Annotated in this window: 92 protein-coding genes and 3 pseudogenes (2 of these 95 only partly in view); 60 read left to right on the top strand and 35 right to left on the bottom strand. The window is 70.7% G+C overall.

Going from position 1 to position 115,343, the window contains the following annotated elements:
* A protein-coding gene (locus tag OG595_RS30195; protein ID WP_329277423.1) for an intradiol ring-cleavage dioxygenase crosses the window boundary here: on the top strand, window positions 1-266 show its 3' end. It extends 505 nt beyond the left edge of the window; 266 of the gene's 771 nt are visible here — the last part of the coding sequence; the start codon falls outside the window, past its left edge; the stop codon is at window positions 264-266.
* Between the two features lie 155 nt (window positions 267-421).
* On the opposite strand, the gene OG595_RS30190 is transcribed toward OG595_RS30195, so the two are convergent.
* A complete protein-coding gene (locus tag OG595_RS30190) occupies window positions 422-1,066 on the bottom strand; it encodes a DUF4360 domain-containing protein (RefSeq protein ID WP_329277421.1) in 645 nt (214 codons plus the stop codon).
* A 349-nt stretch (window positions 1,067-1,415) separates the two neighbouring features.
* On the opposite strand from OG595_RS30190, the gene OG595_RS30185 reads away from it, so the two are divergent.
* The gene (locus OG595_RS30185) at window positions 1,416-2,294 is read left to right on the top strand and encodes an intradiol ring-cleavage dioxygenase (RefSeq protein WP_329277419.1); all 879 of its coding nucleotides are present in this window, start codon (window positions 1,416-1,418) and stop codon (window positions 2,292-2,294) included.
* 106 nt (window positions 2,295-2,400) lie between these two features.
* On the opposite strand, the gene OG595_RS30180 is transcribed toward OG595_RS30185, so the two are convergent.
* Both OG595_RS30180 and OG595_RS30175 read right to left on the bottom strand, forming a co-directional pair.
* Complete coding sequence (locus tag OG595_RS30180) at window positions 2,401-4,695, bottom strand: peptidoglycan recognition protein family protein (protein WP_329277417.1); 2,295 nt, start codon at window positions 4,693-4,695, stop codon at window positions 2,401-2,403.
* Between the two features lie 176 nt (window positions 4,696-4,871).
* Complete coding sequence (locus OG595_RS30175; RefSeq protein WP_329277416.1) at window positions 4,872-5,330, bottom strand: RrF2 family transcriptional regulator; 459 nt, start codon at window positions 5,328-5,330, stop codon at window positions 4,872-4,874.
* Window positions 5,331-5,393: 63 nt separating this feature from the next.
* Between OG595_RS30175 and OG595_RS30170 the strand changes: the two genes are divergently transcribed.
* The gene (locus tag OG595_RS30170) at window positions 5,394-8,357 is read left to right on the top strand and encodes a beta-galactosidase (protein WP_329283340.1); all 2,964 of its coding nucleotides are present in this window, start codon (window positions 5,394-5,396) and stop codon (window positions 8,355-8,357) included.
* 8 nt (window positions 8,358-8,365) lie between these two features.
* Here the strand turns inward: OG595_RS30170 and arfA are convergent, their stop codons facing one another.
* Window positions 8,366-9,880 carry an arabinosylfuranosidase ArfA gene (gene arfA / locus OG595_RS30165; RefSeq protein ID WP_329277414.1) on the bottom strand — a complete coding sequence of 505 codons (1,515 nt, stop codon included), beginning with the start codon at window positions 9,878-9,880 and terminating at the stop codon, window positions 8,366-8,368.
* Between the two features lie 225 nt (window positions 9,881-10,105).
* Here arfA and OG595_RS30160 point away from each other — a divergent pair, with 225 nt between their 5' ends.
* The 4 genes from OG595_RS30160 to OG595_RS30145 are packed head-to-tail and all read left to right on the top strand — an operon-like array spanning window position 10,106 to window position 14,061.
* Entirely contained in the window at window positions 10,106-10,735 is a 630-nt protein-coding gene (locus OG595_RS30160; RefSeq protein ID WP_329277412.1) for a transcriptional regulator, read from the top strand.
* A gap of 50 nt (window positions 10,736-10,785) precedes the next feature.
* Window positions 10,786-11,388 (top strand): toxin-antitoxin system, toxin component family protein, encoded by a 603-nt coding sequence (locus OG595_RS30155; protein ID WP_443073180.1) that lies wholly within the window; start codon window positions 10,786-10,788, stop codon window positions 11,386-11,388.
* A complete protein-coding gene (locus tag OG595_RS30150; RefSeq protein WP_329277410.1) occupies window positions 11,385-12,623 on the top strand; it encodes an MAB_1171c family putative transporter in 1,239 nt (412 codons plus the stop codon). Before OG595_RS30155 ends, OG595_RS30150 begins: the two co-directional genes overlap by 4 nt.
* Entirely contained in the window at window positions 12,616-14,061 is a 1,446-nt protein-coding gene (locus tag OG595_RS30145) for an FAD-dependent oxidoreductase (RefSeq protein WP_443073179.1), read from the top strand. The genes OG595_RS30150 and OG595_RS30145 overlap by 8 nt, the downstream gene beginning before the upstream one ends.
* 121 nt (window positions 14,062-14,182) lie before the next feature.
* Here OG595_RS30145 and OG595_RS30140 read toward each other — a convergent pair whose 3' ends face one another.
* Window positions 14,183-15,073 (bottom strand): SMP-30/gluconolactonase/LRE family protein, encoded by an 891-nt coding sequence (locus OG595_RS30140; protein WP_329277408.1) that lies wholly within the window; start codon window positions 15,071-15,073, stop codon window positions 14,183-14,185.
* Entirely contained in the window at window positions 15,070-15,843 is a 774-nt protein-coding gene (locus OG595_RS30135; protein WP_329277406.1) for an IclR family transcriptional regulator, read from the bottom strand. Before OG595_RS30135 ends, OG595_RS30140 begins: the two co-directional genes overlap by 4 nt.
* Window positions 15,844-16,045: 202 nt before the next feature.
* Between OG595_RS30135 and OG595_RS30130 the strand changes: the two genes are divergently transcribed.
* Window positions 16,046-16,618 (top strand): hypothetical protein, encoded by a 573-nt coding sequence (locus tag OG595_RS30130; protein WP_329277404.1) that lies wholly within the window; start codon window positions 16,046-16,048, stop codon window positions 16,616-16,618.
* Between the two features lie 79 nt (window positions 16,619-16,697).
* Here the strand turns inward: OG595_RS30130 and OG595_RS30125 are convergent, their stop codons facing one another.
* A complete protein-coding gene (locus OG595_RS30125; RefSeq protein ID WP_329277402.1) occupies window positions 16,698-17,573 on the bottom strand; it encodes an ATP-grasp domain-containing protein in 876 nt (291 codons plus the stop codon).
* Window positions 17,574-17,832: 259 nt separating this feature from the next.
* Here OG595_RS30125 and OG595_RS30120 point away from each other — a divergent pair, with 259 nt between their 5' ends.
* A complete protein-coding gene (locus OG595_RS30120) occupies window positions 17,833-18,954 on the top strand; it encodes a MerR family transcriptional regulator (RefSeq protein WP_329283330.1) in 1,122 nt (373 codons plus the stop codon).
* A gap of 126 nt (window positions 18,955-19,080) precedes the next feature.
* Here OG595_RS30120 and OG595_RS30115 read toward each other — a convergent pair whose 3' ends face one another.
* Both OG595_RS30115 and OG595_RS30110 read right to left on the bottom strand, forming a co-directional pair.
* Window positions 19,081-19,575 carry a tetratricopeptide repeat protein gene (locus OG595_RS30115; protein WP_329277401.1) on the bottom strand — a complete coding sequence of 165 codons (495 nt, stop codon included), beginning with the start codon at window positions 19,573-19,575 and terminating at the stop codon, window positions 19,081-19,083.
* A gap of 82 nt (window positions 19,576-19,657) precedes the next feature.
* Window positions 19,658-20,380 carry a FadR/GntR family transcriptional regulator gene (locus OG595_RS30110; RefSeq protein WP_329277399.1) on the bottom strand — a complete coding sequence of 241 codons (723 nt, stop codon included), beginning with the start codon at window positions 20,378-20,380 and terminating at the stop codon, window positions 19,658-19,660.
* Window positions 20,381-20,753: 373 nt separating this feature from the next.
* On the opposite strand from OG595_RS30110, the gene OG595_RS30105 reads away from it, so the two are divergent.
* The 6 genes from OG595_RS30105 to OG595_RS30080 all read left to right on the top strand — a co-directional run bounded on the left by OG595_RS30105 (window position 20,754) and on the right by OG595_RS30080 (window position 28,852).
* Window positions 20,754-22,115: an SLC13 family permease gene (locus OG595_RS30105; protein WP_329277397.1), complete on the top strand. Its 1,362-nt coding sequence runs from the start codon at window positions 20,754-20,756 to the stop codon at window positions 22,113-22,115.
* Between the two features lie 69 nt (window positions 22,116-22,184).
* Window positions 22,185-23,684, top strand: coding sequence for an acyl-CoA synthetase (locus OG595_RS30100; protein WP_329277396.1), 1,500 nt, complete (start codon window positions 22,185-22,187; stop codon window positions 23,682-23,684).
* Window positions 23,685-23,856: 172 nt separating this feature from the next.
* On the top strand, window positions 23,857-25,488 hold the full coding sequence (locus tag OG595_RS30095) for a carboxyl transferase domain-containing protein (protein ID WP_443073370.1): 1,632 nt from the start codon (window positions 23,857-23,859) through the stop codon (window positions 25,486-25,488).
* A 175-nt stretch (window positions 25,489-25,663) separates the two neighbouring features.
* Entirely contained in the window at window positions 25,664-26,701 is a 1,038-nt protein-coding gene (locus tag OG595_RS30090) for a rod shape-determining protein (protein ID WP_329277394.1), read from the top strand.
* 21 nt (window positions 26,702-26,722) lie between these two features.
* Complete coding sequence (locus tag OG595_RS30085) at window positions 26,723-28,201, top strand: GAF domain-containing protein (protein ID WP_329277392.1); 1,479 nt, start codon at window positions 26,723-26,725, stop codon at window positions 28,199-28,201.
* A 153-nt stretch (window positions 28,202-28,354) separates the two neighbouring features.
* Window positions 28,355-28,852 carry a hypothetical protein gene (locus tag OG595_RS30080; RefSeq protein WP_329283325.1) on the top strand — a complete coding sequence of 166 codons (498 nt, stop codon included), beginning with the start codon at window positions 28,355-28,357 and terminating at the stop codon, window positions 28,850-28,852.
* 182 nt (window positions 28,853-29,034) lie between these two features.
* Here OG595_RS30080 and OG595_RS30075 read toward each other — a convergent pair whose 3' ends face one another.
* The gene (locus tag OG595_RS30075; RefSeq protein ID WP_329277391.1) at window positions 29,035-29,970 is read right to left on the bottom strand and encodes a DUF4231 domain-containing protein; all 936 of its coding nucleotides are present in this window, start codon (window positions 29,968-29,970) and stop codon (window positions 29,035-29,037) included.
* A gap of 1,185 nt (window positions 29,971-31,155) precedes the next feature.
* Here OG595_RS30075 and fxsBH point away from each other — a divergent pair.
* The 4 genes from fxsBH to fxsT (OG595_RS30055) all read left to right on the top strand — a co-directional run bounded on the left by fxsBH (window position 31,156) and on the right by fxsT (OG595_RS30055) (window position 39,507).
* Window positions 31,156-33,354, top strand: coding sequence for a radical SAM/SPASM protein FxsBH, inactivated beta-hydroxylase extension form (fxsBH, locus tag OG595_RS30070; protein WP_329277390.1), 2,199 nt, complete (start codon window positions 31,156-31,158; stop codon window positions 33,352-33,354).
* Window positions 33,347-34,123: an AAC(3) family N-acetyltransferase gene (locus OG595_RS30065; RefSeq protein WP_329277387.1), complete on the top strand. Its 777-nt coding sequence runs from the start codon at window positions 33,347-33,349 to the stop codon at window positions 34,121-34,123. Before fxsBH ends, OG595_RS30065 begins: the two co-directional genes overlap by 8 nt.
* A gap of 93 nt (window positions 34,124-34,216) precedes the next feature.
* Window positions 34,217-35,575: a TIR-like protein FxsC gene (locus OG595_RS30060; protein WP_329277385.1), complete on the top strand. Its 1,359-nt coding sequence runs from the start codon at window positions 34,217-34,219 to the stop codon at window positions 35,573-35,575.
* The gene (gene fxsT / locus OG595_RS30055) at window positions 35,572-39,507 is read left to right on the top strand and encodes an FxSxx-COOH system tetratricopeptide repeat protein (RefSeq protein WP_329277383.1); all 3,936 of its coding nucleotides are present in this window, start codon (window positions 35,572-35,574) and stop codon (window positions 39,505-39,507) included. Before OG595_RS30060 ends, fxsT (OG595_RS30055) begins: the two co-directional genes overlap by 4 nt.
* 24 nt (window positions 39,508-39,531) lie before the next feature.
* Here fxsT (OG595_RS30055) and OG595_RS30050 read toward each other — a convergent pair whose 3' ends face one another.
* Window positions 39,532-40,410 (bottom strand): alpha/beta fold hydrolase, encoded by an 879-nt coding sequence (locus tag OG595_RS30050; protein WP_329277381.1) that lies wholly within the window; start codon window positions 40,408-40,410, stop codon window positions 39,532-39,534.
* A gap of 393 nt (window positions 40,411-40,803) precedes the next feature.
* On the opposite strand from OG595_RS30050, the gene OG595_RS30045 reads away from it, so the two are divergent.
* Both OG595_RS30045 and OG595_RS30040 read left to right on the top strand, forming a co-directional pair.
* A complete protein-coding gene (locus OG595_RS30045; RefSeq protein ID WP_329277379.1) occupies window positions 40,804-41,901 on the top strand; it encodes a magnesium and cobalt transport protein CorA in 1,098 nt (365 codons plus the stop codon).
* Between the two features lie 73 nt (window positions 41,902-41,974).
* Entirely contained in the window at window positions 41,975-42,466 is a 492-nt protein-coding gene (locus OG595_RS30040; RefSeq protein ID WP_329277377.1) for a hypothetical protein, read from the top strand.
* A 68-nt stretch (window positions 42,467-42,534) separates the two neighbouring features.
* Here the strand turns inward: OG595_RS30040 and OG595_RS30035 are convergent, their stop codons facing one another.
* The 5 genes from OG595_RS30035 to OG595_RS30015 all read right to left on the bottom strand — a co-directional run bounded on the left by OG595_RS30035 (window position 42,535) and on the right by OG595_RS30015 (window position 46,969).
* On the bottom strand, window positions 42,535-43,053 hold the full coding sequence (locus OG595_RS30035; protein WP_329277375.1) for a DUF6174 domain-containing protein: 519 nt from the start codon (window positions 43,051-43,053) through the stop codon (window positions 42,535-42,537).
* A 107-nt stretch (window positions 43,054-43,160) separates the two neighbouring features.
* On the bottom strand, window positions 43,161-43,916 hold the full coding sequence (locus tag OG595_RS30030) for a type 1 glutamine amidotransferase (RefSeq protein ID WP_329277373.1): 756 nt from the start codon (window positions 43,914-43,916) through the stop codon (window positions 43,161-43,163).
* Between the two features lie 148 nt (window positions 43,917-44,064).
* Window positions 44,065-44,634 (bottom strand): MarR family winged helix-turn-helix transcriptional regulator, encoded by a 570-nt coding sequence (locus tag OG595_RS30025; RefSeq protein WP_329277371.1) that lies wholly within the window; start codon window positions 44,632-44,634, stop codon window positions 44,065-44,067.
* 128 nt (window positions 44,635-44,762) lie between these two features.
* A complete protein-coding gene (locus OG595_RS30020; protein ID WP_329283323.1) occupies window positions 44,763-45,710 on the bottom strand; it encodes an LLM class flavin-dependent oxidoreductase in 948 nt (315 codons plus the stop codon).
* Window positions 45,711-45,916: 206 nt separating this feature from the next.
* Window positions 45,917-46,969: a LacI family DNA-binding transcriptional regulator gene (locus OG595_RS30015; protein ID WP_329277369.1), complete on the bottom strand. Its 1,053-nt coding sequence runs from the start codon at window positions 46,967-46,969 to the stop codon at window positions 45,917-45,919.
* A gap of 329 nt (window positions 46,970-47,298) precedes the next feature.
* On the opposite strand from OG595_RS30015, the gene OG595_RS30010 reads away from it, so the two are divergent.
* The 4 genes from OG595_RS30010 (at window position 47,299) to OG595_RS29995 (ending at window position 53,228) form a co-directional block, all read left to right on the top strand.
* Complete coding sequence (locus OG595_RS30010) at window positions 47,299-48,510, top strand: hypothetical protein (protein WP_329277367.1); 1,212 nt, start codon at window positions 47,299-47,301, stop codon at window positions 48,508-48,510.
* 165 nt (window positions 48,511-48,675) lie between these two features.
* Window positions 48,676-49,599: a hypothetical protein gene (locus tag OG595_RS30005; protein WP_329277365.1), complete on the top strand. Its 924-nt coding sequence runs from the start codon at window positions 48,676-48,678 to the stop codon at window positions 49,597-49,599.
* Window positions 49,596-50,678, top strand: a complete 1,083-nt coding sequence (locus OG595_RS30000) for an ATP-binding protein (protein WP_329277363.1) — start codon at window positions 49,596-49,598, stop codon at window positions 50,676-50,678. Before OG595_RS30005 ends, OG595_RS30000 begins: the two co-directional genes overlap by 4 nt.
* A 153-nt stretch (window positions 50,679-50,831) precedes the next feature.
* Window positions 50,832-53,228, top strand: coding sequence for a hypothetical protein (locus tag OG595_RS29995; RefSeq protein ID WP_329277361.1), 2,397 nt, complete (start codon window positions 50,832-50,834; stop codon window positions 53,226-53,228).
* A 35-nt stretch (window positions 53,229-53,263) separates the two neighbouring features.
* On the opposite strand, the gene OG595_RS29990 is transcribed toward OG595_RS29995, so the two are convergent.
* The 3 genes from OG595_RS29990 to fxsA form a co-directional block, all read right to left on the bottom strand.
* On the bottom strand, window positions 53,264-54,277 hold the full coding sequence (locus OG595_RS29990; protein WP_329277359.1) for a hypothetical protein: 1,014 nt from the start codon (window positions 54,275-54,277) through the stop codon (window positions 53,264-53,266).
* Window positions 54,278-54,391: 114 nt separating this feature from the next.
* The gene (gene fxsT / locus OG595_RS29985; protein ID WP_329277357.1) at window positions 54,392-58,072 is read right to left on the bottom strand and encodes an FxSxx-COOH system tetratricopeptide repeat protein; all 3,681 of its coding nucleotides are present in this window, start codon (window positions 58,070-58,072) and stop codon (window positions 54,392-54,394) included.
* A gap of 135 nt (window positions 58,073-58,207) precedes the next feature.
* Complete coding sequence (gene fxsA / locus OG595_RS29980; RefSeq protein ID WP_329277355.1) at window positions 58,208-58,432, bottom strand: FxSxx-COOH cyclophane-containing RiPP peptide; 225 nt, start codon at window positions 58,430-58,432, stop codon at window positions 58,208-58,210.
* 319 nt (window positions 58,433-58,751) lie between these two features.
* Between fxsA and OG595_RS29975 the strand changes: the two genes are divergently transcribed.
* The 4 genes from OG595_RS29975 to OG595_RS29960 all read left to right on the top strand — a co-directional run bounded on the left by OG595_RS29975 (window position 58,752) and on the right by OG595_RS29960 (window position 63,592).
* Entirely contained in the window at window positions 58,752-59,993 is a 1,242-nt protein-coding gene (locus tag OG595_RS29975) for an FxsB family cyclophane-forming radical SAM/SPASM peptide maturase (RefSeq protein ID WP_329277353.1), read from the top strand.
* Entirely contained in the window at window positions 59,990-61,390 is a 1,401-nt protein-coding gene (locus OG595_RS29970) for an HEXXH motif domain-containing protein (RefSeq protein WP_329277351.1), read from the top strand. Before OG595_RS29975 ends, OG595_RS29970 begins: the two co-directional genes overlap by 4 nt.
* 190 nt (window positions 61,391-61,580) lie before the next feature.
* Window positions 61,581-62,690, top strand: a complete 1,110-nt coding sequence (locus OG595_RS29965; RefSeq protein ID WP_443073369.1) for a glycoside hydrolase family 5 protein — start codon at window positions 61,581-61,583, stop codon at window positions 62,688-62,690.
* Window positions 62,691-62,719: 29 nt separating this feature from the next.
* Complete coding sequence (locus OG595_RS29960) at window positions 62,720-63,592, top strand: LLM class flavin-dependent oxidoreductase (RefSeq protein ID WP_329277347.1); 873 nt, start codon at window positions 62,720-62,722, stop codon at window positions 63,590-63,592.
* 13 nt (window positions 63,593-63,605) lie between these two features.
* Here OG595_RS29960 and OG595_RS29955 read toward each other — a convergent pair whose 3' ends face one another.
* On the bottom strand, window positions 63,606-64,601 hold the full coding sequence (locus OG595_RS29955; RefSeq protein ID WP_329277345.1) for an expansin EXLX1 family cellulose-binding protein: 996 nt from the start codon (window positions 64,599-64,601) through the stop codon (window positions 63,606-63,608).
* A gap of 336 nt (window positions 64,602-64,937) precedes the next feature.
* On the opposite strand from OG595_RS29955, the gene OG595_RS29950 reads away from it, so the two are divergent.
* From OG595_RS29950 to OG595_RS29930, 5 genes and pseudogenes are all read left to right on the top strand, one after another.
* The gene (locus OG595_RS29950) at window positions 64,938-66,317 is read left to right on the top strand and encodes a GH25 family lysozyme (RefSeq protein ID WP_329277343.1); all 1,380 of its coding nucleotides are present in this window, start codon (window positions 64,938-64,940) and stop codon (window positions 66,315-66,317) included.
* Between the two features lie 25 nt (window positions 66,318-66,342).
* A complete protein-coding gene (locus tag OG595_RS29945; RefSeq protein WP_329277341.1) occupies window positions 66,343-66,759 on the top strand; it encodes a hypothetical protein in 417 nt (138 codons plus the stop codon).
* A gap of 40 nt (window positions 66,760-66,799) precedes the next feature.
* A complete protein-coding gene (locus tag OG595_RS29940; RefSeq protein WP_329277339.1) occupies window positions 66,800-67,549 on the top strand; it encodes a D-Ala-D-Ala carboxypeptidase family metallohydrolase in 750 nt (249 codons plus the stop codon).
* A 272-nt stretch (window positions 67,550-67,821) separates the two neighbouring features.
* Window positions 67,822-68,049, top strand: a pseudogene (locus OG595_RS29935) (DUF2252 family protein); the annotation flags it as partial.
* A 159-nt stretch (window positions 68,050-68,208) separates the two neighbouring features.
* Window positions 68,209-68,619, top strand: coding sequence for an SHOCT domain-containing protein (locus OG595_RS29930; RefSeq protein ID WP_329277338.1), 411 nt, complete (start codon window positions 68,209-68,211; stop codon window positions 68,617-68,619).
* A 144-nt stretch (window positions 68,620-68,763) separates the two neighbouring features.
* On the opposite strand, the gene OG595_RS29925 is transcribed toward OG595_RS29930, so the two are convergent.
* On the bottom strand, window positions 68,764-70,110 hold the full coding sequence (locus tag OG595_RS29925; RefSeq protein WP_329277337.1) for a pectate lyase family protein: 1,347 nt from the start codon (window positions 70,108-70,110) through the stop codon (window positions 68,764-68,766).
* Window positions 70,111-70,562: 452 nt separating this feature from the next.
* Here OG595_RS29925 and OG595_RS29920 point away from each other — a divergent pair, with 452 nt between their 5' ends.
* The 5 genes from OG595_RS29920 to OG595_RS29900 all read left to right on the top strand — a co-directional run bounded on the left by OG595_RS29920 (window position 70,563) and on the right by OG595_RS29900 (window position 78,397).
* The gene (locus tag OG595_RS29920) at window positions 70,563-71,780 is read left to right on the top strand and encodes a DUF3500 domain-containing protein (protein WP_329277335.1); all 1,218 of its coding nucleotides are present in this window, start codon (window positions 70,563-70,565) and stop codon (window positions 71,778-71,780) included.
* Entirely contained in the window at window positions 71,777-73,195 is a 1,419-nt protein-coding gene (locus tag OG595_RS29915) for a HupE/UreJ family protein (RefSeq protein WP_329277333.1), read from the top strand. Before OG595_RS29920 ends, OG595_RS29915 begins: the two co-directional genes overlap by 4 nt.
* A 287-nt stretch (window positions 73,196-73,482) precedes the next feature.
* Window positions 73,483-74,154 (top strand): enoyl-CoA hydratase-related protein, encoded by a 672-nt coding sequence (locus OG595_RS29910; protein ID WP_329283321.1) that lies wholly within the window; start codon window positions 73,483-73,485, stop codon window positions 74,152-74,154.
* 169 nt (window positions 74,155-74,323) lie between these two features.
* The gene (locus OG595_RS29905) at window positions 74,324-74,821 is read left to right on the top strand and encodes a peptidylprolyl isomerase (protein ID WP_329277331.1); all 498 of its coding nucleotides are present in this window, start codon (window positions 74,324-74,326) and stop codon (window positions 74,819-74,821) included.
* A gap of 660 nt (window positions 74,822-75,481) precedes the next feature.
* Window positions 75,482-78,397: a helix-turn-helix transcriptional regulator gene (locus OG595_RS29900; RefSeq protein WP_329283319.1), complete on the top strand. Its 2,916-nt coding sequence runs from the start codon at window positions 75,482-75,484 to the stop codon at window positions 78,395-78,397.
* Window positions 78,398-78,478: 81 nt separating this feature from the next.
* Here OG595_RS29900 and OG595_RS29895 read toward each other — a convergent pair whose 3' ends face one another.
* The 10 genes from OG595_RS29895 to OG595_RS29850 all read right to left on the bottom strand — a co-directional run bounded on the left by OG595_RS29895 (window position 78,479) and on the right by OG595_RS29850 (window position 89,882).
* On the bottom strand, window positions 78,479-79,336 hold the full coding sequence (locus tag OG595_RS29895; protein WP_329277329.1) for a hypothetical protein: 858 nt from the start codon (window positions 79,334-79,336) through the stop codon (window positions 78,479-78,481).
* A 139-nt stretch (window positions 79,337-79,475) separates the two neighbouring features.
* Window positions 79,476-80,351, bottom strand: coding sequence for a hypothetical protein (locus OG595_RS29890; RefSeq protein WP_329277327.1), 876 nt, complete (start codon window positions 80,349-80,351; stop codon window positions 79,476-79,478).
* On the bottom strand, window positions 80,348-80,749 hold the full coding sequence (locus OG595_RS29885) for a hypothetical protein (protein ID WP_329277325.1): 402 nt from the start codon (window positions 80,747-80,749) through the stop codon (window positions 80,348-80,350). Before OG595_RS29885 ends, OG595_RS29890 begins: the two co-directional genes overlap by 4 nt.
* A 349-nt stretch (window positions 80,750-81,098) precedes the next feature.
* Entirely contained in the window at window positions 81,099-82,115 is a 1,017-nt protein-coding gene (locus OG595_RS29880; RefSeq protein ID WP_329277323.1) for a pectinesterase family protein, read from the bottom strand.
* Window positions 82,116-82,177: 62 nt separating this feature from the next.
* A complete protein-coding gene (locus OG595_RS29875; RefSeq protein ID WP_329277321.1) occupies window positions 82,178-83,044 on the bottom strand; it encodes a rhamnogalacturonan acetylesterase in 867 nt (288 codons plus the stop codon).
* Window positions 83,045-83,837: 793 nt separating this feature from the next.
* Complete coding sequence (locus OG595_RS29870; protein WP_329277319.1) at window positions 83,838-85,574, bottom strand: amylo-alpha-1,6-glucosidase; 1,737 nt, start codon at window positions 85,572-85,574, stop codon at window positions 83,838-83,840.
* A 66-nt stretch (window positions 85,575-85,640) separates the two neighbouring features.
* Window positions 85,641-86,465 carry a carbohydrate ABC transporter permease gene (locus OG595_RS29865; RefSeq protein ID WP_329277317.1) on the bottom strand — a complete coding sequence of 275 codons (825 nt, stop codon included), beginning with the start codon at window positions 86,463-86,465 and terminating at the stop codon, window positions 85,641-85,643.
* Window positions 86,462-87,445 (bottom strand): carbohydrate ABC transporter permease, encoded by a 984-nt coding sequence (locus OG595_RS29860; RefSeq protein ID WP_329277314.1) that lies wholly within the window; start codon window positions 87,443-87,445, stop codon window positions 86,462-86,464. The genes OG595_RS29865 and OG595_RS29860 overlap by 4 nt, the downstream gene beginning before the upstream one ends.
* A gap of 21 nt (window positions 87,446-87,466) precedes the next feature.
* Window positions 87,467-88,714 (bottom strand): sugar ABC transporter substrate-binding protein, encoded by a 1,248-nt coding sequence (locus OG595_RS29855; RefSeq protein ID WP_329277312.1) that lies wholly within the window; start codon window positions 88,712-88,714, stop codon window positions 87,467-87,469.
* Window positions 88,715-88,862: 148 nt separating this feature from the next.
* Window positions 88,863-89,882, bottom strand: a complete 1,020-nt coding sequence (locus OG595_RS29850; protein WP_329277310.1) for a LacI family DNA-binding transcriptional regulator — start codon at window positions 89,880-89,882, stop codon at window positions 88,863-88,865.
* A 405-nt stretch (window positions 89,883-90,287) separates the two neighbouring features.
* Here OG595_RS29850 and OG595_RS29845 point away from each other — a divergent pair, with 405 nt between their 5' ends.
* The 3 genes and pseudogenes from OG595_RS29845 to OG595_RS29835 all read left to right on the top strand — a co-directional run bounded on the left by OG595_RS29845 (window position 90,288) and on the right by OG595_RS29835 (window position 94,810).
* Window positions 90,288-93,950 (top strand): LamG-like jellyroll fold domain-containing protein, encoded by a 3,663-nt coding sequence (locus tag OG595_RS29845; protein ID WP_329277308.1) that lies wholly within the window; start codon window positions 90,288-90,290, stop codon window positions 93,948-93,950.
* Between the two features lie 84 nt (window positions 93,951-94,034).
* Window positions 94,035-94,259: pseudogene (locus OG595_RS29840) on the top strand (LUD domain-containing protein); the annotation flags it as partial.
* Window positions 94,260-94,294: 35 nt separating this feature from the next.
* A complete protein-coding gene (locus OG595_RS29835) occupies window positions 94,295-94,810 on the top strand; it encodes a MarR family winged helix-turn-helix transcriptional regulator (protein ID WP_329277306.1) in 516 nt (171 codons plus the stop codon).
* A gap of 85 nt (window positions 94,811-94,895) precedes the next feature.
* Here the strand turns inward: OG595_RS29835 and OG595_RS29830 are convergent, their stop codons facing one another.
* Window positions 94,896-95,321, bottom strand: coding sequence for a PPOX class F420-dependent oxidoreductase (locus tag OG595_RS29830; RefSeq protein ID WP_329277305.1), 426 nt, complete (start codon window positions 95,319-95,321; stop codon window positions 94,896-94,898).
* A gap of 92 nt (window positions 95,322-95,413) precedes the next feature.
* A complete protein-coding gene (locus OG595_RS29825) occupies window positions 95,414-95,806 on the bottom strand; it encodes a nuclear transport factor 2 family protein (RefSeq protein ID WP_329277304.1) in 393 nt (130 codons plus the stop codon).
* A gap of 318 nt (window positions 95,807-96,124) precedes the next feature.
* Here OG595_RS29825 and OG595_RS29820 point away from each other — a divergent pair, with 318 nt between their 5' ends.
* Entirely contained in the window at window positions 96,125-97,006 is an 882-nt protein-coding gene (locus OG595_RS29820) for an SPL family radical SAM protein (RefSeq protein ID WP_329277303.1), read from the top strand.
* A 316-nt stretch (window positions 97,007-97,322) separates the two neighbouring features.
* Here the strand turns inward: OG595_RS29820 and OG595_RS29815 are convergent, their stop codons facing one another.
* A complete protein-coding gene (locus tag OG595_RS29815; RefSeq protein WP_329277301.1) occupies window positions 97,323-98,300 on the bottom strand; it encodes a DMT family transporter in 978 nt (325 codons plus the stop codon).
* 137 nt (window positions 98,301-98,437) lie between these two features.
* Here OG595_RS29815 and OG595_RS29810 point away from each other — a divergent pair, with 137 nt between their 5' ends.
* A complete protein-coding gene (locus tag OG595_RS29810; protein WP_329277299.1) occupies window positions 98,438-99,442 on the top strand; it encodes a LysR family transcriptional regulator in 1,005 nt (334 codons plus the stop codon).
* Window positions 99,443-99,482: 40 nt separating this feature from the next.
* Here the strand turns inward: OG595_RS29810 and OG595_RS29805 are convergent, their stop codons facing one another.
* Window positions 99,483-100,442 carry a ScbA/BarX family gamma-butyrolactone biosynthesis protein gene (locus tag OG595_RS29805; RefSeq protein ID WP_329277297.1) on the bottom strand — a complete coding sequence of 320 codons (960 nt, stop codon included), beginning with the start codon at window positions 100,440-100,442 and terminating at the stop codon, window positions 99,483-99,485.
* Between the two features lie 139 nt (window positions 100,443-100,581).
* Between OG595_RS29805 and OG595_RS29800 the strand changes: the two genes are divergently transcribed.
* From OG595_RS29800 to OG595_RS29725, 16 genes and pseudogenes are all read left to right on the top strand, one after another.
* Window positions 100,582-101,214, top strand: a complete 633-nt coding sequence (locus OG595_RS29800) for a ScbR family autoregulator-binding transcription factor (RefSeq protein ID WP_329277296.1) — start codon at window positions 100,582-100,584, stop codon at window positions 101,212-101,214.
* Between the two features lie 153 nt (window positions 101,215-101,367).
* A complete protein-coding gene (locus tag OG595_RS29795; protein WP_329277294.1) occupies window positions 101,368-102,033 on the top strand; it encodes a TetR family transcriptional regulator in 666 nt (221 codons plus the stop codon).
* Complete coding sequence (locus tag OG595_RS29790; RefSeq protein ID WP_329277292.1) at window positions 102,030-102,791, top strand: SDR family NAD(P)-dependent oxidoreductase; 762 nt, start codon at window positions 102,030-102,032, stop codon at window positions 102,789-102,791. The genes OG595_RS29795 and OG595_RS29790 overlap by 4 nt, the downstream gene beginning before the upstream one ends.
* Window positions 102,792-102,828: 37 nt before the next feature.
* The gene (locus tag OG595_RS29785) at window positions 102,829-103,620 is read left to right on the top strand and encodes a carbon-nitrogen family hydrolase (RefSeq protein ID WP_329277290.1); all 792 of its coding nucleotides are present in this window, start codon (window positions 102,829-102,831) and stop codon (window positions 103,618-103,620) included.
* Between the two features lie 296 nt (window positions 103,621-103,916).
* On the top strand, window positions 103,917-104,618 hold the full coding sequence (locus tag OG595_RS29780) for a hypothetical protein (protein WP_329277288.1): 702 nt from the start codon (window positions 103,917-103,919) through the stop codon (window positions 104,616-104,618).
* Window positions 104,615-104,809, top strand: a complete 195-nt coding sequence (locus tag OG595_RS29775; protein ID WP_329277286.1) for a hypothetical protein — start codon at window positions 104,615-104,617, stop codon at window positions 104,807-104,809. Before OG595_RS29780 ends, OG595_RS29775 begins: the two co-directional genes overlap by 4 nt.
* Window positions 104,810-104,960: 151 nt before the next feature.
* A complete protein-coding gene (locus tag OG595_RS29770; RefSeq protein WP_329277284.1) occupies window positions 104,961-106,667 on the top strand; it encodes a GH3 family domain-containing protein in 1,707 nt (568 codons plus the stop codon).
* A gap of 81 nt (window positions 106,668-106,748) precedes the next feature.
* Window positions 106,749-107,627, top strand: coding sequence for an alpha/beta fold hydrolase (locus OG595_RS29765; protein ID WP_329277283.1), 879 nt, complete (start codon window positions 106,749-106,751; stop codon window positions 107,625-107,627).
* Entirely contained in the window at window positions 107,617-108,774 is a 1,158-nt protein-coding gene (locus OG595_RS29760) for an enolase C-terminal domain-like protein (RefSeq protein ID WP_329277281.1), read from the top strand. The genes OG595_RS29765 and OG595_RS29760 overlap by 11 nt, the downstream gene beginning before the upstream one ends.
* A gap of 54 nt (window positions 108,775-108,828) precedes the next feature.
* Window positions 108,829-109,740, top strand: coding sequence for an FAH family protein (locus OG595_RS29755; protein WP_329277279.1), 912 nt, complete (start codon window positions 108,829-108,831; stop codon window positions 109,738-109,740).
* Window positions 109,737-110,912, top strand: a complete 1,176-nt coding sequence (locus OG595_RS29750) for a hypothetical protein (RefSeq protein WP_329277277.1) — start codon at window positions 109,737-109,739, stop codon at window positions 110,910-110,912. The genes OG595_RS29755 and OG595_RS29750 overlap by 4 nt, the downstream gene beginning before the upstream one ends.
* Before the next feature lie 228 nt (window positions 110,913-111,140).
* A pseudogene (locus OG595_RS29745) lies at window positions 111,141-112,325 on the top strand (IS701 family transposase); the annotation flags it as partial.
* Window positions 112,326-112,498: 173 nt separating this feature from the next.
* A complete protein-coding gene (locus OG595_RS29740; protein WP_329277272.1) occupies window positions 112,499-113,791 on the top strand; it encodes an MFS transporter in 1,293 nt (430 codons plus the stop codon).
* Window positions 113,788-114,543: an SDR family NAD(P)-dependent oxidoreductase gene (locus OG595_RS29735; RefSeq protein WP_329277270.1), complete on the top strand. Its 756-nt coding sequence runs from the start codon at window positions 113,788-113,790 to the stop codon at window positions 114,541-114,543. Before OG595_RS29740 ends, OG595_RS29735 begins: the two co-directional genes overlap by 4 nt.
* A 49-nt stretch (window positions 114,544-114,592) precedes the next feature.
* Window positions 114,593-114,895, top strand: a complete 303-nt coding sequence (locus OG595_RS29730) for a YciI family protein (protein ID WP_329277268.1) — start codon at window positions 114,593-114,595, stop codon at window positions 114,893-114,895.
* A 98-nt stretch (window positions 114,896-114,993) separates the two neighbouring features.
* Window positions 114,994-115,343: the beginning of an aminotransferase-like domain-containing protein gene (locus tag OG595_RS29725; protein WP_329277266.1), read on the top strand. 973 nt of this gene lie beyond the right edge of the window; only the first 350 of its 1,323 coding nucleotides appear in the window; the start codon lies at window positions 114,994-114,996; its stop codon lies beyond the right edge, outside the window.

Here is a 115,343-nt window from a genome sequence, read left to right as displayed (position 1 = left end):
CGAACGTCACCCTCACGTCCGACGGCTCGTTCACCGGCGGCCAGGAACTCCACACCGGCCAGCTGTTCTTCGACGAGACGATCACGGCGAAGGTCGCGGCACTCTCGACGTACGCGGCCAACACGGTCACCCGCACCACCCTCGCCCAGGACTCGATCTACGACGAGGGCGGCGCCGCCTCCGGTCTCCTCACCCTTACCGCGCTGGGGAGTTCGACCTCGGCGGGGTACGCGGGAACGCTGACCGTGGGCGTGGAAAGGAGCTGACGCCGGCAGCCCCGGCACAACCACCGCGGCGGGGGTGCGGACACGGCCGGCCGTGTCCGCACCCCCGCCCACCCGCCGACCCACCGGACGGCACCCGCCCAAGGGGCGCCGTCCGGCCGGGCGGACCTACAACTCCCTCACGGCTCCAGCGGCCTTCACTTCGCGGGGCACTGCTGCCACGCCAGGTGATAGATCGTGTCGATCTCGCCGTCCGTCGAGTCCATCGCCATGAAGCTGGTGCCCGTCGATGTCCCGACGTTCACCCGCAGCTCCGTGTTGATGTTGAAGTTGCGCTGAACTCCACAGGGCGCCCAGACCAGTTGGGCCCAGTCCGTGGTGTCGGTGGCCTGCCAGTTGTCGTTGAACGGGCCGTTGTACGTGTGGGTGCGGAACGCCGTGTTCGACGAGCCCTGGAAGTAGTACGAGGCCCGCTGGATACCGCTCGCGCCCCGTTGAAGGGCCGCGAAGCCCCGGTAGTCGACGCTCGCGATGGCGTACGTGAAGCCCGCCGGGACGTGCACCAGCAGATTGAGCTGGCAGTTCTTGCGGAACGCCGTCGGGTCGGAGTTGCCGCCGGCCTGGGCGAGGTAGTCGCTATAGGTGACGGTGAAGGCGGTGTTGTCGCCGGAGACGGCCACCGCGGCCGTACCCGCGGGACAGCCGGAGCCGTTCACCGTGGCGACCTTGATGACGATCTTGTCCGGGGGCGGGTCCTCGAAGGACGACCCGGCACCCTGGGCGGGTATCGCAGCGGCGAACAGAGCGGCAATCGCGCCGCTCACGAGCAGGCCACCAGCCATGTTTCTCCCTTTCATCGCAGTGATGCAGTGGGGGGTGAGAATCACGCGCCATGTACATGCCAAATACACACGCACACGGACCCGACCTGTGATTGAGCAGTGAAGAACCTGTGAAGGTCGGGCGGTCGCAGCATAGGTGGCCCGGCAGACCGCAGCCACGTCGATCCCCGGCCAATCCCCGCCCCCGCGCGGCCTGTTCCACCCGTCGATGTAACGCACAGACATCGCCACGCCACGCGGAGTGTGCCCCGGCTCCGCCCCAAACCAGTGGAGTTGAGAGGTAGGTCCCCAGAGCATTCATAGCCGGGATTTAAGGAAATCCTCAGGTGCGCACCTAAGTTTCCGGGACATGACAGAGAACACGAACCCCCGGCACAGCGCCCCCCGGACCTCCTCCGAGGCCCTCTCCGACACCATCGCGTCGGCGGGCAAACACCGTCTGGGCAAAACCGTCCAACGGCGCCGCGTCCTGATCGGCGGAGGCACCGCGGCGGTGGTCGGCGGACTCGCGGTCGCCGGCTTCGCCTCCGCCAGTCCGACCACCACGGCCACGGAGTCCGAGGCGGCCACCAGCGCCTCCGAGGACAGTTCCTCGTCGGCCACCAGCGGCGTCTGCGTCCTCAACGCCGAGGTCACCGAGGGCCCCTACTCCCTCGACGGCGCGCTCGTCCGCGCGGACATCCGTGAGGACAAGGAAGGCATCGAGGTCCAGCACACCTTCACCGTCGTCGACCTCGCCAACGACTGCGCCCCGCTCGCGGACGCCCTCGTCGAACTCTGGCACTGCGACCACCTCGGCGAGTACTCCGGCTTCGTCGGCGGCAACGGCCACGACGAGGAGGACAACGGCACCTTCCTGCGCGGCGGGCAGCTGACCGACGAGAACGGCCAGGTCACCATCGTCTCGATCTGGCCCGGCCACTACGTCTCCCGGGCCGTCCACATCCACATGCGGGTGCACACCGACGTCACGCTCACCGACACCTCGTACACCGGCGGCGAGGTCATCCACACAGGTCAGCTCTTCTTCGACGAGACCGTCAACGCGGAGGTCCAGGCCACCTCCCCCTACTCGGCGAACACCACCCCGGAGACCCTCCTCTCCGCCGACAGCATCTACGACGACGCCGGCGCCTCGTCCGGCCTGCTGACGCTCACCGCACTCGGCTCCAGCGTCTCCGACGGCTACAAGGCCACCCTCACCGTGGGTGTGGACACCTCCGGCTGAGCCCGGAAACGACAACAACCTGAGCGCCGTACGAGGACGGCACTCAGGTTGTCCGGCCGGTTCGCCCCGTTCGCCCCGTTCACACGGGGAAGGGGCACCGGGCGTGCTACTTCAGGTAGACCAGGCCGTCCGTCGTGACCGCCGGGCGGCCGCTCGTGCCGACGACCACGATCTTGACCGTGTGCTTGGCGCTCGCGCTCCAGGTCTTCGTCCAGATCGCGTCACGGTACTTCGTCGTCGCCGACTTCAGGTCAACCGTCGCGACCTTGACGCCGTCCACGAAGACGTTGACCTGGCCGGACGTCGAGGCCCGCGACACCGCGAGGGCGGCCGAGCGGCCGGTGAACGTCCAGGTCAGCGAGGCGTTCTTGGCGGAGCTGGAGTACGACTTGCCGCCCAGGTAGCTGGTCGACGACTTGGTCGTCCAGGTGCCCGTGCGGGTCGCCGAGGTCTCCGGGAGGATCACCGGCGTACCGGCGACCGAGGCCGCCCTGGTGTTGCCCGCCTGGTCGTACGCCGTCATCGACCAGGTCGTGGCCGTACCGGACTTGGCGGTCAGGTCGGCGCTGACGACCGTCGGGCCGTACGTCCTGGCGACCGGGGCCGTCAGGCGCACCTCCTTCAGGGCGGCCGAGTCCGTGGCCTTCCACTTCAGGGTCACCGGGACGGCCGTCGTCTCCACCGTGCCGGCGCGCAGGGCGAGGTTCGGCGCGGTGGTGAAGGTCGGCGGTGTCGTCTCGGCGACGACGGTCGCGGCTGCGGTGGTCGTGGTCTGCCCGGAGATGTGGGTGGCCCGTACGGACACGGAGTGCGTGCCGAGCGCCAGGCTCACCTTCGCCGAGGCCGCCGCGCCGTCGGTGGTGGCGGCGACCTTGCCGTCGACCAGCACCTCGTACTTGGTGATCAGGGCGGCCGGGGTGGTCGCCGACCAACTGACCGTCGCGGCCGACTTGGTGTACGTCCGCGTGCCCGAAGTGCCCGCGCCGGTGACCGACTTGAGGGACAGTCCGGTGACCGGGCCCGCCGCGTAGCTGCGGATGGTGGCCAGTTGGGCGTGGAGCTTGGTGCCCGGGCACTCGGTGGCGTAGCCGTCGCCGTGGCCGTGGATGGTCGGGAAGGAGAGCTGGTCGCCCGTCTTCCACGTCCTCGTGTTGTACTGGCTGGTCCCGGCGGCGCCCGCGGTGAGCGTGGTCGTGCCGGCCGGGTCGACACCGTACTGGCCGAGCTTCCAGGCGGCGAGGCGGGCGACGGAGGTCAGGACCGCCGTCGGCGGGTCGACGAGGTTGTAGTTGCCGAGGACCGAGATGCCGGTGGTCTGGCTGTTGAAGCCGTAGGCGTGCGCGCCGAAGACCGGCTTGTCGACCCCGCCCTTACGGCCCTCGAAGATCGTGCCGCACTTGTCGACCAGGAAGTTGTAGCCGATGTCCTTCCAGCCGTTCGATTTGACGTGGTACGTGTAGATGGCGCGGATTATCGCCGGGGACTGGTCGCACGTGTACGTGTTCGTCTCGGCGGTGTGGTGGACGACCACCGCCTTGATCCCGTTCGCGAGGTAGTCCGGGGCCTCGGGGCTCATCGACTCGTCCGCGCCCCAGCCCGCCCGCAGGGTGATCGGCGGCCTGGGAGCGGTGGACGGCGGGGCCGTGGGCCCGGTGCTCGCCGAGGCGTCCGGCGAGGCCGGAGCCGAAGTCGTCGCCGGCGCGGTCGTCACGGGCGCGCTGCTCGGCGACTCGGACGTGTCCGCGGAGGCCGGGGCGGACTCGCTCGGGGAGGCGGACGCGGGGGCGGACGCCGAGTCCGTCTCCGTCGGCGAGGCGGAGTCCGTCCCGTCCGGCGTGAGCGTCGCGTCCGGCGACTCGGTGCTCGCGGCCACCGCGTACCCGGCGGGCTCCAGGTCGGAGACCGAACCGGTGCCGGGGTCGATCATGTCCACGCGCAGCCCCTTGGGCAGCTCGGCGGACGCCTTGCCGTCGACCCTGACCTCGACACCGTCGGACGCACCGACCCACGCGGGCTCGGTACCGGCGCGGGCCGCGCCCTCCTCACCGGGTCCGCTGTCCGTGCCCAGCTCCAGCCAGGGCGACCAGGTGTCGGTGCCGGCGCCGCGGGTACGGACCTCGACCTTGCCCGCCATCCGTGCCGACGGGTCGGACCAGGTCACGCCGAGCAGACTGAACGGCTTCGTGTCCCGCTTGGCCAGCGTCGCCGAGTCGCCGTCGGCGGCGACCTTCAGCGCCGCCGCGTACTCCTCGCTCTCGATCGGCCCGGAGACCGGCTTGCCGTCGTCGGCCGCGCTGTCCGCGCCACCGCCGCTCACGCCCTGCACGATCAGAACCCCGGACACACCGGCGGCCACCACAGCCCCGATGCCCCACCCTCGACGCGATCTCAGCGATCTCATCCCCGTACGCACACCCTTCACCTGGACCCCACGCATTACATGCACATGAAAAGGTCAAGGTATCGGGAGAGTGAAGATCGTCAACAACCAACCCGCGATTTCATCCTTCGAAGTGGTTTACAAGCGCTCCGATGGAGCAAAATTAAAGGCCCTCAAAGGCCGGAAACTCAGAACATTTACGGGTTTTCCCAGGCAGCCGGTTCCGCCGCCAGCCCCCGCACCGGCTCGGGCAGCTCCCCCGCCGCCAGATCGGCGAAGGTCACCCCCTCCAGCACCTTGCGGACGTTGGCGCGCAGCGCGACCCACAGCGGCAGCAGCGGTTCGGCGGGGCCCGTGTAGGCGAGACCGGTCGGCCGTTCGCCGCGCACCGAGACGATCGGCCCGTCGACGGCCCGCACGACATCCGCGACGGTGATCCCCCCGGCGGGACGCGCCAGCCGGTAGCCGCCGTTGCCACCGCGCCGGGAGCCGACGATCCCGCCGCGCCGCAGATCGCCGAGGATGCCCTCCAGGAACTTGTGCGGAATGGCCTGGGCCGCGGCGACGGTCTCCGCCTTCACGGCACCCTCGTCCTGCCGTACGGCGAGCTCCAGCACCGCTCGCACCGCGTAGTCCGCCCGCGCCGAGATCCTCATGGGGTCATTGTCGGTCGTCGGGGTGTGTGGACAATGACCGGACCCGTGTACGAGGAGATCCCGTTGGTGCTGAGCAGACGAACCTTCACCGCAGCAGTCGGCACCGCCGCCCTCGGTCTCTCCCTCGACGCGAGTGCCCGCAGGGTCTCCGGCGCCCCGGCCGGGTCCGCGCCCACCGGCCCGCCGCCCGCCCCGCCCACGGCGGACGGCCGCCCGCACACCGTCGGCTTCGACCGCTACTCGCTCCTCGTCGACGGCCGACGGCTCGTCCTGTGGTCCGGCGAGATGCACCCCTTCCGGCTGCCCAGCCCGTCCCTGTGGCTGGACGTCCTCCAGAAGATGCGCGCGCACGGCTACAACGCCGTCAGCGTCTACGTGGCCTGGAACTACCACTCCCCCGCCCCCGGCCGGTACGACTTCACGGGCGTCCGCGACCTCGACCTGTTCCTCCGCCAGGCCGCCGAGACCGGCCTCTACGTCATCCTGCGCCCCGGCCCCTACATCAACGCCGAGGTCGACGCGGGCGGCTTCCCCGGCTGGCTGACCGCGACGAAGGGCCGGGCCAGGACCTCCGACCCCACCTATCTCGGACACGTCGACGAATGGCTGACGGCGGTCGACACGATCGTCGCCCGCCACCTGTACACCCGGGGCGACGGTACGGTCCTGCTCTACCAGATCGAGAACGAGTACGGCTCGTACGTCACCGAGCCCGCCGGCGTCGACTACATGTCCCACCTGTACTCCAAGGTCCGCGCCGACGGCATCGACGTCCCCCTCTTCCACAACGACCTCGGCAGGAACGGCTACTGGGCCCCCGGCACCTTCGACACCGGCGGCGAGCGCGGGCGTTGGCTGTACGGCTTCGACGGCTACCCGGACCCCGATCAACTCCCGCCGGACTGGGGACACTTCGGGATCGGCGGCGAGAAGGGCGGGGCCACGGCGAGTCCGGACACCCCCGGATTCATCCCCGAGTTCGGGGGCGGCTGGTTCGATCCGTGGGGCGGGGCCGAGTTCGACGGCGCGGGGTACGCGGGCTCGGCGCGGACCCGGAACGCGGCCTACGAACGGCGCTTCCACCTCACCAACCTCGCCAACGGCATCACCCTCCACAACGTCTACATGACCTTCGGCGGCACGAGTTGGGGGTGGCTGCCCGCTCCGCAGGTGTACACGTCGTACGACTACGGCGCCGCCTTCGACGAGGGGCGCCGACCGAGGCCGAAGGTCGTGCCCATGCACCAGCTCGGGCATCTGGTGCGGTATGTACCGGAGTTGGCGAAGCTGGACCGGGCGGAGGAGATACCGGCCGGGGACGCGCGGCTCAGGGTCTACCACCTCACCAACCCCGACACCCACGCCCATGTCCACATCGTGCGCAACGACTCCACGGAGCCGGTCACCTCGACTCTCCCGGTCGCCGGTACCTCGCTGCCGGTCACCGTCGCCGCCTCGGACGCGCGTCTTCTCGTCGCCGATATCACCCTGGGGCGGCGGAAGCTGGCGTACTCCACCGCCCAGCCGATGGTGTGGCTGGCTGCGGCGCGCCAGGACGTCGCCGTACTGACGGGGCCCTCGGGCGATCCGTCGGTGACGGCGGTGGAGTGCGCGAGCGAGCCGACGGTGACCGTGCAGACCGGGGCCGCGGAGACCTCGTACGCGGACGGGGTGCTGCGGGTGAGCGCCCGAATCGGCGGGCTGACCAGGGTGTTGGTGGAGGGCGGTGGAAGCACGACCCCTCTCCTTCTCCTCCTCGCCGACGACGAGACCTCCGTGCGGCTGTGGCCGCGCGAGACTCCGTCGGGGCCGGTGCTGGTGTACGGGCCCTCGCTGCTGCGTACCGCCGAACTGCGGGACGGTGTCCTGCGGTTGACCGGGGACACCGTCGACATCACCGACCTGGAGGTGTGGGCGCCGCGCGGGACCCGTGAAGTGGTCTGGAACCGGCGGACGTTGACGATCTCGCCCCTCGGATCCGGGAGTCTGCTGTTCGAGGAGCCGCTGGCGGGGGTTCCGGAGGTCGCGCTGCCCGCACTGGACGGCTGGCGTCGCCGCACGGAGAACCCCGAGTCGGAGCCCGGGTTCGACGACGCCGACTGGACCGTCGCCGACCGGACTTCGACGTTCAGCACGACCCCCGTGCCCGACGGGCAGCCCGTGCTGTTCGCCGACGACTACGGCTTCCACTACGGGGACGTCTGGTACCGGGGCGCCTTCACCGGCGCCCCGGGGATCGAGTCCGTGTCCCTCGCCTACAGCACCGGGACGCAGGGGCTGCTGATGGCCTGGCTGGACGGGGTGCCGCTGGGCACGCACCGCATGCCGGTGCCCGACAAGAAGACGGTACGGAAGGGGAGTTGGGCGGCGACGGCGGCCTTCGACGTGCCGGAGAAGGCGCGTGCGTCCGGTGCGCGCGTGCTGTCCGTGCTGGTGCGGCGGATGCAGCACGACATGGACGGGAAGGTGCTGGACACGCACAAGGTCGCACGCGGGCTGACGGCGGTGGCCTTCACCGGCGCCTCCCCCGCCGTGACGTGGCGGTTGCGGGGCGAGGGCGCGGCCGATCCGGTGCGCGGGCCGCTCAACACCGGCGGGCTGCACGGGGAACGGTCGGGCTGGCATCTGCCGGGGTACGGGGACGAGGGGTGGGATGCGGTCGCCCTGCCGCGTGCCGAGGGGCGGCGACAGGGGGTGACCTGGTACCGGACCGGGTTCCGGCTCACCGTCGATCCGGGCGTCGACGCGTCGATCGGGCTGGAGCTGACGGACGATCCGGAGCGCGCCTACCGCGTCCAGATCTTCCTGAACGGCTGGAACATGGGCCAGTACGTCAACGACGTCGGCCCGCAGCACACCTTCGCCCTCCCGAACGGCATCCTGCGCACCCGGGGCGCCAACACCCTTGCCCTGGCGGTGCTTTCGGACGGTACGACGGAGTCGGGTCCCGGGGAGGTACGGCTGACGCTGCTGGGGAGTGCGGCCGGGGGAGTTCCGGTGACGGTCGTTCCCTCCCCCGGCCGGTAGCCGGCGGCCTACGCGAGCCTGATCACGTTCCACGACAGCGGCTCCAGGACAGCGGTCAGCCTGCCGTCCTGGACGGTGGTGCCGGTGGCCTGGTGCGGGGCGACGCGCTCCGGGTCGGCCAGGGTGTTGCGGGCGTCCGGGTCGGCGTCGGCGATCACGCCGTGCTCGACGACCGACGTCAACTCCAGCCCGTTCAGGGCGACTTCGAGAGGCAGCGGCTGCGTACGGTCGCGGTTCACGGCGAAGACGGTGACCGTGCCGTCGTCGGCGCGTACGGCGGTGGCGTGCAACAGGTCCGCCTCGCCGTACTTCTTCGTCTCGTACGTCGGCGAGTCCACCCGTACGTCGAGGACCTCGCCGCGTCCGTACCTGCTGGCCTGCGCGAACGGGAAGAACGTCGTCTGGCGCCAGGCCGGGCCGCCCGGCTCGGTCATGATCGGGGCGATGACGTTGACGAGCTGGGCGAGGCAGGCGACGGTGACGCGGTCCGCGTGCCGGAGCAGGGCGATGAGGAGCGAGCCGAAGACGACCGCGTCCATGACGCTGTAGTTGTCCTCCAGGAGGCGGGGGGCCTCCGCCCAGTCCCGCGCGCCGGAGTTCTCGATCTCGTGCCACTCCGAGATGTACCAGACGTTCCACTCGTCGAAGGAGAGGTTGATCTTCTTCTTGGACTTGAGCTTCGCGCCCACGTGGTCGGCGGTGGCGACCACGTTCTCGATGAAGGACTCCATGTCGACGGCGGAGGCCAGGAAGGAGTCGACGTCGCCGTCCTCGGGCTGGTAGTAGGCGTGCAGGGAGATGTGGTCGACGAGGTCGTACGTCTCCGTCAGGACGGTCGCCTCCCACTCGGCGAACGTCGGCATGGACTGGCTGGAGGAGCCGCAGGCGACGAGTTCGACGCCCGGGTCGATCTGGCGCATCGCGCGGGCCGTCTCGGCGGCGATACGGCCGTACTCCGTCGCCGTCTTGTGGCCGGTCTGCCAGGGGCCGTCCATCTCGTTGCCCAGACACCACAGCTTGATGCCGAAGGGGTCCTTGTCGCCGTGGGCGATCCGCCGCTCCGCCAGAGCCGTGCCGGCCGGGTGGTTGGCGTACTCCTGGAGTTCGAGGGCCTCGGCGACGCCGCGGGTGCCGAGGTTGAGGGCCATCATGGGCTCGGCCTGCGGGCCGACCTTCTTCAGGAAGGCGATGTACTCGGAGAGGCCGAAGCGGTTGGACTCCGTCGAGCGCCAGGCGAGGTCGAGGCGGCGGGGACGCTCGTCGACCGGGCCGACCGAGTCCTCCCACTTGTAGCCGGAGACGAAGTTGCCGCCGGGGTAGCGGATCGTGGTGACACCCAGTTCCCGGACCAGTTCCAGGACGTCGGTGCGCAGGCCCGCCTCGTCGGCGGCGGGGTGGCCCGGTTCGTGGATGCCGGTGTAGACGCAGCGGCCGAGGTGTTCGACGAAGGAGCCGAAGAGCCGGGGGTTGACCTCACCGACCTTGAAGGCGGGGTCGAGGGTGAAGCGGGCGGTGCGGGACATGGGTTCCTCTCCGGCGTGCGGCGTGCCGCGTTCTGTTCATCGGCGTTCTGTTCATCGGCGTTCGTCGGTGTTCGGTATATCGGCGTCCGCTCGCAACTTCGAACAAAACCGTAATTTTGGAGTGTCCGCACGTCAATGGCGTGCACGCCCAACGATCGTTCCGTGGACTCCAACGATCGTTGGATTTTCCTGGTGCGGAGGGGTCCTGACGCGTAGGGTCGGCCCGTGAGTGAGAACCTTTCGGAGACCCTCTCGAACACCCTCGCGCGTCTCGAAGAGCGCATCAGCGACGCCCGTCTCGATCGCGCCGAGGTACTGGACGTACGGGATCTGTCGGCCCGTACCGCTCTCACCGAGGGCGAGATCCAGGCACTGCTGACCGACGACGGCGCCCGGCTTCCGGCCGACGACATCGAGAGCCGTATCCGACGCCGGGTGCGCGTCCTCCACGAGACCCGGCTCGCGGCGAGCGGCAGAAAGCGCGGCGAGGTCTGCAAGGAGATCGCCGACGCCCTGTCGATCAGCCCCGAGTGGGCCCGTCAGCTGCTCCTCGGCAAGAAGATGCCGAACGTTCCCGATCTCACCGCGCTCGCCGCGTTCTTCGGGGTCGAGCAGGGCACCGGCTTCTTCACCGACCCCGCGCCCATCGTCCTGAACCGGGAACTCCGCCGGCTGCTGGAGGACCTCGGCGGCGCCGAGGAGAGCGCCGAGGACGGCCCGCTGGTCCGGTTCGCGACCCGGCACGGGGTCGTCACGCTGGCCCTGCGCGGCCGACAGCTGACCCCCCGCAAGCAGGAGGCCCTCGCGGTCATGCTCGAAGGGCTGCTGAGCGACGGCGAGGAGACGGAACGGTGACGCCGAGGGGGGCGACGAAGGGCGTGACGAAAAAAGGTGTGACGCGGGGTGTGACAAGGGGGGTGCTGGCGGCGCTGCTGCCCGCCCGGGCCGCGCACCGCTTCCGGACCCGGGCCGCGATGCGCGACCTGACCGGTGCGCTCGACACGGCACTGCGGGAGCACGCCAACGGCCCATCGGGCGGCCGGGAGTTGTGCCGGGCACTGTGCGAGGAGATGAGCGCGCGGCGCGGGCGGCGCGTCGAGCTGCGTTTCGAGCGCTTCCCCGACGAGATCGAAGTCACCGGTCTGTGGGTGGAGTTCCACGACTTCGACCTCGTCATCGTCGAGGAGCGGGCCGAGGCGGTCCAGCAACTCGTCATTCTGGGACACGAGTTGTGGCATCTGCACGCCGGGCACTGTCACCACCACAGCGCCGGTGCGACCGCCGCCCGGGTACTGGCCGACGAGCAGTCCTGGCAGGGCGGCGCACTGGCCGTCGCCGCCCGCAACGGCTCCCGGGCGGCCGACGAGGCCGACGCCGAGGAGTTCGGACACCGGCTCGCCACCGTCTTCCGGCCGTGGGTGGAGGGCCGTACGGCGAGCACGGGCAGCAGCGGCGTGCAGGCCTCCCTCGGGTATCGCGGCCGGGGAAGCGGAAACGCGCGGCGATGAACCCCTCCGGCTTCCCCGGCGAGCCGTACTCCGTCCTCGTGTTCGGGACACCGATCGTGTTCCTGACCGCGGCCCTGGTGTTCAAGCTGCCCAGCATCGTCAGACTGTGGCGGGACCCGCTGCGGCGCGCGGTCGGCGGGCTGCTCCTGCTCGCCTGCGGCATCTTCGTCCTCGCGGCGCCGCCGGCCGTCGCGTGGACCAACCGGGTCACCGGCGTGCCCAACCTCGCGGCGCCCCTGGTCTACAGCTTCCTCGTCGCGTTCTGCGGCGCGAGTCTCCTGCTGATGATCGCGTGGCGCGGCGGCCTCACCGGCCACTCACCGGGATCGGCCAGGGCACGTCGCGCGATGCGGTGGGTCGCCGCCGGGCACATGTGCGTGATCGTCGCGCTGTGGGCGTTGTTCGCGCTCGCCGACGTACCCGTGGAGCGCCGCCGGGACCTGGACACGTACTACGCACGTACGCCCTTCATGCGCGAGCTGATCGTGCTCTACCTGCTCGCACACACCACGTCGTGCGTCCTGACGTACCGGCTGATCCGGGACTGGATCCACACCGTCGCACTCGACGTGTGGCTGCGCCGGGGCCTGCGGTCACTGGCCGTCGGCTACGCCGCCAACCTGGTGTTCGACGCGGCGAAGGGCACGGCCGTCGTCGCCCGCTGGGCGGGCGCCGACCTGGACCCGCTCTCCACCGAACTCGCCCCCCTCGCCGCCGGATTCGCCGCCGTCCTGATCGCGACGGGGTTCGTGCTGCCGCACGCCGGCCAGTATCTGCGCGACCGCTGGCGGATCCGCCGCGGCCTCCTCCGGCTCGGCCCGCTGTACGACCTGCTGCGCACCGCCACCGCCAGGGGCGTCCCCTTCTCCCTGCGGGCCACCCCGGAGCTGCGGCTGACCCGCCGCGAGACGTTCATCCGCGACGCCCTGCTGCAACTGGCCCGCCACTTCGACGGGGAGCTGCGGCGACGGGCGTACGAGGCCGCCGTGGACCTGGGACACGGCCCGGGGCGGGCGGGTGCCCTGGCGGCGGCGGTGACGATCCGGGACGCGATCGAGGCGCGCGCCCTGTCCCGTACCCCGTCGCCCCACGTCGCGGGCCGCACGACGGATTTACTCACGGACCTGCTCCGGGACATCGAAGCCGTGTCCCAGGTCCTGAGTCACCCCGATGAGATCGAGGCGGTGCGCACCCTTGCCACCGCCCCAGCAGAGAGCCTGCACGTATATGACTGATCGCCCGACTTCCGTCGACTCCCCCGCCGGGCCCGCCCTCGGGCCCGGCACCGGACGCACCGTCAGGTCGGCCGTCGTGCTCGGCGGTTCGCTCGCCGGGCTGCTCGCCGCCCGCGCCCTGGTCGGGTTCGCCGACCGTGTGACCGTCGTGGAGCGTGACGTCCTGCCGGACGGACCCGAACCGCGCAGGAACCTGCCGCAGGCCCGGCACGTGCACATGCTGTGGTCCGGTGGTGCCCGGGCCGTCGAGGAACTGGTGCCGGGCGTGGGCGAGTCGCTGCTGGACGCCGGTGCCCACCGGCTGGCGGTCACCACGGACATGGTCGCGCTGGCGCCGCAGGGCTGGTTCCGGCGGTGGGACGAGTCGCACCACGTCTTCCTGTGCGGCAGGGACCTGCTGGACGCGACGGTCCGGGCCCACGTCCTGGACGACGACCGGATCAAACTGATCGAGCACGCCGAGGTGCTGGGCCTGGAGGGCACGTCCGAGGCCGTCACCGGGGTGCGGGTGCGCGGCTCCGACGGCAGTCGGCGCACACTCCACGCGGACCTGGTCGTGGACGCCACCGGCCGTGCCTCACGCACCCCGCAGTGGCTGCGCGAACTGGGGCTGCCCGAACCGCCCCGCCGCGTCGTCGACTCCGGGCTCGCGTACGCCAGCCGAATGTACCGGGCGCCCGGACCGGCCCGGCACGGCTACCCGGTGGTCAACGTCCAGGCGGACCCGAGAGGGGCCCGGCCGGGCCGGGCGGGTGTCCTGATGCCCGTCGAGGACGGCTGCTGGATGGTCTCCCTGTCCGGCACCCGGGGCACCGAACCCCCCACGGACGGCGCGGAGTTCACGCGCTTCGCCCGCGAGGAGCTGCGCCACCCGGTGATCGCCGACCTGCTCGCCGGAGCGGAAGCGCTGACGGACATCTCCGTCACCCGCACGACGTCGAACCGCCGGCACTACTACGAGCGGATGCCCGCCTGGCCGGAGAACTTCACGGTGATCGGCGACGCGCTGGCCGCGTACAACCCGATCTACGGCCACGGAATGTCGGTCGCGGCCCAAAGTGCCGTGGCCCTACGGGATGTGATCCGCCGTCAGGGCTGGGGCACGCCCGGCCTGTCGCGCAGTGTCCAGAAGGCGGTGGCCCGTCCGGTCGCGGCGGCCTGGGACCTGGCGACGAGCCAGGACATCTTCTACCCCGGCGCCACGGAGCAGGGCCCCACCCTGCGGGACCGTCTCCTCGCGGCGTACGTGGGCCGCCTGATGCGCACGGCGACGGGCAACGGCCGTATCGCCCGCCGGGTGACGGACGTGACGTCCCTGGAACGCGGCGCGGAGGTACTGCTGGCGCCAAGTGTCCTGCTGGCGGCGGCGATCGGCCCGCTGAAGCCGCCACTGAGCGGGCCGCCGTTGCTTCCGGAGGAGTGGAAGGCGGCGGAGTGAGAGCGCCGGGACCTTGAGTTGAAGCCGACCGGCCGGGCAGGCGACGGAATTCCCGTCACCTGCCCGGCCGTTGGCGCGGCCCGGCCGTGGCCGTCGTAACCGCCGTGCGGTCGTCGTCCTGTCAGCCCGCGAATGCCGGCTGGGCGACTCCCTTGCCCGCTTCCGGTACGACCAGGAGCGAGCCCGACATCGGGTGGGGGGCGGACAGGCCGACACGGGCCGTGGTGATGTACAGGTCCGTGAGGTTCGGGCCGCCGAAGGCACAGGCCGTGGGGCGGACCGTGGGGAGGGCGATCGTACGGTCCAGGGTGCCGGAAGGGGTGTAGCGGCGGACCGCTCCGCCGTCCCACAGGGCCACCCAGACGCAACCGTCCGCGTCGACCGTCAGGCCGTCGGGGAAGCCCGCGCCCTCCTCGATCAGCGCCAGTTGGCGGCGGTTGGTGACACTCCGCCCGTCGGCCGACACGTCGAAGACGTCGACGCGGCGGGTCGGGGAGTCGATGTAGTACATCAGGCGGCCGTCCGGGCTCCAGCCCGTGCCGTTGCTCACCGCCACGTCGTCCAGGACGGTCGTCACCGAGCCGTCGCCCGTCAGCCGGGACAGCGTGCCGCCGCCCGGCGCCTCGTCGTAGCGCATCGTGCCGGCCCACAGGGAGCCGTCGGGGGCCACCGCCGCGTCGTTCGCCCGGCGGCCGGGGGTCGGGTCGTGGTGCAGCCAGCGGAAGCCGGCAGCGGGGCCGGCGCCCTCGCCGTCGACGTCGTCCTCATAGAGGGCGACTCCGTCGCGCAGGTTCAGCACCAGGCCGCCGGCCGTGCGTGGCTTGGCGGCGCCCACGTGCTGTTCGGTCGCCATGACCGTACGACGGCCGGTCGACGGGTCGTAGGTGTTGACCCGGGAGCCGAGGATGTCGATCCAGATCAGCCGGGACCTCGCCGCGTCCCAGGTCGGGCCCTCGCCGAGGGTCGCCTGTGCCTGGACCGCCACTTCGAGCTGGGGCTCGTACGTCGTCATGCCACGCTCCGGTGACCGAGGCGCTCGGAGAGTTCGGCGGCGCCCTTGACGGCGAGCTGCTCCAGCTCCGAACGGCGGTCCTCGCTCCAGCGGATCATCGGGACGGAGATCGACAGCGCGGCGACCACCCGGCCCGTGCGGTCGTACACCGGTGCCGCCACACAGCTGACGTCCGGGTTCGACTCACGGTTCTCCACCGCGACGCCCCGGCGGCGGATCTCCGCGAGGGCCTCGCGCAGGGCCGCAGGGTCGGTGATGCTGTTCGGCGTCATCGCGGGCAGGGGGACGTTGTCGGGGACCCGTGCGGTGAGCTCGTGGTCGGGCAGGGAGGCCAGCAGCATCTTCCCCACGGAGGTGCAGTGGGCGGGCAGTCGGCGGCCGGCCGCCGACACCATCCGTACCGCGTGGGTGGAGTCCATCTTCGCGATGTAGATGACGTCCGTGCCTTCGAGGATGGCGACATGCACCGTCTCGTCGCACGTCTCGGCGACGGAACGGGCCACCTGCAGGCCCTCCGCGGCCAGGTCCAGCTGCTCGGCGTAACGGCTGCCGAGCTGGTACGGGCGCACGCCCAGGCGGTAGCGTCCCGGCTGGCCGGGGACCTGCACGATGTACGAACGGGCGGCGAGCGTCGTCACCAGTTCGTGCACGGTGGTGCGCGGCAGCTGGAGTCGGCGCACTATGTCCGGGGCGGAGAGCGTGCCGTCTCCGTCCAGGAAGAGCTCAAGAATGTCGAGAGCCCGGGTCACGGCAGGTACGAGGCGTCCCATGACGGCCCCCTCTCTTGTGTCCAAGGTGTCGGTGGTCTCGACGCTTTTCAACGACGTTCGAGATTTCAACAGACGATCGGCATGACGAACAGAGGACAGGCTAGCCACAAGGACCCGGGCGGGCAATGGGCGTGCGACGGCTTCGTTGCCGTCCGTGACCGTCCGTCCGTATCCGTCCACGTCTCCCGGCAGGTACGAGACGATGGTTCGCATGTTCACGGTTATCGACTTCCAGCTGGTGCTGCTGCGCCGCATGGCCGACCACAACCCGGACCTGGTGGAGGACGCCCGGCACGAGCTGGGCGTGTCGATCGCGGACATGCGCGAGGCCAACAAGCGCTGGCAGGCGATGCTCCGCTCGCCGCGCGCCCGCGGCGCCGCCTCCCGGTACCGGTCGGTCCTCGGCACCCCGGAGTCGGTGACGCCCCGCAGGATCGGCGACCTGGAGTGCGAGGCCTGGCTGTGGCCGGTCCCCCTCTGGCCCGACCTGCGCTTCGAGGTGCTCGTGGCCCCGAACGGCGTGGCCTGGAACGAGTGGCTGGTACGGGCCCCGGGCACCCTCGCACCCGAGCTCCGCACGCCGGACGACCTGCGCCCCTGGTCCTGCACGGTCGACGAGGTCGCCCGCGCCTTCGCCCCCGCGCGCCCCCTGGAGGGCACGGCCCCCACCCGCTGGGGCCTGGCGTTCACGGCGCCGGACGGCACGGGGGTACGGCGCGAGTACGCGGCGGAGTTCACCTGGGGACTGCTCCAGCGAACGACGGCCAGGGACTGACCGCCCCGACAGCCCCCGATGACCCCGGTCGTGGTCGTGGTCGTGGTCGTTCCAAGAGGACCACCGGTTCCGACAGTCCCTAGCGGCCGACGGCTGCCCGCAGGATGGCCTGCACGACCACCGGCACCGAGTCCGGATGCAGACCGAGGAACAGGTTCGGCTCGATCAACTCCACTTCCATCACACGGGGTTCACCGTCATCACCGAGGACCAGGTCGACGCGGGCGTACAGCAGACCGGAGTTGTCCGGCACGGCCGCCAACGCCTCTTCCGCGACGGCGAGTTCGGCCGGGGTCGGGGACCAGACCTCAAGGTCGGGATGGGCGACCTTGTCGTCGTCGTACGCGGTACCGGGAGCCAGCACGGCGCCCTTGCGGCTGGCGTGCAGAAAACGCCCGCCGAAGAACTGCAGGGCGCGCTCCCCGGTGACGTCGATGCTCCCGACGTACGGCTGCACCATCGCGGTGAACCCCTCCGCGTGCATACGCGCGAGATGCCGTACGGCCGTCTCCCGGTCCTCGGGCGTGTAGCGGGCTGCGTAACGTGCGCCGGCGCCGGAAGTGGGCTTGACGACGTACTCGCGGTCGTCGGGGAGGTCGGGGGCGTCACCGGGGGCCAGATAGACGGTGGGGACCGTGGGGACACCGGCCGCGGCCAGCTCGCCGAGGTACCGCTTGTCCATGTTCCAGCGCAGGACACCGACCGGATTCGCGACCCGCGTGACCTTCCCGCACCGCTCCAGCCAGCCCGCGAACTCCTCGGCACGCCAGGTGTAGTCCCAGGTGGACCGGACGACGGCGAGATCGAAGGAGGCCCAGTCGACATCGGGGTCGTCCCAGTGGACGGCGGTCGCGTCGGCTCCGGCAGCCACCAACTCCTTTACCAGGAGCGGAAAATCGCGGTCCTTGCTGGTCTCCGGCCGGGGGTCGTAGGTGACGATCGCGATGCGGACCACGGGGACTCCCTCGGTAAGGCGTGTACTGCTGGTTCACCACTGATAGTGGAACGGATGAAGGGTAACAAGTGCTCTTGACCTTCACCTTCGGGGAAGCCGCAGCATCGGTGACGGAACGAGGAACCCGGCGGAAAACCGGGATCAGGAACACAGGGATCCAGGAATCCAGGAACCGGGGTGCTCCATGACGAAGCCGACGACGGAAACGGAGACGGAGACAGAGATGGAGCTGATTCCGGATATGGAGACGGAGCCGGAGATGCTGACCATCGGGGCGTTCGCCAGGGCGTGCCGGCTGTCACCGAAGGCGCTTCGCCTCTACGACGAACTGGACCTGCTCCGCCCCGCCCGCGTCGACCCCGACACCGGATACCGCTACTACGCGGTCGAGCAGCTGGAGCAGGCCCGCCTGGTCGCCTGGCTGCGCCGTCTGGGGATGCCGCTGGCCCATATCCGGCAGGTCAGGGCCCTGGAGCCGCCGGCCGCCGCCCGGGAGATCCGCGCCTTCTGGGCGCGGGTCGAGGCGGAGACGGCCACCCGGCGTGATCTCGCCACGTTCCTCGTCGATCACCTCTCGACACCGCCGAGGAAGGACACCCATCCCATGACAGGCACCAATCCGCTCGAACTCCGCTACGCCGCCCGCACCGACATCGGTCTGGTCCGCGCGGCCAACCAGGACACGGCATACGCCGGTTCACGCGTCCTGGCTGTCGCCGACGGCTTCGGCCCCGGAGGGGCCCCGGCCAGTGCTGCCGCCGTCGAGGCCCTGAAGTTCCTGGACTCCGAGCCACTCACCGCCGGCAGCGTCCTGAACCTCCTGGAGGACGCCGTCCAGGGCGCCACCCAGGCCGTCCGGGACATCGCCGGAACCAGGCACGAGAAGACGGGTGACGAGGTGACGGACGATGTCGGCACCACCCTCACCGCGATGGTGTGGACGGGCTCGCGCCTCGCCCTCGTACACATCGGAGACAGCCGCGCGTACCTCCTGCGCGACGGCGAACTCTTCCTGATCACCCACGACCACACGCTCGTCCAGTCGATGCTCGACGAGGGCCGGCTGACCCCCGAGGAGGCGTCGACCCACCCCCAACGCACCCTGCTCCTCAAGGCGTTGACAAAAGCTCCCGCCCCCGCCTCCCCCGACCTCCGCCTGCACGACGCCCAGGCCGGCGACCGCTACCTCCTCTGCTCCGACGGCCTGACCAGGGCCGTACCGGAGCACACCATCCGGGCTCTCCTCACGACGATCCCCGCCCCGGACGCGACAACAGCGGCGCTCGTGGCGGCGGCGAACGCCAACGGGGGTCCGGACAACGTGAGTTGCGTGGTGGCGGATGTGGTGCGCGGGGGCGGAAGCCGGATGCGGGTGCAGTAGGCCGCGAGGGCTCGGCAGCCGCGCCGCCGACGGCCCCGGCGTCGAGATCATCCGCGACCGGAGGATCACGGACAACCGGTCCGGGCCGGTCCTGCCGCTGGAAGCGGGACGTCGGAAGCGGGACTGTCAGGTGCTGGTGGGGTCGGGCCGAGCGTTCTCCCACTGGGTGAGGAGGCGGCGGGTGGAGGCGGTGATCGGGTGGTTCGGGCCGACGGCGCGTTCCATCCCCTCGACGACGCCGGTCATGGCGTCCACGGCCGCGCTCCTTCCCTCACCACCGGTGCCGTAGTAGTGCAGGATCGTCAGCGAACTGCGAGCCATCAGCGTGATGTGGTGGTCGGGGCCAAGGTGTTCCGTACCCATGGTGACGACGTGCTGGTAGGCGCCTTCGGCCTTGTCGGTCTCACCGTCCTCCTTGAGCCACTCGGCCACGCAGGACCGGGCGGCCAGCGTGTCCTGGTGGCCCGGACCGAGGATCGGGTCGATCTCGCCGATCAGCCCCTCCATCGCCTCGACGCGATGGGGCAGTTGGCCCGTCTCTCCCTGTAGCTGCAATCGCAGAAGCCGGGCCGACAGGCTCTCGGGGTGCTGCGGTCCCAGGACACGGTTCAGGTCCGGCATGACGGCATCCAGCCGGGCCAGCGCGATGTCGGCACAGCCCTGCTAGCGACCTCCAACCGGCTTGCATCAGAGGGGAATTGACTCAGTCCGACGACGAACCGTCGTCCTCCGGATCCCAGTCCAGCAAGCGGACCTTCGCCACCGTCCGCACATGCCGTCGCATCGCGGCAGCGGCCTGCCTTGGCCGTCCGGCCTCGATCGCGTCGAAGATGGCCATGTGCTGGGCCAGGGAGCGTACGGGACGGCCCGGTTGACGGAGGGACTCGTGGCGGCTCTCGGTGATCTGGTCGGCGATCGACCGCATGAACTCGGCGAGGATCCCGCTGTGCGCGGCGGCAGTGACGGCGGCGTGGAAGAGACGGTCCCCCTCCACACCGTCCGCGCCCTCGTCGATCTCCGCCCCCATGACGCCTAGCGCGGCACGCAGTTCGTCGATGTCCTCCTGCGTGCGGCGCTCGGCGGCCAGTTCGGCGAGCTTGGTCTCCAGCGCCTCGCGGGCGTCGAGTACGTCGGGCAGCCGACGCCGACGCTCGACGAGCTGCTCCACCGGTTCGACCTCAAGGCTGTCACGCACGAGGTACGTACCACCTCCGTGCCGAGCCTCGACCAGGCCCTGAACCTCCAGCACGACGATGGCCTGTTTCACGGAGGCCCGGCTGACGCCCAGCCGGGCGGCCAGATCCCGTTCGGGGGGAAGCCGGTCACCGGCCCCGAGACCCCCCTCGACGACGTAGTTGCGCAGCCGGTCGAGCACCTGCTCGTACAGGCGCGTCTTGGCCTCCACCGGGCGCAATGCGTCAGCCATGCCCATTCCCCCTCACGTCGGCCGCAGCGTAACACTGGGTAGCCGCCGGTTCGGAGGCCCTGTGGACGAGTGGCTCAGTGGTCTTGTGGCTCAGTGGTCGAGTGGTCGAGTGGTCGAGTGGCTGAGTGGCTGAGTGGCTGAGCCAATTTGTGTCGTGTCCCTTGACGCTGGCCGAGACCAACACCCAATGTGGTTCAGCCACTTAGCCACTCAGCCACTTGTGGCTGGACCACCCAGCCAGCCCCCCACATCGCCCCTCAACCCCCTCAACCCATTCACCCCCCCTCATCGCACTCATCGCACTCATCCCCCACATCCCCACACCCCCTCATCACCCCCTCGTCGACAAGGGACCCAAGGACGGGAAGCCCATATGTCCGCCGAACTGATTTCGATCCTCGTGCTGGTCGTGGTGTTCGTGATCGCCACGACCCGTTCCATCAACATGGGCGCGCTCGCGTTCGCCGCCGCCTTCGGGGTGGGCGAGCTCGTGGCCGACCTCGACACCGACACGATCTTCGCCGGGTTCCCCGGCTCGCTCTTCGTCGTACTGGTCGGAGTGACCTATCTGTTCGCGATCGCCCGGGCCAACGGCACCACCGACTGGCTCGTGCACGCCTCGGTCCGCCTGGTGCGCGGGCGGGTCGTGCTCATTCCGTGGGTGATGTTCGTACTGACGGGGGCGCTCACCGCGATCGGCGCGGTCAGTCCGGCGGCCGTCGCCATCGTGGCGCCGATCGCGCTGAGTTTCGCCGCCCAGTACGGCATCAGCCCCTTGCTGATGGGCGCGATGGTGGTGCACGGGGCCCAGGGCGGCGGCTTCTCGCCCATCAGCATCTACGGGTCGATCGTCAACGGGATCGTCGAGAAGGAGAAGCTTCCCGGCAACGAGATCACCCTCTTCCTCGCCTCCCTCTTCGTCAACCTCGCCATCGCGGCGGTGGTGTTCGTGCTGTTCGGCGGGCTGAAGCTGAGCCGCGCGAGCGCCGGGGACACCCCCGGCGGCGAAGCCAGCGGGAGCGGTGAGGGCGGCTTCGGCGGCGGCGTCGGAGGCAAGGACCGCGCCGACGATGGGGGCGGCGGCGTCTCCGTCCGTACCGAAGGCGGGGTCTCCGTGCAGACAGCGGAAGCCCTTCTTCTCACGCCCGCCCGTATCGCCACTCTCTCCGGGCTCGTCGTCCTCGTCGTCGCCGTGCTCGCCTTCGACCTCGACGCCGGGCTCACCTCCATCACGGTCGCCGTCCTGCTCGCCGCCTGCTGGCCCGAGGACAGCCGCAAGGCGGTGGGGCAGATCGCCTGGACGACCGTCCTGGTGATCTGCGGCGTCCTCACCTACGTCGGCGTGCTGCAGGAGATGGGCACCATCACCTGGGCCGGGGAGGGTGTCGGCGACATCGGTGTGCCACTGCTGGCCGCGGTGCTCCTCTGCTACATCGGCGCGCTGATCTCGGCGTTCACGTCCTCCGTCGGCATCATGGGGGCGCTGATTCCGCTGGCGGTACCGTTCCTGGCGCAGGGAGAGATCGGGGCGGTCGGGATGGTGGCGGCGCTCGCGGTGTCGGCGACGGTGGTGGACGTCAGTCCGTTCTCGACGAACGGGGCGCTGGTGCTGGCCTCGGCACCGGATGTCGACCGTGAGCGTTTCTTCCGGCAGCTGATGGTGTACGGAGGAGTCGTGGTGGCCGTGGTTCCCGCGGTGGTGTGGCTGGTGCTGGTGGTTCCGGGCTGGGCGTGACCGCCGGTACCGCCGCCGCGCCGCCACCGCGCATGTACGACAGACGTGACGAGTTAAGGAGTACGACGCGTGTCCTCTCTCTTCCCCGGGCTGACCGCCGACCCGACCGACACCCCGACGGACACTCCGGACGAGCGGCCCGCCCTGCGCTTCGGCGCCCGCTCGCTGACGTACTCCGAGCTCGCCGCCTCGGCCGGAGCCCTCGCCGACCGGATCTCCGGTGCGGGCCGCCCGGTCGCCGTCTGGGCGACACCGACGCTGGAGACGGCCGTCGGTGTCGTCGCCGCGCTGCTGGCCGGGGTCCCGGCGGTGCCGCTCAACCCGAAGTCGGGCGAGAGCGAGCTGGGGCACATCCTGAAGGACAGCTCACCGGCACTCGTACTCGCCGCCCCCGGCGACCAACTCCCCCCCGCCTTCAGCTCGTTGGATCGCATCGACGTCGATGTCGATGTCGATGTCGATGTACGTCCGTTCTCCGGGGCAGTACCAGGGGCGGCGGGCGACCCCGCCCCCGAAACCCCCGCCCTCATCGTCTACACCTCGGGCACCACCGGCCCGCCCAAGGGTGCCGTCATCCCGCGCCGGGCCGTCGCCGCCACCCTGGACGCGCTCGCCGACGCCTGGCAGTGGACCTCCGAGGACGTGCTGGTGCACGGGCTTCCGCTCTTTCATGTGCACGGTCTGATTCTCGGCATCCTCGGGCCGCTGCGGCGCGGCGGCTCGGTACGGCACCTCGGGCGGTTCGGGACGGAGGGCGTGACCCGCGAGCTGAACGACGGGGCGACGATGCTGTTCGGCGTACCGACGATGTACCACCGGATCGCGGAAGCGCTCCCCGGCGACCCGGAACTCGCCGAGGCGCTCGGCCGGGCCCGGCTGCTCGTCTCCGGTTCCGCCGCGCTGCCCGTGCACGACCACGAGCGGATCACGGCCGCGACCGGCCGACGGGTCGTGGAGCGCTACGGCATGACCGAGACCCTGATGAACACGAGCGTCCGCGCGGACGGGGAGCCCCGCGCGGGCACGGTCGGCGTACCGCTGCCGGGCGTCGAGCTGCGGCTCGTCGAGGAGGACGGGACGCCCATCACGGCGTACGACGGCGAAACCGTGGGCGAGATCCAGGTGCGCGGGCCGAATCTGTTCACGGAATACCTCAACCGGCCCGACGCGACCGCCGCCGCCTTCACCGCCGACGGCTGGTTCCGCACCGGGGACATGGCGGTGCGCGATCCCGACGGCTACGTCCGAATCGTCGGCCGCAAGGCCACCGACCTGATCAAGAGCGGCGGCTACAAGATCGGCGCGGGCGAGATCGAGAACGCGCTGCTGGAACACGCGGGAGTGCGCGAGGCAGCCGTGACCGGGGAGCCGGACGCCGACCTGGGTGAGCGGATCGTCGCCTGGATCGTCCCCGCCGATCCACAGTCCCCGCCGGACGCGGACGAGTTGGCGAACCACGTCGCCGCCCGTCTCGCCCCGCACAAACGCCCCCGCGTCGTGCGCTACCTGGACGCCCTCCCGCGCAACGACATGGGGAAGATCATGAAGCGGGCGCTGCCCAGTGACTGACCGAGAGGCCAATCCACTCACTGGCCCAGTGGCTGACCCACTGACTGGCCCAGTGGCCGAGCCAATCACTGGCCCACTGGCCGAGCCACTCAGTGACCGACAGGCCGACCCACCGGCTGGCCCAGTGGCTCAGCCACTCACCGCCCGAGAGGCCGAACCACCGACCGGCCCAGTGGCCGACCCGGTCACTGACCGACAGGCCGACCCACCGGCCAAGCAGACCCCCGGTCGCCACTCCGCCCGCGAACTCATCACCCTGCTCGTCGACGACTCCCACGGCGGCTCACACGACGGCTCCCGCAGTGGCTCACCCAAGAGTTTCCGTGAACTTCCTTACCCGACGCGGGAGTTGAAGCCCGACGGCCCCCTCTCCTGGCAGGGTTACGATGCCGCGCGCGCCCGCGCCGCCGCCCGTACCGGCGAGGAGGAGTCCGTCGTCTGCGGCACCGCGTACATCGACGGCACCCCTGCCGTACTGATCGTCTTCGAGTTCGGCTTCCTCGGCGGCTCGCTCGGCGAACGCACCGGGGACCGACTGGAGTCGGCGTACGAGTACGCACGCGCCCACCGCCTGCCCGTCGTCCCGCTCGTCGCGACGGGTGGCAGCCGAATGCAGGAGGGCATGCTCGCACTGACCCAGCTCCAGCGGGTGGCGAGGCAGTCGGCGCTCACGCGCGAGGCGGGCCTGCCGCAGATCGCGGTCCTCCGGGATCCGACGACCGGTGGCGGCTGGGCGACCCTTGGCGCGGGCGCCGATGTCGTACTGGCGCTGCCCGGCGCCCAGGTGGGCTTCGCGGGTTCCCGGGTCCGGCCGGCCGACGCGGACCCTGCGGCGTACACGGCGGAGGCGCAGGTGGCGGCGGGCGCGGCCGACGCGGTCGTACACCCGGAGGCACTCCGCGAGACACTGGCCCTGTGGCTGCGCCTGCTGAGCGCCGATGCGGTCGGTACCGCCGGTACCGCCGGCAGAGCGGATGCCCCCAGCCCTGCCGGTCCTGCCGGTCCTGCCACTGCCGCCGGTGCCGACGAGGGCTGGTCGACGGAGGCCGTTCCGCCACCGCCGCCACTGTCGCAACCGTCACCCCCCTCGCCGGCGTCGCCGCCCTCGCCACCCCCGCCACCCCCGCCACTCGGAATCGCATCCCTCCCCACCACCGGCTGGGACGCCGTCCAGCACGCCCGGTCAGCGCAACGTCCGCGCGCCGAGGCCTACTTGGACGCGTACTTCGCCCGGCGTGCCGGGATCAGCGGTGACCGCTGCGGGGGCACCGACACCGGGATGGCGTGCGGGTTCGGCGAGCGTGCGGGGGACGGGCGGACCGTCGCGTACGCGGCGCAGCTCGGCACGGCCACCCGCCCCGCCGGCTATCGCACCGCCGCCCGGCTGATCCGCCTCGCGGACCGGCTGGGCATCCCCGTGCTGACCCTGGTGGACACCCCGGGTGCCGCCAACGACGCCGACGCCGAGCGCCAGGGTGCGGGCGCCGCGATCGCGGACCTGTTCGTCGCCGTCGCCGCAGCCCGTACACCGGTCACCACGCTGCTGATCGGCGAGGGCGGCTCGGGCGGCGCCCTGGCCCTCGCCGCCCCCGGCAACACGTGGGCCACGCCGGACAGCTACTTCTCCGTCATCGCCCCGGAGCTCGCGGCGGCGATCCTCAAGCGTCCGGAGGCCGAGGTGGAGGCGACGGCGGATCAGCTCCGGATCCGGCCGCAGGATCTGGTGGAGCTGGGGGTGGTGCGGGGCATCGTGGGCCACCCGCAGCTCTCCCGGGACGTCCCACAGTCCTCCCGGGACCTTTGACCGTCCCCTTCAGGACCTTGGTCATAATTCAGACATAAAGGATAAAATACCCATACGGCGGCACCCCGCCCGGCCCCCTACAACAGGCGCCCCCTCCCCCACCCCCCGCACGATGCCAGTGGAGGCCCGTCGACCGGCGTGGCCCGTACGGTCTGCGCTCTCGGGAGGATCTGCCATGACCGTCAATCTGGAACAGATGCGCCGCTGCCATTTCGCCGTCGACCTCGGGGCCGCGCGAACCCGGGTCTACGTCAAGGGTGCCGGGCTCGTCGTCGACCAGCCGTCCGTCGCCGCCGTGAACACCAAGACCGGCGCGCTGATCGCGGTCGGGGAGTTCGCCGAGAAGATGACGGGACGTACGCCCCACTACATCCGGGTCGTGCGGCCCGTGTCCGGTGGAACCGTCGTCGACATCGAGATGGCGCAGCGCATGCTGCGGCACCTGATCGGCGACAAGGTGCGGCGGACCCTGCGCCGCAAGCCCTTCCTGCGGGCCGCCGCCTGCACCCCGCACGACGCCGATCCGCTCGCGCAGCGCGCGACCATCGAGACACTGGTCGGGCTCGGCGCCCGGCGGGTGGAGCTCGTCGACACGCTCGTCGCCGCCGCCGTGGGGTGCGGGCTGCCCGTCGAACGGCCCGAGGCGACCATGGTGATGGTGTGCGGCGCCGCCGCCACCCAGCTCGCCGTGCTCTCCCTCGGCTCGATCGTGACCGCCCAGCGGATCCCGGTCGGCGGCGAGGCCGTGGACCACGCGATCGTGCAGCACCTGCGGCACCAGCACGAACTGATGCTGCCCAGCCAGTCGGTACGTCCGCTGCAGCTCGCCCTCTCCGGCAACGGGCTCACCGCTCACGGGCCGGAGTCCACGGAGATCCACGGACGGGACGTCGCCACCGGCCTCGCCCGCTCCGTCCAGGTCGACACCGCCGCCGTGCGCGACGCCATCCAGACGCCGCTGACGGCCGTACTCGACGGGATCGGCAAGGTGCTGCGGGACTGCCCGCCCGATCTGGTGGCCGACCTCGCCGACCGCGGCATCATGATGGTCGGCGGCAGCGCGCTGCTCCCCGGGTTCGACCAGATGCTGCGGCAGGCCACGGGCATGCCGGTGCACATCGCCGAACGGCCGGACGTGTGCGCGGTGCAGGGCCTCGGCTACATGCTGGAGGGCAAGATCGAGCCGATGGTGCTGGATCCGCTGGCCACCTGAGCCGGCAGCATCTCCCCTCGCATGCCAGGCGACGCGCCGCCACCTCCCCCACCCCCGCCTCCCCCTTCACTGCCGCCCCGTCTCGAAGCCGTGCTCGGCATCGGTACCGATCTCGAACTGCGCACCACGCTCCAGCACATCGTGGACGGCGCGGCCGAACTGACCGGTGCCCGGTACGCGGGATTCGGGATGGCCGACCCCGGACACGACGGCCTCGTGGAGATCCGCAGGGCCGATCTGGGGCGCGCCGAACGGGAGGGCGTCACCGTCATCGACGTACCGATCCTCGTCGATGACGTGGAGTTCGGGCGGCTGTATCTCGCCGAGAAACTGGACGGTACCCGATTCGGCGACGAGGAAAGGGAGTTGCTTCAGGTGCTGGCGGCGCAGGCCGGCATCGCGATCGGCAACGCCCGGCTGTACGAGGCGGCACGGCAGCGCGAGCGCTGGATCGAGGGTGCCGCCGCCGTCACCACCGCGCTGCTCACCGGCGGGGCCGACGACGACGCGCTGATGACCGTCGCGCACCGCGCCCGGCTCCTCGCCGACGCCGCCGCGGGCGTCATTCTGCAGCCGACGGACGCGGGCGGTATGGAGATCGTGACCGCCTCCGCGCTGGACGACCCCGGTGACATCGTCGGGACCACCATCGCCCCGGGAAGTCCCGTGCTCGTCCAACTCCTGGGCGGGGAACCGGTGTTCGTCGACGACTCGGCGACGGACCCACGGATGACGACCCCGGTACGGCACCGGTTCGGGCCCAGCATGCTGCTGCCGTTGCAGGCCGAGGGGCGGCTGATCGGCACGCTCGCGCTGCCGCGCCGACGCGGTGACCGCCCGTACACCGACGTGGAACGGCTTCTCGCGACGCAGTTCGCCTCGCAGGCCGCCCTCGCGCTCGTCCTCGCCGACGCCCGGCGGCGTCGCGCCCGCCTGGCGGTGTACGAGGACCGCGACCGGATCGCCCGTGACCTGCACGATCTCGTCGTCCAACGGCTGTTCGCCACCGGCATGATGCTGGAGTCCACCCAGCGCCGGGCCGCGGGCGACGACACGGTGTGCGAGATCCTTGAGCACGCCGTCGACGAACTCCAGGCCACGGTCCAGGAGGTCCGTACGACCATCTTCGCCCTCCAGCAGCCCCCGGCGGACGCACCAACCACCTTGCGCGGCAAGGTACTCCGGGAAGCCGCCGGTGCGGTGGCGGTACTCGGCCGCCGCCCCTCCGTCCGGTTCACCGGCCCCGTCGAGCACCGCGTCCCGTCCGCGGTGGCAGCTCAGCTCCTCACCGCCCTTCGCCGCGCCCTCGCCACCGCCGTACGCCGCCCCGCTGTCACCCGCGTCGAGATCACCGTCGACGCGACGGCGGTCCTGCCGGACGGCCGGTCGGGCGTACGGCTGACGGTCTACGACGATGGCGGCAGCGGCGGCGGCACAACGGGCGGAGGTCCGGGTACGACGGCGATCTGGCAGGCACCGCTGGGAGACGGCACCCTGTAGTGAGGTCACGGACCGTGGGCGGCGGAGGGACAGCGAGTGACTGACATCGACACCCGTAACGGGACTCGCGTCGGCATGGGCATCGGCATGAACATGGACATCCGGACGGGCACGGACACCGGCACGGCCACTGGTATGGCCACCGGTACGGGCATGCGCGTCGTGGCGCGTGTGCGCACGCGCATCGGGGTGACCGGACACCGTTCGATCCCAGGCGCCGTGCTGCCGTTCGTCCGCACGGGCATCCGCCGGCAGTTCCAGGGAGACGAGGAGATCGAGGCCCTGAGCAGCCTCGCGGCCGGGGCCGACCAGTTGTTCGCCGACATGGCCCTGGACTGCGGCATCGCGGTCACGGCCGTGATTCCCGGCATGGACTACGAGGCCCACCTCGGCGACGCCGACACCCGGGCCGCGTACCGACGCCTCCTCAACTCCTGCCGTACGCAGGTGAATCTGCCCGAGGAGGCGACGCACGAGGAGGCCTATTTCGCGGCGGGCCGCTGGATCGTCGACCACGCCGACCGACTGATCGCGGTATGGGACGGGCAGCCCGCGCGGGGGCTCGGAGGCACCGGGGACGTGGTGGCGTACGCCCGGCGCAGGGGCGTACCGGTGACGGTGCTGTGGCGGCCGGGGGTGCTGCGTATCTGACCTGAAGCGCCCCGGTCAGACAGGTGCTGTCGGCAGGGTTCACCAGGTGGTCTTGCGCAGGTCATCACTCTCGTGCGGGAGTTCACACTTCCGTTTCCGACGCCCGCCTGTCGCCACCTGGGCCGTGGAGGTTGCTGCATCGACGGACTTGCGCTCCCTGAGTGACAGTTGAGTGTTCAGCCTCACCCTCCGAACCGCACCAGCCAGTCGGTGTGCTGCGGCGACACGATCCGTTCGGCCTCGGCAACCGCCTCCGCCCACACTGCCTCCGTCACCGTCCTGGACATCGTGACGCGTAGCGTCTCCAGATCCTGTTCGATGTGGGAGTGCGCGTATGTCAACGGCCTGTGCCGCCGCACCTCCTGCCAGGCGACCCCTGCCGCCGCGCCGGCACTGAGCAGCCCGGTGAGATCCCAACTGCCGATCATACCGAGGGCCCTGAGAACGGCGGCCAAGAGGGCTAGCAGCGTCAGGGCGGCGGTGACCGAGGACCAGCGCACGGAGGCGCGATGCGACTGTGCGGCGCGATTCTTGTACCACACGAACTGTTCCAGCAGCCGGTCACGGAGATAGATGTCCCGGCGGGCGGCGAAGGGCTTGGCGCGCACGGCCCGCATGACCGGGGTGATCTGTCCGGCACCACGGGTATGGGTCCCGTTGCGGGAGTCCTCCCACCCCACCCGCCTGAGTTCCCGCAGCCGCTCCTCCAGCCGTTCCGCGAACAGCCCGTCGGGGTCGGCAACCCGGGAGTGGAACGGGCCCCCGTGCACCATGTACTGCCAGGCCAGCGACTTGAGCAGCTCGGCCACGTCACGGTGCGCCCGCCACTGGGCGCGGGCCCGGCGGCGGGCGGTGTGGAGGCCGATGGCTATCGTGAACGCGTAAAGCACTGCCGCCAATGCCGCTGGAATATGACTGTCGAAGCGTTCCGCCAGCATCGCCATCGCCGTCGCCGCTAGCAGAAGCAGCAATTGCGTACGCACCGCGTAGAAGGACTCACTCTGACGGCTCAGCGCCCGCCGATCACTTACCACGAAGAGCGGCGGAAGATCGCCGTCACTCAGCGTGACACTGGGCCCCGGAGTCCTGGCACGCAATTGACTCACCCCCGCGATCATTGCCCACTTTCCGTCACCAGAGTATGAAGTCGAACAGGCAGGGTCCATCCCCGGGGTCGGCCTCCGGTATCGTCCGCGTCAAAACCAGACTGTCCCCGCAACTCCCCATGGGCCCGGGGACATACTGGTGCCTGCGACAGGAAACGAGAGACAGATGAACCCATCGACGACCACGGAACGCGGATCCGCCGCTACCCGGACCTCCCGCCGGCGGCTCACTCCGCTGGCCGCGATCAACACCCGCGAAGGCACTGCCATGAGGTCCACCGGCCGATTGACAGACACCTCGGGCAGGCGTTCCGTGAAGCCGATCACCTTCGACTCCGCATTGTAGAATTACCCCTTTCAGAAGCGGCTGCACCTGTTATGGTCCGGCAGGTGCACCGCGCCCGCTTCGAAGCGGTTTTTCTCGCTTGCTGACAGACCCTGAACTCGTGGCGTTCGCAGGTACACTGACGCCACCCCATTCCCCTTCACTCCATAAGCACCTCGTCTTGCACAATGGCCAGGAGAAGTTCGACCTGTGCAATAGTCGAGGTTGTCCCGGCCCGCCGGGAATCATTAGTGGAGGGTGAGACATATAAACGAGGAAGGAGAAGGGAATGAGGGGCGAGAACCTGAACAACAGCCAGGCAGCGGCCGAAAGCAGGAACCGCAGGAAGAAAACAGCCCGAGCTTCGACCCGATCAGGGCAAGGCTCTAGATCGCAGTTCTCGCAGCCGTGACAGCGGTTGCAGGTTGCGTGGAGACGCTGGCTCGCTGAGGGCACGGCGACCCAAGTACGGTGCGGACGAGGCAGGGTTCACATGAAGCGAGCCCGGCCGTTTCCTAGTCGGCCGGACCCGCTTCGGTAACTCCACGCGCGGGGCCTGGCTCCGGCCGCCAGCCGGAGCCAGGCCCCGCACACTCAGAGTCGGTTCACTATAACCGCAGTTCGCAGGCGACCCCGCCCGTACGCAAGATCTCCTGAAGACGACCTGCCTCCCATAACCCCTGGTGAGAGGGACTTCTTCAGCCTTTCGCCTCACCGGCCCGCCACTCCCGGAATATCCCTGATCCAATGCTTCCCAGCTGCGCCAAGCACACCACCGGGCACGGGAGGGCATCCTCAATGGCCGCGTTCCGGCGATGAGTCGAACATCCGATTGGCAGTCAGGGGTAGCCACGAGCTGTAGCCTGTGCTAGGTGACTGACTCCGCGGACTTCCCACTCCAGCAACTCGTCCTGAAGATCCACAGCAGATGCGATCTGGCATGTGACCACTGCTACGTCTACGAGCATGCGGACCAGAGCTGGAAAACCCGGCCGACCGTGATCTCCGAGGAGACACTCAGTCAAGTCACCCGCCGAATCACCGAATACGTAAAGTCTCAGGGCCTTGAATCCTTCTCAGTTATTCTGCATGGCGGTGAGCCCCTACTGGTGGGCCCCAATCGACTACGGAAGATTTGCGGGGAAATCAGTGCCGCCCTCACGCCAATCACCACGCTCGATCTTCGAATTCACACCAACGGCGTGCAACTGAGCAATCGCCACCTGGAGATTTTCAAGGAATTCGGAGTGAAGGTCAGTATTTCACTCGACGGTGACAGGGCAGCCAACGACCGACACCGACGTGACCGCAGAGGGCGGAGTAGTTACGAGCGCGTGCTCCGAGCCGTCCGCCTCGTCCAGACACCCGAATACCAGCACCTCTTCAGCGGCTTGCTGTGCACCGTCGACGTGGCCAACGACCCTGTCGCGGTACACGAGGCACTGACCGCTTTGTCGCCGCCCCGCATCGACTATCTGCTGCCACACTCGACCTGGGACAACCCTCCCCCGTCACGTGGTGTCAACTCACCGACTCCCTATGCCGACTGGCTGCTCGCTGTTTTCGACCGCTGGGAGCTGCAAGGCCGCAAGGTCCCTGTCCGAACGTTCGACTCCGTGCTCAGCACGCTGCGTGGGGGTCCCAGCCTGACCGAGGCCATGGGGCTCGCCCCGTCCGACCTGGCGGTGGTGGAGACGGACGGCAGTTTCGAGCAGGCGGACTCGCTCAAGACTGCGTTCGACGGGGCGGCTGCCACGGGGTACGACGTGTCGCGGAACGGCTTCGAGGAATTCGCCCTACACGAGGGGGTGCTCGCTCGCCAGCGCGGGTTGGCCGGGGTCAGTGAGACCTGCCGCCGATGCCCGGTCGTCGAATCCTGCGGCGGCGGCCTGTACGCACACCGGTACCGCACCGGTCACGGCTTCGACAATCCATCGGTATTCTGCGCTGACCTGCGTGCGTTCATCGGCGGCGCCGCCAAGCGGATCACCGAACGCTCACTGTCCGCCGCCGTGACCGACCCAGGTGAACTGAGCTTCGCCCAGCTCAGGCTGGACCGGGACCTGCTCGCTCAGACCAACGAGCGCCTTACCGGGAACGCGGACTGGGACACCGTGTGGCAGGCTCTGGTCCGACTGGACAGCGACGAGGACAGCGCGTGGCACCTCAACAGAGTCCTGGCCCACCCCTACGTACGCACTTCGCTTCGCCGTGGCGGACCTGGGGCCGACGAGGTCGCCCGCTTCGCAGCCGTGGCCGTCGCCGTGGCCGTGCACGCGCGCGCGCCGTTGACCCTTGCCTGGGAACAATCCCGTCCCGACGTTCACCTGCCGACGCTGGGAACGTTGACGGCTCCCGAGGCCGGCCGAGTCGAAGCAACGGTGACTGTGGACGGCCTGCTGTTGCGCATGACGGGGGGCAACGAATACCTACTCGCGCAAAATCCCGACGCATGGCGGCCGTTGGTGCAGCTGTGGCTCCCCAGTGGAGAGGCGCTGCTCATCGACGACAGTGACCCCTACCGTGACGCGTACCCCGTGGCTGTTGCTCCCCCGCTGGACCACAACGGGCTCATCTCGTTCCGCGAGCGGCTACGGACCGCATACGAACTACTGGAAGAACGCAAGCCTGGATGGCTTACCGGCATCAACGCGTTCCGCGCCACTACCATCACCCCGCTCGCTGCCGGGGCATCCCTGCACCTGGGATCCCACGGACTGGGCGCACTCGGCGTAGCCGTCGACTTCGAACCGATGGAGTTCGCACGTGAGTTGCCACGCCTCGGGAGACACGCCAGGCTCGCCGCGCTGCGGGAGACGACGGACCTAAACGTACCCGGTAACAGGGCCGGGCGGCTGCTCGACGAGGCTTTCTTCGCACTCGGTGACGCCGCGTACTGGGAAAATGAGGAGGACAGCAGGGCCAACGGCCGCGTTCACGCGCTGGAGCAGGCGAACCGTGCCCTGGACGAGTTGGCGAGGCTTCCCGAGCAGGACCTCACGGAGACCGGTGCGATGCTGGCTGCCGAGCTGCGGGCGGAGTGGGCCGTGTGTGTGGACAGCCATGACTGAGGCCGAGCCGCTACGCCGACTGTGTCGTGATCTGGGCCTCCGCCGCACTACCACCCCCCTCCTCGTCCACGCCTCCCTCAGCGGCACCGGCATGAGCCCTCTCCTGGTCCGGAACACGCTCCTTGCCGCCCTGGGCCCGGCCGGTACGCTCATTGTGCCTGCTTTCACTCCCGAGAACTCCGACACCTCGAATGCGCACAAGGTCCGCACCGAGGACATGACCGAGCAAGAAAAAGTCGACTTCCGCGCCTCGATGTCCCCCTTCGACCCGGATGCCACGCCCTGCCACTCCATGGGTGCGCTCGCCGAGTGTGTGCGTACGACTCCCGGTGCCGTGCGCAGCGCACATCCGCAGAGCTCGTTCGCCGGGATCGGCCCCAGGGCTGCGGAGTTGCTCAGCGGGCACGATCCGCACTGTCATCTCGGCGAGCAGTCCCCCACAGCCACTCTGTATGACGCAGATGCCCAAGTCCTCCTGTTGCGCGTCGGGTTCGAGGTGTGCAGCGCGTTCCATCTAGCCGAGTACCGGACGAGGCCGCACGCACGTCGGCGTACGTACCGGTGTGTGGTGGGCGAGAGGGGAAACTGGATCTCGTACGACGATGTCGCCCTGTACGACGGCGACTTCGGTGCGATCGGAGCACGGCTACCGCGTGAACTGACGGTAGAGGGGGAATGGGCCGGGAAAACGGTCACGTTCTTCAGGATGCGAGCCGCCGTGGACCATGCCTGCAATCAAATGTCCGGATTGGGACGCGGAATGACGTAAAACAAGCAACCCGGGCAAGCCAACCGTCGGGCACATTGTTGGTTCCGGTCAGGTGGCCGCGGCGGCGGGGTCCACCGACGGGCAGGGGGGCGTGTGGACAACACCGAACGGGGTCGGGACCGGATACCGGACACCCAGCCCTATTTCTTCCTTTCCTACGCCCACACACCCCCCTGGGGGACCGGTGGCGGAGACCCCGATCACTGGGTGCATGTCCTGTACCGGGACTTGTGCAACCACATCATGGCGCTCACGGATCTGCCCGCCGGCTCCCAGGCCGGGTTCATGGACCGGGAGATGCGCTCCGGAGAGGGCTGGCCGGAGAAGCTCAGCGAGAACCTGGCCAGGTGTCGGGTGTTCGTACCGCTGTTCTCGCCCCGCTACTTCACCAGCGAGATGTGCGGGCGCGAGTGGTTCGCCTTCCACGAACGTGTTCTGCATGCCAAGGCCACCGGCTCAGGGGCGACGTCCGCCATTGTCCCCGCCATGTGGACCCGCGTGGACTACGACCAACTACCGGACTCCGTCCGGCACATCCACCTCGACCACGCGACCTACGGCGACCGCTACGCCACTAACGGGATCTACGGCCTGATCAAACTCAACCGACTGCACGACGAGTACGAGGAGACCGTGCTGGGGCTTGCGCAGCGGATCGTGCGGGTCGCCCACGAGTCGCCACTGCCACCGAGTAGGCCCCGCAACTACGAGAACACACCCAGCGCTTTCAAGCCGCGCGGCTCCGGCCCCAGACACATCCACCTCACCGTGGCCGCGCCGACCCGGGACAGCGTCCCCGAGCACCGCGACATCCGGCCGTACGGCGAGGAAGCCCAGGACTGGAATCCGTACCACGGCGAGTCCACGCGTCCACTGCCGTCGCTTGCCGAGGAACTCATCCGCTCCCTCGACTACCGGATAACGGTCTCCTCGTTCGACGACGAGGACACCGGGGAGCCGCCGACGCCGCCCGTCGGCGGCTCCCCGGACGACAGTGGCGATCATGGTGACAAAGACGACAAGGCAATGGGCAGACCAGGCATCCTGCTGGTCGACCGATGGGTGCTGACCGACCAGGAGCGGCGTCGGCGGCTCAGGACCTTCGACTCCCATGCCCGACCCTGGGTGAGCGCGATCGTCCCGTGGAACCGTCTCGACCTGCAGTGTCACAGTTCGGAGGGGCGGCAACTCACCGAGGAGCTGGAGCGCACCCTTCCGCTGATCCTGGACCGGGGCCGGCGCACCGACTGCCGGATCGCCGTGACCGGGGTGCCCACACTCAAGGCCTTCACCGACGTGCTGCCCGCCGTCGTGGCCCATACGACCCGGCAGTTCCTCAAGCACGCGGAGGCACATCCGCCACCGGGCCCGCACATCCCCAGACCCCGTCTGACGGGCCCCATCCAGCCGCGGTACCCGGAAGCGGGACCCGATAACGGAGGAGAAGCATGACGGCCGTGCAGAACGGACGCATCATCACCTTCTACTCGTACAAGGGCGGTACTGGGCGCACGATGGCCCTGGCCAACACAGCGTGGATCCTCGCCGCGAACGGCAAGCGGGTCCTGGCCGTCGACTGGGACCTGGAGGCGCCGGGCTTGCACCGCTTCTTCCACCCGTTCCTGGAGCCCAACGCGCTGGTGGCCACCACCGGAGTCATCAACATCATTCATGACTTCGCGTGGGCCGCGACGACCGGCCCGCAGCGCTCCGGCGACTGGCAGGACGACTACGCGAACGTCGAGCAGCACGCCATCTCCCTCACCCCGGAGCGGTTCGGGCTGAGTTTCAAGGACGGCGGTTCGCTCGACTTCCTGTCTGCGGGCCGTCAGGACCGCGCCTACTCGGCGACCGTGTCCTCCCTGGAATGGGACAACTTCTACGACCGGCTGGGCGGCGGCGCCTTCCTCAAGGCGCTGCGCGCCAACATGAAGAAGTCGTACGACTACGTCCTGATCGACAGCCGAACTGGGCTGTCCGACAACGCGGACATCTGCACCATGCAGATGCCGGATGTCCTGGTCGACTGCTTCACGCTGAGCGACCAGTCGCTGGACGGCGGTGCCGCGGTGGCCCGCAGCGTCGAGGACGGTTCCCTCCCTCACCCCATCCGGGTACTGCCCGTGCCGATGCGCATCGACGAGGGCGAGAAGGACAAGGTCGACGCCGGCCGGGCGCTGGCCCAGCTGCGCTTCCAGGGGCTGCCCAGGGGACTCAAAGGCGAGAAACTGGGCCCGGACGAGCTGACGGCCTACTGGGGCAGCGTCGAGATCCCCTACCGCCCCTACTACGCGTACGAGGAGACCCTCGCCACCTTCGGTGACACGAAGGGCGACCCCAAGTCACTGCTGTCCGCGTTCGAACGGCTCACCCGGGTCATCACCGACGACGACGTCACCTCGCTGCCGGCGATCCCCGAGCCGGTGCGGTTGCGCTGCCGCGACGCGTACCTAAGGCGGCGCCCACTGACCAGCGCGGCCAATGTGGTCGTGGCGTACTCGGCGGAGAACCGGATGTGGGCCGACTGGGTCGAGTCGCTGCTCAAGCGGGTCGGCTGCAACGTCGTGCCGCACGACATCTCCGGCGGGCCCGTCGAGCGCACGGACGCGGCCACCCGCACACTGATTCTGCTGTCAACCGCGTTCCAGAAGTCCCGGTACGCCGACACAGTCTGGCGCACCCTCACTGGCAGCAGCGCGGACACCCCGCCCGGTACCACGGTTCCGCTGCGGGTCGACGAGGTGCGGCTGCCCGAGACCTACCTCGACCACAACCCCGTGGACCTGCACCGGTTCGACGAGGCGCAGTGCGCCGCCGCGCTGCTGCGCGCCCTGGGCCTGCCGGGGCAGGCACTGGAGGCCGGCCCGCACGCGGCCCGTTTCCCCGGCAACATTCCGGCGTATCTGAGCGCACCGCAGCGCAACAACACGTTCACCGGGCGCAACGTCATTCTGGAGCGGATCCGCGACCAACTCGGCGGGGGTGTCCCCGCGGGCCCCTCGCAGCCCCAGGTCCTGTTCGGGCTCGGTGGTGTGGGCAAGACCCAGGTCGCACTGGAGTACGTACACCGCTTCATGGGTGACTACGACCTGGTGTGGTGGACGTCGGCCGAGCACGAGGACGATGTCGTCGCCTCGCTCGCCGAACTCGGCACCCGCATCGGCGCACCCGGGCGCGAGGACATCACCATGGCGAGCAAGGAAGCCCGCCAGATGCTGTCCCGGGGCACCCCGACCAACCGCTGGCTGCTGGTCTTCGACAACGCCGACGACCCGGCCGCACTGACTCCGTACTTCCCGACCGGTGGCAGCGGGCACATTCTCGTCACTTCTCGCAACCAGGCCTGGGCACAACAGGGCTCGGCGCAACTCGTCGATGTCTTCCTCCGCGAGGAGAGCGTCGAACACCTCACACGACGGGCCAGAGGGCTGACCCCCGAGGCGGCCGACCAAGTGGCGTTGGCGGTGGGCGACCTGCCGCTGGCCGTCGAGCAGGCGGCGGCCTGGCTGGCCGAGACGGCCACGCCGGTCAAGACATATCTGCGGCAGCTGGCTGAGCAGACCACCGATGTCCTGGACCTCAACCAGCCCGCCGACTACCCGAGGACAGTTGCAGCGACCTGGAACGTGTCCATCTCCCGGCTGAAGGAACGTTCTCCCGCCTCGGTACGGCTCCTGCAGTTGTGCGCGTTCCTGGCTCCGGAGCCGATCTCCTCGGACCTGCTCTACAGCAAGGAGATGATCGACGCTCTCAAGCCGTACGACCCGGCGCTCCAGGAGCCGCTGCTGCTCGGCCGGGTCGTCCAGGAGATCGGGCGGTTCGCGCTCGCCAAGGTCGACCAGGTCAGCAACAGCATCCAGGTACACCGCCTGGTCCAGGCCGTGATCCGTGCGCAGTTGACAGAGGAGGAGCAGCGGCACGCCCGGCACGTTGTGCACATGGTGCTCGCGGGTGCCCGTCCCGACGGTGACGAGCCGATCGACGACCCCGCGACCTGGCCCCGGTTCGGGGTCATCTGGCCGCACCTCACCGCCTCCGACGCCAGCAACTGCACCGAGGCCGAGACCCGCCGACTGCTCATCGACCGGGTCCGCTACTACTGGAAACGCGGCGACTTCCCCACCGCGCAGAAACGTGCCGAGGACCTGCTGGAGCACTGGAAACCACTGCTCGGCGAGGACGACGTCCAGTACCTGTACCTGCAGTGCCAGCTAGCCAACGTGCTGCGCTCGCAGGGGCGCTACATCGAGGCACGGGACATCGACAGGGGTCTGCTGGCCCGCCAGCGCCGCGTACTCGGAGCCTCGCACCCGCATACCTACGTCACCACCTCCAGCCTCGCGAGCGACCTCGCGGCCCTAGGCGACTACAGCGAGGCGGTCAATCTCGCCCAGGAGGCGCACGAGGGGTTCAGCCAGATCTTCCACGAGTCCCACCGCAGGACTCTGAGCGCGGCCAACAACCTCGCCCTCGCGCTGCGCATGGTGGGCCGCTACAGCAAGGCCCGCGACATCGACCAGGAGACACTCGACCGGCGTATGCGGGTGCTGGGTCCCAAGCACCCCTACACCCTGGCCTCAGCCGAACGGCTGGGACGCGACCTGCGTGAGGTCGGGAAGTACGCGGAGTCGGTGGCGGTGCTGTCCCAGGCTTACGACGCGCACAAACTGATCCTGGGAAAGGACTTCCCGGGCACTCTCAGGTGCGCCAAGTCCCTGGCCGTATCGCTGCGCCGGGACGGCCAACTCGAGGACGCGCGCAGACTGACGACGGCAACCCGTGCCCAGTACCAGGCCCAGTACCAGGAACCGACACCGGACTCGCTGGCCTGCGACCTGAACATGGCAGCCGACCTCTTCGCGGCCAACGAGCGGGAGGCAGCGCGCGAAGTCGCCCAAGAGGCGCTGTCCAAGTACAAGGACGTACCGGGCGAAGAACACCCGTACACCCAGGCCGCGCTGAACAACCTCGGTATCTATCACTGGGGTTGCGACGACACGGAGAAGGCTGCCGCAGTGTTCCGCCAAGTGTTGGGGCGCATGCGAACGGTGCTGGGTGAGCAGCACCCGCACTCCTTGTTCTGCGGCGTCAACTATGCCAACGTCCTGGTCGACCAGGGCCGCCTCGACGAGGCCCGGGACCTGGAGGAGAACGCCATGATGAGTCTGCGCAAGGTGCTGGGCCCGCACCATCCGGAGACACTGGCAGTCGTCGCCAACTCGGCCCTCACTCTGAGCGAGTTGGGCCGCCAGAGCGAGGCGGCACGGCGGCACGGCGATGCGCTGACAGAGCTTCGGCTGTTACTCGGCGACGAGAATGGGATCACGGTGTTCGTGCGCGAAAGGCGGCGTGTGTACCGGGACCTGGAACCACTGGCAGTGTGAGAACCAGGCCTCCGGGTATGCGAATCAGCGCGTAGGGGATTCCCTGAGTAGCCAGTTGAGCGCGGCAGGCAGCGCGCGCAGGGCCGCGAAGTGGGCCGCCGCCGGTTCCAGGACGGCTGTGGCGCCTGGGATACGGGCCGCGAGCCAGGAGGAGTGCGAGGCGGGCGAGAAGACATCCTTCCCCCCGTGCCACAACAGCACCGGCACATCGATCTGCGCCGGGTCGAAGCCCCACGGGCCGGTCAGCGCGAGGGCGTCGTCGATCCAGCCGTACGGTGAAGTGCGCAACGCCTCACGGTAGTTGCGCAGCAGCATCGAGCGGATGGCATTGTCGGAGACGATCATCCGGTCGTCATCGGTGAGTTCCAGGCGCAGGTCTTCGAGCAGCTTCGTCGGATCGCTCCGGATGGCCGCCGAGCGTGGGATCAGCCGGGCCACGAACCGCTCCGGATCGGTGAACGCGGTCTGGAACTCGCTGACGTTGGAGGGCGCCATGCCCGCGAACCAGTCGAGCCCTTCCGCGTCTCTCGGCGCGAGCCCGACCAGCGCGGCGGCGCGGGTCACCCGGTCCGGTAACAAGGCGGCGCAGGCGAGGGCGTGCGGTGCGCCGCCGGAACGCCCGGCCACGGCGAACCGGTCGATCCCCATGGCGTCGGCGACCACGGTGACGTCTTGCACCACATCGGCGACGCGGCGCCCCGCTTTGCGGTCCGAACCGCCGTATCCGGGGCGGTCGTAGCTGATGAGACAGGCGCCGCGCTGGTACAGGAACATCGCACGCGGACGGGGGCCGACCCGGCTGCCGGGTGTGCCGTGCAGGAGGAACACGGGGTGTCCGTGGGGGTCACCTGAGATCTCGACCCGTAGTCGCCGCCCGTCCACGGTCCGCACATGGTCCGGCACCACCGCAGAGTCCCCCTCCCCCTGGCCGACTCGCTCGACCGGGACCACGCTGCCCTGTCCTTGCCCGAATACACGGAGGGCGAAACTGGTATGTCCGGCAGGGCGTCTGGGCCCGGGCCGTCCACACTTTCCTTCGCACCCTCTCGCCCGCGTTGCCTCCACAACCCGGGCGGTACCCCTACAGCGCCGGGCCCGCACCCCCGGCCAGTCCTGGGGTGCCTTCTCTGAAGGCACCTGAGGACAAGCGCGTGCAGCGCGACCCGGGTCTGGGGGAGCGCCCCCGGGTACGGGGTGGGACGGGCGGCGTGGGCGAGATCCCCCACGGCGTCTCCCCTGACCAGCCCTTTACCCCCACCTGGCACACTGTCCGGACCCGGAGAAGGAGCAAACCGCATGTCGATGGTCGGCAGCCTGCGCAAAGTGGCCCGCCTGGCTCGGCGTGGGCGGCGGCGGGTGGACCTCAGTCACCCCGCCCGCTCACCGCTCGGCTCGACCGTCGTCAACTGTGTGATCTATCGCGAGGGGGTGCGCCAGCCCACCGCCCCGACCGTCGAGGAGTCCGTCGCCCGCGTCCGCAAGCACAACCGCGGCTTCGTCTGGCTCGGGCTGCACGAGCCCTCCGAGACGGAGTTCGCCCGCGTCGCCGAACTGTTCGGACTGCACCCGCTCGCCGTCGAGGACGCCGTCCAGGCGCATCAGCGCCCCAAGGTGGAGCGGTACGGCGATGTCCTGTTCGCCGTGTTCAAGACGGTCTGCTACGTCGAGCACGAGGAGCTCACCGCGACCAGCGAGGTCGTCACCACCGGCGAGATCATGGTCTTCGCCGGGCCCGACTTCGTCGTCACCGTCCGGCACGGCCGACACGGCTCCCTGGGCCCGCTGCGCGAGGATCTGGAGTCCGACCCGGAGCAGCTCGGCAGGGGCCCGGCCGCGGTGCTGCACGGCATCGCGGACCATGTCGTCGACGACTACCTGAACGTCACGGACGCCGTCCAGGACGACCTCGACCAGGTCGAGTCGGACGTCTTCTCCCCCCAGAGCCCGCGCACCGCCGACGCCGGCCGTATCTACCAGCTCAAGCGTGAACTCCTCGAACTGAAGCGGGCGGTGGTCCCCCTCGGCCGCCCCCTGCAGCAGCTGGCCACGGAGCCGACGCCGTTCGTCGAACCGTCGATACAGGCCTACTTCCGGGACGTGTCCGACCATCTGATCCGCGCCACCGAGCAGATCCACGCCTTCGACGCCCTGCTCGACTCGATCCTCCAGGCCCACCTGGCCCAGGTCACCGTCGGCCAGAACGAGGACATGCGGAAGATCACCGCGTGGGCCGCGATCGTCGCCGTACCGACGATGGTCTGCGGGATCTACGGCATGAACTTCGAGCACATGCCCGAACTGCACTGGCGCTTCGGCTACCCGCTCGTCCTCTCCGTCATCGCCACCGCCTGCTTCTTCGTCCACCGCGGTTTCAAACGCAACGGCTGGCTGTGAACGCGGCCCACTGCCCGCCCGTACCTTCTGTCGAGTCGTACGTCCGCCGTACCGCCCGACCTGGAGCAGCGCAGTGTCCCAGCAGCAACCCCGCCGGTCGTCCTCCCGCAGGGCTCTCGCGCTCACCACTCTCCTGACGGCCGTCGCCCTCCCCCTGGCCACGGCCTGTACGGCGGCCTCCGACTCGGACACGGGTACGGGCACCGGGAAGAAGGCTTCGGCGTCCGCTTCGGAGTCCGTGCCGCCCGCTCCCGTGGCCGCCGTGGTCGCGCCGGCCAAGGTCGAGGTGATCGCCAAGCTGACGGGCTGCGAGGTGACGATCCGTACCGACGCGAAGGAACTGCGCGAGGGTGTCTGCCACACCGCCGACGGCGACTACCTGATCACGACGTTCCCCGAGGAGAAGTACAAGCTGACCTGGCTGGACAGCGCGGCCATCTACGGCGGCAAGTACCTGGTCGGCACCAAGTGGGTGATCAGCGCGCCCCCGAAGCTCCAGGAAACGCTGCGCCAGAAGGTCGGCGGCACGTTCGAGGACCTGAACGACCACGACGCCCAGAACTAGGAACCAGGTCCGAGCCCCGAGCCCCGAGTTCCGAGCCCCGAGTTCCGAGTTCCGAGTTCCGAGTTCCGTCAGGACCGTCCCCCCGCGGGCGCCGGGTCCGGCTCGTAGCCGCTGATGACGTACGACTGCTCGTCGTCGGTCGCGTTCTCCTCCGGGTCCAGGGTGATCCGTACGGGGTGCCCGTCGGGCGCGTACTCCGCTTCGGCCGTGTCCGCGCCCTCGTCGTGGGCGCGGGCCAGCTGGTCCAGCAGGTCGCCGATGGTGGGCACTTCCTCGGGGGCGCGCCGCACGGCGCCCCGCCCGCTCTCGTCGAGCCCGACCGCCTTGGCGACCTTCCCGTCCCGGACCGTCACCCGGAACGTGCCGATCAGGCTGCGCTCCCCCTCGCTCGACGTCAACGTGTAGACGTACGAGGCGGGTTCCTCCCAGGACTCCGCGAACGACGAGAACGAGGAGGTGGGGGTGGGCGAGGACGCCGAGGTGCCCTGTCCCGACACCGAGGCCCCGGATTCCCCGTCGCAGCCGACGACCGTGCACACCAGTCCCGCGACCAGTACGACGGACGACAGCAATCGGACCGAAGCCATGGTGATCCCCCTGAACAGTGAACGAATACCGACCGCCGACCGCCGACTGTCGCCAACCGTTACGACGCGGCTCCGCCGGGAAACGTTCATCCGGGAACCGGCGGCTCTCAGGCCGCGCGGCCCCGTCCACCAGCGGTCGGGCCCGTCGCCGCCCCGCCGATTTGCGCGAGGAACGCGTCCACGAGGTCGTACGCCCGCTGCCGTGACTCCTCGCGCCGGGCGCGGGTCTCGGCGAGCAGTCGGTCCGGGTCCTCGCCGTGCGCCCTGGCCTCGTGCCGGCCGCCGGCGTCCAGCCACAGGTGCAGGGTCTCCTCGTCGAGCTCGGGATGGAACTGCACTCCGAGCGCCCGTCCGGCCCGGAAGGCCTGCGGACCGACCGCGCTGCGGGCCAGTTCCACCGCGCCCGGCGGGACCGTGAACCGGTCGAAGTGCCACTGGAACCACGGCCCGGCCGGAATGAGCCCGGGTACGTCCGACTCGACGGCCGTCCAGCCGATCTCGTGCCGGGGCGCCGACTCGACGCTCCCTCCGAGGGCGGTGGCGAGTGCCTGCGCCCCGAAGCAGATGCCGAGGACGGGCAGTTCGGCGGCGTGGGCAGTGCGCAGGAGCTCCAGTTCACCGTCGATCCAGGGGGCGACCTTGGTCCTGTCGTAGACCGACCAGGGTGCGCCGAGCAGCACGATCAGGTCGTATCCGGCCGGGTCGGGGAAGTCGAACCCCACGCCGGGGCTGTCGTACCGTTCGGCCGGCACGACGGTCAACTCGTCGATGAGATAGCCGAGTTGGGCGATGCGGTCACCGACGGGACCGGACAGCGAGAGATGGTCGTGACGGATGACGAGGGCGCGCACGGGGTTCTCCACTTCTCAACTTCTCAGAGTTCTCAGAGTTCTCGGGCTCTTGAGCTCTTGAGCTCTTGAGCTCTTGAGCTCTTGAGCTCTTGAGCTCATGGGCTCATGGGCTCATGGGCTCATGGGCTCATGGGCTCATGGCTGGAGCCGAGGCCGGCTATCAGCCCTTGGGGCGGCGCCCGCTGCGGCGCGGAGCCGGTTCGGCGCCGTCGAGCAGTTCCAGCCGGCGGTCCTCCCCGTGGGTCTCGACCTGGACGACGATCTTGCGCAGCGCGTCCGCGGTGGCCCGGCACTCCTCGGCGCTCAGCGGGGCCGCGACGAACGCCTCCTCGGCGTTGAAGTCGGGGAAGAGCGTCCGCATCAGCGACTCGCCCTCGTCCGTGAGCCCGAGCAGCACCCGCCGCCCGTCCGAAGGGTGCTCGATACGCCGGACCAGCCCACGCGACTCCAGTGTCCGGGCCACCCCGGTGAGCGTCCCCTTGGAGATCCCGGCCTCCTCGGCCACGAGCCGGGTCTCGGTCTCCCCGGAGATCCAGACGACCCACAGCACGACGAACCCGGTCCAGGTGAGATCCACCCCACGCAGCACGGAGTTCTCGACATGCTGGCGCACGGCGGAGGCGGCCCGGTGGATGTTCGCGACGACGGCCATCTGGTCGTGCCGGATCGGGATCTCCCCGAGCTTGGCCTTGACCAACTGCTCGGTCTCGACGATCGGTCGCTGCGTCACCGGCGTTCCCCTCCAACGACACCCTGTCGTTCGGTACCAAATTGTACGAAGGGCGCGGGGCCGTGCCGCTTCCGGCTCCGCCGCGCGGGCGCCGTCGACCGCCTACGACCGGCGCGAGCCCACCGGCCTCACATGGCGGACGCGCCGCCAGAAACCCGCCGCATCACATCCCGGCAGAACGCTCCGACCCCGTCCGGATCATCGATGAACTGGGACGGCTTGATGCAGAACGTGGTGAAGCCGAGTTCCATCTGCTCCGGCACGGAAGCCAGCGCCGCTCCGAGATCCGCGCAGGACCGCTCATCGGGAAACACCACCCGCACTCCCCCGATCATCTCCAGCTCGGACACGTCCCGCCCCGCCTCCTTCATCGCCTCCGCGAGCACCCTCAACTCCTCGGCCGTGGGCCGTCCCAGCGGATTGAAGGCGTGCCCGTACCGCACCAGCCGCCGCACCATCGCCGCGTGCATCCCGGCCCCGCCGAAACACAGCCGGGGTCCGTCGGCCCGGTACGCCTTGGGCTCGAAGTACACGTCCGCGAACGGGTAGTTCCCGCCCTCGTGGGACACCGGTGACGGCCCCCACAGCTTCGCCCAGATCTCCAGGTGTTCGTCCAGCAGCCGTCCCCGCCGGGCGAAGGGCACCCCGAGCGCGTCGTACTCGTCCCGGCTCCAGCTGACGTTGGGCAGCACCATCAGCCGCCCCTCGGAGAGCAGGTCGAGGGTGCCCAGCTCCCGCGCGAGCAGCAGGGGATGACGCAACGGGGCGATCACCGCCGAGGCGGCGAGCCGGACCCGCTCGGTCACCGAGGCGATCGCGCCGAGCAGGATCAGGGAGTTGGGCCAGGGCATGTACGGGTCCTGGTTTCCGGGCAGGGCCCAGTCGCGCGGGTTGCCCATGACGCCGTTCACGCCGGCGTCGGGGCCGAGCACGATGTGCTCACTGAGCATCACCGAGTCGAATCCGGCGTCCTCGGCCTCCCGGGCCCAGCGCACGAGCAGGGGCAGGTCGACGCGCCCGCCTGTCATGGTCCAGTTCTCGCTGAGGACCAGTTGCATACGAGGAGCTGCGGTCATGGCCGTACGCACTCCGTTCTCCACGCCGACGCCGATGCAGGCCCCGACACCGACACCGATGTCGATGTCGATGTCGACGGCAGGGCCTCGGCGAGGGCAATTTTTCATTTGGCACCAAACAATAAATGGATCACACTCCCGCGGCAAGGGGGTGCCGGCACCCACGCCGGGTCGGGCAGCGGCCGTCGCCGGCCGGGCGGTCGGGGTCAGCGGCCAGGACGTGGCGTGCGGGAGTCCCGACAGCCGCAGGAGGCCCGGACGACCAGGCGGGACGGGAAGCGGCGGGTGCGGTCCGTCCCGCCGGGTGTCGCCGCGTCCAGTTCCGGGTCGAGCGCCATGTCCACCGCCCTGCGGGCCATCGCCTCGCGGTCGGAGGCGACCGTCGTCAGCGGCGGGTCGGTCATCGCCGCCTCCTTGACGTCGTCGAAGCCCACCACCGCCAGCTCGTCCGGTACGCCGACGCCCAGTTCACGGGCCGCCCGCAGCAGGCCGATGGCCTGGTCGTCCGTCGAGCAGAACACGGCGGTCGGCCGGCCGGGAGCGGCGAGGAGGCGCAGCGCGATCCCGTAGGTGTCGTACCGGTTGTAGGGGGCGCGGAAGAGGAGCCCGTCGGTGGGGAGGCCGGCGTCCGCCATCGCCTTGCGCCAGCCCTCCACATGGTCGGCGACGGGATCCCCGGCCAGGGGAGCCGACTCGGGGCCGCCCAGGCAGGCCACGGCGGTGTGACCGTGCTGGAGGAGATGCCGGGTGGCGAGCCCGGCACCCTCGACGTCGTCCGTGACCACGGCGAACTTCCGTACGGAAGCGGACCGTTCGTGCATCAGCACGACCCGGGTGTCCGTGGCGTCCAGCTCCGCGGCGATCCGGTCGCCGAGCCCCAGACTGACCAGGATCAACGCCGACACCCGCATCCCCAAAAAGGAGTGAAGGTAACGGAGTTCGCGCTCCTCCTGGTAATCGGAGTTGCCGACGAGCACCATTTTTCCCCGGTCGGCGGCGGCGCGTTCCAACGCATGGGTGATTTCCCCGAAATACGGCTGACGGGCGTCCGGAACGATCAGCCCCAGCAGGTCGGTTCGGCGACTGGCCATGGCCTGGGCCACCCGGTCGGGCCGGTATCCGAGCACCTTGACGGCTTCGAGAACACGTCGGCGTTTCTCCTCGGAGACGGGCCGGGGGCCATTGTTGACGACGTAACTGACGACCGCGCTGGAAGTTCCCGCGAGCCTGGCGACGTCGTCCCGTGTCACCTTTGTCACTGGGTGAGTCTACGGGCGTCAAATAGCTTGCTGGAAATGACCGTTGGCTTTCGGCCAGGCAGCCGAAACGGGTTCGCGGGCGGCCCGTGCCGGGCATCTTGAGGACAGGGCGGACCGGACGGGACGGCAGCGGCGCCGACCCGTGGGGTCGCGTACCGGCCAGGGGTCGTCGCCGGGCCGGGGAGGGTAAGGCCGACGTGCGGCTTCTCCCCCGGCATCAGGGCCCCTAGCATTCACCTGCCCCACGGCGGTCGCGCACATACCGCCGGGAGAACTTCCCCGGCCCGTGCCGGACAGCGCGCGGGGCCGGAGCGGAGGGGGACACGGCCATGGGGACATCCTTGCGCACCCGTTTACGAAGGCTGCCGGAGGTGTTCCCCGGGATCGTGCTCGGCGCGGCGGGCCTGCTGGTCGTCGGAGTGCTGGCCGGTCTGGCGGTGGACGTCTCGGCACTCGTGCGTTCCGACGGCTACGCGCTCGGGGCGGCTCTGCTGCTCGCGGTCGGCCTGTACGGGAGCACGTACTCGATCGATCTCAGGGCGCTGCGGGCCGATCTGCCAGGTGTGGTGGCCGCGGTCACCCTGGGCGTGGTCCTGAAGGCCGGGCTGATCGCCGGCACGATGGTGCTGGTGTTCCGGCGGCCGGAGTATCTGGTGCTCGGTATCGCGGTCGCCCAGATCGACCCGCTGTCGGTCGCCGCACTGACCGGCAAGGGGCGGATGTCACCGCGCGCCCGGTCGCTCCTGACGGCGTGGGCGTCGTTCGACGACCCGATGACGGTCCTGCTGACGATCTACCTGGCGGGGTACGCCTATACGGCGGCCGGGCACGAGGGCGCCCCCGGGATCAGCCGGGGCGCGGGCGGGGACTACGCGACCGGGCTCCTCTTCAACGCCGCACTCCTGGCCGCCGTGGTGCTGTCGTGGTGGGCCGGACGGCGCGCGGTGTCACGGTTGCCGGACGTTTCGGCCGTCCGGCGCACGAAGGCCGGCGGGGCGGTGCTGCTCGTCGGGACGATGCTGGTGCTCGCGGCGCTGAACCAGCTGATGCTCGGGGTCGCGCTGGCCGGTCTCGTACTGCGTGCGGCGGTGCTCGACAAGGCGGTCGGCCGGGCGGTGGGCGGCGCGTTCCTCGCCGCGTTCCTGACGCTGGGGCTGCTGCTCGCGCACGGGGTGGCGCTGTGGCCGGGGTTCGTGCTCGGGGTGGCGGCGTTCGCCGCGCAGGCGGTGGTGGCGCTGGGTGTACTGCCCTTGTTCGTAAGGGGGTTGGAGCGCGGCGACCGGATCGCGCTCGGCCTCGGCCAGCAGAACGGCATCACGGCCGTACTGATCGCCCTGACCCTGGAGCGGGACTTCCCCGGCACCGCGGCGACCGTCGGCCCGGCCGTCATCACCGTCAACCTGCTGCACGGCACCTCGCAGGCGCTCCTGGCACGTCCGCCCAGCCGATGGCGGGCACGCGGACGCCGGGAACTCTCCACCGATGCCGAACGTCACTCTCCGTACGACCGGCAGACGGAGGACGAACAGCCTGTCGCCTGACCGGATCACGGAGATCCGGAGTACGGATCACGGAGATCCGGCGGGCCGGAGAATGTGGGACGGGCGGCTACCGCGGGGAATGCAAGACGTACGAGACCCAGCAGGCGTGTGAAGTGCCGGCACCGGACGGGGGAGACGCTGATGAGGCAGGCGAGGAGATCAGGTGTGCGAGGGGTGCCCTGCGACGGCACCCGGCCACTGACCCGGAGCAGCAAGAACAGCAGCAGGAGCAGGAGCACCTCTCCCCCGGGGCGCCGACCGCGCGCACGGCACGCCCGGCACGCGGTCGCCGGGGCAGCTCTCCTGCTGCTGGCCGCCGGTGCCGCGCCGGCCTTCGGCGCTTCCGCCGGGGGCGCCGACTCCCCTGAGCGGGATGCCCGGTTGGTGTACTGCCTCGACCCCGTCCACCGCACCGACCTGCTCACGGCGGCCGTCCGGCTGGGACTGCTGAAGGCCGACGCGGAGGTGTCGCCGGAGCGGTGGGCCAAGGACCACGACGACGACTTCGGGCGGGCCTGCGCCGCGCTCATGGCCGCCGAGTCGGACTCCCCGGCGGCGGCCGCACAGTCCGGGGGCGCGGACGGGGACGGCTGGTTGATGACCCTGGTGAAGCAGCTGCCCCTGCTGCTGGCGGGCGCGCTGCTCACCCTGGGCGGCCAGTCCTACGAGCGTGTGTCGTCCCAACGGCGTTCGCTGCGCCAGGAGTTGGGGACGGCGGAGAGCGCGTATCGGGCGGCCGTACGGGAGTACACCACCGAGCACGCCCGGGAGACCCCGGCGGACCACCCGCCGGTGCGTGCCGCACGGGACGCGCTGTTCGTCGCCCTCTCCCGGGTGCCCGGTCCCGCCGCCCGGCGTGCGGCGGCCGAGGAGCTCGCGGACGGGCTGCCGCTGGCCGAGCCGCTGCCACGGACCGGCGCCTATCTGTTCGACAGGGAGACCCGCGTCCGGGACGCGGCCGAGGAACACGCCTCCGCGCAACGCTGTCTGCGTTCTCTCTCCGAACTCAACCGGGGTTCCCTGTACTGGGGTTGGCGCACGTTACGAAGCCGCTCCGCCCGCACCGGAACAGCGGGGGGCGCCGAATGATCGGGCCGCTCGACGAGACGGAGAACGCCAACCCCTTCGGTGTGTACGTGCCGGAGAGCCGGGACCGGCTGCCGGCGACGCATGTCAGGCCGAAGGCCGACCATCCGCTGGTGCCGTGGAAGGAGCAGAGCCATGTCCACCAGTGGGTGGACGTCGACCACGCCGGGCAGCAACTGGTGCGGTTCGAGGAGTGTTTCCAGGAGGAGTTGCCCGGACTGCTCGTGGAGGAGGAGGGCCGAGGACATCTGGTCGTGGTGACCGGACCGGTGGGCATGGGCAAGACCACCCTCATCCACCGGTGCGTGCACTGGGCGCACGAGTACGTCCAGGGTCTCGCACGTCCCGTCGTGGCGATGGCCGGCGGCTACCAGAACCTCGGCGACAAGGTCAGCTGGGACCCCAAGGGCCACTTCGCCGAGACCCCGCTGATCAACACCTTCATCCGCGACAGGATCGTCAGGAAGCTGGAGAAGGAGTTCCCCGGGGAGCCGCTCGACCCCGTGCTCACGGGGGACGACGTGCAGAAGGCGTTCAGCGGCATCAGCAAACTGCTCGCCCGGCAGGAGAGCCTGCTGTTCGCCATCGTGCCGCACATCGACTGGCGGGACGCCGGGGGCGAGGTGCGGACCAACTTCCTCAAGACGTGGCTGAGCCACGCGGAGAGCCGGATCGTACTGTTCGTCGAGATCAGTCACCAGAACCGCGAGACGGCGGGCGAGGTGATCGCGGGACTGCCCTCGAACATGCCGGTCACCCATCTCTCGCTCGGATCGCTCGCCACGGAGGACACCGTGAAGTTCACCGAGACAGCTCGCGGCGGCCATCCCGACCCCGAGAGCACACCGCCCTCGCTGCCCGCCATTCCGACTCAGGGCCAGGGCTCGGGCTCGGGACAGGCCCAGGTCCAGGTCCAGGATCCGTGGAGTCTCGCCGACGTCAGGCATCTGCGCCGGGAGTGTTTCGCCATCGCCAAAGAGCAGAGAGAAAGGGGTGAAGCGGTGCATGTGACCGCCGCCCATCTCACCCCGCCCACCATCGATCCGTCCGCCATGGGCCGCGCTCCCCGCAGACCCGCCTAGCCGCAGGACTCCCGTCCGGCCCGTTCCGCCCGTACACAGAAACCCGTACACAGGAACCCCTACGCAGGAACCCGTAGACAGAAACGAACTGCCCGACAGATGTACCCGCTCGCCGCTCCCAAGGCCGACACCGGACAGACGAGGAGTGCCATCGTGACACCGACCAGTGGACACACCTGGCACCAGAACCCCTTCCCGCTGAGCCCTGTCGTGCGCCTCGGACCCTCGTCCGACCTGGGGGACGCGCGGGTCCGGGCCGCCGACTCGGGCAACGCCCACATCGACACCCCGCTGATCGAGGACGTCGAAGGGCTCGTCGACGACTACTTCGCGCCGCCCGCCGCCGGTGGCCGGCGCGGCCGGGCGATCGCCCTGGTGGGCGAGTTCGGCCTCGGCAAGAGCCATGCCCTGCGCCGGACCTACCAGACCATCCGGGCACGGCACGCCGAGACGGCGACGTGGATAGTGGACGAACCGGCGCAGGACATGGGGCGGCTCTACCGCGACCGGCTGCGCGGACCCGGCGACACCGAGCAGGGCAGGCAGGCCTTCGAGGAGCTGGTGCGGGACTACTACGCCTATGTGACGGCCTCCCGGGTCGGCGCGGCCGACGACGATCCGCGCCGCGGCACCCTCCGGGAGATCGCGACCGGGCTGCGCGACCGGGTCCTCGACCCGGACAAGGTCGTGTCGGCGCTGCGTTACGACCCCGAGGTGATCCACGCCGATCTGCGCGGCACCCTGGGCGAGGTCACCGAGCACCGCAGGTTCTCCACCGCGCTCGCGCTGCTGCTGGAGCCGCCGTTCAACCGGATGGTGTGGAACTGGCTGAACGGCGCCGAGCCCGCCGAGCCGCTGCGCGAGCGCGGCATCACCGAGGCGATCGGCCCGTCCGACGGGCGCCCGGACCTCGCGGCCGGCATCGACCGCGTCTTCGACGCGCTGACCGTGCAGGGCTTCCTGCACGGCCGGGTCGGACAGCCGTACGTCCTGCTCCTCGACTCGCTGGAGAAGGTGCTCGACTGGCCGGACGGCAGCCGGCGCACGTTCATGGACGCCTTCGAACGCCTGATCAACATCTATACGAGCCACGGCGGTCTGCTGGTGTTCTGCTCCTCGCCCGACGGGCTGCGGGCGCTGCGCCAGAGCGTGCACGAGCGGGTGGTGCAGCTGTGGCCGACGGGGCTCGACCAGGACCGCACCGGGCAGCTGGTGGCCCGCTATCTGGCCTCGGGCGAGGAGGCGAACGAGGCGGATGGGGTGGATGGGTTGGATGGGGCAGCCGAAACAAGTGATGTGGGTGATACGGGCGAGGCCGGCGGGGCCCCGGTCGACGGCGAAGGGCCGTCCGAGCCCGCCGCCGCACCGCCGCCCACCGGCCCCTTCGACGACGAAGCGCTGCGGCTGCTCCACGAGTTGACGGAGGGGGTGCCCCGCGAGGTGCTCAAGACGTGCCGTGAGGCCTGGCAGCTCAGCGAGGACGGCGCGGGCCTGGTGCGCCGCGTGCCGGCCGTGACGGTCCTCAAGGCGGTACGGGCGCTGCACGAACGGGTGTCGTACCAGCGGGTGCTGGGCGATGTGCACGACGCCCTCGACCTGGGCCAGTGGCGGATCGCCTCCCACGACCCGGTGCCGGCGCGGCTCACGCGCTCGGCGGACGGCCGGGAGGAGGTCCTGTACTGGCTGTCGCCGGCACCGAACGCCTACATCGCGGTGGTCTACGCCCGCTCCCTGCTCCTCGCCGACGACGTCGAACGGATCGTCACCCAGGTGAACGGGCTGCGCAGCGCGGTGCGCCCGGGACGGTTCGAGGCACTGCTGGTGGTCAACGGACTGGTGTCGCACGCGATGCAGGACCGGCTGGGGCGGTCGATCGGCTCCCGCCCGCTGGTGTACCGGCAGGGCGTGTTCCCGAAGAGCGTGCACGAGGCACTGCTGCAACTGGAGCGGCGGCTCGTGGAGGAGGGCCGGGAGGAGGACCTCGCCGAGCTGGGCGAGCGGATGCGCCGGAACCTGGAGCAGCAGACGGCCCACCTCGACGAGATGCGCCGCAACCTGGCCGCGATGACGCTGGAGGTGCGTCCGGGCGCGACAGGGGTGCCCGTACTGCCGGCGCAGTCCGGTCACGCGGCCTCCGCCCCGGAGCCGGCCGAGGAGTTGCCGGGCCCGGTGCGGCGCCGGTTCCGGGACGCGCTGGCGATGCTGGAGTCGGTGACCAGGCGGGTGGCGGGCCGGAGCGTGAACCGGCGGACGTCGGCGACCTCGGCGGACCTGAGCGTGCTGGGCTGCGCGACGCTGGTGAGGGCGCTCACGGAGGACTTCCGGGGCGCTGTGGCGAGCTGGGTACGGGCCGCCGCGCCAGGTACGCCGACCGAGGTCCAGCTGGGTGAACTGCGCCGGATCTGCCGGGAGTACGAGAGCGCGGTCGAGGTGCTGCCGGTGCATCTGCTGGGCAACGCGGAACACCAGCACCCCTTGACCCCGGCCCGCACGGTGGAGGTCCTCGCGGAGGAGGTCTGGGGCACCCTGAGCACCCCGGCGGTGCCCTAGGGAAACCGCTCGACTCCCCTTTGCAGCAAGGGTGTTCAGCGCGGCGGCGGTACGGTCACGCCACCCGTGGTCCGGGCGAGGCCCGCGAGCCGCCGTTCGGCGTTGCCCACCTGCCGCTGGTCGAGGGTGACGCCGAGCAGGAAGGCGCGGGGCGAGGTCCAGTGGACGTACACGGCCCCCTCCTGGACGTCGAGGACGAGCCGCTCGACGGAGGCGCCGCTGCCGGGGGGCGGGGCGATCAGGTCGAGCGCGTCCTTGAGGCGGATCAGATGGCCGCGCAGGCTGCGCGAGAGGTCACGGTAGGCGGTCCGCCGGGTGCGCACGCTGACGTCCATGAAGCGCGGGCCGAGTTCCTGGCTGTCGAAGACGTCACCGACACAGACCAGGGTCCAGTCCCGGTAGTAGCCCGCGTACTGGAGGTCCGTGGTGTTCACATGGGTGCGCCACAGATCGCGCAGCCGCTGCTCGTACACGGCGTCCGGGGCGGCGGCCGTCCCGAAGTCGACGTGCGGGCCGGCGGATGCCTCCCCGCTCCGGAGATGAGGCTTCGACCGCGGGTCGCCGCCGAGCAACTCGTCGGGCAGGCCGTGCACTTCGGTGCGGATACGGCTGACGAGCCGGTTCATCGCCTCGTCCATGGCGGGCACGCCGTCGGGTACGTCCGTCACCGCCGCCAGGAACTCGTCGGGGCGGGCCCGGCCGCCCCACAGGCCGGCGCGCGTGCCCGCGAGGACCGTGCGCATCAGCTCGCCGGTCTTCAGCGGGCGCAGGACGGCGCCGAGGTCCTGGGTGCACAGCAGCAGCCTGGAGCCGGGCAGCGATTCGTTGTGCGCGTCGTCGCCGAACTCGGTGACCAGGCTGGAGAGGGGGGCGCGGTCCGCTCTGAGGACGGCGAAGTCGAGGATGCCGTTGCTGTAGTGGGCCAGGGAGCGGATCGCGGGCGTCCGTGCGAGGGTCTCCTCGCACAGCGCGGTTATCAGGCCGTGGCGCTTGGGAGTCCAGTGGGACTCCTTCAGCGTGGTGCTCCGGTGCGGTACGGGGGCTGCCACGGGTGCTCGCCTTTCACTGGTCGGTGCCTCGCTGGTCGGTGCCTCGCCGATCCGTGACGTGCTGGTCGGTGTCCTGCTGTTCCGTGACGTGGTGCGGCTGCCGCACGGGCGCGTTCACATGCCCGGCAGTTCGAGGTCGATGTCGTAGCCCGAGGGCGGGACGGGGCGGGTGGGGTCGGCGCCGGTGAGGCGGTCCAGGTGGGCGCCGACCCGGCGACCGCCGAGGCGGTGGGCGATGCCCAGGTCGCCGAGGCGGGCCAGTGCGGTACGGGCGAGTTCGACGGCCTCCTCGTCGCGGCCCGCCGAAGCGAGCGTGGCGGCGAGGGAGTTCTCCGCGATGGCGACCCAGGGGTGGGCCCGGCCCAGCTTGTGGGTGAGGAGGTTGAGCGTGCCCCGGCCGACCTCCTCGGCCAGCCGCAGTTCGCCGGTGGCCCGCAGATACACGCCGTGCCGCACCTGGGCGACACCGCTGTAGGGGTGCCCCGGCCCGAACCAGCGGGCGAGGGCGTCCACACACTGCCGGGCCTGCTGCTCGGCCTCGTCGGCCTTGCCGAGGGCGTGCAGGTCGGCGGCGTAGCTGAACCGGCAGCGCACGGTGTCGTAGCGGTGGGGGCCGAACCGGTCGACGTACAGGCCGAGGGCGCGCAGGTCGCGTTCGTGGGCGAGTTCGTAGCTGTAGAGGGGGTCCTTGAGGGCGGGGAAGCCGTCGGCGAGCCGGCGTTCGCTGACCGCGAGGCCGACCTCGGTGCGCAGCCGGACGAGGTCCCAGGTGTCGCCCAGCCGGCGCAGCTTCTGGCGCAGCAGATCGCGGGCCTCGCCGTCGCGTCCGGCGGAGCGGTACAGGTAGGCGAGCAGTCCGGCGGTGTCCCAGGCCACCGGGTCGTCCTTGCCGCCGATGGCCTGCCGGTAGCGGAACCGCTCCTGGAGCGTGGCCAGGGCGGGCGCGACCCGGCCGGTCAGGGCCTCGATGAGGGCGAGGTTGTGCTCCACCTGGACGGTGGCCGGATGCTTCCAGCCGAGCAGCAGCGTGAGCCCCTCCACTACGGGCCGCTGTTGCAGCAGGGCGTCGTCGAAGCGGCCCACCGCGCGCAGGGTGGCGGCGTAGGAGTCGGCGGAGAGCAGGGTGCGCGGGTGGGTGATGCCGAGGAGCCTGCGGTGACCGCGCAGGGCGTCCTGGGCGATCCGGCGGGAGAGGTCGTAGTCGCCGCGCAGCCGGTGGGCGCGGGCGACGAAGTTGAGCAGGCGCAGGTACTCGGGCGACTGTTCGTCGCCGTCGTCGCCGTCGGTTCCGTCGGCGGCCCGCCACTCCTCCCGGGCCCGCGCGGCGATGTCGAGGAGGCGGTCGAGGTCGGCGGCCTCGGCACGCTGGCTGAGCGCGTTGAGATGGCGCAGCAGCGAGCGGCGCACCCGTGGCCGGGGGTCCTCCCACAGGCGCAGCGAGAACACCTCGCGGGCCCAGTCGGCGGGCAGGTCGGGGCCTTGCGGGGCGTGTTCGGACAGGACGCTGCGCAGTACGGACTCGATGTGCGCGCGTTCGGCGGGGTCCATGCCGGCGCGGATCAGGTCGCGCAGCCCGTGGTGCTGGACGAGCGGCTGCCGGGTGCGGTCGAAGTCGACGTCCAGCAGGCCCACCTGGGCCAGCGCCCACAGGGCGACGCTCACCATGTGCTCGTCGGGCAGCAGGACCTCGGTGCCGGCGGGTGCGGGCGCCGACGACTCGTCGTCACGGGCGAGTTCGGACAGGATGCGGCGCGAGCGCAGCAGCTCCAGGCCCATGCCACGCCCGGTGAGCAGGGAGGCGGCGCCCAGCAGCCAGCCCACGGCGTCGTGTTCGGGGCTCTCGGCACGCCAGGCGACGGCGCCGGGGGTGGACTGTACGACACGCCTGGCGACCTGCACCATCACGGCCACGGGGGACACGGCGTCGGTGGTGCGCAGCAGTTCGGTCTTGCAGGCGCGGTACTCGGCGAGAAGGTCACCGACGGCGGCGCGGACCGCCGCGTCCTGGTTCATGTGGTCGTCGCGGCGGTGCGCGGCGGTCCGCTCGGCGAGGCAGCGGGCGGCGAGGTGGAGGGCCTGCGGGACGGAGTCGACGACGCTGGCGATCTGCCGGGCCTGCCGCTCGCTGATCTCGGGCACCTTCTCGGCGAGCAGCGCGCGGCTCTCCTCTGCGTCCATCGGGGCGATGGCGAGGGGCCGCAGCCGCGGCGGCCGTGCGTCCCCGGCGGGGTCGCTGCCGGCCGGTGCGGCCCGGCTGGTGATGAGGACGTGTCCGCGTTCGTGCGGTACGGGCAGCAGGTCGTGCAGTTCGGCGGGGTCGGTGACACCGTCGTAGACGATGAGCCAGCTCTCGGCCTCGGCGTCGGTGCGGGAGAGCCGGGACAGCAGCCGGGAGAGGCCGCCCTCGCCGGTGCCGACCCGGTCCTCGGGTCCGCCGAGGCGCCCGGCGAGCCGGCCGAGGCCGCGTTCGGCGCGGGTGCGTTCCCAGGAGCGCACCCACCACACGACGTCGTACGAGGCTCCGACGCGGTGGCACAGTTCGTGCGCGGTGTCGCTCTTGCCCCAGCCGCTGGGGCCGTGCAGCACCAGGCAGGCGCCGTCGCGGGCGGCGGCGCGCAGCTCCTCGTGGAGCGTGCCGAGCAGTCCGGCGCGGTCCACGAAGGCGCTGTCGCGCGTCCCCACGTTGGTGGTCTCCGGCAGCCTCGGGAACCCGGCCCCGACGCCGCTGCCGCCGGGTTCGGGCGCGCCGAGGCCCAGGCCGGTGTACAGCAGCCGCAGCGCCTGGTCCTCGGTGGTGTCGCGCAGGTCGATCCGCTCGTGGTGGGCGGCCTCGGTGTGCGGGAACGCCTCGTCGACGAGCAGGATGCGGACGTCGGTGTGGGAGAGGGCGCCGATCTGTTCGAGCAGCGTGTCGTCGGCGTCGTCGGGCGACAGGAAGAGCAACGCGCCACCGGGGTCGGGGCGTTCACCGGCGTAGGTGTCGGCGCGGCGCAGTTCCGTGCGCACTCCCTTGACGGCGAGCCGGTCGCGCAGCCACGCCGCCCACAGGGCGTGCCGGGCCGAGTGGACGACGGTGACGTCGGTGAGGCGGGCGGCGCGGCGGGCGCGCAGCCAGTCGGCGAGCTGTTCGTAGTAGGGGCGCAGTCCGCTGATCGTGCCGGCGTCCTCCGCCTCGACGGCGAGGCTGAGGCTGTCCTGGTAGAGGGGGTTGTACGGGATTTCGAGGAAGCGGACGTCGGTCCTGCCGAGCGCGGCGGCGACGGGGGCGAACTTCCGGCGCACCCGTTCGCGGGCGTCGCGCAGCCGGTCGTGCACGCCGATGTCGCTCTTGAGTCCGAGGGTGAGCAGCCGCACGGGCCGGTCTCCCCGGCGGACGATCAGGTCCTCGGCGAGCGCGGCGGCCCCGTCGATGGACCAGGCGGTCATCGCGAAACAGACGACGAGCGTGTCGGCGTACGCGGTGGAGCGCACCGGTTCCGTCTCCTCGGAGGAGTCCGGCACGGGGGCCTCGACGAGGAGATGGTCGTACGCGGCGGCGACGGGGTCCTCGGCGAGCGCGGCGAGGGCGGCGCCGCCGGGGGCGGACGCGGTGTGCACGCGGCCGGGTTCGGGGCGGGGCGGGAGTGTGCTCGCGCCGGGTTCGCCGGAGCGGCCGTCGACGAGGAGGACGCTGCGGTTGGTGTCGGCGAGGATGTCGGCGACGTTGCGCAGGGTCGTACTCAGGCCGAGGTTCTCGGAGGTGGCGAGGAAGACCGCGAACGGCCCTGGCCGGTCAGGGGTGTTGGCGTCTGGCATGGCTTCTCCGCTCGGCACGTCTCCGCTCGGCGCGGCAGTGAACAAGGGGGACAAAAAGGGCGATCGGGGAGCGCCAGTATAGGGCGCCGTGTATCCGGCGCCCGGCGTCCGGACCGCTCCCGCGTGCCCCGTGTCTCATAAGCTCTCGCTGTGCCCGGTGACGAAGGGATTGCCCTCGGCGCAGCTGTCGTACACCTGGCGCAGCAGCGCGCCGAGCACCGAGTCGGGCAGGGCCCCGATGTCCTCGGGCGACAGGGCGACGAGGTCGAGAACGACCGACTCGACCTCGGGGTCCGGGCCTTCGCCCGTTCCCGCTCCCGTACCCGCCCCGGTGGGGACGGTGCCGTCGGCGACTGCCATGCAGGTCACTCCATGGGGTGTCGGAGGATCTGGTCCGGAGGATCCGGTTCGTGGGATCCGGTTGAGGGATTTCAGGAGGACTGTCCAGCCTAGCGCCGCCAACTGCCCTTACGGCAGAAGCCGGAGACCCTGAGCGTCGCTCAACTTCCGCGCAGTCGACCTTCGTTGGCTCATTCATGATGTTGACGCTGAAGTCGGGCCGCCCGAATACTGGTCGCACGTCGAACAGAGTGCGCCGTCGGCGACACCCGGAAACGGGCGGCCGGCCAGGCACCTTGCGGGCCCTGGGTCCGCGACGTACGCCTTCGGGGGGAAGCGGATGAGTCGACCGCCACCGGTCCGCGCCGAGCCGCCCTGGCCGACGGCCGCCGACGTGGCGGCGCGCCGGGTGGCGGGCTGGCAGCCGTATCCGTTCGACTCCTTCGTCCTCAAGGTGCACAGCCGCTGCGACCTGGCCTGCGACTACTGCTACATGTACCGCTCGCACGACCAGAGTTGGCGCACCCAGCCCCGCACCATGCCCCCGGCGACGCTGGCCCGCACCGCCGGGCGGATCGCCGAGCACCTGTCCGCGCACGGGGTGAGAGAAGCGGGTGTGGTCCTGCACGGCGGCGAACCGCTGCTGATCGGCGACGAGGCGTTGACCCGGACGGTCCGCACCCTGCGCGGGACGGTCGGCCCCGGGGTACGACTGCACCTGAACCTGCAGACCAACGGCCTCCGCCTCACCGAGCAACGCCTCGACCTGCTGGGCGAGTTGGACGTGACGGTCGGGGTGAGCACCGACGGCGGCCGGGCCGCCCACGACCGGCACCGGCGGGGCGCCGACGGCCGCGGCAGCCACGCCCGGGTCGAGGCCTCCCTGCGCCGTCTGGCGAGCGAGCGTCACCGCCGCCTGTTCGGCGCGCTGCTCTGCACGATCGACCTGCGCAACGACCCGGTACGCACCTACGAGGCCCTGCTGAGCCACGGCCCCCCGGCCGTCGACTTCCTTCTTCCGCTCGGCAATTGGCAGACCCCGCCGCCCGGTCTCGACCCGAGCGGCCGGCGCACCCCGTACGCGGACTGGCTGTGGGCGGTCTTCGAGCGCTGGTACGGCGCCCGGACCAAGGAGACCTCGGTCCGGTTCCTCGACAACCTCCTCGCCCTGCTGCTCGGCGCCACCCCGCGCACCGAGGCACTCGGCCTGTCCCCGGTGCGGTACGCCGTGGTCGACACGGACGGCTCCCTCACCCAGGACGACACGCTGCGCACCGCGTACGACGGCGCCGCCCGCACCGGTCTCGACGTCCGCCGCCACTCCTTCGACACCCTGCTGGGCCACCCCGGCATCGCGGCCCGCCAGTGGGGCACCGCCGCCCTGTCCGCCACCTGCCGCGCCTGCCCCCTGCACCGGGTCTGCGGAGGCGGCCACTACGCGACCCGCTACGCCCACGGCACGGGCTTCGCCAACCCGAGCGTGTACTGCGCCGACCTGACCGAACTGATCAACCGGGTGCGGGGACGCCTCAACACGGACCTGGAGACCCGCGGGGCGCGGATGTCCGCGAGGCCGGCATGAACCCGACGCCGTACCGGATGCCGGGGGCGCTGTTCGACGCCGTCGCCGCGGGTGGCGGCGGGGCTGCGGCCCTGCGGATGCTGGGCCGCGCCGAGCACAGCAGGCGGCTGGCCTGCGCGTACGCCGTGACCGTGGCGGCCCGGGAGGCCGGGGGCGCTGTCGCCGAGGCGGCCGGGCACGCCTGGGAGCTGCTCGCCGACGTCACACGCACAGCCCCCGAGGCGGCGGCGGCCGTACTGACCCACCCCTCGGCCGGCCCCGTCCTGTTCGGCCTGCTGGCCCGGCTGCGCCACCCGGACGGTCAACTCCCGCCGCCCGTGCACCGGTTCACGGCGCTGGTCGTGTCGGCGGCGGCCCGCGCGGGACTGCCGGCCCGGGCCGGGCTGCCCCTCACCGGCCCCTGGGCCACCCTGCCCTCCCTGGGCCGCGCCCGCTTCCCCGGCGCCCGCCCCGGCGACGGCGCCGAGGTGCACATCGACGGGGCGGGCCGCTGCCGGATCACGGCGGCGGGCGAGACGGTCACGGTGCCCGGACTCCCTTACACCCGCGGCCCGTTGGGCGGCCCGGGGCACGGACCCGCCCGTGCCGACGGCTTCCACGGCACCACCGGCCGCTGGTACGGCGCGCATCAGCTCGCCACCCTCGGCGTCGGCGCCCCGCTGCTGCTGGACACCCTCGACCCGCCCTGCTTCCCCCACTCAGCACTCCACCCGGACGGCCTCTCCGCCGCCGAGGTACGCCGCTGGGCCGCGCCGGCCCGGGGCGCCTGCCGCCTCCTGCGCGCCGACCATCCCGGGACGTACGCCGAACTGGCCTCCGGACCACACCTGTTGGTGCCGCTGACCCGCCCCGGGCACGGCAACAGGAGCGGCAGCAGCGCGGAGACGTTCGGCTGCATGGCGCTGTCCCCGCCGACCTCGGCGACGGGCCTCGCGGTGACGCTCACGCACGAGACGCAGCACAACAAACTGGCGGCGCTGCTCCACCTCTTCGACCTGTTCGAACCGGGCGGCCCCGAACGCTTCTACGCCCCCTGGCGCCCCGACCCGCGCCCCCTCCCCGGCCTGTTCCACGGGGCGTACGCGCATCTCGGCGTCGCCCGCTTCTGGGAGCGCCGCCGGGAGACGGAACCCGACCCGGCGCTGCGCGCCACCGCGCACGCCCAGTTCGCCCGCTGGCGCCTGGCCGCCCACGAGGCGACCACCGTCGTCCTGTCCTCCGGCCGCCTCACCCCCCTCGGCCACCGCTTCGCCGCGCACATGCTGACCACCCTGGACGCCCTGTGCCGCCTGCCCGTGCCCGCCCCGGCCCTGCGCCAGGCCGAGTCGGAGGCCCGCGGCCACCGCGCGGACTGGCAGAACCGGAACGGAGACGTGGCCCGCAGGGTGTCGGCGTGAGGGTGCCGTGTCCGCGCCCGTGCCGGACTCCGCCATGTTCGGCCTGTCGGCAGTCGTTCTGTCCACCGGACGTGTTACGCGCCGGAAACCTTGACGATCTCCGTGCCGGGTGCCACGATTCCGGCGCCACGATGTTTACGTAAACATCGCCCCCCACGGTCCCCCGACCGGCATGCGAAAGGGCAAGTTGATGCGCAACGTCCTCGGCGGCACCCGCCCCTCCCCCCGACTGCGTGCCGCCTTCGTGGCGCTCGCGATCGCCGTGGCCGGCGGCACGGCCGCCGCCGTCGGTCCCGCCTCCGCCTCCACCCCCGCTTCCGCCCCGGCCGCCACCACTGCGTCCGCTCTCCCCAACGGCGCGCCGGGCAGGGACACCACCCAGTTCAAGGGCGTCAACTGGGCCGACCCGCGCGACAACTTCGCCGACGACCTGCTCCAGCTGTCCGGCCTGTCGACCTCCGACAACCACGCCCGGACCTACGCCAAGGCGAGCCGGATCATCTCGGCGTTCCGCGCCAACCTCGGTGCCAACACCGTGCGGCTGCCGATCAACCCGTACACGGTCAACGGCGCCTACTGGAAGTCGTACCGCGCGGTCATCGACGCGGCGTCCGACCAGGGCTTCAAGGTGATCGTCTCCTACTGGGAGGGCACCGGCGCCCAGAAGGACGGCTTCATCGACGACACGGCCACCTTCTGGCCCATGTGGGACCGGGTCGTGAAGACCTACAAGAACGACGAGCACGTCTACTTCGAGCCGATGAACGAGCCGCACGGCTACACCGACACCGAGTGGGCCGACATCGCGGCGAAGTGGCTCGCGAGGTACCGGTCCGTTCCGCGCGACCAGGTGTTCGTCAGCGGCGCCGGCTACAACGACCACGTGACGTCCGTCTGCGCGGACCCGCGCCTGAAGGGCACGTACCTGTCGCTGCACCACTACGGCTTCTGGAAGGAGTACGCGACCTACGACCAGTGGGTGGCCGACCTGAAGGTACGCATCGGCGACTGCGCGAACCGGACCGTCGCGGACGAGTTCGGAGCCTTCATGACCACGGGCTTCGACTACAACAAGAAGACCCCCGACAACAACTTCATCAACTACATGCAGGCCGTCACCGACACCTTCCGCGAGCTGAAGATGGGCTCCGTCTACTGGCCCGGCCTGCGCACCGACGACATGTACTCGATCCAGAAGCTGACCGGCACCACCGACCGCCCCTGGCTGGTCACCACCAACCAGTCCGGCGCCGACCGCCTCGCCTGGGGCTGGGGCCGCGGCAGGCCGGTCACGGGCTGAGCCACCGCCGACCGCGTAGGTTCGGGAACATGACGAACCTGCGCATCGGTGTGATGTACGACCGTGACTGGGCCCCGGAAGAGCTGCCCGGGTTCGCGCGACGGGCGGAGGCCCTCGGCGTGGACGACCTGTGGGTGGTCGAGGACCTCGGCTGGAACGGCGGTGTGTCCGCCGCCGCCGTGGCGCTGGGTGCGACGGAGCGGCTGCGGGTGGGCATCGGGATCACCCCGGCCCCGCTGCGCAGCCCGGCCCTGCTGGCGATGGAACTGGCCACGCTGGCCCGGGTGTTCCCGGGCCGGCTCGTCGCCGGGATCGGGCACGGGGTGCGGGAGTGGATGACGTCGGTCGGCGTCGCCCCCCGTTCACCGCTGGCCCTGCTGGAGGAGACGATCACCTCCGTACGCGCCCTGCTGCACGGCGAGCGGGTCACCCTGGAGGGGCGCGAAGTGCGCCTGGACGGCGTCAAATTGGTGCACCCGCCCGCCCAACCGCCGCCCGTGGTCGCGGGCGTGGTGCGAGCCCGCTCGCTGGAGCTGTCCGGCCGGGTCGCGGACGGCACCCTGATCGCCGAGGGCCACGGTCCCCGCGACCTGGAGAACACCCGGGAGCTGACCGCGAAGGGCGGCGCAGGTCCCGGACACACCCTGACGGTGCTGGCCTTCGCCTGCGTGGGCGACGACCCCGGCGAGGTGGCGCGGACCCTGCACCCGCACACCGAGGGCCACGGCGGCTGGCTGGGCCGCCCGCAGGAGGACGTCTTCACCGTGTCCGGCAGCGCCCAGGAGGCCGCCGGGGACATCGGCGCGCTGTCGGCGGCCGGCGCGGACACCGTCGTCCTGCGTTTCACCGGCGCCGAGCCGCTGCGCCAACTCGAAGCCGTGCTGGGAGCGTTGGGACGCTGAACGGCCGGTCGGGTCAGTGGGCGGCGAACTGGACACGGGTGGCCTGCACGACGTCCGGCCGGACCGCGATCCCGTCGAGGGTCAGCTGCTCCCCGTAGATGTCGCTGATCCGGATCGAGCCGCCGCATCCGCTGCCCTGCTCGGAGAGGAAGTAGTTGTACTCGGTGCGCGCCAGCCGGACCCACCCGCCGCCGGTACGGACTTCGAGGCGCGCCAGCGGATTGCGGTGGCCGATCACCTGGATGCCGCACCAGTACTGGCTGGACCCGGTCTTGTAGCGGATCGAGAGCGGCTCGGCCGTGGCCGGGCTCAGCAGGCTCCACGTGATCGGGATCCGGCCGGCCACGGGGTCGGCGATCTTGGCGAAGGCCGGGGCGCTCAGGTCTAGTTGGCCGGGCGCGCAGTCTCCCGGGCACTCGTTGGTGATCCGGACCGTGACGGAGGCCCCGCTCGCCGCGCGGACGAGGATGTACGCCCCGCACGCCATGGACGTCTCGTAGTCGGCGGTGTTCATCGCGGCGGTCATGACGTCGGAGCTCGGGCCGTACGAGCAGGCGTGGCCCTCGCCGTTCCCGGCGCCGTAGAAGGTGGCGACGCCCTGGTAGGTGGTCCCGGGCCGGATCCGGCCGGCCAGCGGTGCGTCGCCCGAGGCCGGACGGGCGGCGGCACCGCCACCGCTTGCGCCGCTCGTGGCCGTGGCCGTGGGGGTCGGCCTGGGCCTGGGCCTGGCAGCCGCCGCGGTCGGGGTGGCCGTCGGGGACGGGGACCGGGTGACCGGGGGCTTCTTCGGGGAGGACGTCGTCGGCTCCGGTGCCGTGGGCGGGACGATCACCCGGGCGCCGGCCGCGGAGGTGGCCGCCCCGTACCCGTCGTCGGCCTGGTGGTCGGGCCGTAGAGCCATGACCAGGGATATGACGAGCGCGACGGCCGCCGCGGTGGCACCGACGATGACGCCGCGCCGCCGAAGGGGAGAGCGGCGCGGGGAACGGCGCTGTGAGTGGGACGCCACGGCAGAGGTCCTTACCTGGTCCGGAAGTGCGTGTGCGCGATGCGAGGCTCCAGTCGAGGCAGCTTCCGGCCCATAGTCTCCACGGCGCCCGAAAAGGTTGCCGCGGTTTCGCGGATCCCGTGACCACCCTCACCTCGGGGCGACTTCGCCGGATCGGGCTCCGGCTCCGGTGCCCGCATTCCATGGCCGTCCCAACGGCTTTCCGTCCTCGCAGGTCACAGACGTACCGCCGTCCCGTCGTCCCGATCCGCAGCAGGAAGATCCGCCGCGGGACGGCCGCTGCCAGCATGGCCGGCGACCGGGGGCTCCCGGCCACTCACAAGAGGGGGAAACCAGATGGGACACAGGACGCTTCTGCGAGGTCTGACCCTCGCCGTGGCAGCGGTCCTGCCCCTGTACGGGCCCACGGCGGCACAGGCGGCAAAGGTGGCGCAGGCGGACGCACAGTCCGCGGTCGCCGCGGTCACAGCGGTCGCGGTCTGCGGGCACACGAGCGCGCAGCCCACCCTCCAGCGGGGATCGACGGGGGACCCGGCGGTCGTCGAGGCGCAGTGCGAGCTGAGCCTGGCGACGAAGCCGAGCGGATACACGCCGATCGCGGCGGACGGCTCGTTCGGGCCGGCGACGGAGACGCGGGTCAAGGAGTTCCAGCGCTGTGCCGGGCTGGGCGTGGACGGTGTGCTCGGCCCGCAGACCTGGGCGTCGCTGAACGCCTGGGCCGCCCAGCCGCACACCTGCGCGACCCGGGGCACGTCGAGCACGGCGCAGACGTCCCTGTGCGGCCACACCGACACGCGCCCGACGCTGAAACGGGGCGCCAAGGGCACCGAGGTCAAGGAGGTGCAGTGCCGGCTGAACCTGGCCATGGAGGCGTACCACTACCCGCCGCTGACGATCGACGGCGACTTCGGGGGCGGTACGGAGTCCCGGGTCGTCGAGTTCCAGCACTGCGCCAACCTCGGTGCCGACGGCACCGTGGGCCCGAACACCTGGGCGAAGCTGCTGGACTGGTCCGCCCGTGACACGTACTGCACGCCACCGCGCCCCGCCGGCTACCCGATCGACGGCCTGGACACGGCCAAGTACCAGCATCCCGGCGGCGCGCCGATCGACTGGAAGGCCGTGCGGGCCTCGGGTGTCGAGTTCGCGACGGTCAAGGCCACCCGGGGCACGAACGTCACCGACGAATACCTCACCGCCGACCTCCAGGGCGCCCGGGCGGCGGGGCTGGCCGTCGCGCCGTACCACTTCTACACGGGCACGGCTCCGGACACGGGTGGCGCGCAGGCCGACCGGTTCATCGCCGCCGTGCGGGCGACCGGCTACACCGGGCAGCGGGCGGGCGACCTGCCGCCGGTCTTCGACCTGGAACGCATGGACGACGGCAGCGGACGCTGCCCCACCTACGGCACGGTGGACGACGCGAAGGCCTGGCTCGACCGGGTGGAGGCGGCCTTCGGCCGTACGCCGGTCATCTACACCCAGAAGTCCGTCCTGGACGACTGCCTGGGTTCGACCACCGCCTTCGCCCGGTACCCGCTGCAACTCGCGGACTACCGCCAGTCGATCACCCAGCCGCCGCTGCCGAACGGCTCGACGACCTGGGCGATGTGGCAGTACACCGACGCCGCGCTCTTCCCCGGCATCCAGGCACCGGCCACCGCGGACGTGTTCAACGGCACCCAGGCCGACCTGGACCGGCTGGCCAACCGCTGATCCCCTCACTCCGATGGAGATCACCATGATCCGCAGCAAGGCGTTCGCCTCGGCCCTGTTCACCACGGCCGCGCTGCTGGGAGCGGGCGTCGCGCCCGCCGCCGCACAGTCCTCGGCCTCCGCCGTCACCTGCAACGGGGGCGCGAAGACCCTCACGTACCGCTACTCCGCGGCTGCCAGGGAGTACGGCACCTACACCACGTCCTCTCGGTGCGCCGACATCAACATGCGGCTCAGGACAGACGTGCCCGGGGTGTACCTGGACGCCTGTGTGGTGTTCGTCGACCACACCACCAAGTGCAACCACGACGACACGTACTCCACCCACGGCACCGAGTGGGCGACCGTCGCCACCGACGTCAAGGACGGCACCGACTTCGTCCTGCGCGTGCACGCCTACGACACCGACGCGCAGAACGTGACGTTCCAGATCTCCTTCTGACCACCCTGCCGACCACCTCAGACGTTCTGAAAGGACGACGATGACCTCCTCCTTCCGTCCCCTCGACCGCCGCACCATGCTGCGTGGCACGCTGGCCGCCGGCGCCGGCGTCGCGTTCGGCCAACTGCTGTTCGCGGGAGCCGCGCAGGCCTATTCGTGGTCGCGCACCCTGAACCAGGGCGACACGGGCGCCGATGTGACCGAGCTTCAGATCCGGGTCGCGGGCTGGGCCGCGGACAGCGCCGCCCAGAGCCGGGTCGGTGTCGACGGCGACTTCGGCCCCGGCACGGCGGCGGCCGTGAAGCGGTTCCAGGCGGCGTACGGTCTCACCGCCGACGCCAGCGTCGGGCCCAACACCCAGGCGAAGCTCAACGCGCTGGAGCAGTCGGACGGTTCCACGCTCCACTTCGACTGGAGCGAGTTCGTCGACCAGTCGAGCGGGAACTTCAACGGCGGCAAGCTGAGCGCGGCACAGGTGAAGGAGAACGCCCGCCGCTGCATGTACAAGCTGGAGGCGCTGCGCAAGAAGCTGGGCGACAAGCCGATCACGGTGAACTCCGGTTTCCGGAGCATCGCGCACAACGCCGACATCGGCGGAGCGAGCGACAGCATGCACCTGTACGGCACGGCGGCCGACCTCGACGTGCCCGGCGTGGCCACCAAGACCGTCTACCAGAAGGCGGAGACCTGCGGGTTCTCCGGGCTGGAGCGGTACACCGTCGACCACCAGCACGTCGACAGCAGGGCCGACCTGGGCCGCGACTGGTGGTGGGAGAGCGGCACGGTCTGACACCGCCCGGACGATCCGGAGCCCGGCGGCCCCGGGTACCGCCGCGGCGGTGTCCTGGGCCGCCGGGCTCCGGCTTCGCGGTACGCCCCGCGCGGGGCCGGCCGGGGCGGTCGGCCGGGCGGGTCGGCCTCCTTCCCATCTCGTCCCGCGGGGTGCGCCACGCATGTCGAGATGCCGCCCGGTGCGGGTTGTGGAACGGTGGGAGGGCCGAAAACGGACCCGGACCGGGGCAGAGTTCTCCCCGGGGCCGGCTCCGTCCAGGAGGTGGCGTCATGGCTGACCAGGGCGGCGGAGGGCATCCGAAGGAGCGGGCCGCGTCGGGCCGGGCCGCACGGGCGGACGCCCCGCGATCCGCTCACGCGGACTACCGGCCGTCGGCGAAGCGACCGGACCCGGTCGACGTCGTCGAGAAGCAGTCGGCAGCCAGGCTGCCGGAACTCGTGCCCATCCGCTACGGCCGGATGCTGGAGTCCCCCTTCCGCTTCTACCGCGCGCTCGCCGTCTTCGCCGAACGCTGCGCGGACCAGAACGAACGCGACCACCAAGCACTCACCGACGCCGTACACACCGGCCGGGTCCGTGCCCTGAACGCGTAACGCGCGCAGGGGGCGGACGACGACGTCGCGCCGCGAGGCACGGCACAGGCAGGGAGGACGACCATGAAGGACAACCTGTACCTGGCATACGACTATCCGCTCCTGGGAGCGTTCTGGACGATGATGTGGATCTTCCTGTGGATCATGTGGATCACCCTGCTGTTCCGCGTCATCGGTGATGTCTTCCGCGACGACTCGCTGAGCGGCTGGGGGAAGACGGGGTGGACCGTCTTCATGATCGTCCTGCCGTTCCTCGGCATCTTCGTGTACCTGATCGCCCGGGGCCGTGACATGGGCAAGCGGGAGCACCAGGCCGCCAGGGCACGGCAGGAGTCGCTGGACGCCTACCTTCAGGCACGCGTGGGCGGCAGCGGCCCCGCCGACGAGCTGACCAAGCTCTCGGAGCTCAAGAGCAGGGGTGTCCTCACCGAGACGGAGTTCCAGCACGCGAAGGAGAAGGTCCTGGCCTCCTGAACTCCTCAGCTCCTGACCCCCGCCGACGCGTCGGATCCGTCCGGTGAGGCAGCGCTTCGCCCCGCCGGACGGATCCGGCGGGGCGGGGCGGCCGTGCCCGAGCCGGCCGACGGCGTCACACCATCGGCCCCCGGGCCCGTCTCCCTAGGAAAGGACGCCGGCCCCCGTCGTTCCCGTCAGCTCCGTCGCCAGGTTCTTCGCCGTCGTCCGGAGGCCCGCCGTCAGGACCGGCTTCCAGTTGACCGTCGTCTTCAGCTTCTTGGAGTTCGCGGCGTTGTAGGCGGCCACGAGATCCGTCGCCGTCCCGTTGACGAGGTTGCCGGTCGCCGCGATCGAGCCGGTGCCGTCGCCGCTCAGCAGCTTCGCGGTCTTGCCGCCGGAGGGCACCTTCCAGGCGTTGTACTCGGCGACGACCTGCGCCTTGGCCCGGGAGTTGACCGAGTAGAGGGGCGCGTAGCCGTTGAGGGTCGTCGTGTCGAAGTAGTTGTTGTAGACGTGGATCTGGCCGATCCGGGCCAGCGGGGCGCGCTGGACGATGCCCTTCCACACGTTGTGGTGGATGGAGACCCGCAGCTTGCCGACGCTGTCGGTGTCGCTGCTGCCGATCAGCATGGTCTTGTCGTGGTTGGTGAACTGGTTGCGCTCGACGGTCACCAGATCGGAGCCGTTGGTGATGTCGAGGGCACCGTCGTGGATCTGGTACTCCCGGCCGTAGTACTTCGGGTTGGCGCTGTCGAGGTGCGGGGCGTCGGTGAACGTGTTGTGGTCGGCCCACACATGGGTCGCCCCGCGCAGGGTGACGGCGTCGTACGCGGAGTTCCAGTTGCCGGTGGAACCGTCGGTCGGGTCCCACTGCGGGAAGCAGTCCTCGGTGGCGCTGAAGGTCAGGTTCCGGATGATGACGTTGTCGACGCTCTTCACCTGGAGACTGCCGCCGGTGATCCCGGCCTTGGTGCCCGGCACGCCCACGATGGTGGTGTTGGCGGGCACCTTGAAGACGATGTTCTTCGCCTGCGCGTCCTTGGCGGCGGCCCGCGCCTTCTCCTGCGTACCCGAGGGCAGCTTCGAACGGCCGTACGTGGCAGGGTCGTACGCCTTCAGATAGGCGGCGAGCGAGTAACCCGTACCGGCCGCGTAGTCGGCGCAGGTCAGCTTCTTGCCCGCGTCGTTCGTGTTGGCGTCGATGGTGCCCTTGATCTTGATGATCTTCGCCGTCGAGTTGGTCGCGCTGCCCAGCGCCTTCACCAGCTGCGCGCGGGTGGAGACGGTGAAGACGTGCGCGGAGTCGGCCGCGGCGCCACCGGTCGTACCGGTGCCGGAGGCCGCCCAGCCGTCCTTGGCGGGCAGCACCTGGTGCGCCAGGTCGACGGCGCCCGCGTTCGCGTTCATGGCGAACACGGCGGCGCCGAGGCCCGCGGCGGCCACGGCCGCGGTGGAGACCAGAACGGTACGGCGCGTGCGGAGTGAGCGGCGATGCGAAGGGGAAGCCACGGATGAGTCCTTACGTGGTGGTGGAACGCGTGCGGTGTGTGAAGCTCCCGTGTGCGGGGCTCTCGACTCGTCAGTGGTCGCGGAACACCGAAAGGTTGCCTCCGGACGCGGGTGATTTCCGCGGCCCGTTCGACGGGCCCGGCCATCGGCGTCGGGGGTACCGGCGGCGGGACGGGCGGCTGAAGCCGCGATAAGCGCAACCTGTCAACAGGCCAAGCATTTCTCCTCAATATGCGATGTGTGCCGTCCAAATGGGACGTACGCCCTGGCACAGGCATTGAGGTGTCAACAATGTTGCTGATAGTTCTCTGCAATCGCGCGCGTGTCCTGGACGGTGCGCCGGCCTCCGAGTCGGCGCACCGTCCCCCACCCTTGCCTTCAGGGAGTTGTTCGTGAGCAGAGAAAGAACACGTCAGGTACGTAGTCGACGGACGTGGCGGGGCATAGCCGGCGTGGCAGCCGGGGTGGTCCTCGTGGGTGGCGGATTCGTCGCCGCCAACGCCGCGACGACCACCGGCGCCGCGAAGAAGGCCGCCGTCCACTACCCGGTCGACAAGAAGGCCAACGGTGTCGCGGCCGTGGTCAGCGCCGCCAACGCGTTCCTGAACACGCTGGACTCCGACCAGCAGGCGGAGACGGTCCTGGACTTCTCCCAGGCGAACGCGACCGCGTGGTCGAACCTGCCGTGCGGCTCGTCCTGCCGGCCGGGCATCCAGACCGGCTCGCTGAGCGACGAGCAGCTGGCCGCCCTGAAGAACGTGCTGAAGGTGGCCCTGGGGACCGGCAAGGACACCGGCTACGAGCACGTCCTTGAGACCCTCCTGGCCGACGACCAGCTGGCCGCGGCGGAGAGCTCCGGCTCCGGTCCCTCCGCACCGTCGGACAGCACCTCGTCCGACGCCTCGGCCTCCGCCGACCCCTCCGCCTCCGCCTCGGCGGACCCGAGCGCGACGGCGACCGACGCCCCGACGGGCACCCCGCCGTCCGGTGCCCCCGGCGGCGGCGCCGGTGGCGGGTACGGCAGCGACATCTACTTCCTGGCGTTCCTGGGCACCCCGTCGGCGGACGGCACCTGGCAGCTGCACTTCGGCGGCCACCACCTCGCCGTGAACATCACCTACAAGGACGGCAAGGTCTCCGGCGCCAGCCCGTTCTTCACCGGCGTCGAGCCCACCAGCTGGACCGCGGACGACGGCACCACGTACGAGCCGCTGGCGAAGTTCCGCGACGGCCTGCTCAAGCTGACCGGCAGCCTCACCACGGAGCAGCTGGCCACGGCCAAGCTGTCCGAGTCGTTCAGCGACGTGCTGCTCGGCCCGGGCGAGGACGGCCAGTTCCCGGAGACCAAGGAGGGCATCAAGGCGAGCTCCCTGTCGCCGAAGCAGAAGAAGCTGGTCCTGGAGGCGATCCACCCCTGGATCGCCGACGTGGACGACGCCACCGCCAAGCAGCTCACGAAGACGTACGCGCGTGAGCTCGACCAGACCTTCGTCTCCTACTCCGGCGGCACCGCCCTGGACACCCAGGGCGACTACGTCCGCATCGACGGCCCGAGCGTGTGGATCGAGTTCGTCTGCCAGAACGGCTTCGTCTACCAGGACAAGGTCCACTACCACACCGTGTACCGCGACCACACCCGCGACTACGGCAGCGAGTTCTCCTTCTCATGACCCGACCGCGAAACTGGCTGACCACCGCACTCCGCATGGTGGCCGGGATCGCGATCGCGGTACCGGCGGCGCTCCTCACCGGGGCGTCGCCGGCCGCCGCGCATCCGATGCCCCACTCCGTGGTGGAACTCGACGTGCACCAGAACTCGGTGACCGCCCGTCTGGAACTGCCGACCGACGACTTCTCCCGGGCCAGCGGGATCGATCTGAGCGACGCCACCGGGGCCACCCTGGCCCGGCGGGCCAAGGCCGTCCGGACCTACCTGGGCGAGCACATCCACCCGACCACCACCCAGGGCGCGGCCTGGCAGGTCAGCATCGGCGGCCTGAGTCTCAGCAGCACCGAGCAGACCTCCACCGGCCCCTACCGCGAACTGGTCGCCGAGGCCGTACTCACCCCGCCGGCCGGCACCGACGTACGCCGTTTCACCTTCGACTACGACGTCATCGTCCACCAGGTCGTCACGCACACCGTCCTGGTGACGGTGCGTCAGGACTGGGCCGCCGGGCAGGTCGACGGCGAGGGCACCACCCAGGTCGGCACCATCCGGACCGACACCCGGACCATGACCGTCCCGGCCCTCGGGGTCGACCTCGGCGAGGGCAGCGCCTGGCGCGGTTTCCTCGCCATGGTGAAGCTGGGGGGCGACCACATCCTCACCGGAACCGACCACCTGCTGTTCCTGCTCATCCTGCTCCTGCCCGCGCCGCTCGCGGTCGCCGGACGGCGCTGGGACGGTCTGGTCGGCGCCCGGTCAGCGCTCGGCCGGATCGGGCGGATCACGCTCGCCTTCACCGCCGGGCACTCCGTCGCGCTGGCCGCCACCGCGCTCGGCCGACTGGACATCCCCGGCTGGCCGGTCGAGGCGTTCATCGCCGCGAGCATCCTCGTCGGCGCGATCCACGCCGTCCGCCCGCTCTTCCCGGGCAAGGAGGCACTCGTGGCCGGGGTCTTCGGGCTCGGCCACGGCATGGCGTTCTCCTTCGTGCTGGCGGAGATGCACCTGTCCACCGGGCAGCTCGTGACCAGCCTCCTCGGCTTCAACCTCGGCATCGAGCTGGTCCAGCTCCTGCTGGTCTGTCTCGCGCTGCCCTCCCTGCTGGTCCTCGCGCGCCTGCGCGTCCAGCCCGCGCTGCGGCTGACCGGTGCCCTGCTCACCGCCACGGCGGCCCTCGGCTGGCTGGCCGACCGCCTCGGCCTGCCCAACCCCGTCGCCCGGACCGCCGACAGTGCCGGATCCCACACGACGCTGATGCTGGCCGCCCTCACGGTGACCGCGCTCGCCGCCACCGGCTGGACCCTGGCCACCCGCCGGCGCACCCGGCCGGAATCGCCGGAGCCCTCCGCGGGAACAGCGCCCGGACCACACGACCGGAACAGACCGCCGGAGACCGCCGGCTCGGCGGCGACGTAGAGCCGGGACCCGCGCGCCGAACCGGGTCGACTCCGACAGCGCGCCGGTGTCCGGCAGGCTCCTGCCGCCGGCCGTCCTCTTGCACGCTCCCCGCCACACCCCATAAGTTACCGACAGGTAGCTGGTCCAGCGGGCCACGCCGCCGCCGGAAGGGGTGTGGGCGGATGAGCCCGCTCAGGAGCGACAGCCGGGACCGGGTGACCCTCGGCACTGCTGCCCCGCCGCGTGAGCACGGGGCCCGCAGCAGCCGCTTCACCCCGTCAACCCAGCTCGAAGGAGCAGCCGCCATGCCCTCGCTCGACCGCCACGACAACGTCTTCGTCCTCGACCTCGGAGACGGCGAGAACCGTTTCCACCCCGACTGGCTCACCGCCGTCGGTGCCGCGCTCGACGAGGTGGAGAAGGCGGAGGGCCCCCGCGCCCTGGTCACCGCCGCCACCGGCAAGTTCTACTCCAACGGGCTCGACCTGGACTGGCTGTTCGCCCACTCCGACCAGTACCACGACTACGTCGTCTCGGTCCATGAACTGTTCGCCCGGATGCTGTCGCTGCCGGTCGTCACCGTGGCCGCGCTGCAAGGGCACACCTTCGCCGCCGGCGCGATGTTCTCCCTCGCCCACGACTTCCGCGTGATGCGCGCCGACCGCGGCTACTGGTGTCTGCCCGAAGCGGACATCGACATCCCCTTCACCCCCGGCATGGCCGCCCTCATCCAGTCCCGCCTGGCGCCGCGGACCGCTCACGAGGCCATGGTGACCGCCCACCGCTACGGCGGTTCCGACGCCGCGGCGGCCGGCATCGTCGACCGGTCGGTCTCCGAGGACGCCGTGCGCTCCACCGCCGTCGAGATCGCCCGCGCACAGGTGGCCAAGGCCGGCGACACGCTCGGCACCATCAAGGCCCGCATGTACGCCCCGGTCCTGGCCACCCTGCGCGACACCACCAGCCCCCTCGGCTGACCGCCACCGCACCGACCGCGCACCGGGCGGCGGGCGTGCCGCGACGGTGACCCGTTCCACCGAGACGCGAAGGCCCCGCCCGCCCGCTTGCGGCCTGCTCGGCGACGGCCGGCGCGGCCCGTGGGCGGGCTCCTCCGGCGGCGCGCCCGGGGCGTGACAGGATGGCCTTGTGTCTACCAACGTATTCTTCGACATCACCATCGACGGCGACTCTGCGGGCCGCATCGTCTTCAAGCTCTACGACGAGGTCGTCCCCAAGACGACGCAGAACTTCCGTGAGCTCGCCACCGGCCAGCACGGCTTCGGGTACGAGGGCTCCGGCTTCCACCGGGTCATCCCGGACTTCATGCTCCAGGGAGGCGACTTCACCCGTGGCGACGGCACGGGCGGCAAGAGCATCTACGGCGAGAAGTTCGCCGACGAGAACTTCAAGCTCAAGCACGACAAGCCGTTCCTGCTGTCCATGGCGAACGCCGGCCGGAACACCAACGGCTCGCAGTTCTTCATCACCACCGTTCTCACCCCTTGGCTCGACAACAAGCACGTCGTCTTCGGCGAGGTCGTCGAGGGCCAGGACCTGGTCACGCGGATCGAGTCCCTGGGCTCCCAGTCCGGTACCACCCGCGCGAAGATCGTCATCGCCGCCTCGGGCGTCGTGGGCGAGTAACACCCCTCCTGCCGAGGCCCTCCGGGCCGCCCGTGGCCGGCTGCCGCACCCTTGGGTCTGCGGCAGCCGGCCACGCGTTCTCCGGGGCACGGACGCTCCCGACGTGGTCCACGAGGTGGTCCACCAGCCGAATGATCCGGCCCGGTTCCCGGTGGTGGCCGGTCTCCGCGCGGACGCCTTCCGGTTCCTTGTCGACAGACTGCGCCTGGCGTGCCGACCCCTCCCGCTCGCCGCCTCCGTCGCGCGGCCGCACCTGCCGCGCGGCAGGTTCCCGGACCGGCCGCTGCGCCTTGCCGAGGACGTCCAGCAGGTAGCAGTTGTCCGTCCCGAGGCAACTCGGCCGCACCAGAACCCCGGCCGTGCGGCCATCCGGGCCTCCCCGAGAGCTCGCACAGGGAACTCGACTCCCGAGCCCTCCGTGGACGAAGCGCCCGCACCCCTCGATCATGCCGACTCGCTGAACCACTCCACGGCCAATGGGCCGACCCGGTCGCGGCCGAGCGGCCGAGCGGCCGGACTGTGAGATCCGTCCGTCCCGGTTCACCGGCACGGCGGTTACGGCGATCAACAGGAGAGAATGATATGTGAGGGGAATGTAAAGACAAGGGGGCAACTGTGGTAGCCGACGGGGTAGTTGGGGACAGCGGGAACGGGGCTCCGCTGCTGGGCCGCGCCGTCGAACTGGCCCGGTTCGACGCGCTGCTCGACCGTGCGGCGGACGACGCGCGCGGCACGGGACGGGGCGACGAGTTACGTGACAGCGGCCGTTCCCGGCTCGTCGACATCACCGGTGAGGCCGGCATCGGCAAGAGCCGCCTGCTCGGCGAGGTCTGCGCGCGGGCGCGCCGACGCGGAATGACGGTACTGCGCGGCAGAGCCACGGAGTACGAGCGGCAGGTGCCGTTCCAGCTGTTCACCGACGCGCTGGCCCACCTCGACCCGCACGCCCTGGACGGCTTCGAGGAGGCCGACGCGGTGGCGCCCCTGCTCCAGCGGAGCGGCGCGGTCGACCGTTTCGGCCTGCACCGGTCCACGGCCGTCCTGCTCGCCCGGCTCGCCGCCCCGTCCGGGCTGCTGCTGGCCCTCGACGACCTGCACTGGGCGGACCCGGCGTCGCTGGAACTGCTCGACCACCTCGTACGCCATCCCGTGCACGCCCCCGTCGTCCTGGCCGTGACACGCCGGGACCGCCAGAGTCCCGAGTCCCTCGCCGCCAGACTCACCCGCGAACTCGACACCGGCACGGTCGTCAGACTCGGTCTGAGACCACTGAGCGCACGCGACTGCGCCGAACTGGCCGGCCCCGGCCTGCCGCCCACCGAGACCGCCGCGCTGTACGCCGCGAGCGAGGGCAACCCCTTCTACTTCCTGACCCTCCTTCAGGCCCACCGCGGGCGTACGACGGCCGAGTCCTCGGCGCCGCCCGGACTCGGCACCCTGCTGCTGGACGAACTGACCGGGCTCGCCCCCTCCCGGCGCGGCATCGTCGACGCCGTGGCGGTACTGGGCGAGCACGCCACCCCGGCGATGGTGAGCAGGGTGACCGGCCGCTCCGGCGCCGCGTTCACCGCCGACGTCCACGCCCTCACCCGGCGCGACCTGCTGCGCTCCGCCCCGCAGGGCCTGCTGACCCTGCGGCATCCGGTCGTACGGACCCTCGTGCACGAAAGCACCCCCTTCTTGCGGCGCGTCGAGATGCACCGGCTCGCCGCGCAGGAACTGGCCCGCGCGGGTGCCTCCGCCACCGAGCGGGCCCACCATGTGGAACAGTCGCTGACCGCCTGGGACCCGGAAGCGGTGGCCGTGCTCGACGAGGCCGCCGCACGAACCGCCCGCACGGCCCCGGCGAGCAGCGCCCACTGGCTCGATGTGGCACTCCGCCACCTTCCGCACACTCCCGAACACACCGCCCGGCGGCGTGAGTTGGTCCTGCGGCGGGCCCGCGCCCTGGCCGCGTGCGGTGGTCTGCGCGAGAGCCGCGACCTGCTCCAGGAGCTGATCGCCACCCCGCGGCGGTCACCCGGCGGCCCGGCCATCGGCGAGAACGAGGACCGCCTCAGAGTGCGCGCGGTCGTCCTGTGCGCGCTGGTGGAGCGTCATCTGGGTCGCTGCACGGAGGCGGTCGCGCTGTTGCGCCGCGAGCTGGCCCGCGGCCCCGCCCCGGCCGACGTCGTCCGGCTCGGCCTGGAGCTGGGCTCGGCCGCGCCCCAGGACAGCGACACCTCGTACGCCGAGGTGCGCACCGAGGTCGAGGTGGCGCTCGTGGCGGCCCGGTCCATGGGGGACGAGGTCGGGGAGGCGGGCGTCCTCGCCGTCGCCGCCCTGGGAGAGGCGTACGAGGGCAACATGACCGCGGCCCACGGGTTCGCCCGGCAGGCCGCCGCCCTGGTCGACTCCCTGCCCGACAACGACCTCACCGCGCTGTGCGAACCGCTGGCCCGGCTCGGCTGGGCGGAGGCCTTCCTGGAGCACTACCCGGACGCGGAGCGGCACGCGGAGCGCGGCCTCGACATCGCCCGGCGCAGCGGCCAGCACTATGTCGTGCCCCATCTGCTGCTGTGCCTGTCCCATGTCCGGGTCCAGACCTGCCGGATCTCCTCGGCGCTGGAACTCGCCGACCAGGCCGAGGACATCGCCCGCGGGATCGGCAGCGACCAGTTGCTGGCGTTCGTACTGGCGAGCAAGGCCGCGGCACTCGTCGCCGCCTGCCCGCCGGGTGATCCGCGCCCTCTCGCCGTCGCGGAGGAGGCGGTGGCCGCGGCCGGCACCGGGGTCGACTGGTGGGCCTCCACGGCCTGGTGCATCTTCGGCTGGGCCGCGCTCATGGCCGGCGACCCGGTCCGGGCCCGGGACGCGATGCTCCAGGCGGGCGGCCCCGAACTGCAGCGGATCCAGCCCTCGATGCGGCCGCTCTACCTGGAGATCCTGGTCACGTCCGCACTGGTGACGGGCAAGGCCGAGGAGGCCCGCGGCTGGGCCGAGCGGGCGCGCAAGGAGGCGGAACAGCTGGGGCTGCCGATGTTGCGGGCGTCCGCGCTGCGCAGCACCGCCCATCTGCCGCTGGCGCAGGGGGACACGGCAGCGGCGGCGGACCTGTTCGCGGAGGCCGCGGCGGAGAGCGCCCGCTGCGGCGCGGTCTTCTGGGAGGCGTACTCCCTGCTGCTCGGCGCCCCGCTGGAAGCGGCGGCGGGCCATGGCCGGGGCGGCACGCGCGCCTGGCTCAGGGGGCGCCGGCTCGCCGAGGCGGGCGGCAGCGGAATGCTGGTCGGCCTCGCCGACGCCACCCGTCCGCCCGGCGGCGGCTCCGAGGCTCCGTACGGTTCCCCGGACCGCGCCGAACTCGCCCAGCGGCTGGCCACCCTGACCGCCCGGGAGCTGGAGATAGCCGAACTGGTGGCGCAGGGGCTCACCAGCCAGGCCATCGCGGACCGGCTCTACGTCAGCCGGCGTACCGTCGAGACGCATGTCTCCCGCACCTTCCGCAAGACCGGGGTCTCCTCACGTACCGCCCTGGCCACGCTGATGGCCCGCCGCCGCGCAGGGAGCCGTTTCGGGGACGCCCGCGCGGAGGACTGAGCCCGGTCCGGGTGCCTTCGGCGGTGACCGGTGAGCCTCAGAAAACCGGCCACCGCGGTCCGGACCGGGCCGGGCAGCCGCCTACTTGACGTCGACGAAGTCGCCGGTCGCCGTCGCGGCGCCGGTCGTGGCGGTGCCGGCGAAGACGAAGCGGTAGTCGCCGTCGACACCCGCCTTGGTGGTGGTGCTCAGGGCGCCGGTGCGGCTGGTCTTGACCGTCTTGAGGGTGGTGTAGGTGCTGCTGCCCTTCTTGCGGAACTGCAGCTTGACCGGCTGGGTCGCATATCCGTTGGTCTTGCCCGTGGACCAGTCGGCGCGCGTCAGCTTGCCGGTGACCGTGATGGTCTTGCCCTTCTTCACCGGCTCCGGGGTGGCGTTGACGGTCAGCTTGGCGGCACGCTTGATGTTGCCCCTGACGACGTCGTCGTCGATGCTGATGTTCAGGTAGAGGTCGAAGGCGCCCAGGAAGAGTTTCCAGGGCCCCGCGGTGCCGTTGCCGTCCTTGAAGTCGACCGCGGGGTCGATGGTGAAGACCGTCTTGCAGCTGTAGCTGTAGCCGCCCTCGACCGTCGTCTCCGTGCAGACGGGGTCGTCGTCCGTCCCCAGGGCGCCGGTGATGGTGTCCGTGCTCGAACTGTCGGTGCCCTGCCACAGGAACGCCTGGGTGAGGGCAAGGCCTTCCTCGTCGAAGGCGGTGAACGTGACGGGGACGGACTTCTTGCCCGTCACTCCGAGAACGACGTCCTTGCCCTTGTTGACGACTCCGTCCTTGAAGGTGGTGTCCCCGATCGGGTCCTTCGGCAGCCCGCTCCGCGAGGCGAGGTCTCTGAGGTCTGTCGCCTTCCCGGGGCGCTCCGCTCCCTGGGCGGCGCCCGGAAGAGCGAGCGCCGAGAGTACGAGGGCGCCGGAAAGGACGGTGGCAGCAGTGCGCATACGCATGTGATTCCCCCATGGTGAGGTCGGGCGGCCCTGCCGAACTGGCCTCGTGGCAGGGCCCGTCGATGTGGTGAAGAAGAGGAAGAAGTCAGGAGAGCAGGAGGTCAGGAGGTCGGTGAACCCCCGGATGCGCGGAAGGGGCTCAGGACCCGGGAGAGCGCAGGACGTCGTCGATGTCGAAGCTGTATTCGGGCGTCGGGAAGAGGTCGGTCGGGTAGAGGTCCGTCGGCTGGGAGCCCGGTGCGGGCACGTCGGCCGGGTCGGCGGTGGGCTTGCCGTCCGGGCTGCACACCTGCGGTGCCGAGGGCTCGGACAGTTCGTAGTCGGCGACCCGCTGCGTCCGGAAGTCCACGTCGGTGCGGCCCCAGAGGTCCTTTTCGCCGCCGACCTCGACCTCCTTGGGCAGTTCCCTGCTCGTCAGCGGCTTGCCCACGGTGATCGAGACGAGGGCGCCCACGCAGGGACTGCGGTCCGCCGCGTAGAGGGACTTGGGCAGGGCGATCGTCCGCTCGACTCCCGCGTCCGTATGGAGTTCGACGCGTTTGCCCAGGCGGATGTCGAAGTAGTAGGCGGGTCGCGTCCCGTCCGAGAGGCGTTCGCCGTCGGTGCCGTTCGCGACTCCGTACACCAGCTTCCAGAACTCGACCTGCACGGTGATCTTCCGGCAGAGCGGTCCGTTGTACCCCGGCAGACTGACGACTCTCAGCTCGTCGTCCCCGTAGTTCTCCTTGGGAGTGTCGACGGCGAGCGCGACCCAGTCCCTCGATTGCTCGGCCGTCCACCCCGTGTTGTCGTGGCACCCGGACGCCCCGGTCGGATACGGAGGAGTGAGGGACGGGGTCGGTGAAGGGCTCGGCGACCCGGACACCTCCGTCGCGCTCTCGGACGGACCACCGGAGAGCGAGGTGCCGTGGGCACTCGAACACCCCCCGGCGAACAGAACGAGCACGGCGAGGGCGGCGACGGCAGGCACGACGGAGTCGCTCCGGCCGGGTGTCCGCCTCGGTACGTACCTCATCGGTCGAACCAGTTCCTGCCTTCCGCGGCACTGAAGCCCCGCAGCACGACGATGGCCAGGACGATGCCCGGAAGAACCGTGAAACCGCCCTGGAACAGGCCCACCACACCGCTCAGCAGGACCAACGCCTCGATGACGATGACGGTGACACGTACCCCGTTCAACCGCTTGCCCGCGAAGACGCCGCACAGCAGTAGCGCCCCGGCGATCAGCAGCGACAGCACCGCCAGGAACCGGAGCATCCCGACCCCTTCGTCCCGGCCGTGGTCCACATCGTCGTTCACCAGGACCAGCAACAGGAATCCCACCGCCAGGTTCAGCAGCGCCTGGACCCATACCAGTACCAACGCCACCTTGACGGTCTTCGGCATCTGCACTTTCACGCTCGATGTCGTCATGAATCAAGAAAACGGCACACGTGTCAGGGACACGTCGGTAGGAGTACGTACTCGGTGTACGTATGTGCCGTCGCCGCCTGGCCGGCGCGATCTCCTCCGCCGTCGCTTCGGCGTGCGGAAACACGCTGTCTGCTCCCGGCGACGAGGTCCACGGACGAGACCAGGATGCGAGCACCGGGCAAGCCCCGCCGAGCGCCCTGACATGGGCGGCGAGGGTATCGACCTCGCTGCGCTCCGGTTGGCCCTCTCGGTGACGGCGACCGAGGCGCCCGCCTGTCCATGACGCGTCGGCCTCGTGGGCAGGCGGGCGGGGGTGAGGGTGAGCGCGGGTTCGGGGAACGCCGATGGGCTACTGGACGGGGTTCCAGCCGTCGCTGCCGGCCAGGTACTTCTGTGAGGTGTAGTTCGCCGCGGTTGTGCTGCTGATCTGTGGACGGTCGCTGGTGCCGGTGCTCGCTCCGGCACCGCCGTTGTTGTATTCGCTGAACCGGCACGTCTTCCAGGAGAAGCCGCCCATGTCCTGCCAGGCTCCGGCTTGGCGGATGTGCGCGCCCAGCGTCGAGTCGCGGACCAGCACCTGGCCGATCGCGTCGGCCGCGCCACCGGCGTGCCAGCAGCGGCCCAGGGCGACCGTCCCCGCCGCGGCCGAACTGGTCAGTGTCGATCGGGTGATCAGGATGCCGTACGGGTTGCTGGAGTTGGTGGCCGCGGCGGTGATGTAGCCGTTGTTGGAGCTGGCGCGGTCCAGCGAGCGGATGGTCGTGGAGTCGATGACCAGGGCGCCGTTGCCGTAGACGAAGTCGACGGCGCCTTCGATGTAGCTCTTGTAGACGTACTGGCGGACCTGCGAGCTCCCGGTACCGCCCCAGGACAGGAACGTGTCCTGGTAGCCCAGCATGCGTACGTTGCGGTAGACCTGCCGGTCGGCGCCGGCGTAGAGGGCCAGTGCCTGACTGTCGTGCGCGGCGTAGGTGTTGGCGATGGTCAACCCCTTGACCGTGGTGTCCTTGGCCAGGTTGAGCATGGTCGCGCTGCCCGCGGTACCGGCGGTGGAGGCGGGAGCGTTCCCGGTGATCACCACGTCGGTCGCGGTCCCGGTCGTACCCTGCAGGGTGATGCCGGACTTGGCCGAGGAGATGGACACCTGGCCGTAGTAGGTGCCCGGCTTGACGTTGATGACCGTGCCGGACGAAGCAGCCGCGAGTGCGGCCTGGACGGTCGTGTAGTTCCCGGAGCCGTCAGCCGCGACCGTGATGGTGGTGGCGGCGTGCGCCGGGACGCTCAGCGCGCCGGCGGTCAGCGGGAGGACTGCGACGGCTAAGGCGCCGCGTACGACGATGGTCCGGTGTGTGCCGTGCGGGGGCATGTGTGAACCTTTCCTCGGACTCGGGGGTGTTCCCGACGACGGACAGGGGTGGCCGGTGATCCTCAGTACGGTGCGGTCGTGGGCCAGACGATCGCGCTGGTGGGGACGGTGGCGGTGAGCTGCTGGAAATCGGCGGACGGCAGGACACCTTGATTGCGCAGGGCGGTTGCGACGAGCCGGGCGACCTCGATCGCGCCGAATGCCTGGAAGTGGGTGTTGTCCGCGCTGCCGTCGGGGTAGTTGGGGTACTGCCCGGCCGACAGGATCATGAAGTACTTCTTCGTTCCCTCCACGCCGACGCGGCTCCACAGCGCCGTGCTGGAAGCGGTCAGGTCGATCAGCGGTACACCCTTTGCCGCCGCGAGTTCACGCATCGCCGCGGGATAGTCGCCATGTGACGGGGTGACGGCCCCCGCGCTGTTGAAGCGGCGCCGTTCCACCGGCGTGAGAAGAACCGGGACAGCGCCCTTGGCCCGGCTCTTGTCGATGTACTGGGAGAGATACGACTTGTACGTGGTCCACGGCTCGGTGTAGCGGGCCGGGTCGTCGGACTTCTCGTCGTTGTGCCCGAACGAGATGAGGAGGTAGTCACCGGACTTGATCAGGCCCAGGATGTGGTCGAGCCGGCCCAGATCGATGAAACTCTTGGAACTGGTCCCCGACTTGGCCACGTTCACCGCCACGGCGTTGGAGGTGAGGAACACCGGCAGCGCCTGTCCCCAGCCGGTCCGGGGCGCCAGCGAGGACACATAGGTGGACGCCGTGGAATCTCCGGCGATGTACACATGAACGGGGGTCGCCGCCGAGGCGGGCGCCCCCGCGTCGGCCATCGGAGCGATGGACAAGGCTGCCACGGCACCGACCAGCGCGGCGACCGCGCCGAGCCGTCGGCTCCTGAGCCATCGTTGTGACAGGCGTTCGAAGAGCATGCTCTCTTCCCTTCTGGAGGACGCACGGCGACCTCGCCGGTGAGGGCGGAAGCGGGCTTGGGCCAAGTCCGGCCGCTGATCCCTCGGGCCTCGGGTGTGGGGGTGGCCGAGCCATGATCAGTGCGCTTTTCCGCAGCCCGATCACCAATTGCCGTGAACGTTCGCAGCAGCTGGCCGAAAGTGGCGACAGTAGGATTGCCAACGGGAATCGAGGCTTGTCACGCAGCTTCCCGACCGGGGTCCCGACTGTCAATCTTCCGTCACCAGAAGTCCGTACGTACGCAAAGGCCTGTGCCGGTTGGACCGAAATGCTCCCCTGTTGTCGATCGCCGGGCCGTCGCACGGATCGACGGGACTCGACGTGCCCCGCCGAAATTCGACGCCGTTCGACGCGACCCTCCGCTTACCGTGGGAGCGCCTCTGCCAGGGGCCATGGCGGACCACTGCGGCGCGAATGCCCTGTCCGGCTGAGCTGTGCGAACGAGCCACGCGGCAGCTCCGCCGGAATGCCGCACGGCGATTGGGTCGGCACAAGCTCGACTCCGGATCCCGTCCCGGCATTACCAGCGCGGAATTTCCACAGGTCCGGACATCGAGGAAGGAGTTCGCCGCCCCGAAGCGTGCGCGACACGGAATCAAAGATCCTGATATCGCGGGCAATTGGCGCGCCCGGCAATCCCCCCGCGGAACGGGAACGGCATCGGTTACCCGGCCCGTGGGAGAGTTTCTCGCGTCGGGGCCGGGCGCGAGCGGAGAAGCCGTGCCGTCCCTGGACGGACGGGGAGCCGGCCGGTCAGTTGCCGTCTCTGTTCTCGTGGGCTTCGGCCAGGAGCAGGTAGCTGCTCGCGGTCCAGGTGTAGGCGCGGTCGCGCAGCCCCGTCCCCGTGAGGGCGTCGAAGTTCTCGGCGAAGCCGTGGGTCTCGCACAGGGCGCGGAAGCGGGCGCTGATGTCGTCGGCCAGTCGGTGGTGGCCGGCGCGGCGCAGTCCGTCCTCGATGAGGACGGTGGCGGGGGCCCAGATCGGGCCGCGCCAGTAGCCGTCGGCGAGATAGTGCGGCGAGGTGGGCAGTTCGGTGGCGAGACCGTACGGGGTCAGGTGGGCCTTGATGTGGTCGGCCAGCGTGGCACTGACTTCGTCGGGCAGGTGCTCGCCCAGCACGACGGGCATCAGGTCGAGGAGACTGGAGCTGCTCCAGGTGTCACCGGAGGCGGCGCCCCTGGCGACGAACCGCTCCCCTGTCCAGAGCTCGTCCAGCAGCGCCGCCTGGATCTCCGCGGCCGTCCGTGTCCATCGCCGCACATCCTCCGTTCTGTCCAACTCGCCTGCCAGTTCGGCGAGTTCGTGCAGCTGGAGGATGAGGAAGGCGGCGAGGTCGGCGGTGACGGTCACGCGGGCGGGGTCGAAGGTGGTGGCGTTGTCCCAGCCGCTGTCGTTGCCGTGCTGGTAGTGGGGCAGGGCGGCGCCGGGTGCGCGTCGCGCGGTGAGCCAGAAGTCCGTCCAGCGGGTCAGTCCGTCGTACGCCTCCGTCAGTTGCGCCGGGGTGAGCGGCTCGGTGAGCCGACGGCGCAGGAGGCCGAAGGCCCAGCCGTGGACGGGCGGTTTGACGAAGTTGTGGAGGACCTCGGAGTGGGTGACGGAGTCGGGCAGTGCCCCGCTCCCGTCCTGGTGGTCGAAGGGGAGGGAGAACTGGTCCAGCGCCAGTCCGGGGCAACCGGGGGCCAGGGCGAGGGCGTTGAAGCAGTGGTCCCAGCTCCACACCTTGTCCATCCAGTGCTTGGACATCAGTACGGCGGGCCGGGTGACCAGACCCGCGGGGCGTACGGTCGCCGACCAGACGACGTAGGCGGCGAGTTCGGCGGCCGGGGTGGCGGCCGAACGCCAGGGGGCGACCGTGTCGACGAAGTCCGCGAACGACTTCCGCGCGGCCTCCACGACCTCCCCGAAGGCCGACGGGGAGGTGTACGGCGGGCGCGAGGTGTCGAGTTCGTCGACGGCGATCTCCCAGCCGCCGTCCGCGTCACCGCTCACGCGCAGCCCGCGGGTGGCGCTGCCCAGCGCTTGGGCCCCCGCGGTGTCGGTGATCGTGCCGGACAGCACGGTGACGCGGTAGCGGCGTCCGGTCTCGTACGACGTGAACACGTGTCCTTGCGCTGCCGGGTCGTGGAAGAAGTAGGTGCCGCTGAACGGGGTCAGGGTCTGTGCGGCCGCGAAGACGCCGATGCCCAGGCCGGTGCCCCGCACCCGTACGGTGTCCGGCGACTCGTAGGCGAGGTCGATGCGCCCGTCCGCCGCGGTCCAGCTGAGCAGGCCCGGTGTCGCCTCGACACGGGTCTCGGCGCGGTCACCCGTCGTCGGGTCGAGGGGGGTCAGGCGCAGGACGGCGTGCATGCCGTTCTGGTGCGAGACGAGGTGGAGGTCCTCGGCGCGCGTCTTCTCCGCCAGCACGGGAGAGATGCCGAACCAGGATCCGTGCGTGCTGAACGGGATGTCGTGGACGGAGAAGGCCGGGCCGGACGGAACGGCGGTCATGAAGGCGGCACTCATTTCTTGAGCGGGGGCGATCGGCGGTCGGCCGGGCAGGTCGACGGTGCGGGGTCAGTCCTTGACGGCGCCGGCGGTCACACCGGCGGCGACGTAGCGCTGGGCCAGGACGAGGATCACCGTGGCGGGCAGTGAGGCGACGACGGCGGTGGCCATGATGGCGTTCCACTGCTGGTTGTTGTTGCCGATGTAGTGGTAGATGCCGAGGGTGATCGGCTCGTGCGCGCCGCCGCCCGCGAGGGTGCTGGCGAAGACGAAGTCGGACCAGGACCACAGGAACGCGAACAGCGACACCGTGACGATCGAGTTGCGGCTCATCGGCAGGACGATCGACCAGAACGTGCGCAGGGCCCTCGCTCCGTCCATCTGCGCGGCCTGGATCAGCTCGCCGGGGATGCCGGACATGAACGCGGTGAAGATCAGGACCGCGAAGGGGACGGCCAGGGTGGAGTCGGCGACGATCAGTCCGGGGACGGACTGGAGCAGTCCCAGGCTGAGGTAGATGGCGTAGAAGCCCATCGCCATGATGATGCCGGGGACCATCTGGGCCACCAGGAGAAGGAAGCTGAGCACTCCCCCGCCGCGTGGGCGGAGTTTCGCCAGCGCGTAGCCGGCGGGCGCGGCCAGTGCCACGGTCAGTACGACGGTGCCCAGGCCGATGACCAGGCTCGTGCCGAGGTAGGGCAACTGCTGGTCGAACACGGCGCGGTAGCCCTCCAGCGTGCCGTGGACCGGGAACAGATCGGGCGGCGATTTGCGCATGTCCTGGTCGCGGGTGAAGGACACGTTCACCATCCAGTACACCGGGAAGAGCATGACCGCGGTCAGCAGCAGGCCGATGGCTGTCTTCCACCAGGTACGGCTGGTGCGTCGGTTCATGACAGCGCCTGCTTTCGCTGGACCTTCAGGTAGATCAGGCCGAAGGCCAGGGCGGCGACGACGAGCAGGTTGCCGACGGCCGCTCCGGGGCCGAAGGCGGGCAGCAGGTTGCCGAAGCCGAGTTGGTAGGACCAGGTGGCGAAGGTGGTGGAGGAGTCGGCCGGGCCGCCCTTGGTCATGATCCAGATGATGTCGAAGACCTTGAGCGTGTAGACGAGGCCCAGCAGGAGGGTGATGGCGGACACCGGGCGCAGGAGCGGGAAGGTGATGCTCCAGAAGCGCCGCCAGAGGCCCGCCCCGTCGAGGGCGGCGGCCTCGTACAGGCTGGTGGGGATGGACTGGAGGCCGCTGTGGAGGACGACCAGGTTGAAGGGGACGCCGATCCAGATGTTCGCGATGATCACCGAGGCCAGCGCCCAGGACGGGGAGGTCAGCCAGTTCACCGGGCCGACGCCGACGGCGTGCAGGGTGGCGTTGACGATGCCGGAGTCGCTGTTGAGCATCCACGACCAGGTGGAGGCCGACACGATCAGCGGCAGCAGCCAGGGCACCAGGAACAGGGCGCGCAGGGTGGCGGAGAGCCGGAAGTGCTGGTTGAAGAAGACCGCGAGAGCCAGGCCGATCGCGTACTGGAACACCAGGCACACGGCGGTGAACACCACGGTGTGCAGCAGCGCCGGAGCGAACGTCGGGTCGTCGAAGACGGCCCTGTAGTTCGCCAGGCCCGTGAAGGGCGCGTTCCCCTGCACGAACGAGCGGACCGTGTAGTTGCGCAGGCTCAGATCGATGTTGCGGTACAGCGGATAGGCGTAGAAGAGGACGAGGTAGAGGGCGACCGGGGTGAGGAACGCCCAGGCGGCCCACTGCTGCGATGTCGGGCGCCGCCGTGACCGCGCGGCGGCCGGGGACGGACCGGCGACGGCCGCCCCGTCCCCGCCGCGCGTGGACCGGCGGTCCGGCAACTGTGTCGTGTGGTTCATCCGAGGAGTGGAGATCGTCTGCTACTTGACGGCGGACTGCGCCTGGGCCAGCGCGTCCTCGGGCGACTGGGTACCGCTGAGAGCGGACTGGACGGCCTTCCACAACTGCTCGGAGATCTTCGGGTACTTGGTGCCCAGATCGTCACTGGTGCGCCCCTTGGCCGCCTTGACGGCGTCGACCCAGGGCTTGAGCTTCGGGTCGGCCGCCACCTGCTTGTCCTGAACCTCGGTGGTGGGCGCCACGTAGGACAGCGTCGTGTCCGTGGCGAGGAGATTGTCGGAGCTGGTCAGGCAGGCTGCCAGTTTCTGGGAGACGGCGTAGCGGCCGGTGTCGTCCTGGACCGGGATGGTCACGAACTCGCCGCCGGTCGGGGCGGACGCGTTGCCGCCCGTCGCGGCGGGGATGGGCAGGACGCCGTAGTCGAAGCCGGCCTTGTCGGCATTGGCGAGCTGCCAGGTGCCGTTCTCGGCGAAGGCGTAGTCGCCGCTCGCGAACTCCTGCCAGCTGGTCGTCTGGGTGTTGTTGATCACCGAGTTGGGGGCGTAGCCCTGCTTCAGCCAGTCCTTCCACAGTGTCAGCGCGGAGACGGCATCCGTGGAGCCGATGTCGGTGAGCCGCGCGCCGGAGCCCCACAGCCACGGCAGGAACTGGAAGCTGCCCTCCTCCGTCCCGATCGCCGAGAACGTGATGCCCTTCTTGCCCGCCGCCTTGGCCTTCGCGAGCGCCGCCGTCAGCGACTTCCAGTCCTTGACCGAGGCGATGTCCACCCCGGCCTCCTTCAGCACCGCCTTGTTGTAGTACAGAGCGAGGGTGTTCGCACCGATCGGCATGCCGTACGTCTTCCCGCCCGACTGCCCTGCCCCCAGCAGGTTCGCACTGGCCTGCGAGGTGTCCAGCTTGTTGTCGTCGGTCGTGGTCAGCACACCCGCCTCCGCCAGGGTCGACACCACCGGGTTGTCCACGATGAGGACGTCCGCGGAGTTGCCCTGCTGCGCCGCCAGCAGCACCTTGTTCGTCAGGTCACTGGTGTCGAACGCGGTCCGCTTGATCTTCACCCCGGCCCTGGTACCGCAGCCGTCCAGCAGCTTCGCCCAGGCCGAGCTCTTGTCGAACTGCGGGTACGGGTCCCAGATCGTGTACGTGCCGCTTTCCGCGCCCTTGGCGTCGGTACTGCCCGAGCCGGACGAACAGGCGGTCGCGGCGGCGGTGACGGCCAGGGCGGTCAGGGCTGCGGCGGTCAGACGACGCTGTCTGGAGGAGCTGTCCATGGTGGGTCCTTCACTTCTTGGCACAAGGGTGCCGAGGGAGGGGTGACGAGGGGGGATCCGGGCACGCCGGACGACGACGGGGAGGAGACGGGGTGCCCGACGAACGGCGAATCAGACGGGAGGCGGAGGCCGACGGGGACCGACGGGGCTAGGGAGCGATGCCGCCTGCGGGCCCGGTGCTGGACCGCAGTGAGATCGGTGGCGCGAGAAGATGGTGCCGGGGCTGTGCGTCGGTGTGGTCGAGCCGCTCCACCAGCAGCTCGACGGCGCGCCTGCCCATCTCCTCGGCCGGCACGTCCGCCGCGGTGAGCTGCGGAGTCACCGTCTCCGCCCACCGGCTGGCGACCACCCCGGCGACGGAGAAGTCTCGTGGCACATGGCGGCCCGCCTGGGCAAGCCCTCCGTAGAGACCACCCAGGGCGGCCTCGTTCAGCGTGACCACGGCCGTGGTCGCCGGGTCGTCGTGCAGGATCTGTTCCAGACATGCCCGGCCGGACGCGGCGTCGTCCCCGCAGCAGTACGTCCGTACGGTCAGCCCGCGCTCGGCCGCGGCCTTGGTGAAGCCGTCGAGTCCACGGTGCGCGGACTCGTACCCCGCACGCAGCAACTGCTCCGGCCGGTTGACGAAGGCGATCCTGCGGTGGCCGAGATCCGCGAGGTGATGGACGCACGCCGCCGCCAGCGCGGTGTGGTCGAGACCGACCCACCAACTGCCCTCGGGGTGTGCGGTGCGGCCGATGGCGACGGAGGGGAAACCAAGTTCGGCCAGGTGATCGACCCGGTCGTCCTCCAGTCTGATCTCCATCAGGATCGCGCCGTCGACCCGCCGCTCCCCGAGCAGCCGCTGGAACGAGCGGTCGCTGTCCATGCCGCTGGGTGACAGCAGCACGTCGTAGTCGTACGCCGCCGCGGCCTCCACCACGCTGCCGATGAAGTCCAGCTGCATGCCGGTGTAGTGGTTCCCGGCCGGCGGGAAGACCAGGGCGATCGTGCTGGTCCGGCCGTTGGCGAGAGCGCGTGCGCTCGCGTTGGGCCGGTATCCCAGCTCGTCGATGACCTTCCGGACCCTTCGCCGGGTCTCGTCGGACACCGGGCGTTTGCCGCTCAGCGCGTAGGACACGGTGCTCCGCGAGACACCGGCCCGCCGGGCGATCTCACCGATGTTCACAACGACTCCTTGCTCGGACCGGTACGACGTTCTCGGGGTGGGAGAGCGCCGACCGGTGACGAGGGTGGGGTGGGCCAAGATGCGCGACCGATTGTCGAACCGGTTCGCGTGAAGTGAAGGTAGGAACCGCCCGGACGCCTGTCAATACCCAGCCCCACATTTTCCGGCCCTCGATCCGGCCGGTAGAACCTCATGTCGGGGGGATTGCTGCCGGAACAACCCGGTGCTAGCTTCGCCGAACCGATTCGACGAGGAGATCCTTCCGGTTGCCGCGGACCTGAGCGGCTCCCTCCCCCGGGCGTACGGGCCACCGTCCCCGCCACCTCGGAAAACTCCGTCGCCCCCGCGGCCCAGGAGATCGAATCGGTTCGACTCGTCGTTACTCAAAGATCGAGGACGCCTTCCATGCCATCCGCTGACAGATCCGCCCGGCGCCGGGCCTCGGCCGCCGTGGCAGTGGCTCTGGGCGCGGGCCTGCTGACCGCACCCATGGGCCCCGCCCAGGCGGCCGACGCTCCCCGGCCCGCCGCCCGTTACACCTTCGACCAGGGCGACCTCGCCTCCGGCGAGATCGCCGACAGTTCGGGCAACGGCCTGACGGCCACCCTGGTGAACGGCTCCACCGCCCGGTCCGTCGCGGGCGCGGACGGCGGCGCGGCACTGGCGCTGCCCGGCGGGGCGCCCACCTCCGACGGTGCGTATGTGCGGCTGCCCCGTGAGGTGCTCGGCGACGCCACCGACCTGACGGTCTCCGCGCGCGTGAAGTGGAACGGCGACAAGTCGTCCTGGCAACGGATCTTCGATTTCGGCACCGACACCACCAAGTATTTGTTCAGCACTCCGTACAGCGGCAACGGGCTGTTCCAGACCTCGGTCACCACCGGCGGAGGCGGAGCTGAGGCGCAGGCCATCGGCTACGCGATGCTTCCCGCGAACGTCTGGCGGACCGTCACCGTCACCCTGGACACCGGCGCCGGCCGGCTCACCAGCTACCTGGACGGCGTGGCGGTCTCCTCCACCGCGACCACCATCAAGGCCACGGACCTGCTGGACAGTTCGGCCACGGCAGCCGGTTACATCGGGAAGTCCTTCTGGCCGGATCCGCTGCTCAAGGGCGCGATCGACGACTTCACCGTGTGGCACTCGGCGCTGAGCGCGGAGCAGGTGGCCGGTACCGTCGGGTCGCTGCCCACCGTCCAGGAGTTGTCGAAGACGGCCTTCGAGGCCCGTACCACCACCGGGACCGCCCCGTCCCTGCCCGCCGGCGTCCGCGCCTCCTTCTCCGACGGGTACGACCGTGACACGCCGGTCGCCTGGGACGCCGTACCGGCCGAGAAGTACGCGAAGCCAGGCACGTTCACGGTCGCCGGAACCGCGGCCGGACGCGCCGTGACGGCGACCGTCACCGTGGTCCGCGAGGGTCAGCTCACCGTCGACCTCGGCTCGGACACCGGCGCGTTCCACGGCGGGGCCTCCGGCACCCTCTACGGCGTGTACGGGCCGGACGTCCCCACCGGCAACCTCATCGAGGGCATGGGTCTGCGCACGGTCTCCACGAAGGCGCAGGACGGCCCGCAGCACCCGGGTGCCGACGCGCTGGAGGTGGTCAAGCCGCTGGCCGACTCCACCGACGGCGACGTGTACATCTACATGACCGACATCCACCGCGGCTTCCCGTACCAGTGGCCGGGCGACACGCCCGCAGAGAAGATCAAGCTGTACAAGGAGAAGATCGCCGAGCAGGTCGACCAGGTCCTGAAGCTGCCGAAGGAGTACCAGGACAACATCGTCTTCGTGCCGTTCAACGAGCCCGAGGGCAACATGTTCGGCACCGGTGAGTGGAGTTACAACAAGGTCAGCTGGCTCGACGACCCCTCCGACTTCTTCGCCGCCTGGGACGACGCCTACCAGCTCATCAAGAGCAGGATGCCCGACGCCCGTATCTCCGGCCCCAACACCAGCATCCTGTACGGCCAGGTGAAGGGGTTCCTCACGCACACCCTGGCCGCCGGAACCCTCCCTCAGGTGATCACCTGGCACGAGCTGAGCCACCCGGAGGCGGTGCGCGAGAACGTCGCCAAGTACCGGACGTGGGAGCAGGAGCTGTTCAAGGGCACCAGCCGCGAGGGCACCCAACTCCCCATCAACATCAACGAGTACGCCTTCAACTACCACACCTCCGTCCCCGGCCAGATGATCCAGTGGGTGTCCGCGATCGAGGAGTCCAAGGTGGACGCCGACATCGCGTACTGGAACATCGACGGCAACCTCTCCGACTCCGCGGTGCAGTCCAACCGCGGCAACGGACAGTGGTGGCTGCTGAACTCGTACGCCTCGATGAGCGGACACACCGTCACGGTGACCCCGCCGTTCCCCGGCGAGAACTACACCATGCAGGGCGTCGCCACCCTCGACGAGAAGAAGAAGCAGACGCGGCTGGTCTTCGGCGGGTCGACCGGCAAGGGCCACATCATCTTCGCGGGTGTCCCGACGAAGCTCTTCGGCAAGCGCGTGCACGCCTGGGTACGGGAGATCGAGTGGACCGGACAGGTCGGCGACTCCTCGGGGCCGAAGCTGCTCACCGAGACCGACCTGACGATCGGTGCCGACGGCACTGTCGCCGTCGACTTCGGCGACGGCACGCTGCCGGCCCTGAAGGAGTCCTCGGCCTACGAGATCGTCCTCAGCCCGGCCGGGAAGACGAGGACCACACAGTCCGCGTCGACCCGCTGGCAGGGTTCGTACGAGGCGGAGGACGCGGCTCACACCGGGGCCGGCTACTCCAGGAACGGTCCGGAGGGATCACCTCGCGACGTCTCGAAGTTCTACACCTCCGGCGGCTACAACGTCGGCGGCCTGCGTACCGGCTCGGACGTCACGCTGGACTTCACGGTGGACGTGCCCGAGGACGGCACCTACGACCTGAGCGTCTTCGCCAACTCCCTCAACACCTACGACAAGGTCAAGGAACAGGGCCCCACCAACGTCTTCCTGCGGGTCGACGGCGACGCCACCGGCGAGCAGGAGCTCAACCTGCCGCTCGCCTACAAGTGGGTGGTCTGGGACCACACCGACACCAAGGTGAGGCTCACCAAGGGCAAGCACACCCTGACGCTCGCCGCGCAGAGCTCCGACGGCAGACGCGCCACCAAGGGTGACGCGATCGTCGACCGGCTCACCCTCACCCTCCCCTCGGCTTCGGCCGGCACCCAGGTGTACGAGGGCGAGCTGGCCTGGCTGGACGGCGGGGCGCGGCCCGTCTACGAGCTGCCGAGGCACACCAGGGCCGCCACCAGCGGCTCGGGCGCGGCCAAGCTCCCGAAGAAGGGAACCGCAACCTTCTGGGTGTACTCGGCCGCCGACCGCGAGGCCACTCTCAGGGTCGACACCCTCGGCGGCGAGGGCGCCCGGCTCTCGGTCAACGGACAGGACGTACAGCGCCTGTCCAAGGGCAGGAACAGCGTGGCGGTCTCCCTCTCGGGCGGCGTCAACAAGGTGACCTTGACCGGCGGTTCAGGCACCACGCTCGTCGACCGCCTGACCGTCACACCCACCACCGGCGCCCTCGAAGCGCGGACGTACGAGGCACAGGACGCGGCCCTCGCGGGCTCGGCCACGCTTACCCCGCTCTCGCTGGCGACCGACGGTACGGCGATCACCGGCATCGGTGGCGACCCCGGCAACAACAACACCGCGACGTTCACCGTCTCCGCCAAGCAGGCCGGCCTGTACGCGGTGCGCATCCGCTACTCCAACCCGGAACAGGCCGAGGCGACCCACTACAACCCGGACCCGCTCGCCCGCCACGCCGACATCAGCGTCAACGGTGGCACGGTTCAACGCGTCGGCTTCCCGCACACCTTCCACCAGAACAACTTCTGGGAGCTGACCGTCCCGGTCGAGCTCAAGAAGGGGAAGAACACGATCACCTTCCGCTCCGAGGAGCTGCCCGACTTCGACGGCACCACCTACGCCTCGGACACCTACCCCGGCGTACCGCTCCGCTCCCGGTACGCGCCGCTGATCGACCGGATCACCGTGGCGCCGTACGCGCGAGAGGTGCGATGACGTGCCATGGGGTGCGGTGGCGGCGATGGGGTGAACAGCGCCGACGGCGGCGCCGTGCGCTCGAAGGCCGGGTAGGAGGGGCGGCTGCCGGACCAGCATGTCTGCGTGGTCAGGGCCGACCGGATCTCCGCTGACGTACCCGAGGCGCCGAGTCTGCTCCACCCGCGCCGACCACTGACCCTGATCTCCGGCCCCTCGGCCACCAGCGACATCGAACTGGACCGTGTGAAGGGCGTGCACGGACCACGAACCCTCGACATCGTCGTGATCGTGGACGAGTGGACGGGGACGGCCGTGACCTACGATTAACTGTCCATGGAAGATAGTTCTACGGAAGTCGAGTGATGGCCGACGCCGACCTGAAGCTGCTGTACCGGGAGCTGGTCTCGCTGGAGATCGAGCTGTGGGACGGTATCGAGGGGCGGTTGAAGGCCGAGTACGACCTGCCGCTGACCTCGTTCGAGGTGCTGCACCTGCTGCGGCAGCGGCCCGGGCGGCGGATCCAGGACATCGCGGAGAAGTTCTCGATCACGGTGGGCGGCACGAGCAAGGTGGTCGATCGCCTTGAGGCGGCGGGCCTCTGCGAGCGGCGGGCCAATCCGAACGACCGCCGTTCCTCGATCGTCGAACTGACGCCCGAGGGGCGGAAGTTGGTGGACGGGGCGCTGAAGGTCTTCGAGGAGGAACTGGAACTTCGTATCGGATCGGTGATTCCCGAGCGGTCCGTACGCGAGGTGACCGCGGTCCTCAGCACGCTGCGAGCGGCCGGACGCGCCCTGGACGCGGAGCGGAAGGCCGCCGGACAGACGCCGGTGCCGGCCGTGCGGGCGCCGAAGCAGCCCGGCCGACCGGCATCGTGAGCCGCGACGGCTCGGCAGCGCCCGTGGGCTGACGGGGCGGGGCCGGATGCACACAGCCCCCGGCCCCGCCCCGTCAGCCCACGGCTCAGTCGGCGATACCGGCGAACGCGACGACTTTGTCGACGCGGCCCCGGACGAGGAGGTTGCCGGGGCCGCCGTTGCGTGCGGCGTACTCCTCGCCGCGGTCGTCGCCCATGTACCGGGCGCCCAGGAGACCACCCCAGCGCAGCATGCCGTCCGGGTCCTCGGAGATCGTCGCGCGACCCTGGAGGAGGACGAAGGCGTACGGGGGCCGGTCCTCGTCGACGCAGAGGGCGAACCGTCCGTCGCGGGCGAGGTTGCGGCCCTTGACCCCGGTCTTCTCGGTGGTGAGCACGATGTCGTCGCCGTCGAGAAGGAACCAGACCGGTGTCACGTGCGGGCCGCCGTCGGCGCGGCTGGTCGACAGCTTGCCGGTGCGGGTGCCGTACGTGACGAACGCCCGCCACTGCTGCTCGGTCATCTTCCGCATGCGGATGCCTTTCGTGCAGGTGCGTGTGCAGGTGCAGGTACGGATCTGCTCGTGGGTGTCCGGGGCCGAGTCGGCCCCGGACACCCACGGTTCTAGCCCCAGAAGGCGTCCTCGGCGGCCGGGTCGGCGGAGAAGAGCCACATCTCGGCGATCCTGCCGTTCTCGATGCGCAGGAGGTCGACGCCGTCCATGCTCATCGACGCGTCGCCGCGGCGGCCGGTGAAGCGGATGGTGGCGGTGACCAGGTCCCCGTTGCCCATGAGGGTGTGGATCTCGTCGATCGCGAAGGTGCCCTGGCTGGCCTCCATCATGCTGCCGAGCATCTGGAAGACGGCACCCTGGCCCTTGTGCTCGCCGGAGAACCGGTTGGCGCCGGGCTGGTGCCAGACGATGTCGGCGTCGAGGAGTTCACCGAGAGCGGCCATGTCTCCGGTCCGGACGGCCTGGAAGTAGGTGCGGGCGATGTCGATGTTCGCGCTGGTCATGTCGTTTGCTCCTTGGGGTTCTTGTGCAGGGAAAACCATGACTGTCCAGGACGCACTCGGCCCGGAAGACGATTGCCGCGCTCCGCCGGAACGACTCACAGGACCTGCCCGCCGGAAGCGGACAGACCGGCGATCAAGGCGCTCGATCGGCTGCCCACCCAGCAAACCATTTAGATTCCATGGAATCAACTTCCAGGGATTATTGTTCCCCGTGATGCAGGTTGGGCGTCCGTCGCCTCTCCTTGCCCCGCCCCGCGCACAGCGCAGGAACAAGGCCGACCCGGGTGCGGGCGGCCGACAGCAGAGAGGAAGCCCGTCATGGAACCGGTCGAGATCGAGGCGAAGACCCTGATCCAGAAGTCGAAGACCCCGTCGAACGACTACGTGATCAACCCCTACACCGGCTGCGTTCTGGGCTGCGCGTACTGCTTCGCCTCCTTCGCGGGGCGGCAGTTCGGCCGGTCGGCCAAGGAATGGGGCGACTACCTGTACGTGAAGCGGAACGCCGTCGATCTGGCCCGCAAGGAGCTGGCCAGGATGCCCGAGCACAAGCGCCACGGCACGATGCTGCTCAGCTCGGTCACCGACCCCTACCAGGGCCACGAGACGAAGTACCGGCTCACCCGCGGCATCCTGCGCGAACTGAAGAACGTCGAGTACCCGGGTCTGGTCCGCATCCTGACCAAGTCGCCGGTCGTCACCCGCGACATCGACCTGCTCGCCGGCCTGCCCAGGGCGGAGGTCGGCATGACCGTGACCACCGCGGACGACAAGGTCAGCCGCTGGCTGGAGGTCCGCGCCCCGCTCGCCTCCCGCCGTCTGCGCACCCTCACGGAACTGCGCGGGGCCGGCATCCCCACCTTCGCCTTCGTCGGCCCGCTCCTGCCTCACTTCGCCGCCCGGCCCGAACTGCTGGACCATCTCTTCGGGCAGCTCGTCGAGGCCGGCATCACCGAGGTGTTCATGGAACACATCAACCTCAAGCGGTACATCCGCGAACGCATGGACCAGGTCCTCGCCGACGAACCCGACGAGGTGCGCGAGGCGTACGTGCAGGCCCGCACCAGGGAACACCGCGAACAGCTCGACGCGATCGTGGCCGGCCTGCTGACCAGGCACGGACTGCGGCTGCGCTTCGACGAGGTCGTCCATCACGACGACAACGACGCCCTACGGCAGAGGCTGGCCGACCAGGCGTGAGCGCGCCGCAGTCCCTCACCGAGCCGCCCCGCGGACGGCTATCCCAGCCGCAGGTCGGAGGGGTTGGAACTCCCCCGACCACCGCCCGACTCCACACCCACGAGCAGCGGATCCCGTGCGTCCGAACACAGTTGACGCCCCGACACCCACAGACGAAGGACGTGCGGCTCAAGGCCGTAGTCGCCCGCGAAGCGCGGCCGGCCGGGGCGGAAGGCGTGGGTGAGGTCCGTACGGACGGTCCTGGCTGCCGGTTCGCGGTACGCAGGCCGCGACCCGGGCTCAGGGAGCCCGGGTCGCGGGTCGGGAGCGGAAGGAGTCATCGTGCGGGTGCCATCACGGCGGGTGTGGACCCGGGCTCCTCAACTGCGGATGCCGACCCGGGCTCCTCAACGGCCGGCGCCGGCTTCGGGGCGCCCTTGCGGCGGGTCAGGCCGACGCCGACGAGGACGACGACCATGCCGGCCGCGACCCGGAGGCCGACGCTCTCGCCCAGGAAGACCGCGCCGAGCGCCACGGAGACCACGGGCAGCAGGTAGCCGACCACGGCGGCCTGGGTGGCGCCCTCGGCCGCGATGATCCGGTAGGTGAGGTGGAAGGTGACGCCGGTGCTGAAGACCCCGAGGACCAGGACCGCGACCAGGGCCGTCGTGCTGAGGTGGATCGCGTCCAGGCCGCCGACCGGCACGGCCATGGCGGTCAGCCCGGTCGCCGCGATCAGCTGGGCGGCGGAGAGGGAGAGGGTCGGGATGCCCCGGCCGACCAGGGTGCGGCCCATGTAGACGAAGGCGACGGCGTAGCTGGCCGCGGCGCCGAGGATCGCGAGGGCGCCCCAGCCGAGCGAGCCCGACCGCTCCCAGGGCGCGAAGATGACCACGACCCCGCCGAAGCCGAGCAGCAGACCGGCCAGCCGGACCGGGCGCAGGCCGCGCTCGGTGCCCAGGACGAGCCCGAGGGCGAGGGAGAAGAACGGGGTCGTCGCGTTCAGTACGCCGGCCAGGCCCGAGTCGACGGTCTGCTGGCCGATGCTGAAGAGGGCGAACGGCAGGGCGTTGCAGAAGAAGGCGGCGATGACGATGTGCCGCCAGACCGTGCGGCCGGTCGGCAGGCGCCGCCCGGTGGCGTACAGCGCGCCGGTGAGCACGACCGCGCCCAGCACACAGCGGGCGAGTGTGACCTGGAGCGGGGAAAGCCCCCGCAGCGCCAGTTCGATCCACAGGAAGGTGGATCCCCACAGCAGGGCGAGCACGGCCACTCGCGCCGCACCCCTCAGACTCTGCGTGCTGCCACTGTTCACGATGGTGTCTCCCTATCCGCGTCCGGATCTGCGTCTGGTCCGTGGCTGGCTTGGTCCGGCATCCCTGTTATGAAGGTGCCCCAGCCAAGCTTTGAGGACAAGCATATGGTTCTACACCTTTTGTTAAGCTGTACTGCATGCTTGATGTGAGGCGTCTCCAGGTCCTGCGCGCGGTGGTCACCAGCGGCACGGTGACGGCTGCCGCGGCCCATCTCGGTTACACCCCTTCCGCCGTCAGCCAGCAGGTGGCGGCTCTGGAGAAACAGGCGGGTACGGCGCTCCTGGAGCGGGTCGGCCGGGGGGTCAGGCCCACCGCCGCGGGTCTGCTGCTCACCGAGCACGCGGGGCTGATCAGCGCGGCCGTCTCCCAGGCGGAGACGGCCCTCGCCGATCTGCGGGCCGGGCGGACCGGCCGCCTCTCGGTCCGCTACTTCGCCACGGCGGGCTCCACACTGGTCGCGCCCGCGCTGGCCCGGCTCCGGCTCGAACACCCCGGCGTACGGATCGACCTCGAACTCGCCGACCCCGAGGACCCGTTCCACGAGGTGGTCAAGGGGCGGGCCGACCTGGCCGTGGTCGTACAGGCCCGGGACAGGACCGGCGACGGCTCCATCCGTCTCGTCCACCTCCTGGACGACCCGTACGCCGCCGTACTGCCCGCCGACCACCCGCTCGCCGAGCGGCAGGTGATCAACCTGAACGAGCTCGCCGGCGAACAGTGGGTGGGCAGCGAGCCGCCAGGCCCCTGTCTCGAACCGGTGATCGACTCCTGTGCGGCGGCGGGCTTCAGCCCCGACTTCGTCATCCAGACCGAGGACTACGCGACCGCGCAGGGCTTCGTGGCGGCCGGCCTCGGCATCGGTCTGATGCCTCGGCTGGGGCTGCGTACCCCGCACCCGGGCGTGGTCGTGCGCGAGGTCCGCAATCCCGAGCCGGTCCGCGTCATCTCCGCCGCGGCCCGCCGCACCGCACCGGAGCAGCCCGCGCTGCGCGGCCTGGTGGACGCGCTGCGGGAGGCGGCCGGCACGGTCGGCACAGGTGCCGCAGCCGCCACGGGCGGTACGGCCGGCGCGGGCGGGCGGTCCGATGCGCGGCGCGAGCCCGCCACCGACGGTCCGGCCGATGTGTCCCGGTCGCGATGAGCGGGGGCGGCGGACGACGGGTCGGCGGTGGCGGCGCACGTCAGACGGCCACGGGCGCGGAGGTGACGGGTGCCGAGGCCGTGGCCGGGGCGGCGGACAGGGTGACGGTGCTGGAGAAGATCTCCCTGTCGTGCTGCCGCGCGACGACCCTGACCTGGTCGCCGTCCACGCTGCGCTCGGTCTCCAGCCAGCAGGGCGCGTCCAGTTCGGCGTACTTGACGAAGACGGAGTCCATGCCGGTCACGGTCGTCCGCCGGGGATGGGCCGCGGCCAGGGCCGCCTGGCGGGCGGCCTCCAGGAGCAGCATGCCCGGGGCGTGGTCGACCACGTGATCGAAGAGGATGGGATGTGTCGTGTCCACCCGCAGCTGCCAGCGGCCGGGCCGGTCGGTGGCGGCCAGCACCACGTCCTCGAAGCGGTCGCGGCCGAAGGCCTCCACCCCGGCCGGGGGCGGGAGGGGTACGGCTCGGGCGGTGGCGGCGGCCGCGTCGGCGTAGCCGCCACGCAGCCGCTCGTATATCGCGCGGTCCTGTATGGAGAAGCTCGAACGGGCGGTGGCCATGGGGCGGCCCCCGCGTTCGACGTCGACCGTCATGGAAATCGCGGCGGCGCGGTCGCGGCGGTACTTCACATCGTGGCAGCTGATGCGCAGGTCGAGCTCGACCGGACCGCCGTCGGCGTGCATGGCCTCGGGGTCGACGATCCAGCTGAAGTCCTTCCACAGCAGCTGGTGGCCGAGCGGGACCCGGTAGGCACGGTGGGACAGCAGCGGCAGGGCCTGCCGGACGGTCTCGCCGAGCAGCAGCGGGTCGTGCAGGCCGAGGTGGGTGCGGTAGAACGGATGCGTCGCGGGCCACTCGGCGGTGACGGCGAAGGCATCGGGCGCGGACCGCCGCCAGCTGCGCAGGAGCACTTCGTCCTGGTTCGTCTTGTGCGTGAAGGTGGGCTCGACCAGCTCGAAACCGGCTTCGACACGGTTTTGGGCAAGGCTGTACGACATGGCGGTTCCCCCTGATGAGGCGCTGATTTACGGGCACGCGCAGACCGATCGAAGGCGCCCCCAGTGACACGGGGACGTCGACGTGAATAAAATAGAGGTCGTTCTTTTTGTTTGTCTAGGTGCAAGGAGAGTCCCGCCGATGGCACGACAACGGCAGGAGCGCGCGAACAAGACACGAGCCGCGCTCATCCGCTCGGCGGCGGAGGTGTTCGACCAGGCCGGATACCACGGAGCAGGCCTCAACGCGATTCTGCAACGGGCCGGAATCACTACCGGAGCCATGTACTTCCACTTCAAGTCGAAGGAGGAACTGGCCAGAGCGGTCATCGTGGAACAGGCCGCCGAGCTCCAGTGGCCCAAGGGCGAGCGCGGTCTCCAGCAACTGCTGGACATGTGCGGCTACCTGGCCGTGGAGATGCGGCGCAACGTCCTGTTCCGGGCGGGGGTCCGGCTCGCGGTCGAGCAGAACGAGGTCGGGCTGCTCGACTACTCGATCTACGACTGGTGGTCCGAACAGTTCCGCGAACACCTCAGTGAGGCGCGGGAACTCGGCCAGCTGCATCCGCACGTGGACTTGGCGGCGTTCGCACAGGTGATCGTGGCCGCGTACACGGGTACGCAGATCATGGCGCGGCTCTCCAGCGGACGGGCCGATCTGCCCGAGCGCATAGAGATGATGCTGCGATGTCTGCTGCCGGCCATCGCGCCGGCCGAGGTGATCGCGACGCTGCACTTCACCAGAGGTGAGCAGGCGGAGGACATCACCTCCTGAGGCCCGTCCGGGTGGGTGCGGTCGCCCTCCGCTGGAGGGCACCCCCGCCCCTCGACTTGCCCAAGTTGTCCTGGAGTTGCTCCTGCAAGTTATCGGCGGCCGTCCGCGGCAGTAGGTTCGCGGCACTGGTTCGTCGATAACGAGGTCAAGTCCATGGTGAAGCAGACGCGGGCACAACGCACCCGCCAGGCTCTGATCGCGGCGGCTGCCATCGAGTTCGACCGGCACGGGTACTCCGGAACCTCCCTGTCCGCCGTCCACGGTGCCTGCGGTGTGACGATGGGCGCGCTCACCTTCCACTTCCCCGCCAAGGCCGACCTCGCGTCCGCCGTCTGCCGGGAGGCCGAGGCGGTCACTCGCGCGGCGCTGCCCGGCCCCGAACCGGCGCCCACCGTCCGGTCGGTGGCGGAACTGACCCTCGTGGTCGCCGACCTGCTGGAGTGCGAGGTCACCGTCCGTGCGGCGGCCCGGCTCAGCCAGGAGCGGATGCCCTCCGCCCAGTGGCACGACGTGTGGCGGGCCGCGCTGCGGGATCTCGTGCCGCTGCTCCACCGGACGGCAGCCCCGGACGCATGGCCGCGGCCCGGCGAACTGGAGCTGCTGGCCGTCTACTTGACCGCCGGCGCCGAGGCGGCCCTGCGCGCGGGACAGCCCGGCGGTGAGGTACGGGCCCAGCTGGAACGCCTGTGGGGGCTCGTCATCGACGCCGCGCCCAAGTCGGCGTCGAACCTCGTTCCCGACCCCGCCCCGGACGTTCGTCCGCTCATCCCGGACCACCGCCCGGGTTCACTCCCTCTCACGAACGGGCTCAATCCATGACTCGACGCCGCGCGCTCGTCACCGGCGGTTCCCGGGGAATCGGTGCCGCGATCGCGACCGAACTCGCCGTCGCCGGGCACCGCGTGGCCGTGCACTGCCGTACGGACACCACCGCCGCCGAGGCCGTACTGGACGGCCTGCCCGGCACCGGCCATGCCCTGGTCACCGGGGACCTGGGGAGCCCGGGCGCGGCCCAGGAGATCATCGACTCCGCGGTCGAGCGGCTCGGCACGGTGGACGTGCTCGTCAACAACGCCGGTGTGTACGCCGAACAGCCCGTCGCCACCACCTCGTACGAGGACTGGCAGCGGGACTGGCGGCGGCTCGCCGATGTGAACCTGTTCGGGCCCGCCGACCTGATCTGGTGCCTGGTCGACCATCTCAGGCACCGGCTCCAGGGGCCGCAGGGCGCCCGCATCATCAACGTCGGCTCGCGCGGCGCGTACCGGGGCGAGCCGAACGCCCCCGCCTACGGCGCGACCAAGGCCGCCCTGCACGCGCTGACGCAGTCGCTCGCCCAGTCGCTGGGGCCCGACGGTATCGCCGTGAGTGCCGTGGCGCCCGGATTCGTCCGGACCGATCTCACCGAACCCATGCTCGTCGGGGAGGCCGGTGAGGAGGTACGACGGCAGAGTCCGCTGCGCCGGATCGCCGTGCCCTCCGACGTCGCGGCTGCCGTGGCCTGGCTCGGCTCCGCCGGGGCCGAGTGGTGCAGCGGCGCCGTCCTCGACGTCAACGGCGCCTCCCACCTGCGCTGAACCCACCCCAACTCCCGCCTGCCAGAAGGGATTCACCATGCGCGCGGCCCTCCTCCAGATCGCCGTACGACCGGACGAGCCGGCCGGTGAGCGGCGCGCCCGCGTGGCCGCGCTCGTACGGGAACAGCGCGGCGCCGACCTGGTGCTGCTGCCGGAACTCTGGACGTGCGGCGCGTTCGCCTTCGACGCGTTCCGTGCGCACGCCGAGCCGCTGACCGGACCGACGGCCCGGGCGATGGGCGAGGCCGCCGCCGCCGCGCAGGTGTGGCTGCACGCGGGGTCGATCGTCGAACTCGGGCCCGGGGACGTCCTGTTCAACACCTCCCTGCTGTTCGCGCCCGACGGCCGGCTCCACCGCACGTACCGGAAGATCCACCGCTTCGGCTTCGACAGCGGCGAGGCGGCGCTGATGGCGCCGGGCGACGAGATCGTCACCGCCGGGCTCCCCCTGGCCCCGGCGGGTCTTGCCACCTGCTACGACCTCCGGTTCCCCGAGCAGTTCCGGCAGTTGACCGATGCCGGTGCCGAACTCCTGCTCGTCACCGCCGGTTGGCCCGCGGCACGCCGTGCGCACTGGTCGCTGCTGACCCGCGCACGGGCCGTCGAGTCGCAGGCGTACCTCCTCGCCTGCTGCACCGCTGGCACCCACGCGGGCGTCGAGCAGGCGGGGCACAGCGTCGTGGTCGATCCCTGGGGCGAGGTCGTGGCCGAGGCGGGGGCGGGCGAGGAGACACTCGTCGCCGACCTCGATCCCGCGCTCGTGGCGAAGACGCGCGCCGGGTTCCCCGTGCTGCGTGACCGTGTCCTCGGTCTGCCGCTCCCCCGGTAACCGGGCAGCCGGTCATGTCCACAGATGCCGTCCGTCCGGCCAGCCGCCGGGCTGGGCGGCATCTGTCGTCTCCGACCAACTTCCCTGCACTGCAAGGCAGTTGGAGTATTTTCCGCAGCCTCTTGCGCTCGACCGTCAGCCTGTGTCACGCTTCTTCGCGAGGCAGTCTGCCCTCTTCGAGGAGCCTTCGAACTGCCACCGCGTCGCCGTCGTGCGGCGCTTTTTTGTTGCCCAAGAACCGGCGTTCCGCGCAGGCCCCCTTGCCCCGAACCCGTTTTCCCGAAGGTGAGCCGACCATGGCCGACCGAACCCCCTCGCCCCGAACCCCCTCGCCCGCGACTCCCGCGCCCTGCGCGTCGACCCGCTGCCGTCGGGCGGCCCGCACCGGCCGGCTGGCCCGCCGGCCCGCCTCCCCCGACGCCCGGCTCTGCACGGCCTGCAAGCGGGCCCTGGGGGCCGACCTGGCCGCGCTGCCCGGCCTGCACCGCGAGAGCGAGCAGGACCTGGCGCCGGTCTCGGGCGGCGGGCTCGTGCCACGCGTCACCGGCAGCCGGTCGTGCCCACCGCCCGTCAGCGACAGGGCACTTGAGGTGCGGCACGACGTCGTCGTACGACTGGCCTCCTGGACCCGGCTGGTGCTCGACGAGGCCGACGGCGCGCGGGCCCCGGCCCCGCCCCGCCGGACCGTCGCCGAGCTGGCCGCCTTCCTCGGCCGGCACGTCGGCCTGCTGGCCGCCCACCCCGCCGCGGGCGCCGCCGCCGACGAGATCGCGGGCGCGGCGGCGGCCCTGCGGGCCCTCACCACGGAGCCGAAGGCCGGCCTCGTGCCGCTGGGCCGCTGCGTCGAGCCGGGCTGCGACGCCGAGGTGTCGCTGCCGGGCCGGGGCGGCGACGACCTGGTCCTGCGCGGCCCGATGTGCGAGGCGGGACACGTTCTGACGCCCCGTCAGTGGCTGGTGCTGAGGGAGCGTACGACCACGATGGAGGAGAGCGCATGACCACCGACGGCCGCAGCAGGCGCGTCCCGACCTCGTTGGCCGCACTGGCCCTCGGTGTGCAGGAGAGCACCATCCGCCAGTGGGCCAGGCGCGGCAAAGTGACCCGCTACGGCACCAAGAGGCAGGCGCTGTACGACCTTTCCGAGCTCGCCGCACTGGCGGCCGGGGAGACCGGCACGCCCCGCGCCTGAGCCCTCCCCGCTCCCCGCTCTCCCTCACCCGTATCTCTCGACCACCGCACCGTCCGGCACCTGCCGCGCGGTGCCGACGCATGCCCGAAAACGGCCCGTCGGCCGCCCACTTGAGCAATCCACCTGAGCAATCCACCTGAGGAGACGAACCGTGGCAACCGCCCTGGAATCAACGGAGTCAACGGACACAGCCGCCGAGGCCCCGCAGTGGCAGCGGTACTGGGACAGCCGGCGCGCCCCCTTCATCGAGGAGTGCCGTCAGGCTCGCGAGACCCTGCTCGCCGATCTGAAGGACCCGCACACCGCCCAGGCCCGGGTGCTCGACGACCTCATCCACATCGGCGCCGGCTCGCTGCACTGGAAGGAGCGGGGGTACACCCGGGTCGCCGCCGACCCGGACAGCTTCCGCTCGGTCCTGCCGGTCATGCGGTACGGCGACTTCGTCGACGAGATCGACCGGGAGACCCGCACCAAGGGCGGTGTCCTGTCGTGCAGCCCGGTGCTGCGCTGGCTCAAGACCAGCGGGACGACGGGCACGCCCAAGCGCGTCCCGTACACGCTGCACTGGCTGTTGACCTACCGGATCCCGGCCATGAAGGCGATGTGGGGCACGTATCTGGAGCACCACCCGGAGATCCTCGCGCACCCCTTCGCCACCCTCGACACCCAGACGGTCCGGGAGGACGTGTACGACTTCGTGCACGGTGTGGAGCACCAGGCGATCAGCAACCGGCACCCGCAGATCAACAGCCGGGACTGGAGCCCGCCGTGGTACCAGTCCCCGTGGTTCGGCCCGGACGCACCCGCCTCGCACGCCGGGCGGATGTACCACCGCATCCGGCACCTCGTCGGCCGCGATCTGCACTACATCTCGGCCATCAACCCGAGCACCCTGGTCTCGCTGCGCGACCTGATCGCCGACCACGGGGCGGAGTTGGTACGTGATCTGCGCGACGGCACACTCCAGGGCCGGCCGTGGACCGAGCCCGACGAGAAGGCCGCCCGGCACCTCGAACAGGCCCTGGCACGGGACGGGTTCAGCCTGGTCGACGTATGGCCTTCGCTGACCCTGTACAGCTGCTGGCTGTCGGCCTCCGCGGAGTTGTACCGGCCGCGTCTGGACGCCGTGCTGCCGGGCGTCGACAAGCTGCCGTTCATGAGCTGCGGCACGGAGGGCGTCACCACGATCCCCGTCGACGACTCGCTGGACAGCCAGCCGCTCGCCGTCAGCCAGGCCTACTTCGAGTTCGTCCCCGCCGATGTGCCGCTGGGCGCGCTGGTGGAGGCCGGCGAGCGGATCGACACCCTCCTGTTCGACGAGGTCGAGGCGGGCCGCGACTACCACCTGATCATGTCGCAGGGGAACGGGCTCTACCGGCTGTGGACCGGTGACATCTACCGCGTCGACCGGATCGTGGACGGCACGCCCTGGATCCACTTCACCCACCGCGACGGCGTCTTCCACTCCTTCACCGGCGAGAAGATCACCGAGGGCCAGGTCACCCAGGCCATCCAGCAGGGCCTGGCGGCGAGCGATCTCGACACCGGCCTCTACATGTGCGGTCCGCGCTGGGCAGAGCTGCCGTACTACGTCATCGCCGCCGAAGTCCCCCACCCCTCGCCCGAGTTGGACCGGGAGCTGTCCGCCGGGGTGGACCGCGAACTGTCCGTGATCAACATCGAGTACGCCTCGAAGCGGGACAGCGGCCGGCTCGGCGGCATGCGGGTGGTGACCGTGCCGCAGGGCGCCATCGCCGCGTATGTCGAGTCGCGGCGACAGCAGGGCAACGCCACCCAGTACAAGTACAAGCCGTTCCAGCAGGACATCGACTTCGTCGCCGCGATCACCGGCAACTGAACACACGCCGCCCGTCCGGGATGTGACGGGCAATCAGGAATTTCCCCGGAAGACCAAGAGAAGCGAAAAGGAGTACGGGACATGATCGAGACCCTCAGGCCCCCGCAGAACACCCGTCGGGAGATCGTCCAACTGACTTCCGGTGGCACCGAGTTGGCGCTGCACATCTGGCGTCCGGAGCGGATCAAGGGAGCCGTCTTCTACTTCCACGGACTGCAGAGCCACGCCGGGTGGCTGTGGGAAGTGGGACCCCGGTTCGCCGACAACGACATCGCGCTCTTCGTACTCGACCGGCGCGGCAGCGGCATCAGCGCGGGCCCGCGGCACGAGATACCGGACGCCGACACCATCCTCGACGACTACGCGAACGCCGTCGCCTTCGTCCGCGGGATGATCGGCGACTCCGTACCGCTGTCGCTGTTCGGGCACTGCCTGGGCGGCTCCTTCATGGCGGCCCTGATGCACCACGAGTCGTTCACCACCCGGTACGACGCGGCCGTGTTCTGCTCGTCCTGGCTGGGCCGTCTGCACGCGACCCTCGGCGCCGACGAACTCCGGGCACTCGCCGGGGAGACCGGCGACGCGCCCTGGGACGCCGGGCTCCGGTCCGCCGACTTCACCGACGAGGCCAAGTACCAGCACTTCATCGACCACGACGACCTGGCCGTACGGCAGTTGACGCGCCGCTCGCGGTCCGTGCTGCTGGAACTGGAGCGGCGCTACCTGGCGCCCCGGCGTGCCCTCGCGCCGGTCACGGCCACCTTCGTGTCCGGCATGACCGACCCGATCGTCGATCTGGAGGCGGCGCACGGGGTGTTCCAGGACCTGATGTCCGAGCGCGGGGCGATCATCAAGTTCCCCACCGATCGGCACTACCTCTTCTACACCGACGTCAGCGACTCGCTCGTCGACTGGACGTCGACGTACACCCTGCTCCAGGGGCTGAACCGTGGCTTCTGACGGCCTGTTCACCGGCGGCGCGCGGGCGCGCCTGTACCGCGTCGAACTGCCGATGCGGACGCCGTTCGACCATCCCGCCGCCCGCCGCCGCACCTCCGACAGTCTGGTCCTCAGCCTGACCACGGACGACGGCGTACGCGGCCTCGGCGAGTGCGCGCCGCGTCCCTACGTCACCGGCGAGACCTGTGACGGCGTGCGGGCGCAGCTCGAAAAGGTCGACTTCGACGCCCTGTTCGCGCGGCTCACCGACGTCCGGCCCCGGCAGTTGCTCGCACTTCTGCACCGGGACGGCTTCGCCCGTGTCTTCGGGATCGACGGCGGCAACAATCTGCGCTGTCTGCTGGAGACCGCGGTCCTGGACTGGATCGGGCACCGACTGGGCCTGGAAGCAAGGCAGTTGCTGCCCGGCGGGGCGGCCGGGCCCGGACCGCGGTCCCTGCCCGTCTCCCAGGTGCTCGATCTCAGCCTGGGCGCAGAGGAGTTCCTGGCCACCCGGGGCCCGTTCCACTTCGTGAAGATCAAGGCGTCGGACGACACGGAACACGACGCCCGTACGGTACGGACGGTCCGCGAGCGGCTCGGGGACGACGTGCCCGTCATGGTCGACGCCAACATGAGCTGGACGCCCGACACCGCGCTGTCCCAGGCGCGCTGTCTGCGCGAGGCCGGCGCCGACTGGGTCGAGGAGCCGCTGGCCAAGGGCTCCTGGGAGGCGCTGCGGGAGCTGCGCTGCCGTGGCGGTCTGCGGGTCATGCTCGACGAGTCGGTGTGCACGGGCCGGGACGCGCGGAAGGCGGTCAGGTCCGGGGCGTGCGACGCGTTCAACGTGCGGGTGTCGAAGAACGGCGGCCCGCTGCCGGCCGCCGAACTCGTCGCCTACGCGCGGCAGAACGGCGTCCGGTTCCAGATCGGTGTCCAGGTCGCCGAGGTGGGCCCGCTCATCAACGCGGGTCGCGCGCTGGCCTTCCGCCACCGGGACGCCATGACGGCCGAGGCGGGACAGTCCGACCGCTTCTTCCCGCAGATGATCGTCACCCCGCGCCCCGCCGTCGACCGGGACGCCAACACGCTGGTCCCCGCGGCCGGCCCCGGCTGGGGCCTGAGCCTCACCCCGGCGGCGGAGCGCTGGGCCGTTCGGGACCTCTGACCTGCCCTGTCTCCAGATCACTCACCCCTGCGCATATCCAGAAAGGGAACCGTCATGCCCGTACTCTTCGAGTGCACCTACCGGGGCCGTCGCCACGTCGGCCTCGAACTCCCCGCCGACGGCGAGCCGTTGCGGCTGCGACCGCTCGGCGGGAGGGACCTTCGGACGCTGGTCGTGGACGCGGGCGGCGACCCCGCCGCGCTCGCTGCGGCCCTCGCCGACCTGCCCGGGGAGGTGACCGTCCCGGCCGAGGACCGCGAGGCCGTACGGATGCGTCCCCCGCTGCTGCCCGACCACACGGGCGACGCCATGGTCAGCGGCTTCATGCAGACCCACAACGTCAAGGTGGAGGCGGACACCCCGGCCCAACCCAACTGGTTCGTCAAGGGACTTGGCGACACGCTGAAGCTCCCGGGGGAGGATCTGCGCGCGCCGGCCGGTTCCGTCGCCCTGTGCGAGGAAGCGGAGATCGTCCTCGTGCACGTCACCGACGGGAACGGCGAACTCCACTACGCCGGCTACACCTTCGGCAACGATCTCACCGACATCGGGCGCTTCCGGCGACACCGGGGACACCTCTCGTACGCCAAGCTCTGCGACGCGGCCGTGGCGCCGTGGCTGTTTCTCGACGCCCCGCCCCGGCATGTCACCGGACGCGTGACGATCGAGCGGGAGGGAGCCGAAGGGGCGGCCTGGGAAGGCGAGTTCACCACCGGGACCAAGGCCCTGCACTACGGCCTCGACAGCATGATGTCCGAGCTCTTCTCCTACGACACCCTGCGCACCCCCGGCCGCGTGCACTACGTCTACATCGGCGCCGACCGCAGCAGCTTCCACGGCGGCCACGAGATGGCGGACGGGGACCGCGTCACCCTGGAGTTCACCAGCCACGGCGTCACCCTCGCGAACACCGTACGGTGTCCTTCACCCACGGCGCCCGAGCCCGCCGCCCGCGAGGGGTCGTGAACGGCGACGAGGGTGTGCGCAGGCTCAGCGACACCGAGGCGACGTTCGCCTACACCCACGCGCTCATGGGCGGCAGCACACAGCTCACCACGGAGTTCACGGTGAACGCGGCGTTCTCCCCGGAGCGGGTGGAGCGGGCGGTTGAGCTGTGGCTGCGCCGCTTCCCGCTGCTGTCCCTGCGCATCGCGGACCTGGACGGCAGCCTCTGGTTCCGCCGGGAATCCCCCGAAGCGCCCTCCCCCGAGGGCCGGTTGTGGCGCCTGCGGGTCGGGCACGGTCCGGCGGCGGCGACACGCTTCGCCTTCACCTGTCATCACGCGATCTGCGACGGATACTCGACCGGTCACCTCGTACGGGCCTTCCTGGACGGCCTGTTCGGCATCCCGGGCGGGGACGGGTTCCGCCCGGGCGCGGACCCCCTGCCGCCCGACATCGACGGACTCACCTACGCGAGCGGGGACATACGACCCCCTCGCACCCCGCAGGCCCGCCGGTCCCCGTGCCCGTACAGCGCGCGTCTGACGGCATCGGCCGACGGCCCCGTGACCTTCACCCTCACACCGCGCGAGAGCCGGCGGCTGCGGAACTGGTGCCGGGCACGGGAGTTGACGGTGGGCGGGCTGCTCGCGACCGGGCTCGCCGACTCGCTCGCCCGGGAGACCGGCCGCGAGGAGGTCACGGTGTCCACGGCGGTGTCCCTGCGGCGCCGGTACGCCGAGCACTCGCTGATCACCGAGCCGGGCTGCGTACTGGGCCTGGTCCGGACACCGGCACGGACCGGGACCGGGACCGGCGACGACCAGGTGGACCGCGCCCGCGAGAACGCGGCGGCACTCCGGTCGGCCGCTCACGCCTGGCGTCCGGCGCGGCGCGCACACGCCCGGATCCGGCAGTCCGTCGAGCGCGAGGCCGCGGGCGGCGGGGTGCCGGAGATCCGGGTCACCGACATCGGCTCGGTGGACGCGGCCCTCGGCTCGCACACCGCCCGGCTCACGGAATTCCGTACGGTCGCGGCCCGCGGCGACGCCCCGCCGGGCGGCACTCTGCACCTGTCGTCGTTCATGGGCGCACTCACCGTGGCGCTCTCCACCGGCTCCAAGGGCCCCGCGCGACTGGCCGCCGCGGCGGAACGTGCGGTGCGCGAGGCCGTACTGCTGTCCGCGAGCCGATGATTCTTTTCCCGGGCCTGTGAAGAAACCGCAGGTCGGAGCGGTACGGCCGTTCAGACTCCCCGAAGTCGTGAAGACGGGAAGGCGATCGCATTGAAAACAAAGAGTTCGTTCTCTATTTTTTTGAGGGCGGGCCCCGGACGGCGGGGCCCGCCGGGCAGGACAGTCCAGAGGAAGGAACGCGGCATGGCCACGGCGGTTTCCGCAGCGCCTGACGCACCGCTCATGACCATGAGCACATATCGGGCCCCACAGCAGAACGGTCGGCCGGGCGCCGCGACCGGCACCTTCGAAGCGGCGACCGGCGCCTTCGACACCTTCGTCACGCAGGTCTTCGGGCCGCTGCCCCGCGCCGACCAGCGCAAATGGGCCCGCGCCTACACCCAGGGGCTGCTGATCACCCCTGGCCGCAAGACCGTACGGGCACTGGCGGCGGCCGTGTCGGAGTCCGGTACGGCGTCGCAGGCACTGCACCAGTTCGTCAACGCCAGCCCCTGGGACTGGGAGCCCGTCCGCGCAGGGCTGGCCCGCTGGGTCGCCCGCCGCGCCCGCCCGCACGCCCTCCTCATCACCGCGGCGGTGCTGCCGAAGCGGGGCGACCGCTCCTGCGGAGTGCACCGGCGGTTCGACCCGCAGGCCGGACGGACCGTCAACTGCCAGGTCGGGATAGGGGCGTTCCTCGCCACCAGCGAGGCGACCGTCCCCGTCGACTGGCGGCTGCTGCTGCCCGGGGAGTGGACCGCGGACCCGCGGGTCCGCAGCAGGGCCCGCATCCCCGGCACCACGCCCAGCGCCCAGGAATCGCCCTGCGAGCAGGCGTTGAGCCTGGTGGACGATCTGGACCGTGCCCTGGCCGACTCCCCGGACGGACCTCACGGACCGGACGCACCGGACGCACCGCCGGTCGTCGCCGACCTGACCGGGATCGCCGACCCCGTCCGGCTGATCGGCGGACTCACCGCCAGGCAGCGGCAGTTCGTGGTGGCCGTACCCGGGGATCTGCCGGTGCTGCCCGACCCGGCAGTGTCCGTCGGGTCCGTCCCCCACCCCCGTACCGCCATCGCGGTCAGCGCCCGCCACCTCATCGCCCGTCGGCACGCCCGGCAGCCCCACACACCGGTCATCACCGGAACCGTCCGACTCCCGGGCGTCCCCGGCGCCTTCCGCCTGCTCGCCCAGTGGCCGTCGGCCGAACCCGGCAGCGGGCGGATCTGGCTCACCGATCTCGTCGACAGCCCGCCCCGCGAGGCACTCGCGCTGGCCCGTCTGCACCCCACCGCCGCCGACACCCTGAAACTGCTGGAGGACGACCTCGGGCTGCGCGCCTTCGAGGGCCGCTCGTACCCCGGCTGGCACCATCACATGACCCTGGTCTCGGCGGCCTTCGCGTACGGCTCCCTGGGGCCCGCCGCGTTGTTCGGATCGGCGCAGCCGTCACGGGCGGTACGGGTGCCACGGGCGGTACGGGCGCCGGGTCAGCCGGCCAGGCCGCCTCTCCGCGGGGCGCGCTCCGTACCGCACCCCGTGCCGCGGCCTGCACCTCGGTCCGTACGGAATGTCCTCACCTCCACCCGGACAGGACGCTCCTGATGGCTCTGCCCAAAGTGTTCTGGCTGTTCTGGTGCGGGCAGACCATCGGCCGGCTCGGGACGCTCGCACCGGCTTTCCTCGTGCTCTATCTGGAGCAGGAGGACCTGGTCTCCCCCGGTACGACTCCGGTCGTCCTGGGGCTGTTCGGCGCCGGCATCGTCCTGTCGGGGCTGGTCGGCGGGGCCGTGGCGGATCTGATCGGGCCGCGCCGCACGATCATCGCCGCCCAGCCCGTCACCGCCGTGATGGCCCTGCTGTTCGCCTACGCCCACCACGTGGTCCTGCTGTGTGTGCTCGCGCTGATCACCGGTTTCCTGTCGGCGGTCGACCGTCCTGCCGGGGCCGGACTGATCGCCGCGATCGTTCCGCAGGAGCAGTTCTCGAAGGCGTACAGCCTCTTCCTCGTGGGCTTCAACATCGGGATGTCGCTGAGCCCCGTCCTGTCCGGCTTCCTGCTCGCGGTCCGGCCGAGCGCCCTGTTCGTGGTGTGGGCGGCGGGCAGCCTGCTCTACGCGGCCCTGGTGTGCGCGCTGCCCGCCGACCGGCTGCCGCCGCGCAGTCAACGGCCCGGCGGTACGTCCGCCTTCGCGGCGGCGGCCCGTGGCATCACCGAACCGTTCCGCACCCCCGTCCTGGTCGCCTTCCTCGTCCTGACCTTCCTGCTGGCGTGCATCTACCTCCAGGTCAACTCCGCGCTGCCGCTGGACATGCACGCGAGCGGGCTGACCTCCGGGGACATCGGATTCGTCCTCGCCGTCAACGCCGTACTGTCCGTTCTTCTGCTGCCGCTGATACCACGGTTCGTCAGGGGGATGCGCGACCAGGTGCCCCTGGTCATCGCGAGCGGTCTGATCGCGATCGGCTTCAGCGGCAACTCCCTTGCGGGCAGCGTCCTCTCGTACACCGTCGCCACCGTCGTGTGGACGCTCGGCGAGGTCTTCTGGGCCCCGATGTCGGCGACCTTCATCGCCAACCGGGCACCGGAGGGCCGCAGCGGGAGCTACCAGGGCTCGTACTTCTTCGCCTGGAACGCGGCCTTCGTGGTCGGCGGTCCCGCGGGGCTCGCCATCGCCAACTCCCATGGTTACGAGGCCCTGTGGACGTCCGTCCTGGTCCTCGGCGCCGTCGTCACCCTCGGCTTCTGCCTGCTGCCGCGGCTCGCCGGGTTCGAGCGCGGACACTCCGACTCCGTTGCCCGTAACGGGAAGAGCGGCGCCGGGCAGGCCGACGCCGACAGCAACGCCACCCCGTCCGAGAAAACACTCGTCCGAGAGACAAGGACACCCGAATGACCGTCCCTACGCCCCGCACCGCACTCCTTGTCGGCGCCGCCGGCGGCATCCTCCGCGAAGTCGCCCTGGAACTCGCCGAGGAGGGCCACACGCTCGTCCTGTTCGACCGGGACGCGGACGCGCTGAACCGGCTCGCCGAGCGGCTCGCGCCCCTCACCAAGGTCGAGACCGTCGTCGGTGACATCACCGACATCGCAGCCGCCGAGCGCCAACTCACCGACATCGTCGAGCAGTTCGCCCCCTCCATCCTGGTCAACGGAGTCGGCGGGGACACCCGGGTGATCGGCTACGCGGATCTGACGACCGATCACTTCGACCAGTCGTTCCTGGAGAACGTGGTCAGCAGCTGGATCGCGGTGAAGGTCTGCGCCCCGCGCATGGCCGCCGACGGCTACGGCCGCATCGTCAACTTCGCCTCGGCGGGCGGCCGTACGTACAGCCACTTCAACAACGCCGCGTACGTCGCCGCCAAGGCCGCCGTGATCGGTATGACCAAGCAGATGGCGTACGAGCTGGCGCCGACCGGTGTCGTCCTCAACGTCGTCGCCCACGGCCCGATCGCCACCGAGCGGGTGGCCGGCGCGTTCGAGCGGCGCGACCCGGCGCAGCGGGAGGCCGTCCTGTCCAGGCTGCCGATGGGCCGCTACGGCTCGGTCGCCGAGGCGGTCGGCAGCGTGCTGCACCTCTGCTCCGAGAGCGCCGGTTACTCGACCGGCTCCGTGATCGACATCAACGGCGGCCTCTACATGTGAGCCCCGTCCCTCCCCGACTCACCGTGACCGCACGCCCAAGGAGGCTTCCATGGCGAAGTTCGTCGTCGAGTTCGAGTACAACGTCGACCGTGCGGGCCGGCAGGACCTGCACCCCGCCCACACCGACTATCTGCGCACCCTCACCGAACGCGGTGTCCTGCTGCTCGCCGGTCCGCTGGAGGACCTGAACGGCGGGCTGCTGGTCTACGAGGCCGAGGACCGCGCCCGGTTGCAGGAGGTCCTCGACGCCGAGCCCTACGTCAGGGGCGGCATCGTCGCCCGCACCCGGATCCGCCAGTGGGCGCCGGGCAAGGGCACCTGGATCGCCGCACACGCCCTGCCCGCCACCTGACCCGCCCCGGCCCGCTCCTCTCAAACTCCCCTCCCCTCCCCTCCTCCCTCTCCCACTCTCCCTCCCTTGCAAGAGACTCCTCGGAAGGACCGACTGACGTGCTCGCAACACCGGTTCAGCAGGACACCGCGCTCCGCCAGGACGAACTGCACGCCGGCGTCGTGGATCCGGACATGGACTCGATGCGTCTGCTCAGCGAGACGGCGATGAAGTTCCCCGACGCCCTGTCGTTCTCGTCGGGCGCGCCCCACGACGGCACGCACGACCTGGCCAAACTCTCCCAGTACGTGCACCGCTATCTGGCGCATCTGCGCGAGCGGGGCGTGCCCGAACAGCGCATCACCCGCCTGATGTTCCAGTACGGGCCCGTCAACGGCTTCATCCAGGACGAGGTCGCGCTGATGCTCGACCGGGACGAGGACATCGTCGTCCCGTCCGACGCGATCAT

It is taken from the genome of Streptomyces sp. NBC_01451 (assembly GCF_036227485.1).
Lineage (GTDB): Bacteria > Actinomycetota > Actinomycetes > Streptomycetales > Streptomycetaceae > Streptomyces.
Note: the sequence above shows the minus strand (reverse complement) of the source record. Positions and strands in the feature narration are given on the sequence as shown.

Bases quoted from the DNA above. Each gene is read 5' to 3' on its own strand.
- OG595_RS30140 (WP_329277408.1), bottom strand. From the start codon at position 15,073: ATGACGACGTACGAGCCCCAGCTCGAAGTGGCGGTCCAGGCACAGGCG.
- OG595_RS29790 (WP_329277292.1), top strand. From the start codon at position 102,030: ATGACTCGACGCCGCGCGCTCGTCACCGGCGGTTCCCGGGGAATCGGT.
- OG595_RS29730 (WP_329277268.1), top strand. From the start codon at position 114,593: ATGGCGAAGTTCGTCGTCGAGTTCGAGTACAACGTCGACCGTGCGGGC.
- OG595_RS30190 (WP_329277421.1), bottom strand. From the start codon at position 1,066: ATGGCTGGTGGCCTGCTCGTGAGCGGCGCGATTGCCGCTCTGTTCGCC.
- fxsA (WP_329277355.1), bottom strand. From the start codon at position 58,432: ATGGCAGTCGCCGACGGCACCGTCCCCACCGGGGCGGGTACGGGAGCG.
- OG595_RS30185 (WP_329277419.1), top strand. From the start codon at position 1,416: ATGACAGAGAACACGAACCCCCGGCACAGCGCCCCCCGGACCTCCTCC.
- OG595_RS29830 (WP_329277305.1), bottom strand. From the start codon at position 95,321: ATGCGGAAGATGACCGAGCAGCAGTGGCGGGCGTTCGTCACGTACGGC.
- OG595_RS29930 (WP_329277338.1), top strand. From the start codon at position 68,209: ATGAAGGACAACCTGTACCTGGCATACGACTATCCGCTCCTGGGAGCG.
- OG595_RS30110 (WP_329277399.1), bottom strand. From the start codon at position 20,380: ATGGCTGACGCATTGCGCCCGGTGGAGGCCAAGACGCGCCTGTACGAG.
- OG595_RS29895 (WP_329277329.1), bottom strand. From the start codon at position 79,336: ATGCGTATGCGCACTGCTGCCACCGTCCTTTCCGGCGCCCTCGTACTC.
- fxsT (WP_329277383.1), top strand. From the start codon at position 35,572: ATGACGGCCGTGCAGAACGGACGCATCATCACCTTCTACTCGTACAAG.
- OG595_RS29845 (WP_329277308.1), top strand. From the start codon at position 90,288: ATGCCATCCGCTGACAGATCCGCCCGGCGCCGGGCCTCGGCCGCCGTG.
- OG595_RS29800 (WP_329277296.1), top strand. From the start codon at position 100,582: ATGGCACGACAACGGCAGGAGCGCGCGAACAAGACACGAGCCGCGCTC.
- OG595_RS30145 (WP_443073179.1), top strand. From the start codon at position 12,616: ATGACTGATCGCCCGACTTCCGTCGACTCCCCCGCCGGGCCCGCCCTC.
- OG595_RS30105 (WP_329277397.1), top strand. From the start codon at position 20,754: ATGTCCGCCGAACTGATTTCGATCCTCGTGCTGGTCGTGGTGTTCGTG.
- OG595_RS29950 (WP_329277343.1), top strand. From the start codon at position 64,938: ATGGGACACAGGACGCTTCTGCGAGGTCTGACCCTCGCCGTGGCAGCG.
- OG595_RS29890 (WP_329277327.1), bottom strand. From the start codon at position 80,351: ATGAGGTACGTACCGAGGCGGACACCCGGCCGGAGCGACTCCGTCGTG.
- OG595_RS29940 (WP_329277339.1), top strand. From the start codon at position 66,800: ATGACCTCCTCCTTCCGTCCCCTCGACCGCCGCACCATGCTGCGTGGC.
- OG595_RS29855 (WP_329277312.1), bottom strand. From the start codon at position 88,714: ATGGACAGCTCCTCCAGACAGCGTCGTCTGACCGCCGCAGCCCTGACC.
- OG595_RS30120 (WP_329283330.1), top strand. From the start codon at position 17,833: ATGCTGACCATCGGGGCGTTCGCCAGGGCGTGCCGGCTGTCACCGAAG.
- OG595_RS29880 (WP_329277323.1), bottom strand. From the start codon at position 82,115: ATGCCCCCGCACGGCACACACCGGACCATCGTCGTACGCGGCGCCTTA.
- OG595_RS30020 (WP_329283323.1), bottom strand. From the start codon at position 45,710: ATGACCGCAGCTCCTCGTATGCAACTGGTCCTCAGCGAGAACTGGACC.
- OG595_RS29765 (WP_329277283.1), top strand. From the start codon at position 106,749: ATGATCGAGACCCTCAGGCCCCCGCAGAACACCCGTCGGGAGATCGTC.
- OG595_RS30135 (WP_329277406.1), bottom strand. From the start codon at position 15,843: ATGGGACGCCTCGTACCTGCCGTGACCCGGGCTCTCGACATTCTTGAG.
- OG595_RS29755 (WP_329277279.1), top strand. From the start codon at position 108,829: ATGCCCGTACTCTTCGAGTGCACCTACCGGGGCCGTCGCCACGTCGGC.
- OG595_RS29875 (WP_329277321.1), bottom strand. From the start codon at position 83,044: ATGCTCTTCGAACGCCTGTCACAACGATGGCTCAGGAGCCGACGGCTC.
- OG595_RS29885 (WP_329277325.1), bottom strand. From the start codon at position 80,749: ATGACGACATCGAGCGTGAAAGTGCAGATGCCGAAGACCGTCAAGGTG.
- OG595_RS30080 (WP_329283325.1), top strand. From the start codon at position 28,355: ATGCGCGTCGTGGCGCGTGTGCGCACGCGCATCGGGGTGACCGGACAC.
- OG595_RS30130 (WP_329277404.1), top strand. From the start codon at position 16,046: ATGGTTCGCATGTTCACGGTTATCGACTTCCAGCTGGTGCTGCTGCGC.
- OG595_RS29910 (WP_329283321.1), top strand. From the start codon at position 73,483: ATGCCCTCGCTCGACCGCCACGACAACGTCTTCGTCCTCGACCTCGGA.
- OG595_RS30010 (WP_329277367.1), top strand. From the start codon at position 47,299: ATGGGGACATCCTTGCGCACCCGTTTACGAAGGCTGCCGGAGGTGTTC.
- OG595_RS30035 (WP_329277375.1), bottom strand. From the start codon at position 43,053: ATGGCTTCGGTCCGATTGCTGTCGTCCGTCGTACTGGTCGCGGGACTG.
- OG595_RS29805 (WP_329277297.1), bottom strand. From the start codon at position 100,442: ATGTCGTACAGCCTTGCCCAAAACCGTGTCGAAGCCGGTTTCGAGCTG.
- OG595_RS30115 (WP_329277401.1), bottom strand. From the start codon at position 19,575: ATGCCGGACCTGAACCGTGTCCTGGGACCGCAGCACCCCGAGAGCCTG.
- OG595_RS30175 (WP_329277416.1), bottom strand. From the start codon at position 5,330: ATGAGGATCTCGGCGCGGGCGGACTACGCGGTGCGAGCGGTGCTGGAG.
- OG595_RS29970 (WP_329277351.1), top strand. From the start codon at position 59,990: ATGAACCCGACGCCGTACCGGATGCCGGGGGCGCTGTTCGACGCCGTC.
- OG595_RS29835 (WP_329277306.1), top strand. From the start codon at position 94,295: ATGGCCGACGCCGACCTGAAGCTGCTGTACCGGGAGCTGGTCTCGCTG.
- arfA (WP_329277414.1), bottom strand. From the start codon at position 9,880: ATGTCCCGCACCGCCCGCTTCACCCTCGACCCCGCCTTCAAGGTCGGT.
- OG595_RS30180 (WP_329277417.1), bottom strand. From the start codon at position 4,695: ATGAGATCGCTGAGATCGCGTCGAGGGTGGGGCATCGGGGCTGTGGTG.
- OG595_RS29735 (WP_329277270.1), top strand. From the start codon at position 113,788: ATGACCGTCCCTACGCCCCGCACCGCACTCCTTGTCGGCGCCGCCGGC.
- fxsT (WP_329277357.1), bottom strand. From the start codon at position 58,072: ATGCCAGACGCCAACACCCCTGACCGGCCAGGGCCGTTCGCGGTCTTC.
- OG595_RS29870 (WP_329277319.1), bottom strand. From the start codon at position 85,574: ATGACCGCCGTTCCGTCCGGCCCGGCCTTCTCCGTCCACGACATCCCG.
- OG595_RS29945 (WP_329277341.1), top strand. From the start codon at position 66,343: ATGATCCGCAGCAAGGCGTTCGCCTCGGCCCTGTTCACCACGGCCGCG.
- OG595_RS29825 (WP_329277304.1), bottom strand. From the start codon at position 95,806: ATGACCAGCGCGAACATCGACATCGCCCGCACCTACTTCCAGGCCGTC.
- OG595_RS29740 (WP_329277272.1), top strand. From the start codon at position 112,499: ATGGCTCTGCCCAAAGTGTTCTGGCTGTTCTGGTGCGGGCAGACCATC.
- OG595_RS29785 (WP_329277290.1), top strand. From the start codon at position 102,829: ATGCGCGCGGCCCTCCTCCAGATCGCCGTACGACCGGACGAGCCGGCC.
- OG595_RS30065 (WP_329277387.1), top strand. From the start codon at position 33,347: ATGACTGAGGCCGAGCCGCTACGCCGACTGTGTCGTGATCTGGGCCTC.
- OG595_RS30075 (WP_329277391.1), bottom strand. From the start codon at position 29,970: ATGATCGCGGGGGTGAGTCAATTGCGTGCCAGGACTCCGGGGCCCAGT.
- OG595_RS29960 (WP_329277347.1), top strand. From the start codon at position 62,720: ATGACGAACCTGCGCATCGGTGTGATGTACGACCGTGACTGGGCCCCG.
- OG595_RS29915 (WP_329277333.1), top strand. From the start codon at position 71,777: ATGACCCGACCGCGAAACTGGCTGACCACCGCACTCCGCATGGTGGCC.
- OG595_RS29795 (WP_329277294.1), top strand. From the start codon at position 101,368: ATGGTGAAGCAGACGCGGGCACAACGCACCCGCCAGGCTCTGATCGCG.
- OG595_RS30000 (WP_329277363.1), top strand. From the start codon at position 49,596: ATGATCGGGCCGCTCGACGAGACGGAGAACGCCAACCCCTTCGGTGTG.
- OG595_RS29780 (WP_329277288.1), top strand. From the start codon at position 103,917: ATGGCCGACCGAACCCCCTCGCCCCGAACCCCCTCGCCCGCGACTCCC.
- OG595_RS29965 (WP_443073369.1), top strand. From the start codon at position 61,581: ATGCGCAACGTCCTCGGCGGCACCCGCCCCTCCCCCCGACTGCGTGCC.
- OG595_RS29820 (WP_329277303.1), top strand. From the start codon at position 96,125: ATGGAACCGGTCGAGATCGAGGCGAAGACCCTGATCCAGAAGTCGAAG.
- OG595_RS29810 (WP_329277299.1), top strand. From the start codon at position 98,438: ATGCTTGATGTGAGGCGTCTCCAGGTCCTGCGCGCGGTGGTCACCAGC.
- OG595_RS30085 (WP_329277392.1), top strand. From the start codon at position 26,723: ATGCCAGGCGACGCGCCGCCACCTCCCCCACCCCCGCCTCCCCCTTCA.
- OG595_RS30090 (WP_329277394.1), top strand. From the start codon at position 25,664: ATGACCGTCAATCTGGAACAGATGCGCCGCTGCCATTTCGCCGTCGAC.
- OG595_RS29865 (WP_329277317.1), bottom strand. From the start codon at position 86,465: ATGAACCGACGCACCAGCCGTACCTGGTGGAAGACAGCCATCGGCCTG.
- OG595_RS29975 (WP_329277353.1), top strand. From the start codon at position 58,752: ATGAGTCGACCGCCACCGGTCCGCGCCGAGCCGCCCTGGCCGACGGCC.
- OG595_RS30150 (WP_329277410.1), top strand. From the start codon at position 11,385: ATGAACCCCTCCGGCTTCCCCGGCGAGCCGTACTCCGTCCTCGTGTTC.
- OG595_RS29860 (WP_329277314.1), bottom strand. From the start codon at position 87,445: ATGAACCACACGACACAGTTGCCGGACCGCCGGTCCACGCGCGGCGGG.
- OG595_RS30045 (WP_329277379.1), top strand. From the start codon at position 40,804: ATGTCGATGGTCGGCAGCCTGCGCAAAGTGGCCCGCCTGGCTCGGCGT.
- OG595_RS29775 (WP_329277286.1), top strand. From the start codon at position 104,615: ATGACCACCGACGGCCGCAGCAGGCGCGTCCCGACCTCGTTGGCCGCA.